At 58.6% G+C, this 115,343-nt stretch carries 104 protein-coding genes and 1 riboswitch (2 of these 105 running past the window's edge); of the genes, 47 read left to right on the forward strand and 57 right to left on the reverse strand.

Annotated features, from left to right (window positions below):
• From ADJ74_RS02530 to ADJ74_RS02580, 13 genes are all read right to left on the reverse strand, one after another.
• A protein-coding gene (locus ADJ74_RS02530) for a valine--tRNA ligase (RefSeq protein WP_050341635.1) crosses the window boundary here: on the reverse strand, positions 1–1,878 show its 5' portion. 786 nt of this gene lie to the left of the window's left edge; the window shows 1,878 of its 2,664 coding nt (coding positions 1–1,878); it begins with the start codon at positions 1,876–1,878; its stop codon lies off the left edge, out of view.
• A gap of 139 nt (positions 1,879–2,017) precedes the next feature.
• Complete coding sequence (locus ADJ74_RS11460; RefSeq protein ID WP_253271708.1) at positions 2,018–3,457, reverse strand: sulfatase-like hydrolase/transferase; 1,440 nt, start codon at positions 3,455–3,457, stop codon at positions 2,018–2,020.
• 183 nt (positions 3,458–3,640) lie between these two features.
• Positions 3,641–4,588, reverse strand: a complete 948-nt coding sequence (locus tag ADJ74_RS11465) for a hypothetical protein (protein ID WP_253271709.1) — start codon at positions 4,586–4,588, stop codon at positions 3,641–3,643.
• A gap of 31 nt (positions 4,589–4,619) precedes the next feature.
• Positions 4,620–6,284: a formate--tetrahydrofolate ligase gene (locus ADJ74_RS02540; protein ID WP_050341637.1), complete on the reverse strand. Its 1,665-nt coding sequence runs from the start codon at positions 6,282–6,284 to the stop codon at positions 4,620–4,622.
• Positions 6,285–6,296: 12 nt separating this feature from the next.
• Positions 6,297–7,151 carry a bifunctional methylenetetrahydrofolate dehydrogenase/methenyltetrahydrofolate cyclohydrolase FolD gene (folD, locus tag ADJ74_RS02545; RefSeq protein WP_050341639.1) on the reverse strand — a complete coding sequence of 285 codons (855 nt, stop codon included), beginning with the start codon at positions 7,149–7,151 and terminating at the stop codon, positions 6,297–6,299.
• A gap of 11 nt (positions 7,152–7,162) precedes the next feature.
• Positions 7,163–8,011: a 4-hydroxybenzoate octaprenyltransferase gene (locus tag ADJ74_RS02550; protein ID WP_050341641.1), complete on the reverse strand. Its 849-nt coding sequence runs from the start codon at positions 8,009–8,011 to the stop codon at positions 7,163–7,165.
• Positions 8,012–8,019: 8 nt separating this feature from the next.
• Entirely contained in the window at positions 8,020–9,480 is a 1,461-nt protein-coding gene (locus ADJ74_RS02555) for a menaquinone biosynthesis decarboxylase (protein ID WP_006690238.1), read from the reverse strand.
• Between the two features lie 54 nt (positions 9,481–9,534).
• Positions 9,535–10,353, reverse strand: coding sequence for a twin-arginine translocase subunit TatC (gene tatC, locus ADJ74_RS02560; RefSeq protein WP_009753845.1), 819 nt, complete (start codon positions 10,351–10,353; stop codon positions 9,535–9,537).
• Between the two features lie 3 nt (positions 10,354–10,356).
• Positions 10,357–10,575 carry a twin-arginine translocase TatA/TatE family subunit gene (locus tag ADJ74_RS02565; RefSeq protein WP_009753844.1) on the reverse strand — a complete coding sequence of 73 codons (219 nt, stop codon included), beginning with the start codon at positions 10,573–10,575 and terminating at the stop codon, positions 10,357–10,359.
• An 81-nt stretch (positions 10,576–10,656) separates the two neighbouring features.
• Positions 10,657–11,043 (reverse strand): twin-arginine translocase TatA/TatE family subunit, encoded by a 387-nt coding sequence (locus ADJ74_RS02570; RefSeq protein ID WP_050341643.1) that lies wholly within the window; start codon positions 11,041–11,043, stop codon positions 10,657–10,659.
• A gap of 67 nt (positions 11,044–11,110) precedes the next feature.
• Complete coding sequence (locus ADJ74_RS11470) at positions 11,111–11,236, reverse strand: secretion protein HlyD (RefSeq protein WP_071586098.1); 126 nt, start codon at positions 11,234–11,236, stop codon at positions 11,111–11,113.
• A gap of 39 nt (positions 11,237–11,275) precedes the next feature.
• On the reverse strand, positions 11,276–12,241 hold the full coding sequence (locus tag ADJ74_RS02575; RefSeq protein WP_050344173.1) for a polyprenyl synthetase family protein: 966 nt from the start codon (positions 12,239–12,241) through the stop codon (positions 11,276–11,278).
• Between the two features lie 431 nt (positions 12,242–12,672).
• A complete protein-coding gene (locus tag ADJ74_RS02580) occupies positions 12,673–13,857 on the reverse strand; it encodes an LL-diaminopimelate aminotransferase (RefSeq protein WP_050341645.1) in 1,185 nt (394 codons plus the stop codon).
• Between the two features lie 281 nt (positions 13,858–14,138).
• Here ADJ74_RS02580 and ADJ74_RS02585 point away from each other — a divergent pair, with 281 nt between their 5' ends.
• The 3 genes from ADJ74_RS02585 to ADJ74_RS02595 are packed head-to-tail and all read left to right on the forward strand — an operon-like array spanning position 14,139 to position 17,475.
• The gene (locus ADJ74_RS02585; protein ID WP_039981338.1) at positions 14,139–15,230 is read left to right on the forward strand and encodes a hypothetical protein; all 1,092 of its coding nucleotides are present in this window, start codon (positions 14,139–14,141) and stop codon (positions 15,228–15,230) included.
• Positions 15,231–16,736, forward strand: a complete 1,506-nt coding sequence (locus tag ADJ74_RS02590; protein ID WP_050341647.1) for a glutamate synthase-related protein — start codon at positions 15,231–15,233, stop codon at positions 16,734–16,736.
• A 16-nt stretch (positions 16,737–16,752) separates the two neighbouring features.
• The gene (locus ADJ74_RS02595) at positions 16,753–17,475 is read left to right on the forward strand and encodes a glutamate synthase (protein WP_050344174.1); all 723 of its coding nucleotides are present in this window, start codon (positions 16,753–16,755) and stop codon (positions 17,473–17,475) included.
• 455 nt (positions 17,476–17,930) lie between these two features.
• Here the strand turns inward: ADJ74_RS02595 and ADJ74_RS02600 are convergent, their stop codons facing one another.
• From ADJ74_RS02600 to ADJ74_RS02640, 9 genes are all read right to left on the reverse strand, one after another.
• Complete coding sequence (locus ADJ74_RS02600) at positions 17,931–19,409, reverse strand: phosphodiester glycosidase family protein (RefSeq protein ID WP_172664498.1); 1,479 nt, start codon at positions 19,407–19,409, stop codon at positions 17,931–17,933.
• A 76-nt stretch (positions 19,410–19,485) separates the two neighbouring features.
• Positions 19,486–19,932: a rod-binding protein gene (locus tag ADJ74_RS02605; RefSeq protein ID WP_009753836.1), complete on the reverse strand. Its 447-nt coding sequence runs from the start codon at positions 19,930–19,932 to the stop codon at positions 19,486–19,488.
• A 14-nt stretch (positions 19,933–19,946) separates the two neighbouring features.
• Positions 19,947–21,059, reverse strand: coding sequence for a flagellar basal body P-ring protein FlgI (locus tag ADJ74_RS02610; protein ID WP_009753835.1), 1,113 nt, complete (start codon positions 21,057–21,059; stop codon positions 19,947–19,949).
• Positions 21,060–21,074: 15 nt separating this feature from the next.
• Positions 21,075–21,674 (reverse strand): flagellar basal body L-ring protein FlgH, encoded by a 600-nt coding sequence (locus tag ADJ74_RS02615; RefSeq protein WP_050341651.1) that lies wholly within the window; start codon positions 21,672–21,674, stop codon positions 21,075–21,077.
• Positions 21,675–21,713: 39 nt separating this feature from the next.
• Positions 21,714–22,418 carry a flagellar basal body P-ring formation chaperone FlgA gene (gene flgA, locus ADJ74_RS02620; protein WP_253271710.1) on the reverse strand — a complete coding sequence of 235 codons (705 nt, stop codon included), beginning with the start codon at positions 22,416–22,418 and terminating at the stop codon, positions 21,714–21,716.
• A gap of 56 nt (positions 22,419–22,474) precedes the next feature.
• On the reverse strand, positions 22,475–23,269 hold the full coding sequence (flgG, locus tag ADJ74_RS02625) for a flagellar basal-body rod protein FlgG (RefSeq protein WP_009753832.1): 795 nt from the start codon (positions 23,267–23,269) through the stop codon (positions 22,475–22,477).
• An 82-nt stretch (positions 23,270–23,351) separates the two neighbouring features.
• Positions 23,352–24,152: a flagellar basal-body rod protein FlgF gene (gene flgF / locus ADJ74_RS02630; protein ID WP_050341655.1), complete on the reverse strand. Its 801-nt coding sequence runs from the start codon at positions 24,150–24,152 to the stop codon at positions 23,352–23,354.
• A 78-nt stretch (positions 24,153–24,230) separates the two neighbouring features.
• Positions 24,231–25,259, reverse strand: coding sequence for a rod shape-determining protein (locus ADJ74_RS02635; protein ID WP_050341657.1), 1,029 nt, complete (start codon positions 25,257–25,259; stop codon positions 24,231–24,233).
• An 18-nt stretch (positions 25,260–25,277) separates the two neighbouring features.
• On the reverse strand, positions 25,278–25,751 hold the full coding sequence (locus ADJ74_RS02640) for a hypothetical protein (protein ID WP_050341659.1): 474 nt from the start codon (positions 25,749–25,751) through the stop codon (positions 25,278–25,280).
• Positions 25,752–25,917: 166 nt separating this feature from the next.
• Between ADJ74_RS02640 and ADJ74_RS02645 the strand changes: the two genes are divergently transcribed.
• The 8 genes from ADJ74_RS02645 (at position 25,918) to ADJ74_RS02680 (ending at position 30,354) form a co-directional block, all read left to right on the forward strand.
• Positions 25,918–26,481, forward strand: a complete 564-nt coding sequence (locus ADJ74_RS02645; protein ID WP_050341661.1) for a GNAT family N-acetyltransferase — start codon at positions 25,918–25,920, stop codon at positions 26,479–26,481.
• Complete coding sequence (locus ADJ74_RS02650; RefSeq protein ID WP_050341663.1) at positions 26,468–26,890, forward strand: cytidine deaminase; 423 nt, start codon at positions 26,468–26,470, stop codon at positions 26,888–26,890. Before ADJ74_RS02645 ends, ADJ74_RS02650 begins: the two co-directional genes overlap by 14 nt.
• Positions 26,871–27,239, forward strand: coding sequence for a response regulator transcription factor (locus tag ADJ74_RS02655; RefSeq protein ID WP_009753826.1), 369 nt, complete (start codon positions 26,871–26,873; stop codon positions 27,237–27,239). Before ADJ74_RS02650 ends, ADJ74_RS02655 begins: the two co-directional genes overlap by 20 nt.
• Complete coding sequence (locus ADJ74_RS02660) at positions 27,236–27,679, forward strand: hypothetical protein (protein ID WP_009753825.1); 444 nt, start codon at positions 27,236–27,238, stop codon at positions 27,677–27,679. The genes ADJ74_RS02655 and ADJ74_RS02660 overlap by 4 nt, the downstream gene beginning before the upstream one ends.
• A gap of 34 nt (positions 27,680–27,713) precedes the next feature.
• Positions 27,714–28,811, forward strand: a complete 1,098-nt coding sequence (locus tag ADJ74_RS02665) for a mechanosensitive ion channel family protein (RefSeq protein ID WP_050341665.1) — start codon at positions 27,714–27,716, stop codon at positions 28,809–28,811.
• 334 nt (positions 28,812–29,145) lie between these two features.
• Complete coding sequence (gene nrdD / locus ADJ74_RS02670; RefSeq protein ID WP_006690262.1) at positions 29,146–29,430, forward strand: anaerobic ribonucleoside-triphosphate reductase; 285 nt, start codon at positions 29,146–29,148, stop codon at positions 29,428–29,430.
• The gene (nrdG, locus tag ADJ74_RS02675; protein WP_009753822.1) at positions 29,402–29,929 is read left to right on the forward strand and encodes an anaerobic ribonucleoside-triphosphate reductase activating protein; all 528 of its coding nucleotides are present in this window, start codon (positions 29,402–29,404) and stop codon (positions 29,927–29,929) included. Before nrdD ends, nrdG begins: the two co-directional genes overlap by 29 nt.
• A gap of 131 nt (positions 29,930–30,060) precedes the next feature.
• Positions 30,061–30,354 (forward strand): hypothetical protein, encoded by a 294-nt coding sequence (locus tag ADJ74_RS02680; RefSeq protein WP_050341667.1) that lies wholly within the window; start codon positions 30,061–30,063, stop codon positions 30,352–30,354.
• Positions 30,355–30,421: 67 nt separating this feature from the next.
• Here the strand turns inward: ADJ74_RS02680 and ADJ74_RS02685 are convergent, their stop codons facing one another.
• Positions 30,422–30,853: an EamA family transporter gene (locus ADJ74_RS02685; protein WP_050341669.1), complete on the reverse strand. Its 432-nt coding sequence runs from the start codon at positions 30,851–30,853 to the stop codon at positions 30,422–30,424.
• A gap of 226 nt (positions 30,854–31,079) precedes the next feature.
• Here ADJ74_RS02685 and ADJ74_RS02690 point away from each other — a divergent pair, with 226 nt between their 5' ends.
• Genes ADJ74_RS02690 through ADJ74_RS02705 form a run of 4 tightly spaced genes read left to right on the forward strand, consistent with a single transcriptional unit; the run spans position 31,080 to position 33,827 of the window.
• The gene (locus ADJ74_RS02690; RefSeq protein WP_253271711.1) at positions 31,080–31,577 is read left to right on the forward strand and encodes an N-acetyltransferase; all 498 of its coding nucleotides are present in this window, start codon (positions 31,080–31,082) and stop codon (positions 31,575–31,577) included.
• On the forward strand, positions 31,574–32,200 hold the full coding sequence (locus ADJ74_RS02695; protein ID WP_050341673.1) for an MBL fold metallo-hydrolase: 627 nt from the start codon (positions 31,574–31,576) through the stop codon (positions 32,198–32,200). The genes ADJ74_RS02690 and ADJ74_RS02695 overlap by 4 nt, the downstream gene beginning before the upstream one ends.
• Positions 32,197–33,240: a DNA polymerase III subunit delta gene (holA, locus tag ADJ74_RS02700; protein WP_050341675.1), complete on the forward strand. Its 1,044-nt coding sequence runs from the start codon at positions 32,197–32,199 to the stop codon at positions 33,238–33,240. The genes ADJ74_RS02695 and holA overlap by 4 nt, the downstream gene beginning before the upstream one ends.
• A 32-nt stretch (positions 33,241–33,272) precedes the next feature.
• Positions 33,273–33,827 (forward strand): biotin transporter BioY, encoded by a 555-nt coding sequence (locus ADJ74_RS02705; protein ID WP_050341676.1) that lies wholly within the window; start codon positions 33,273–33,275, stop codon positions 33,825–33,827.
• A gap of 70 nt (positions 33,828–33,897) precedes the next feature.
• Here ADJ74_RS02705 and sstT read toward each other — a convergent pair whose 3' ends face one another.
• From sstT to ADJ74_RS02725, 4 genes are all read right to left on the reverse strand, one after another.
• A complete protein-coding gene (gene sstT, locus ADJ74_RS02710) occupies positions 33,898–35,151 on the reverse strand; it encodes a serine/threonine transporter SstT (RefSeq protein ID WP_050341678.1) in 1,254 nt (417 codons plus the stop codon).
• A gap of 111 nt (positions 35,152–35,262) precedes the next feature.
• A complete protein-coding gene (rfbD, locus tag ADJ74_RS02715) occupies positions 35,263–36,150 on the reverse strand; it encodes a dTDP-4-dehydrorhamnose reductase (protein ID WP_050344176.1) in 888 nt (295 codons plus the stop codon).
• Positions 36,151–36,249: 99 nt separating this feature from the next.
• Positions 36,250–37,680, reverse strand: a complete 1,431-nt coding sequence (locus ADJ74_RS02720) for a cell wall metabolism sensor histidine kinase WalK (RefSeq protein ID WP_050341680.1) — start codon at positions 37,678–37,680, stop codon at positions 36,250–36,252.
• A complete protein-coding gene (locus tag ADJ74_RS02725; protein ID WP_009753811.1) occupies positions 37,664–38,350 on the reverse strand; it encodes a response regulator transcription factor in 687 nt (228 codons plus the stop codon). Before ADJ74_RS02725 ends, ADJ74_RS02720 begins: the two co-directional genes overlap by 17 nt.
• Positions 38,351–38,722: 372 nt before the next feature.
• Here ADJ74_RS02725 and rsmI point away from each other — a divergent pair, with 372 nt between their 5' ends.
• The 4 genes from rsmI (at position 38,723) to ADJ74_RS02745 (ending at position 42,320) form a co-directional block, all read left to right on the forward strand.
• Positions 38,723–39,577, forward strand: coding sequence for a 16S rRNA (cytidine(1402)-2'-O)-methyltransferase (gene rsmI / locus ADJ74_RS02730; RefSeq protein ID WP_050341682.1), 855 nt, complete (start codon positions 38,723–38,725; stop codon positions 39,575–39,577).
• Positions 39,574–39,882 (forward strand): hypothetical protein, encoded by a 309-nt coding sequence (locus ADJ74_RS02735; protein WP_050344178.1) that lies wholly within the window; start codon positions 39,574–39,576, stop codon positions 39,880–39,882. Before rsmI ends, ADJ74_RS02735 begins: the two co-directional genes overlap by 4 nt.
• A gap of 105 nt (positions 39,883–39,987) precedes the next feature.
• Positions 39,988–41,538 carry a methionine--tRNA ligase gene (gene metG, locus ADJ74_RS02740; protein WP_050341683.1) on the forward strand — a complete coding sequence of 517 codons (1,551 nt, stop codon included), beginning with the start codon at positions 39,988–39,990 and terminating at the stop codon, positions 41,536–41,538.
• Positions 41,535–42,320, forward strand: coding sequence for a TatD family hydrolase (locus ADJ74_RS02745; protein WP_050341685.1), 786 nt, complete (start codon positions 41,535–41,537; stop codon positions 42,318–42,320). Before metG ends, ADJ74_RS02745 begins: the two co-directional genes overlap by 4 nt.
• Before the next feature lie 197 nt (positions 42,321–42,517).
• Here the strand turns inward: ADJ74_RS02745 and ADJ74_RS02750 are convergent, their stop codons facing one another.
• The 3 genes from ADJ74_RS02750 to ADJ74_RS02760 all read right to left on the reverse strand — a co-directional run bounded on the left by ADJ74_RS02750 (position 42,518) and on the right by ADJ74_RS02760 (position 45,914).
• A complete protein-coding gene (locus ADJ74_RS02750; protein ID WP_050341688.1) occupies positions 42,518–44,011 on the reverse strand; it encodes an IS1182 family transposase in 1,494 nt (497 codons plus the stop codon).
• A gap of 137 nt (positions 44,012–44,148) precedes the next feature.
• Positions 44,149–44,871 carry a hypothetical protein gene (locus ADJ74_RS02755; protein ID WP_157040578.1) on the reverse strand — a complete coding sequence of 241 codons (723 nt, stop codon included), beginning with the start codon at positions 44,869–44,871 and terminating at the stop codon, positions 44,149–44,151.
• A gap of 104 nt (positions 44,872–44,975) precedes the next feature.
• Entirely contained in the window at positions 44,976–45,914 is a 939-nt protein-coding gene (locus ADJ74_RS02760) for a YitT family protein (RefSeq protein ID WP_050341692.1), read from the reverse strand.
• Between the two features lie 172 nt (positions 45,915–46,086).
• Here ADJ74_RS02760 and pfkB point away from each other — a divergent pair, with 172 nt between their 5' ends.
• Together pfkB and ADJ74_RS02770 are read left to right on the forward strand one after the other, a co-directional pair.
• Positions 46,087–46,995: a 1-phosphofructokinase gene (gene pfkB / locus ADJ74_RS02765; protein ID WP_050341693.1), complete on the forward strand. Its 909-nt coding sequence runs from the start codon at positions 46,087–46,089 to the stop codon at positions 46,993–46,995.
• A 307-nt stretch (positions 46,996–47,302) separates the two neighbouring features.
• Positions 47,303–49,204 (forward strand): fructose-specific PTS transporter subunit EIIC, encoded by a 1,902-nt coding sequence (locus ADJ74_RS02770; RefSeq protein WP_050341695.1) that lies wholly within the window; start codon positions 47,303–47,305, stop codon positions 49,202–49,204.
• Positions 49,205–49,258: 54 nt separating this feature from the next.
• Here ADJ74_RS02770 and ADJ74_RS02775 read toward each other — a convergent pair whose 3' ends face one another.
• From ADJ74_RS02775 to ADJ74_RS02825, 11 genes are all read right to left on the reverse strand, one after another.
• On the reverse strand, positions 49,259–50,203 hold the full coding sequence (locus ADJ74_RS02775) for a Dyp-type peroxidase (RefSeq protein ID WP_050341696.1): 945 nt from the start codon (positions 50,201–50,203) through the stop codon (positions 49,259–49,261).
• An 81-nt stretch (positions 50,204–50,284) separates the two neighbouring features.
• Positions 50,285–51,487 (reverse strand): methyl-accepting chemotaxis protein, encoded by a 1,203-nt coding sequence (locus tag ADJ74_RS02780; protein WP_050341698.1) that lies wholly within the window; start codon positions 51,485–51,487, stop codon positions 50,285–50,287.
• Positions 51,488–51,613: 126 nt separating this feature from the next.
• A complete protein-coding gene (locus tag ADJ74_RS02785) occupies positions 51,614–53,278 on the reverse strand; it encodes a methyl-accepting chemotaxis protein (RefSeq protein ID WP_050341699.1) in 1,665 nt (554 codons plus the stop codon).
• 172 nt (positions 53,279–53,450) lie between these two features.
• On the reverse strand, positions 53,451–54,008 hold the full coding sequence (locus ADJ74_RS02790; RefSeq protein WP_050341701.1) for a peptide-methionine (S)-S-oxide reductase: 558 nt from the start codon (positions 54,006–54,008) through the stop codon (positions 53,451–53,453).
• A gap of 12 nt (positions 54,009–54,020) precedes the next feature.
• The gene (gene meaB, locus ADJ74_RS02795) at positions 54,021–55,199 is read right to left on the reverse strand and encodes a methylmalonyl Co-A mutase-associated GTPase MeaB (protein WP_050341702.1); all 1,179 of its coding nucleotides are present in this window, start codon (positions 55,197–55,199) and stop codon (positions 54,021–54,023) included.
• Between the two features lie 165 nt (positions 55,200–55,364).
• Positions 55,365–57,563, reverse strand: coding sequence for a methylmalonyl-CoA mutase (gene scpA, locus ADJ74_RS02800; RefSeq protein WP_006690341.1), 2,199 nt, complete (start codon positions 57,561–57,563; stop codon positions 55,365–55,367).
• Positions 57,563–59,746 carry a methylmalonyl-CoA mutase family protein gene (locus ADJ74_RS02805; protein ID WP_050341703.1) on the reverse strand — a complete coding sequence of 728 codons (2,184 nt, stop codon included), beginning with the start codon at positions 59,744–59,746 and terminating at the stop codon, positions 57,563–57,565. The genes scpA and ADJ74_RS02805 overlap by 1 nt, the downstream gene beginning before the upstream one ends.
• A 435-nt stretch (positions 59,747–60,181) precedes the next feature.
• Positions 60,182–60,411: riboswitch (cobalamin riboswitch) on the reverse strand.
• Between the two features lie 98 nt (positions 60,412–60,509).
• Positions 60,510–61,319, reverse strand: a complete 810-nt coding sequence (locus ADJ74_RS02810) for a G5 and 3D domain-containing protein (RefSeq protein ID WP_009753791.1) — start codon at positions 61,317–61,319, stop codon at positions 60,510–60,512.
• 321 nt (positions 61,320–61,640) lie between these two features.
• The gene (gene pflA, locus ADJ74_RS02815) at positions 61,641–62,399 is read right to left on the reverse strand and encodes a pyruvate formate-lyase-activating protein (RefSeq protein WP_050341704.1); all 759 of its coding nucleotides are present in this window, start codon (positions 62,397–62,399) and stop codon (positions 61,641–61,643) included.
• On the reverse strand, positions 62,386–64,635 hold the full coding sequence (gene pflB / locus ADJ74_RS02820; protein ID WP_050341705.1) for a formate C-acetyltransferase: 2,250 nt from the start codon (positions 64,633–64,635) through the stop codon (positions 62,386–62,388). The genes pflA and pflB overlap by 14 nt, the downstream gene beginning before the upstream one ends.
• Positions 64,636–64,920: 285 nt before the next feature.
• Complete coding sequence (locus tag ADJ74_RS02825; protein WP_050341707.1) at positions 64,921–66,087, reverse strand: MFS transporter; 1,167 nt, start codon at positions 66,085–66,087, stop codon at positions 64,921–64,923.
• A 115-nt stretch (positions 66,088–66,202) separates the two neighbouring features.
• Here ADJ74_RS02825 and ADJ74_RS02830 point away from each other — a divergent pair, with 115 nt between their 5' ends.
• The 9 genes from ADJ74_RS02830 to ADJ74_RS02870 all read left to right on the forward strand — a co-directional run bounded on the left by ADJ74_RS02830 (position 66,203) and on the right by ADJ74_RS02870 (position 72,044).
• Positions 66,203–66,760 carry a flavodoxin family protein gene (locus tag ADJ74_RS02830; protein ID WP_050341710.1) on the forward strand — a complete coding sequence of 186 codons (558 nt, stop codon included), beginning with the start codon at positions 66,203–66,205 and terminating at the stop codon, positions 66,758–66,760.
• A gap of 59 nt (positions 66,761–66,819) precedes the next feature.
• Entirely contained in the window at positions 66,820–67,086 is a 267-nt protein-coding gene (locus ADJ74_RS02835) for a DUF4160 domain-containing protein (RefSeq protein ID WP_039981324.1), read from the forward strand.
• A gap of 10 nt (positions 67,087–67,096) precedes the next feature.
• Complete coding sequence (locus tag ADJ74_RS02840) at positions 67,097–67,441, forward strand: DUF2442 domain-containing protein (RefSeq protein WP_009753784.1); 345 nt, start codon at positions 67,097–67,099, stop codon at positions 67,439–67,441.
• An 11-nt stretch (positions 67,442–67,452) separates the two neighbouring features.
• A complete protein-coding gene (locus ADJ74_RS02845; protein WP_050341713.1) occupies positions 67,453–67,821 on the forward strand; it encodes a nitrous oxide-stimulated promoter family protein in 369 nt (122 codons plus the stop codon).
• The gene (locus ADJ74_RS02850) at positions 67,818–68,765 is read left to right on the forward strand and encodes an asparaginase (protein WP_050341716.1); all 948 of its coding nucleotides are present in this window, start codon (positions 67,818–67,820) and stop codon (positions 68,763–68,765) included. Before ADJ74_RS02845 ends, ADJ74_RS02850 begins: the two co-directional genes overlap by 4 nt.
• 284 nt (positions 68,766–69,049) lie before the next feature.
• A complete protein-coding gene (locus ADJ74_RS02855) occupies positions 69,050–69,982 on the forward strand; it encodes an NAD(P)/FAD-dependent oxidoreductase (protein ID WP_050341717.1) in 933 nt (310 codons plus the stop codon).
• A gap of 36 nt (positions 69,983–70,018) precedes the next feature.
• Positions 70,019–70,249: a glutaredoxin domain-containing protein gene (locus ADJ74_RS02860; protein WP_006690279.1), complete on the forward strand. Its 231-nt coding sequence runs from the start codon at positions 70,019–70,021 to the stop codon at positions 70,247–70,249.
• A 10-nt stretch (positions 70,250–70,259) separates the two neighbouring features.
• Positions 70,260–70,496: a glutaredoxin family protein gene (locus ADJ74_RS02865; RefSeq protein WP_050341719.1), complete on the forward strand. Its 237-nt coding sequence runs from the start codon at positions 70,260–70,262 to the stop codon at positions 70,494–70,496.
• A 156-nt stretch (positions 70,497–70,652) separates the two neighbouring features.
• Entirely contained in the window at positions 70,653–72,044 is a 1,392-nt protein-coding gene (locus ADJ74_RS02870; RefSeq protein ID WP_050341721.1) for a GntP family permease, read from the forward strand.
• Between the two features lie 346 nt (positions 72,045–72,390).
• Here the strand turns inward: ADJ74_RS02870 and ADJ74_RS02875 are convergent, their stop codons facing one another.
• Positions 72,391–73,650, reverse strand: coding sequence for a diaminopimelate decarboxylase (locus ADJ74_RS02875; RefSeq protein WP_050341723.1), 1,260 nt, complete (start codon positions 73,648–73,650; stop codon positions 72,391–72,393).
• A gap of 181 nt (positions 73,651–73,831) precedes the next feature.
• Between ADJ74_RS02875 and ADJ74_RS02880 the strand changes: the two genes are divergently transcribed.
• From ADJ74_RS02880 to ADJ74_RS02905, 6 genes are all read left to right on the forward strand, one after another.
• Positions 73,832–75,007 carry an ABC transporter substrate-binding protein gene (locus ADJ74_RS02880; RefSeq protein ID WP_050341725.1) on the forward strand — a complete coding sequence of 392 codons (1,176 nt, stop codon included), beginning with the start codon at positions 73,832–73,834 and terminating at the stop codon, positions 75,005–75,007.
• Between the two features lie 66 nt (positions 75,008–75,073).
• The gene (locus ADJ74_RS02885; protein ID WP_050341727.1) at positions 75,074–75,958 is read left to right on the forward strand and encodes a branched-chain amino acid ABC transporter permease; all 885 of its coding nucleotides are present in this window, start codon (positions 75,074–75,076) and stop codon (positions 75,956–75,958) included.
• A gap of 12 nt (positions 75,959–75,970) precedes the next feature.
• A complete protein-coding gene (locus tag ADJ74_RS02890) occupies positions 75,971–76,921 on the forward strand; it encodes a branched-chain amino acid ABC transporter permease (RefSeq protein ID WP_006690286.1) in 951 nt (316 codons plus the stop codon).
• Positions 76,921–77,691 (forward strand): ABC transporter ATP-binding protein, encoded by a 771-nt coding sequence (locus tag ADJ74_RS02895; protein ID WP_050341729.1) that lies wholly within the window; start codon positions 76,921–76,923, stop codon positions 77,689–77,691. Before ADJ74_RS02890 ends, ADJ74_RS02895 begins: the two co-directional genes overlap by 1 nt.
• A 2-nt stretch (positions 77,692–77,693) precedes the next feature.
• Positions 77,694–78,437, forward strand: a complete 744-nt coding sequence (locus ADJ74_RS02900) for an ABC transporter ATP-binding protein (protein WP_050341731.1) — start codon at positions 77,694–77,696, stop codon at positions 78,435–78,437.
• A 75-nt stretch (positions 78,438–78,512) separates the two neighbouring features.
• Entirely contained in the window at positions 78,513–79,157 is a 645-nt protein-coding gene (locus ADJ74_RS02905) for a CBS domain-containing protein (RefSeq protein WP_009753773.1), read from the forward strand.
• A gap of 58 nt (positions 79,158–79,215) precedes the next feature.
• Here the strand turns inward: ADJ74_RS02905 and ADJ74_RS02910 are convergent, their stop codons facing one another.
• Entirely contained in the window at positions 79,216–80,253 is a 1,038-nt protein-coding gene (locus ADJ74_RS02910) for an FAD:protein FMN transferase (RefSeq protein WP_040572419.1), read from the reverse strand.
• 172 nt (positions 80,254–80,425) lie between these two features.
• Here ADJ74_RS02910 and ADJ74_RS02915 point away from each other — a divergent pair, with 172 nt between their 5' ends.
• The 6 genes from ADJ74_RS02915 to ADJ74_RS02940 all read left to right on the forward strand — a co-directional run bounded on the left by ADJ74_RS02915 (position 80,426) and on the right by ADJ74_RS02940 (position 87,454).
• Positions 80,426–80,806, forward strand: coding sequence for a GtrA family protein (locus ADJ74_RS02915; RefSeq protein WP_050341734.1), 381 nt, complete (start codon positions 80,426–80,428; stop codon positions 80,804–80,806).
• Between the two features lie 482 nt (positions 80,807–81,288).
• Positions 81,289–83,136: an FAD-binding protein gene (locus ADJ74_RS02920; RefSeq protein ID WP_050341736.1), complete on the forward strand. Its 1,848-nt coding sequence runs from the start codon at positions 81,289–81,291 to the stop codon at positions 83,134–83,136.
• Position 83,137: 1 nt separating this feature from the next.
• Positions 83,138–84,094 (forward strand): succinate dehydrogenase/fumarate reductase iron-sulfur subunit, encoded by a 957-nt coding sequence (locus ADJ74_RS02925; protein ID WP_006690293.1) that lies wholly within the window; start codon positions 83,138–83,140, stop codon positions 84,092–84,094.
• Positions 84,094–84,963: a CoB--CoM heterodisulfide reductase iron-sulfur subunit B family protein gene (locus ADJ74_RS02930; protein ID WP_050341739.1), complete on the forward strand. Its 870-nt coding sequence runs from the start codon at positions 84,094–84,096 to the stop codon at positions 84,961–84,963. Before ADJ74_RS02925 ends, ADJ74_RS02930 begins: the two co-directional genes overlap by 1 nt.
• Before the next feature lie 354 nt (positions 84,964–85,317).
• Positions 85,318–86,085: a DeoR/GlpR family DNA-binding transcription regulator gene (locus ADJ74_RS02935; RefSeq protein ID WP_050341740.1), complete on the forward strand. Its 768-nt coding sequence runs from the start codon at positions 85,318–85,320 to the stop codon at positions 86,083–86,085.
• Between the two features lie 466 nt (positions 86,086–86,551).
• Positions 86,552–87,454, forward strand: coding sequence for a radical SAM protein (locus ADJ74_RS02940; RefSeq protein ID WP_050341742.1), 903 nt, complete (start codon positions 86,552–86,554; stop codon positions 87,452–87,454).
• 103 nt (positions 87,455–87,557) lie between these two features.
• Here ADJ74_RS02940 and ADJ74_RS02945 read toward each other — a convergent pair whose 3' ends face one another.
• Both ADJ74_RS02945 and ADJ74_RS02950 read right to left on the reverse strand, forming a co-directional pair.
• Complete coding sequence (locus ADJ74_RS02945; protein WP_050341744.1) at positions 87,558–90,215, reverse strand: cation-transporting P-type ATPase; 2,658 nt, start codon at positions 90,213–90,215, stop codon at positions 87,558–87,560.
• A gap of 46 nt (positions 90,216–90,261) precedes the next feature.
• Complete coding sequence (locus tag ADJ74_RS02950; RefSeq protein WP_050341746.1) at positions 90,262–91,557, reverse strand: PepSY domain-containing protein; 1,296 nt, start codon at positions 91,555–91,557, stop codon at positions 90,262–90,264.
• On the opposite strand from ADJ74_RS02950, the gene ADJ74_RS02955 reads away from it, so the two are divergent.
• A complete protein-coding gene (locus tag ADJ74_RS02955; RefSeq protein WP_050341748.1) occupies positions 91,534–92,778 on the forward strand; it encodes a recombinase family protein in 1,245 nt (414 codons plus the stop codon). The two genes, ADJ74_RS02950 and ADJ74_RS02955, sit on opposite strands and share 24 nt — an antisense overlap.
• A 53-nt stretch (positions 92,779–92,831) precedes the next feature.
• On the opposite strand, the gene ADJ74_RS10825 is transcribed toward ADJ74_RS02955, so the two are convergent.
• Entirely contained in the window at positions 92,832–93,419 is a 588-nt protein-coding gene (locus ADJ74_RS10825) for a molybdopterin dinucleotide binding domain-containing protein (protein WP_084708948.1), read from the reverse strand.
• 23 nt (positions 93,420–93,442) lie between these two features.
• Here ADJ74_RS10825 and ADJ74_RS11215 point away from each other — a divergent pair, with 23 nt between their 5' ends.
• Positions 93,443–93,781, forward strand: coding sequence for a hypothetical protein (locus ADJ74_RS11215; protein ID WP_157040579.1), 339 nt, complete (start codon positions 93,443–93,445; stop codon positions 93,779–93,781).
• Between the two features lie 55 nt (positions 93,782–93,836).
• Here ADJ74_RS11215 and ADJ74_RS02965 read toward each other — a convergent pair whose 3' ends face one another.
• Positions 93,837–94,490 carry a TrkA family potassium uptake protein gene (locus ADJ74_RS02965; protein WP_050341753.1) on the reverse strand — a complete coding sequence of 218 codons (654 nt, stop codon included), beginning with the start codon at positions 94,488–94,490 and terminating at the stop codon, positions 93,837–93,839.
• Between the two features lie 10 nt (positions 94,491–94,500).
• Positions 94,501–95,823: a TrkH family potassium uptake protein gene (locus ADJ74_RS02970; protein ID WP_050341755.1), complete on the reverse strand. Its 1,323-nt coding sequence runs from the start codon at positions 95,821–95,823 to the stop codon at positions 94,501–94,503.
• A 145-nt stretch (positions 95,824–95,968) separates the two neighbouring features.
• Between ADJ74_RS02970 and ADJ74_RS02975 the strand changes: the two genes are divergently transcribed.
• From ADJ74_RS02975 to ADJ74_RS11490, 3 genes are all read left to right on the forward strand, one after another.
• Positions 95,969–96,349: a hypothetical protein gene (locus ADJ74_RS02975; protein WP_050341756.1), complete on the forward strand. Its 381-nt coding sequence runs from the start codon at positions 95,969–95,971 to the stop codon at positions 96,347–96,349.
• Between the two features lie 183 nt (positions 96,350–96,532).
• On the forward strand, positions 96,533–97,090 hold the full coding sequence (locus tag ADJ74_RS11485; protein ID WP_253271712.1) for a transposase: 558 nt from the start codon (positions 96,533–96,535) through the stop codon (positions 97,088–97,090).
• Positions 97,091–97,129: 39 nt separating this feature from the next.
• Entirely contained in the window at positions 97,130–97,735 is a 606-nt protein-coding gene (locus ADJ74_RS11490) for a transposase (protein WP_253271713.1), read from the forward strand.
• Between the two features lie 220 nt (positions 97,736–97,955).
• Here the strand turns inward: ADJ74_RS11490 and hpf are convergent, their stop codons facing one another.
• From hpf to ADJ74_RS03025, 9 genes are all read right to left on the reverse strand, one after another.
• On the reverse strand, positions 97,956–98,501 hold the full coding sequence (gene hpf / locus ADJ74_RS02985) for a ribosome hibernation-promoting factor, HPF/YfiA family (protein ID WP_006690299.1): 546 nt from the start codon (positions 98,499–98,501) through the stop codon (positions 97,956–97,958).
• Positions 98,502–98,692: 191 nt separating this feature from the next.
• A complete protein-coding gene (locus ADJ74_RS02990; RefSeq protein WP_006304954.1) occupies positions 98,693–98,893 on the reverse strand; it encodes a cold shock domain-containing protein in 201 nt (66 codons plus the stop codon).
• Between the two features lie 223 nt (positions 98,894–99,116).
• Positions 99,117–101,855, reverse strand: a complete 2,739-nt coding sequence (locus tag ADJ74_RS02995) for a glycosyltransferase (RefSeq protein ID WP_050341761.1) — start codon at positions 101,853–101,855, stop codon at positions 99,117–99,119.
• A complete protein-coding gene (locus ADJ74_RS03000) occupies positions 101,852–102,730 on the reverse strand; it encodes a tetratricopeptide repeat protein (protein ID WP_050341764.1) in 879 nt (292 codons plus the stop codon). Before ADJ74_RS03000 ends, ADJ74_RS02995 begins: the two co-directional genes overlap by 4 nt.
• Complete coding sequence (locus tag ADJ74_RS03005; protein ID WP_371257530.1) at positions 102,717–104,210, reverse strand: hypothetical protein; 1,494 nt, start codon at positions 104,208–104,210, stop codon at positions 102,717–102,719. Before ADJ74_RS03005 ends, ADJ74_RS03000 begins: the two co-directional genes overlap by 14 nt.
• Positions 104,167–106,884, reverse strand: coding sequence for a hypothetical protein (locus tag ADJ74_RS03010; RefSeq protein WP_050341766.1), 2,718 nt, complete (start codon positions 106,882–106,884; stop codon positions 104,167–104,169). The genes ADJ74_RS03005 and ADJ74_RS03010 overlap by 44 nt, the downstream gene beginning before the upstream one ends.
• Positions 106,881–110,114, reverse strand: coding sequence for a hypothetical protein (locus ADJ74_RS03015; RefSeq protein ID WP_050341767.1), 3,234 nt, complete (start codon positions 110,112–110,114; stop codon positions 106,881–106,883). Before ADJ74_RS03015 ends, ADJ74_RS03010 begins: the two co-directional genes overlap by 4 nt.
• Positions 110,111–111,589 carry a glycosyltransferase family 2 protein gene (locus ADJ74_RS03020; RefSeq protein WP_050341769.1) on the reverse strand — a complete coding sequence of 493 codons (1,479 nt, stop codon included), beginning with the start codon at positions 111,587–111,589 and terminating at the stop codon, positions 110,111–110,113. The genes ADJ74_RS03015 and ADJ74_RS03020 overlap by 4 nt, the downstream gene beginning before the upstream one ends.
• Positions 111,586–115,343, reverse strand: partial view of a glycosyltransferase gene (locus ADJ74_RS03025; protein WP_050341771.1) — the 3' portion only. The gene runs 160 nt beyond the window's last position; 3,758 of the gene's 3,918 nt are visible here — the last part of the coding sequence; the start codon falls outside the window, past its right edge; it ends in the stop codon at positions 111,586–111,588. The genes ADJ74_RS03020 and ADJ74_RS03025 overlap by 4 nt, the downstream gene beginning before the upstream one ends.

The raw sequence follows: 115,343 nt of genomic DNA on the forward strand, positions 1-115,343 counted from the left end.
CACGTCGCGCGTCGTCTCCTCCGCGCGCGAGAGGATCCAGCGGTCGGCGAGCGTATAGTCCTCCGCCGTCGGCACGAACAATGCATCCGATCCCTCGAGATTCATCAGCATGTAGCGCGAGGCATTCCAGATCTTGTTCGCAAAATTGCGCGCCGCCTCGACGCGCTCCCAGTAGAAGCGCATGTCGTTGCCGGGCGTATTGCCCGTGATGAGCATGAAGCGGAGCGTATCCGCACCGTACTTTTCAATGACCTCCACGGGGTCAATGCCGTTGCCGAGGGACTTTGACATCTTGCGCCCCTCGCTGTCGCGCACGAGCCCGTGGATAAAGACATCGCGGAACGGCACATCGCCGCCGAAGCGCAGCCCCATCATGACCATGCGCGCCACCCAGAAGAAGATGATGTCATAGCCCGTCACGAGCACTGACGTCGGATAGAAGTGACGCAGATCGACCGTCTGCTCCGGCCAGCCGAGCGTCTCGAACGGCCAGAGGGCGGAGCTGAACCACGTGTCGAGCACGTCCTCGTCCTGGTGAAGGTCCGTACTGCCGCAGTGCGGGCACGCCGTGAGGTCATCGCGCGATACGGAGGTCTCGCCGCAGTGCGCACAGTGCCACGCGGGGATGCGGTGTCCCCACCAGAGCTGGCGCGAGATGCACCAGTCGCGAATATTTTCAAGCCAGTTTTCGTAGATTTTCGTGAAGCGCTCGGGGACAAAGCGGATCCTGCCGTCGCGCACCGCCTCAATCGCGGGCTTAGCGAGGCCCTCCATGCGGACGAACCACTGCTTTGATACGAGCGGCTCGATCGTCGTCCTGCAGCGCGAGCAGTGTCCGACGGCGTGCTCATGCTGTTCCGTGCGCACGAGGGCGCCCGTCTCCTCGAGCTCCTTCACGAGTGCCTTGCGGCACGCATAGCGGTCCATCCCCGCATAGCGTCCCGCGTTCTCGTTCATCGTGCCGTCGGCATGGATGACGATGATCTGCTCGAGATCGTGCCGCTGTCCCATTTCAAAGTCGTTCGGATCGTGTGCGGGCGTCACCTTGACCGCGCCCGTTCCGAAGGCAGGATCGACGTAGGCATCGGCAAAGAGCGGGATGCGGCGTCCCACCACGGGCAGGATCAGCGTCTTGCCGACGAGTGCCTTGTACCGCTCATCATCGGGGTGTACCGCGACGCCCGTATCGCCGAACATCGTCTCGGGGCGCGTCGTCGCGATCTCCACATAGTCATCCGTGCCCTCAATCGGATAGCGCAGATGCCAGAGGTGTCCCGCCTCCGTCTCATGCTCGACCTCGATATCCGAGATCGCCGTCATGCAGGAGGGGCACCAGTTCGTGATGCGCGTCCCCTGATAGATCAGGCCCTGTTCATAGAGACTGACAAAGACCTCGCGCACAGCGCGGGAACAGCCCTCGTCCATCGTGAACCGCTCACGGTCCCAGTCACAGGACGCGCCGAGCATCCGCAGCTGATACATAATACGGTCGCCGTACTGCTGCTTCCAGTCCCAGACACGCGTAAGGAACTTCTCTCTGCCGAGGTCAAAGCGCGTCGTTCCCTCCTCGCGCAGTGCCGCCTCCACCTTTGCCTGCGTCGCGATCCCCGCATGGTCGCAGCCCGGAATCCAGACCACATTCTTGCCGCGCATGCGCTGATAGCGCACGAGGATGTCCTGCAGCGTATTGTCGAGGGCGTGCCCCATGTGGAGCTGGCCCGTCACATTCGGCGGCGGGATCACCACGCTGTACGGCGTACGGCTCTCGTCTGCCTCGTCGTGGAACAGCTTATGCTTCTCCCAGTAATCATACCACTTCCGCTCAAAGCTCTGCGGGTCGTATATCTTTGGAATATTGGCACCGGATTCCTGACTCATCGATCTATTCCTCCCGAAAGAAACGCCCTCGTCCCGCGGGGACGAAGGCGTCCGCTCATCTATGAATTGCACTCGTTAGAGTAGCACAAAACCGCGTTTTTTGCAAGATGCAGACCTAGGTACGGCCTGTTCCGATGATTTACCGACGAAAGCTCTTGGTATAGTTCCACACGATGTCAAGGAACTGCCGCGCCAGTGCATCGTCAAATATCTCACGATAGTCATCATTTCGCTCGTGAATATGGTAGGTATATGAATCCAACGATACCGTCCCATCCTCACGCGTAAATTCCGTCGTCTCGAGATGAAATGCATGCTGCTCCGTGCGCACGCAGATCTTATACGTCTGTCCGGGATAGATGGAGTTGCTGACCGTATAGGCACGCCGCTGTCCGCCGAACACCGCAGGCAAATTCCCGTCAAGATACGGCGCATCAATCGGATAGCCCGCGAGTTTACCGAGGATCTTGTAGATGTCCACCGTACTCGTCAGCTCGTCCACGCGCCCGCGCGCCGGTACCCCCGCCCCCCGCGCCATCAGTGCTGCCCCCGTCTGTTCCTCACTGAGGAGATACGGACTGCGTGCATACACAGGTGCACCGTGATCGGAGTAGAGCAGGACAACGTACTCATCGTCATCGTAATGCGCAGTAATGTAATCAAAAAGATAGCCGAGCTGGCGGTCTGCTCCCTGTACTTCATGACGATTGATACATTGTGTCAGGATGTTCTTTTTGAGAAACACAGATGCCACGGAAGTCTGCGGCAGGAGAACCTCGTCCAGCGGCAGGTGTACAGACGCATAAGCTGACATACTGATGTCCGCATTATATGGATGGGTGTCTGCACTGTGCATAAAAAGAAAGTTATCGCACTCGTCAAATGTCTGGAGATGCCGAATCGTACGCTCCACACCGTCTGCCGTACGCTCCATCCAATGATTGACAATCAGACGGTCATACCCGCGTGTTGCACCGTTGTAGATCCCCTCGCCATCGCCCTGAATGTTGGTGCAGCAGTAGCCCAGATGCTTCATCTGCTCAGACAGCGTCACAACGGACGGGTCGAGCGCAAAGGGCACCCCCGGTCGTGCAATCTGCGTATGATGCTGATACAGCCCTGTCTCGATGCTCGCAAGCGACGGATACGTATACTCCGACGCGCTGAAATTATTTTCGAAAATGATTCCCTTGGAAAAGAAATGCAGAAGATTTGGCATCAGCTCTTCTGCCTCATCCCGCAGGGCGTTCCATGCAAGACCATCAGCGAGAATATTCAGCACCAGTTTTCTGCGCCGCGGGCTATGCTGAAGAACGATCGGCTTCCCGACGAGGAAGGGGGAATCCGAGCGAATGGTCGTCGGCTCCTCCACGCGATAAAAATTAAACTCACCGCGGCTGAGCTGCATCGTTCGAGCCATGTTTTCCCTGTGGAACGAGATTTTTTGTTTATCCTCTTTCGCCGCAAGCGGAAGAATTTCTGCACTTTCCTGCGGTACGACATGGATCTCCGAGGTCTCATCTGCCTTCATGATGTCGAAGACAAAATCATTCACAATTGGATAATTATATTGTTCCATTGCCGGATTCATTAGATCAATGACTTTGCTTTTGATAAACATAACCCCATAGGGATTGTAGAGCCCAGTACGATAGCGCGGCAACGCATCAGAAAAACGTGGAAGCTCCTCACACACATGAATCCAAAATTTTTTCGTGACCCCCTGAGAATCTATGACTACATTGGTGATGAATGGTGCAAACTATGCGTTCGTGAAAGCTGCCTTGAGCGCATAGATACAATTCTCCATTGCGTCAGGGTCTTCTGGAAAGCTGAGATAATCTCGATCCACCGACAGCATCATAAAGAGCATGGCGCGATCCGGACATCCTGCCTGCTGATACACACGGGAGAGCACAGCACACGCATGTGGACTCATTTTCCGTTTTTTGTACGCTGCCTTCCCATAGGAAAGTGCCGCATCCATATCCTTCCGTGCAAGAGCTTCCTCAGCACGGAAGATCTCATATTCCTCTCCCTCGGGACAGAGCCGATGATACTCCTCGGCACAGCGCTGGATCGCCGCACCAAAATCATTCCGCTGCACAGCATCCATGAGCTCCGCCGCATATTTCTGCACACGCGTATCGCGTACGGCACGTGAAAAGCGTTCTGCCGCCCGCATCAGCTCGTCTGCATCATCGTGGGAAAAGAGCAGCGCATGATAGAGCATCTGCCAGCCGTCTTCCCGTTCCCCCAGAAGAAAACGCCGGTGCTCCTTCGTAAAGAGCACCGCGCTTGTATTGGATATGGGAAAGCAAAGCACAGGAAGATGATCGTAGTCCCGCAGAGCCGCATCAGGGCACAGCAGGGCAAATGCGCGGCAATTTTCGGCATAGTTCTCCCGCAGCGCCGCCTCATTCGGCTGGTAAGCAACAGCCGAGAGCAGTTCAAACAGGCCCGTATTGCCGCGCTCATTGTACGCCGTCATCAAAAGGCGCAGGCCTTCTTCATAGCCGTCAGCGTCGAACGACTCTGCCGACAGTGCGAGCAGGGTCTCCCCGAGCAGCACACGCACTGCATAGGCAGTATCCGCATCCTGTCCCTCTGCATCGCGTGACAGATACGCCCGCGATTCTGCGCAGAGTTCTCTATACGCACCACGATCCGCCAGTTCCTGCAGGCGCCCCTCAATGTGCATTTCTTCCATGCTGCCCATCTCTCCCCACAATATCACTATGTCAGAATAGTCCCGTAATTACGCCGTCCGCTGTGATGTCCATGCCCATCGCGGCGGGCACTTTCGGCAGTCCCGGCATGGTGAGGACATTGCCTGTGAGAGCGACAACAAAGCCCGCCCCGCAGGAGGCACGCAGTTCGCGCACGGTGATGCGGAAGCCCGTCGGGCGTCCGAGGAGTGCAGGGTTGTCAGAGAAGGAGTACTGCGTCTTGGCCATGCAGACGGGGGTCTCCGTCATGCCGAGCGCGTCCATCTCCGCGAGCTGCTTCTTTGCCGCATCGGTAAAGTCCACGCCGTCCGCTCCGTAGATCTCCCGCGCGATGGTCTCGATCTTCTCCGCGATGGACCTTGCCGCGTCGTAGATGGGGTGAAAATGCGCGGGCTGCCGGAGTGCTGCGTCCACCGCATTCGCCATGGCAAGTCCGCCCTCGCCGCCCTTTGCCCAGACCTCGGAGCGCACGGCAGGTGCACCGAGGCGCGCGCAGAGCTCCTCGAGGAGAGCGAGCTCCGCCTCGGTGTCCGTCGGAAATACGTTGACGGCGACGACGGCGGGCACGCCGAACTTTCCGATGTTCTCGATGTGCTTTTCGAGGTTCGCCGCGCCACGCTGCAGGGCGTCCAGATTCTCCGTGCCGAGGTCACTCTTTGCCGCGCCGCCGTTCATCTTGAGCGCACGCACGGTGGCGACAATGACGACGGCATCGGGGGCGAGCCCCGCAAGGCGGCATTTGATGTCGAAGAATTTCTCCGCGCCGAGATCCGCACCGAAGCCTGCCTCCGTGACGACGTAGTCCGCACAGCGCAGTGCTGCCTTGGTCGCTGCGACGCTGCTGCACCCATGGGCGATGTTCGCGAAGGGGCCGCCGTGGATGAGGGCGGGTGTCCCCTCGATGGTCTGCACGAGGTTGGGCTTCACAGCATCCTTAAAGAGGAGGGTCAAGGCTCCCGTCGCACCGATCTCCTCCGCATGCACGGGACGTCCGCCGCGCGTATAGCCGATGAGGATGCGCCCGAGGCGCCGCTTCATGTCGGCGAGGTCCTCCGCCAGACAGAGGATCGCCATCATCTCCGAGGCGACGGTGATGTCAAAGCCGGACTCCCGCGGCACGCCGTGGACGCGCCCGCCGAGCCCCGTGACGACGTGACGCAGGGCGCGGTCGTTGATGTCGAGAACGCGCTTCCACACGATGCGGTTCACGTCGAGATCGAGTGCGTTGCCCTGAAAGATGTGATTGTCGATGAGTGCGGCAAGAAGGTTGTGCGCCGTCGTGATGGCGTGAAAGTCTCCCGTAAAGTGGAGGTTGATGTCCTCCATGGGGACGACCTGCGCATAGCCCCCGCCCGCCGCGCCGCCCTTCATGCCGAAGCATGGGCCGAGCGACGGCTCGCGCAGGGCAACGATGGTCTTTTTGCCCTGCCGATGGAGGGCATCGGCAAGCCCGACGCTCGTCGTCGTCTTGCCCTCACCTGCGGGGGTCGGGTTGATCGCCGTGACGAGGATGAGCTTTCCCTGTTTTCCATGGGCGCCCGCAAGGGATTCGCGCGTCAACTTTGCCTTGTACCTGCCGTACGGCTCGATCGTATCCGCATCAATGCCCAGCGTGGCCGCAATTTCTGTAATGGGGCGAAGTTTGGCTTCGCGCGCGATTTCGACATCGGATTTCATTGTGTATCCTCCTTAGGGGTTCTGCGCTTTGGCGGCCTGTACTACATTCTCCATCAGCATGGCGACGGTGAGAAGTCCGACGCCGCCCGGCACGGGCGTGATCGCCCCCGCGACAGCCGCCGCGGCGTCAAAGTCCACGTCGCCGACGAGCTTCTTCGGCGCGATGCGGTTGATGCCGACGTCGATCACCGTCGCGCCCTCCTTCACCATATCCGCCGTGACAAAGCGCGGCCGCCCGACCGCAGCGACGAGGATGTCCGCCGTGCGCGCGAGCGCGGCAAGGTTCTGCGTGCGCGAGTGACAGATCGTCACGGTTGCGTTGCGTTCGAGGAGGAGATGCGCCATGGGCTTGCCGACGATGTTGCTGCGCCCGATGATGACGGCGTGCGCCCCCTCGATGGGGATGCCCGCGTAGTCGAGCATACGGATGCAGCCCGCCGGTGTGCAGGGGCGCGGCCCCGGTGCGCCGAGCACCAGATGTCCGACGTTGACAGGATGGAAGCCGTCCACGTCCTTGCGCGGATCGATATGGGAGAGGATCTCCTCCTCGTCCTCCGCGATCTGCGCGGGCAGCGGCAGCTGTACGAGGATGCCGTGCACCTCCGGATCGACGTTCAGCTCCTCAATGCACGCGAGGAGCTCCTCCTTCGTCGTCTCGGCTGGGAGGGAAATGTGATCCGAACGAATGCCAAGCTCCTCGCATGTCCGTTGCTTGTTGCGGACGTAGACCTCGGAGGCAGGGTCGCTGCCGACGATGATGACGGCAAGGCGCGGCAAGACGCCCTCCGCCTTCAGCTCTGCGACGCCGCGTGCGGCATCTTCCTTTATCCGTGCGGCAAATTCCTTGCCCGAAAGAATCCGTGCCATCATGCTCTCCTTTATACCATATAGCTGATCCACGTAAAGACGAAAATTGCAATTGAAACGATGCCGTTGCGCATGAAGTACACCTGCGTCACGCGTGAGAAGTCCGTCGGCCCTGCGATGCGGTGCTGGTAGACGAGGGTCGCTGCTGCAATCGCGACGCCGATGAAGTACGGCCAGTGCAGATGCATCATCGCGCCGAGGGCGATAAAGAGCAGGATCGAGAGAACGTGCATCGCCCGCGCGATCTGGAACGCGCCGCGTGCACCGAACGACACCGCGAGAGAGTGAAGGCCCTGACTGCGGTCAAATGCCTCATCCTGCGCCCCGTACATCGCGTCGAACGCAGCGATCCAGAGTGCGACCGCGAGAAAGAGCACGAGCATCGGCAGCTCGATTTTTCCGCTGACCGCCACCCAGCCGCCCGCCGGCGCCATGCCGATGGCAATGCCGAGGAAGAGGTGTACCCATCCCGTCACGCGCTTCATGTACGGGTAGATGAGGAAGGGCACAGCGGCGAACGGCAGGAGGCGGATACAGACCGGATGCACCTGCAGCACAGCGAATATAAGCACAAGGAGGCACACGCCGATAAAGACGAGCGCCTCCTTCTTCGTGACGCGCCCCTGCACCATCGCACGGTAGGCGAGGCGGGGCTGCTGCTTGTCATACTTTAGATCGGCGAGGTTGTCGAGGGCGAGTGCCGCCGACCGTGCCGCCGTGATGGCGAGCACGACCCAGCCGAGCGTCCCGAGCGGCGGATCGCCGCCGGCGGCGAGGAGTGCCCCCATGAGGGCAAACGGCAGAGAGAACACGGTATGGTGAAACGCTGTGTTGTTCATATGCGCCCGCAGGCGCTCCATCCACCAGCTCAATCCAGACCGAACTCCTTCCACCGCGCCGTCACACGCTCCGTGATCTCCTTCGACATCGTGATCTCATCCGGCCACTCACGCGCATGGCCTTCCTCCGGCCACGTCTTCGTCGCGTCGATGCCGAGCTTCGACCCCCACTTTGCCATGGGCGAGGAGTGGTCGAGCACATCGAGCGGTCCCTGCACGATCTCGAGGTCATATTTCGCATCGATGTTGTTGAAGACGCGCCACCAGACTTCCTTCATGTCCTGCACATTGACGTGGGCGTCCACGACGATGATCATCTTCACGTTCATCATCTGTCCCATGCCCCAGAGCGCGTGCATGACCTTGCGCGCGTGCATCGGGAACTGTTTCTTGATGGAGACGACGACGCAGTCGTGGAACACGCCCTCAAGCGGCATGTTGACATCAACGACCTCGGGCAGCATCTGCTTCAAGAGCGGCAGGAAGATGCGCTCCGTCGCCTTCGCGAGGAAGCAGTCCTCCATCGGCGGGCGTCCGACGACCGTCGCAGAGTAGATAGGATCCTTACGATGCGTGATTGCCGTGATGTGAAAGACGGGATAGTCGTCTGCGAGGGAGTAGTAGCCCGTGTGGTCGCCGAACGGGCCCTCACGGCGCATCTCATCCGTATCGACGTACCCCTCGAGGATGATCTCCGCCGTTGCGGGCACCTCGAGATCGACCGTAACGCACTTCACGAGCTCGACCGATTTATGCCGCAGGAAGCCCGCAAAGACCATCTCGTCGATATCGCGCGGCAGCGGTGCCGTCGCCGCGTAGGTCACGACGGGATCCGTACCGATGGCGACCGCCGCCTCGATGCGTTTGCCGCCCTGCGCCTTCATCGCGCGGAAGTTCTCCGCCCCGTTCTTGTGGATGTGCCAGTGCATCCCCGTCGTGCGGCTGTCGTACTTCTGCAGGCGGTACATCCCGACGTTGCGCTTGCCCGTCTCGGGATTCTTCGTAAAGACGAGCGGCAGCGTCACAAAGGGGCCGCCGTCATCCGGCCAGCACTTCAGAATGGGAATCTCGTCAAGATTCGGGTTCTCCGTCTCGATGACTTCCTGACATGGTGCATTCTTTACATACTTCGGGAAATTGATCGCCTTGCGCGCCATCGGGATGAGCGTCATGAGGTTCATCTTGTTCTGCAGGGAGATGTGCGGGATCTTGAGGATCTCCGTCAGCTCATCCGCCACGTCGTCGAGCTTCTCCACACCGAAGGCGAGTGCCATGCGCTCGTAGCTGCCGAACGCGTTCATGAGGACGGGCATCTTCGAGCCCTTTACATTCTCAAAGAGCAGGGCAACGTTCTCCGCGCCCTCGCGCTTCGAGATACGGTCCGTGATCTCCGTGATCTCGAGCTCGGGGTCAACCTCCGCCGTGATGCGGCGGAGCAGTCCACGCTCCTCAAGTGCCGCGATGTATTCGCGCAGATCCTTATATGCCAAGGTATTCCCTCCTAATATATCGTGTTTCTTCTGCGTAACGTGTCCGTCAATCCCCTATTTTCGGAGGATAAAGCGGACGATCAAATACCCCACGCCGTAGAGCGCAATCATCGGCACAGCGATCATCGACTGCGTGAACACATCGGGTGTCGGTGAGATCACAGCCGCGATGACGAACGAGAGAAAGATGACGATGCGCGCGTACTTGCTCAGGAATTTTGACGTGATAAAGCCCAGTTTCCCAAGAATCGTAATGACGAGCGGCAGCTCAAAGACAAAGCCGAACGGCAGGACGAACATGATGACGAACTCAAAATACCGATTGACGGAAAAGAGTGCCTCGAGTTCATCGTTGCCAAACCCCTTGAAGAACATGATTGCCGCAGGGAAGACGAGGAAGAACGAGAATGCCAGTCCGAGGAAGAAGAGCACCACCGAGACGGGAACAACGATGGCGAGCACCATGCGTTCTGACGGTGTGAGCGCGGGCAGAAAAAAGCGCCAGACGTGATAGAAGATCACGGGCAGCGCAAGAAGGAAGCCCACGACGACGGCGATCTTGATGTAGGTAAAAAACGCCTCGGCGGGCTGCATATAGTAGAGTTTTCCGACCGGCAGGGTCAGATAGTGCATGATGTCGCCGATGAAGTAGTAGCCGACCGCCGAGCCGACAGCGACGGCGAGCAGGCACTTGATGAGCCGCGAACGCAGCTCGGTCAGATGCGCGATGAGCGACATGCTGCCGTCGTCATCCTGCGGCGTGTCCGCGTCCTCCGGCGGCAGCGGCTTGACCCCTGTTTCCTGCACCGCAGGCACCGACGTCTCTTCGGCCGAGGCCTCCCCCGCGCCGTCCGCTTTCATTTCCTCTGCCATGGATCAGATCTTTTCCTCTTTTTTTGCATTCTCGGGCAGCTGCTTCGTCTCATGCGTCACGTTGATCTCCGCCGGCGGCTCGTCCTTTGCACTATTTGCCGACTTAAACTCCTTGATGCTCTTGCCGAGCGCCTTCCCGATGTCGGGGAGACGGCCGGGGCCAAAGACAACGAGGCCGATGATCAAAATAAGTACGAGTTCGGGAACGCCCAATCCAAACATAATATCCTCCTAAACCATGCCGTTCGGCACAATATCATCGTGATGTTCTGCGCAGCCGTGTTAGGGAAGCTCAGTGACTCCTTAGGACTGCTTCGTCTCTGCGGCCTTCTGCTCGGCGCGGTGTGCCTCGACCGCAGCAGCTGCGGTCTCCGTCGTCGGCGAGGTCGCCGCCGGCGCGGGAGCACTCTGCTGTGCCGCCGGTGCAGCCGGCTCTGCGGCCACTACTGGTGCAGCCTGCTGCGCCGTCGGTGCTGCGGCAGGCTGCGGCTGTGCCGCTGCATTCTGTGCAGGCGGTGCAGGCGGTGGATCAGGTGTGTTGATCGCCGTCGTCAGCGCGTTTGACGCCTTGCGGAACTCGCGCAGGCCCTTGCCCAGCGTCCGCCCCATCTCGGGCAGCTTCCCCGGGCCGAAGACAATCAGCCCCACGATCAAAATCAATACCAGCTCCGGTGCACCGATGCCGAACATAATACATCCTCCTGTATGCGTACATCGAGGTACGCGTTATGGAACCCCTAACGCTGTCAGAACTTCCTTAAGGAAGCACTGATAAATTCAGCACTACCATCTTGACGCATCTTTTTTGCCCGCACTGTGTCGGCAAATCCTCCACATAGCCCTTGCTATGCGTCCGGTTTGCCTCCTTGTTCGGACGAAAAATCTACGCCAATCTGGCAGACTTCATTTTATCAGCGATTCCTTAAAACTCTCTCCGACCGATAAAATCCGCCGCCATGAGGCAGGTCTCACGAATCCGCGGGTCAAGGCTCGCAGGCAGTGCCGCCTTAGCACGCACCAGATAGGCATCCGCCTGTTCCTGCGCATAGTCCAGCCCATCCGAGGCACGCACGAGCGCAAGCGCACGCGCGACCTCCTCCACGGGTTTCTTCGGATTCGTAATGAGTGCCGCGAGCTCCTCCCGCTCCCCCGCGCCAAGCACGGAGAGTGCACGGATGACGGGCAGCGTCACATAGCCCTGTGCGAGGTCATGTCCCGCGGGTTTTCCGATGTCCTCGGAGCTGCGGCGGAAGTCGAGCAGATCGTCCGTGATCTGGAACGCCATGCCGATATCACGGCCGTACTCCGCCATCTGTGCCGTATCAGCAGGGCTCATCCCGCCGATGAAGCCGCCGAGCTCACAGCAGATCTCAAGGAAGTCCGCCGTTTTCTTGCGGATGCGCTCATAGTAGGCATCCTCCCCCGTGGGGATCTGATAGGCCGTATGATCCTGCAGGATCTCGCCCTCGCTCAGCGTGCAGACCAGATGCGCCAGCTTGACATAGACGGATGAGTCATAGCCCTCCTCCGCGACGAGCTTGAACGCGCGCGCAAAGATATAGTCTCCGCTCAGGATGGCAATCTGGTTGCCCCACTTCGCATTCGTCGTCTCAGCACCGCGCCGCGTATCCGCCTCGTCGATCACATCGTCGTGTACGAGGGATGCCGTGTGGATGAGCTCGAGCGCCACGGCCACGGGCATCGCACGCGCACGGTCAAACGACGCTCCGCCGTGTGCTGCCAGCAGGAAGAGGGCGGGACGCAGTCGCTTGCCGCCCGAGGAGACAAGGTGCATCCCAACATCCGTGATGAGCGGCGTCTCGGAGACAATCGCCTCCTCCAGCGCAGGCTCAAGTGCTGCGAGATCCTCCTGTATGACATCAAACATGTCGCTTTTCAACGTTCTACCACCTACATTCGACGCCGCACAGAGCGTCGCTTTCCATCCATTGTGACACAGACAAATCTCCTCACATTTTAACATATTGCATCTATAGCGTCAAAATTATTTCTGTCATGAAAAAAGGCGCAGTTGCATATATCCCCCCCATCGGCTCGCTGCGCTCGCCACTTCCCCCGTTAGCGGTCAACGTCAACCAATCACACATCGCTGACGCTCGTGTTCTTGGGACGTTTTCCCATGCGACCTGTTTCCGAATCAGCTACGCCCCTTGGGGCTTGCTTTTTCGACAGGTCAGCAACGGGGGAAGCTATTATGCTGTTATTGTAGGAAAGGAGCACAAAGAAAAGGACTTTGGTACGAAGTTTATAGCTTCATGCAACAGTCCTTTAGATAATGATAAAACAATCCGTTCTTTTTTACTTCCCCAGCAGGGCGACCAGACGCCGCGCTGCCTCCTCGGTGTCCTCGGGCGAGCCGAAGGTCGAGAATCGGAAATACCCCTCGCCTGCGCTGCCGAAGCCCTCACCCGGCGTGCCGATCACTTGTATCTCGTGGAGAAGACAGTCAAAGAATGCCCAGCTCCCCATGTTCTTCGGGCACTGCATCCAGATGTAGGGTGCATTCTTGCCGCCGCAGTACCATATCCCGAGCGTATCGAGCGCCGCCATCAGATGCGCTGCGTTCTTTTTGTAGACGCGAATATTCTCGTGGATCTCGCGCTGGCCTTCCTCCGTAAAGACCGCCGCCGCGCCTTTTTGCAAGATGTAGGAGACACCGTTCGTCTTGGTCGTGCGGTTGCGCACCCACATCGCATTCAGCGAGAGGCCGCCGCGCATGAGTTCCTGCGGGATGACCGTATAGCCGAAGCGTGTCCCCGTAAAGCCCGCCGTCTTGGAGAGGGAGCAGATCTCAATGGCACAGGTCTTTGCGCCCTCGATCTCAAAAATACTGTGCGGGATCTCCTCATCTTCAATGAACGCCTCGTAGGCGGCATCAAAGAGGATGATCGCATCGGTTTTGTTTGCGTAATCCACCCATGCTTTCAGATGCGTACGTGAGAAAACTGCGCCCGTCGGATTGTTCGGCGAGCAGATATAGATGATGTCGGCATGCACAGACGGATCGGGCAGTGCTAAGAAGCCATCCTCACGGCTCGATGCGACATGGATGATCTCGTTTCCTGCAATGATGTTCGCATCGACGTAGGCAGGATATGCTGGCTCCATGATGAGAACGCGCTGATCTCTGCCGAGGATGTCAAGGATGTCGCCCAGCTCATCGCTGGCGCCGCTCGAGACGAATACATCCTCGGGCGCCAGCTGCACGCCGCGCCGCGCATAGTACGCCGCGATTGTCGCGCGCAGCTCCGGTGCGCCGCACTCGGGCATATAGCCGTGAAAGCTCTCCTGCACCGCCTGATCGTCCACGGCGTGATGCAGTGCGTCGATGACCGTGCGGCAGAGCGGCAGGGACACATCGCCGATGCCCATGCGGTAGAGATGCGTGCCGGGATGTTCGGCGAGATACGCCTTGGTCTTCTGCGCAATGTTGTAGAACAGGTAGGAGTCCTTCAACTTGCTGTAATTCATATTCGGTGTCATGCTATCCCTCTTTCCATAGTTTTCCATGCGTACCGATTCTACTCGCTTTTTCCCCGTTGTGCAAGTGTCAACCCTGCTTCATGGAAATGCTGTGACATGACACCATACACACAAGCGCGAGGATTCGTCCATAACTTTTGTCACAGAATTATCACCTCCGCATGTATACAGGTGTGCAAATTGACTTCTTACTTCATCTATGATAGTCTATGCCCCACGTCCATTAGTACAGGACATTACTCCTATATAATAGGAATCGTTTTCAGAAAGGGTTGTTGGATATGGAACGGGAAGGATCGGTCAGGATCCCCGCAGGCTGTGCGATTGCCGCACTCATCTCCAAGGAGGGGCGCATGATCCCAGGCGATGTCATCATCCGCGGAATCGCGACGATGCATGACCGCTCCAACGGGCTCGGCGGCGGGTTCGCGGCATACGGCATCTATCCGGAGCATCGGGATCAGTATGCCCTGCACATCTTCTTTGACAGCAAGGATCGCCGCAGCGTCTGCGAGGGGATTCTGCGCGAGAGCTTTGAGGTCGTTCGCGCAGAGCGCATTCCCACGCGCAAGATTCCTGCCATTACGGACGAGCCGATGATCTGGCGGTACTTCGTCTCCCCCCTGCGCTCGGTGCTCGCCGCTGCGCAGCAGGACGAGGAGGAGTACATGGTGCGCACGGTCACGAAGCTCAATGCGGAGCTTTCGGGCTGCTACGTTTTTTCCTGCGGGAAGAACATGGGCATCTTCAAGGCGGTCGGCTTCCCCGAGGATGTCGGCACGTTCTACCGCCTCGATACGTACGAGGCCTACTCCTGGACGGCGCACGGCAGATATCCGACCAATACGCCGGGCTGGTGGGGCGGCGCGCATCCCTTTGGCCTCCTCGACCGCACGATCGTGCACAACGGCGAGATCTCGTCCTATGATGCCAACCGCCGCTTTATCGAGATGTACGGCTACAAATGCACCCTGCAGACGGACACGGAGGTCATCACCTACATCGCCGACTTCCTACTCCGCCGCCAGAAGCTCTCACTCCATGAGCTCGCGGCTGTCATCGCCGCGCCGTTCTGGGATACGATCGCGCGCAAAGACCCGGCGGCGCAGAAGATCCACACGTATCTGCGCACAGTCTTTGCGGGGCTGCTCATCACGGGCCCCTTCTCCATCATCCTCGGCTACACGGGCGGCATGATGGCGCTGAACGACCGCCTGAAGCTGCGCTCGATGGTGACCGGCAGCAAGGATGACTGCGTCTGCATCGCGAGTGAGGAGGCCGCCATCCGTGCCATGGAGCCGGATGCCGAGAATATCTACGCGCCCGCCGGCGGCGAGCCGTTTATCGTCAACGTAAAAGAGGGGTGTTTCTAAATGAGTCTGAACTATCTGTACCCCGAGTTTGAAGTGCTGCGTCACCCCCGCTGCACGAAGTGCCGCCTCTGCGAAAAGGAGTGCTCCAACAAGGTGCACCACTACGACGCGACACTAAAGGTCATGGTCGCCGACGACGAGAAATGTGTGAACTGCCATCGCTGCGTCTCGATCTGCCCCGTCAAAGCACTTAAGATTGCGCGCACCAACTGCACCTACCGCGACGATGACAACTGGACGAATCAAACCATCAAGGAGATCTACAAGCAGGCAGAGAGCGGCGGCATCCTGCTGTCCTCCATGGGCAGCCCGAAGCGCATGCCGATCTACTGGGATCGCCTTCTCATCAACGCCTCGCAGGTGACGAATCCCCCCATCGATCCGCTGCGTGAGCCGATGGAGACGCGCGTGTTCCTCGGGAAAAAGCCGAACACCATCGTCCGCGACGCCGCGGGGCGCATCGACACGTCGAACCTCGCCCCGCAGCTCGAGCTGTCCATGCCCGTCATGTTTGCGGCGATGAGCTACGGTGCCATCAGCTACAACGCGCACAAGAGCCTTGCGATGGCGGCGCAGCGGCTCGGCATCTACTACAACACGGGCGAGGGCGGTCTGCACGAGGATTTCTACGCGTACGGCGACAACACGATCGTACAGGTCGCGTCGGGACGCTTCGGCGTGCATGAGCGCTACCTCAACGCGGGGGCTGCCATTGAGGTCAAGATGGGACAGGGGGCAAAACCAGGCATCGGCGGGCACCTGCCCGGCACAAAGAGCATCGGCGACGTATCGCGCACACGCATGATCCCCGAGGGCTCGGACGCAATCTCGCCCGCACCGCATCACGATATCTACTCGATCGAGGACCTGCGCCAGCTCGTCTACTCCCTGAAGGAGGCGACCAACTACACCGTGCCGATCATCGTCAAGGTCGCAGCAGTGCACAACATTGCCGCCATCACGAGCGGCATCGCGCGCAGCGGTGCGGACATCATTGCCATCGACGGTTTCCGCGGCGGCACAGGGGCTGCGCCGACACGCATCCGCGACAATGTCGGCATCCCCATCGAGCTTGCCCTCGCGGCGTGCGACAAGCGTCTGCGCGAGGAGGGCATCCGCAACGATGTCTCCCTCGTCGTCGGCGGAAGCATCCGCTCGGCGGCCGATGTCATCAAGGCGATTGCGCTCGGCGCTGACGCCTGCTATGTCGCCACGGCGGCACTCATGGCGCTCGGCTGCCACCTCTGCCGCAGCTGCCAGATCGGCCGCTGCAACTGGGGCATCGCTACACAGGATCCTGCGCTCGTCAAGCGTCTAAACCCCGACGAAGGCAGTCAGCGTCTCGTGAACCTCATGACCGCATGGCGGCACGAGATCAAGGAGATGCTCGGCGGCATGGGCATCAACTCCATCGAGGCACTGCGCGGCAACCGTCTCATGCTGCGCGGCATCGGTCTCACGGAGAAGGAACTGGAGATTCTCGGCGTTGCGCACGCAGGCGAATGAGCGGAGGGAGAACGATATGATTTCTATTGATGCAGATCATCTGGATCACAAGGCACTCAACGACCGCCTGCGCGGCATCAAGGCTCCAATTCAGCTGACGAACTGCTGCGGGCAACGGTTCATCGCGGCGGGCATGGCCCCCGTCTCCCTCTCGATCACGGGCGTGCCCGGCAACGCGCTGGGTGCCTACCTGAACGGCGGCAAGATCGTCGTGCACGGCAACGCACAGGACGCCGTCGGCGACACGATGAACGACGGCACGATCATCGTCCACGGCAGCATCGGCGACGCGGCGGGCTACGCCATGCGCGGCGGGAAAATCTACGTCAAGGGGAACGCGGGCTACCGCGCGGGCATCCACATCAAGGCGTATGAGGACAAGTCGCCGACCATGATCATCGGCGGTACGTGCGGCAGCTTCCTCGGCGAGTATCAGGCGGGCGGCACGATCATCGTCCTCGGCCTGACGGCACAGAAAAGGCCTATCGTCAGCAATTTCCCCTGCACGGGGATGCACGGCGGGACGATGTTCCTGCGCGGCAGCTGCGACGCGATCCGCTTCCCGCAGAGCGTTGAGGTGTCGCGGGCGGACGCAGAGGACATCGCCGCAATCGACGAGCGGCTGACGGAGTTCTGCACGATCTTCAGCTACGACAAGAACGTGGTCATGGAGGAGGGTTTCACGAAGATCGTTCCGAGCAGCAGCAATCCATATAAGGCACTCTATGTGACGAACTAAGGAAGCACTGATAAAATGAGCTATGCCGGATTGGCGTAGATTTTTGTTGATTGAGGCAGCAAACCAGACGCACGGCAGGGGTATATGGTTGTGCCGAATGTATTAGTGCTTTCCTAAAATATAAAAAAGACGTTGTACGGAGCTAAAAACTTCGTACAACGTCTTTTTTGTGCTCCTTCCACCGCTTGTGCGGTCCCCCTTCCCCGTGATAACGGGGAAGGCTTACAAGATAACGGCATAAAAGCTTCCCCCGTTGCTGACCTGTCGAAAAAGCAAGCCCCAAGGGGCGCAGCTGATTCGGAAACAGGTCGCATGGGAAAACGTCCCAAGAACACGAGCGTCAGCGATGTGTGATTGGTTGACGTTGACCGCTAACGGGGGAAGTGGCGAGCACAGCGAGCCGATAGGGGGACGTGCAGCAGTCCCCTTTTTATTGCAATCTCCTCGTCTATAATTTACTTCTTCTGCAATATCAGCGCACTCCCCACGGCGCGCTCCGACCCATCCGAGGGGGAGTTCAGCACATCCCCATCCGCATAGATCTCCGAGGAGCCGCCGCCGTCCAGATTGATCGCGTCGCGCACGCCGAACTGCACGAGCAGATCGGCGAACTCGGTCAGTGTCAGCCCATGACTGTGCGACTGCCGCCCATCGACGACGGCGAAGAGGATGTTCCCCTTCTGCGTCACACCGACCGCTGTACGCGGTGCACGCCCGTAGCGGATGTCACCCGGGAACTGCTCCTCGCCCGCCGTCACGTAGACACTGCCATTCTCGACAAGGCGCGGCCCCGCACCGAGCACCTGCACGGCACGATTCCACGGCTCCCCCAGATCCTCCGTCAGCACAGCGGGATCACCCACGCGCACACCTGCTGCAGCAAATGCATCCATCGACGTGCCGTGCACCGAGACGACATAGCCATCGGACGGGATCAGCGAATCATTCGTATTGATCTCCGCCACGCGCCCATTGCGAACGACATACTCAAGGCCATAGGGATTCGTCCCCGTCGATCGACCATAGGCGCGGTTGTAGATGATGAGGTTGTCCGCGCCGCGCTCGGCGTTGACCCCTGAGACGGGCAGGCTCGTCTGATCGAGCTTCACCGTGCCGTTATAGGATACCGTACCGAACACAAAGGAGTTATCGGGCATCACACCGAAGGCACTGCGGTCAAAATACGTACTGCTCACGACCGTCCCATCGATCTTCGTGATGCCGATGAGCTCTCCGCTGAGTGCAAAATAGGAGGCGTTGATTGCTGCCGACGCATTCGTATCCTGCGCGATGCCGCTCACCGTCTGCCGCCCCGGGATAACGCCGCGGGCAAGCGCGGGGCGCACGCGATAACGTGCGGGATCCGCCTCGATAAAGTACGCCGTCACCTGCCCATCCTCGTCCTCATAGACGTACTCCCGCTGCGTCAGCCCCGCGGCGAGCTGTTTCTCCTCCATGCGGGGCAGCTCTGCCTTTGCGGGGGGTGTGTCCGTATCCGTAGACGATACGGACGGACGCGGCACGCTCGCATGCCGCTGCGCAGTCAATGCGCCTTTCGGTGCAACATCGACGAAGATACGGAATGGATTCGTCAGATTCCCAATGGAATAATCCATCCCCTTCGCCAGCGCAACGGTCACATAGAAATGCCCGTAATGCCGCTCGTAGGAAATCGCCTCAATGCGAGATGTCCGCACAGCGATACGCTTGAAGAGTGCCGTATCCACATCGGCAAAATCGAGGGTGAGGGAACGCCCGTCGTCGGAGGGACGCGCCTGATAGAGCGGCATCTCCGAGAGATCGAAGACGATGCGGTCACGCGCCGCCGTGCTCGAGGAACGCAGTCCCGTCAGGGATGCTGCTGCCGCCACATAGGAGGACAGCGCCACGAGGACGACGACGGCGAGGACAGAGACTTTCTTAAAAATTTTCATTGATCGCTCCACATTCATTCCAATGAATACAACAGAAAAGGGGATGCTGTTCCAGCTCCCCTTTTTTTTTACTCTTTCATCTCTTGCGGATGGTCGGCGACAGCTGTTTCATCATCATGTCTGCAAGACCGATGCCGCCACTCTTTGCGGCCTGATTCATCAGCTCCGTGTCGCGCATATCCTCGAAAATCTTGATCGCGTTTGACTTCTTCCCAAAGAGATCGCTCTCGGGTACAGTCGCGCGCATCTGCTTATACATCATACTGAGGAACATTGCCTCGAACCCTTCGCACGCCTCGCGCAGCTTCTTCTGCTGCAGCTCGTCCGCCGTCATGGGATTCTTTGGCACGTAGCCCGTCTGCGCGGTCTCGCTCGTGCGGCTCTGCACAGCATCTGCCTTGCGCTGCAGCTCATCGAGCGTCGCCTTGAACGACTTTCCCTCGGCACTCATGCGCGCCGCATCATAGGAGGTCTGTGCCGCGTTGCCGAGCAGTGAACCATCTCCGATTGGCTGTATGGTCATATCACTGTCTCCCTTTATACAATATCCAGCTCGGCGTGCAGTGCGCCTGCCGCCTTCATCGCCTGTAAAATCGAAATTGTGTCGCGCGGTGTCGCACCGACCGTGTTGAGTGCGCCGACGATGTCGCTGACGTTTGTCGTCGCCGGCAGAACAATCGTATTCCCCTTTGTCTCCGACGCCTGAATGTCAGGACTGTCTGTCACGACGGTATTGCCGTAGCTGAACGGTCCCGGCTGCGAGACATCGGGGTTTCCCTGGATGCGGATGGTCAGCCCACCCTGCGTGATCGCACACGCATCAACGGAGACATCGCCTCCCATGATGATCGTTCCCGTACGCTCGTTGACCACAACGCGCGCAATGTTGTCGGGACGTACCGGCAGATCCTCGATCGAGGCAACAAAGCCGACCACGTTGCCGCGATAGTACGAGGGCACGGCAACATCCACACGTCCCGGGTTCGTCGCCTGGGCAATGTTCCCGTACTGCGCATTGATGGCACCTGCGACGCGTGCCGCCGTCGTGAAGTCCGACTTTGCGATGGAGAGCGCGATATGCCCATCCGTGCCGATGTCATCCTCCACCGTGCGCTCGACGATGCCCGCATTCACGGCGATACCGACTGTCGGGAATGCCTTCGTCGTGCTGCTGCCGCCGCTCGATGCGGAGAAGCCACCCGTAGAGACTGCGCCCTGTGCCACGACGTAGACCTCGCCATTGCCCGCACGCAGCGGTGTCTGGAGGAGCGTTCCGCCGCGCAGGCTCTTCGCGTCACCGATGGAGGAGACCGTCACATCGAGGCTGTCGCCCTCGCGTACGAACGGCGGAAGCGTCGCCGTCACCATGACGGCAGCCACGTTCTTCAGCTTGATGGACGACGCATTGACATTGATGCCGTAGCTGACAAGCATATTGGCGATGGACTGCACCGTCTCACCTGAGCTCGAGCCGTCGCCCGTCCCCTCAAGTCCGACGACAAGACCATAGCCCATGAGCTGGTTGCTGCGCACGCCCTGCACTTTCGTGATGTCCTTGATGCGCGTCACGGCGGAATCCGCCGCGGCAACGCCCGGCAGAGCCCCGATGAGGAGCGCAAGGAGGAGCAGAAGGACGGATATTTTCTTCATAAAGAGCGCCTCCCGTCAGAAGAGAATATTGAAGATCTGCGTGAGGATGCCCTGCCGCTGCTTCGCGTTGAGCGGTCCCTTGCCGTCAAAGCGCACGGTAGCATCCGCGACACGCGTCGAGAGCACCGTATTCGATGCGGAGATGTCCTCGGGGCGGCAGATGCCGCGGAACGTGATCTTGTGCTCGTTGCGGTTCTGCCATATCGACTGCGTTCCCTCGAGGACGAAGTTGCCCGCCGGCGTGATCTCTGAGATCGTGACGGTGACATTGCCCGCGACACGATTCGTCGCCGAGGCGGATCCCTTTGCGGTGAACTTATCCGAGCCGCTCGCCGATGCCACCTGGAGGAAATCAAAGATGCCGATACCGCCGCCGAGCTTCACCGAGCCGCTCTTCTCGTTCGAGCTGTTGCGCGTCGCCGAGGTCGTCGTCGACTCGCTGATGACGATGGTCACAATGTCGCCGACGTTCGATGCCCGGTGGTCGGTAAACACGGACTTCGTCGTATAGCCATTGGCGTTTTTCCACAGGGATTCCGCCGCTGCGGTCGGTGCAAAACTTGCCGCCGCAAGCGTGGCGGCGAGCACGCCCGCTAGCCATTTTTCTTTACGCATGATGAACTCCTTATGGAACTCTCTCTATCCTGCTGCAGATCATGCAATAATCTGAACCGTCTTCTCGTCGACTACACGCCCGCGCATGATCTTCCCCGATCGTGCATTGCGCACGCGGATCACATAGCCGATGCGTCCCGCCTCCAGTGCTACGCCCTCTGCGCGGATCGTGATGCCGCCATTCTCCGCGACGAGCGTCACAGGACTGCCCGCAGTCAAGACGCGCGGCATCGCGAGGAGGGTTGGCGTGATGACCGTGCCCTTGCGGATGTAGCGTCCCGCGACGCGTCCCGCGAGACGGTCAAAGTCCGTGACCGTCGTCTCAGGCAGGGTATCCACCGCGCTCTCCTCGACGTGCGCATTGGCAGGCGTGATCGCCTCGTCCATGCGAATGTCCGTCATCGCGACGAGCACATGGTCATAGACCGTGACCTGATAGTAGCACGCGGCGCGCCGCTGCAGTACACCGTCCACATAGACGGTAATGGCGGCGGGGAACTCCCGCCCGTAGGGAACGCCGCGCGGGAAGGCGACAACGGCTGTCACCTCGCCTGCCGGCAGACGCATCGTCCCCGCCCGGTGCTGGAGATGCACCTCGTGGCGGCGCGTCTCACCGACCGCGGCGAGCTGCTCCTCGATCTTCTGCTGCGCGAGCTCCGCAAGCTGTGCGGCGGAAAGGACGTTCGGGAAGCGGACGGCCTGCCCGTCCCCGTAGGAGGCAGCAAACCCCGTACCCGTCCACAAAAAAGCGAATAAGCCACTCCATAGGAATAGAATGGCTGTAAAAATTCTGTGCCGAATCAACGCTTCAGCTGGTTCGCGATCTCCAACATCGAGTCGGAGGTCGTGATCGCCTTGGAGTTGGACTCGTACGCACGCTGGGAGACGATCATGTTGACCATTTCCTCCACGATCTGCACGTTGCTCATCTCGAGTGTGCCCTGCGTCAGCGTCCCTGCACCGTCCTCGCCCGGGTTCGACTCAATCGCCTCGCCCGATGCATCGGAGACGACGAAGAGATTCTTGCCGACGGACGTCAGCCCTGCGGGGTTGACAAAGCGGGCAAGCGTGATCTGTCCCGCCTCCTGCTGCTGGTTCTGCCCTGCCTCACGGTAGGAGACACGGCCATCGCCGGAGATCGTGATGGAGTCCAGCGGTGCATTCTGCCCGATCGTAATGCCGTCGGCGAGCAGGTATCCGTCCGTCGTGACCATGCGGCGGTCGCTGTCGAGCTTCCATGTGCCGTCACGCGTGTATGCGGTCGTCCCGTCGGGCATCGTGACGCGGAAGAATCCCTCGCCTTGGATGCCGATGTCGGTCGGGTTATCCGTCGTCTGAAGTGCGCCCTGTGTAAAGACGCGCTGGGTCGCCGCCAGACGTGTTCCAAGACCGATCTGCAGTGCCGTCGGGTACTGCGAATCCGCGCCGTTTCGTGCGCCCGCCTCACGGAGCGTCTGGTAGACAAGATCCTGGAACTCGGCACGTACCTTCTTGCCGCCGTAGGTGTTGACGTTGGCAATATTGTGCGCGACGACATCCATCTGGGACTGCTGCGCCTTCATGCCGGACGCCGCAGACCAAAGTGCTCGCATCATAGTCGATGTCCCCCTCCAAGAATTTTGGATGACAGTTTACTCACTTTTATATCGGAAGTTTTGATGAATCTCTTAAGTGTTTTTAACTCGTACGTCCGACATCGTTGACTGCCTTGTCGAGCAGGGCATCCTGCGTCTGCACAGCCTTTGAGCCTGCCTCATAAACGCGGTAGTTGTTGATGAGCTCGACCATCTCCGTGACGACGCTCGTGTTCGACATCTCGAGCATCCCCTGCTCAATGACGCCCGTCGCCTGCTGCGGCTGTGCCCCGGGCTGAGGTTTATAGAGGTTGTCGCCCTCCTTGATGACCGCCTTTTCCTCATCGAACTGGACGAAGCCGAGCTGCGCGATCTGTCTGCCGTTCGCATAGATGCGCCCGTCGCTCGACACCGTCACGTTTCGCGCATCGGCGGGAATCGTGATCGGCTGTCCCTGCGGCGAGAGCACGGCCTGTCCGCGCACATTCTGAAGCTGCCCCGTAGAAGAGCGGTAGAAGCTGCCGTCGCGCGTGTAGCGCTGTCCCTGCGGCGTATCAATGATGAAATACCCCTGCCCCGAGATGCCGAAGTCGTAGGTGTTCCCCGTCGTCTGGAGTGCCCCCTGAATGTGATCGGTCGCGATCTCATCCACGGCGGAGCCGAGGCCAAGCGTGCCGACGATCGGCGCACCCGAGCGGATGCGGAACCCCTTAAAGCTCGTCACATCCGTGTCTGCCGCGTGGTCATTGATGCGGCGCAGCAGCATCGGCTCGAACTCACGCACCGCCATATCGTCGCGCTTGTAGCCTGTCGTCGCGGCGTTGGCGAGGTTATTCGCGATCATATCCGTGTGCTTCGTCTCTGTAATCATGCCGGAGGCGGCGATATAGAGTCCTCTCCACATAGCGTTTCCCTCTTTTCCCGAACGAAATATACTCTCCTATGTTAATTTCGCTGTAAATTTCGTTTTCCCTCTATTTATTTATTTCTTACGTCCAAACGATGTGTTCGTCGCCTTGCCGTCGAATTTATCGAAAATATCGAGAGCCTTGCCGCAGCCGAGGACAACGCAGGACATGGGGTCATCGGCGACAATCGTCGGCGTCCCCGTCTCGCGCAGTATGAGCTCTGCCATGCCATAGAGCAGAGCGCCGCCGCCCGTCAGAACGATGCCGCGATCCATGATGTCGGCAGCGAGCTCCGGCGGTGTCTCCTCGAGCACCTTTTTCACGCAGTCCACAATGCGCATGACCGAGGTCTCGATGGCGGACGACGCCTGCGCCGTGGAGATGGTAATGTTCTTCGGCAGCCCCGAGAGGAGGTCGCGGCCGCGGATCTCCATCTGCTCGCGCCGCGCCGCCGTATATGCCGCGCCGACGCGGATCTTGATCTCCTCCGCCGTGCGCTCGCCGATGAGCAGGTTGAACTCGCGCTTGACATAGTCGATGATGTCCTCATCGAAGGTATCGCCCGCGACGCGGATACTCGCGCTCGTCACAACACCGCCGAGACTGATGACGGCGATGTCCGAGGTGCCGCCGCCGATGTCGACGACCATCGAGCCCTGTGCCTCCACGATGTCAAGGCCCGCGCCCATCGCTGCTGCGAGCGGCTCCTCGATGAGCTGGATGTGGCGCGCGCCCGCCTGCTCAGCGGCTTCCTGTACGGCACGCTGCTCCACCATCGTCACCCCCGAGGGGATGCAGATCATGATGCGCGGACGAAAGACTATGCTGCGTCCAACCACCTTGTCGATGAAGAAGCGCAGCATGCTCTCCGTGATGTCATAGTCCGCAATCACGCCGTCGCGCAGCGGGCGGATGGCGATGATATTGCCGGGCGTACGCCCGATCATCTGCCGTGCCTCCTCGCCGATGGCGAGCACCTGATTCGTATCACGGTTGACCGCCACGACCGACGGTTCCTTCAGGACAACCCCCTTCCGCTTCACATAGACGAGCACATTTGCCGTCCCCAGATCAATTCCTATGTCCATTGACATACCAAACATGTATGGAAATCCCCCTAATCAACGATCCTCCTTAGAATCGTCCTGCTTTTCTTCTTCCGGAACCAGCGACTGGCGGATCGCACTCAGCGATTGCTTGAGTGCATCCGTGTACGGGCCGCGCAGATCCCTGTCGTCCCATGTACTCTGCGTAACATAGGCGATGATCGTATCCAAAAAGGAGACGACCATCTCCGCGACATACGCCTGCGAGACCTCGTTGGTCTTGAGATAAACCTCCTTGCTGCGCAGTTCAAAGGCAATGCGGTCGATGTAGTGCTCGCCCTCAATGAGATAGCCGAGCGCGCGCAGCCGCAGCCCCAGTTCCCTCGCCTGCGCGGCGTCCTTCGCCGACGATGTGCGGTCATTGGCGAGCTTCTCTACCACAGCCCACGCCTCTTCGCACAATTTCCCCACGGCATCGAGCACATTGTCCCGCGCGTGTTTTTTGCGCCACAGCACATCGCGTACCGACAGTTTTTTCTGCTCCTCCATGGTTGCCCTCCGCTTCTATTTACATTCCCTAAGCTGTAATCTTCATTATATGTTTTTCATTCCGTATCGTCAACATCATTCCCTGCTCATGAGGAAAGATTTGCATTTCCCCCTCCCTTCCATGTAAAATAGAGGAACATTATTGTCACGAGTGGGAGGATATACTATGGCTGAACTACTAAGAGAGGGGCCGCGCCTCATCCTGCGCCGCGCCGCCGAGGAGGACATCGACTATATATGTGCCCTGCAGGAGGACGCGGACAACAGGAACTACATCGTTCCGTTCACGCGCGAAGAGCACACGATCATTATCACGCAGGCAAAAGCCGCCCTCGACATCATTGTCGAAGAGCGCGGCAGCGGGGAGCGCGTTGGCTATCTGCACGTCGGCGGGCTACTGCTCCCGTCCAAGGAACAGGAGTGGACGCACGTCGTCATCGCAAAGAAGGGGCTCGGCTACGGGCACGAGACGATGAAGCTCCTCAAGGCATGGGCGTTTGAGGACATGGGCGCACACCGCGCATGGCTCGACTGCAAGGACTACAACGCGCGTGCCCTCCACCTCTATGAGAGCGAGGGCATGGTGCGCGAGGCACTCATCCGCGAGACCATTCTCTATCAGAATACCTACGAAAACCTCGTCATTCTCGGCATCCTCGACCGCGAGTATGCCGCGCGCAAGCGTGCGGGGCTTGAGCTAGAGGGAGGGCAGCCGCATGACGGACGATGAACTCATCGCGCGTGCCGCTGCCGCACGCGCACGCGCCTACGCTCCGTACTCCGGCTTTGCCGTCGGTGCGGCACTCCTCACCGAGAGCGGCAACGTCTACGAGGGCGTCAACGTCGAGAACGCCTCCTACCCCGTCGGCATCTGTGCCGAGCGCGCCGCCCTCGCGGCAGCGATCAGCCACGGCGAGCGGCGTTTTGCAGCACTCGCCGTCATCGCGGACAGCCCCGACGTCTGTGCGCCCTGCGGCATGTGCCGGCAGATGCTTATGGAGTTCCCCATCCGCCGCATCCTGCTTGCAAACACGGCGGGTGCGGTGCGCGTCATGACCCCCGCCGAGCTATTGCCCTGCGCCTTTGGGGCGGCGGCACTGCCTGCAAAGGAGGAACACGATGAAATTTCTCATCGTTGACGACTCGCGCCTCGTGCGCATGAAGCTCAAAGCGGAGCTCTGTGACCGCGGCCACAGCGTCGTCGAGGCACGCGACGGAGAGGAGGCGCTCGCGCGCGTCGACGCCGACGCACCCGATGCAGTATTCCTCGACCTCATCCTGCCGAAGCTCGACGGCATCAGCGTTCTGCGGCGCCTGCACGCTGCGCGGCCGCAGCTTCCCGTCACCATCCTCTCCACCGCCGCCACGGAGGAGAACATCGCCGCCGCAGAGGAGTGCGGCGCGCTCCTCTTTATCCGAAAGCCATACGCGGACAGCGAGATCACCGCCGCCATCGGCAAGATGCGGCGGCGCCTGGAGGACGTATGACCGAGCTGCATGCAACGTATATGGAGAGCTTTCTTGCGGGGCTGTCCGCCTATGCCCACATCACGGCGACGGCGAAACAGGCAGCGGAAGATCCGCCCTACATCACCATATCCCAGCATCTCACGATGAACGGCAGTCCGCTCATCGTCGCGCTCGCCGCCTCGCTCGACACATTTTACGCGCTCGCCTCGGGATACAGCGGCATCTCCCTCAGCGGCATGGGTGACCTCGCCGTCGATGCTGCCTGCGAGCTGTTCAACGTCATCAACGGACATTTCTCCTCACAGATGCGCGCGCACGGCTCTGCCGTCTCCATCATCGACCCGCCGCGCCATGCGCTCGGCAGCGCTGTGCCCGCCGCGCCCCTGTTCAGTCTCTCCATCGCGTGTCCGTCCGGCACGATGCAGCTCATGGCATCGCGCGAAGAGTTTCTTACATAACTATTGATTGCTTCTCTCATGAAAGGAGTCCCTCTTGTTTACATCTCTGCAGTCCCTTGACGTCAAGGCACTCGTCGAGCTCCTTCTCGTCCCGACGTGCATCGTTCTCGGCGCACTCACCGTCGGCATCATCACCGACCGCCTCATCCGCCGCTACATCAACCATCACCTTGCGGTCGATGAGAGCACGTGGAAATACGTCTTTATCCGCTCCATGCACGGCGTGCCGATCTTCTTCAGCTTCATCATCGGCCTCTACTGGGCGATCGATGCCGTCGAGATCTCGCCGACCCTGACGAAAATGCTGTCCTATCTGCTCTTCACGAGCAACGTCATCACCATCACGCGTGTCCTTGCGCGTACGGTGGACGGCGTCGTCACCATGTACTTTGAGCGGTCGAACAAGGATCTCCCGAAGACCACGCTGCTCAACAACATCCTCATCGGCGTCATCTACGTCATGGGTGTCCTCGTCATCCTCCAGTACTACGGCATCTCCATCGCGCCCATCCTCACGGCCGCTGGCGTCGGCGGCATGGCGGTCGCCCTCGCCCTGCAGGAGACGCTCGCCAACATCTTCGCGGGGCTGCACCTCATCCTCTCGAAGCAGATCCGCATCGGCGACTACATCCGCCTCGGCACAGGCGAGGAGGGACGTGTCACTGACATCGCATGGCGTTTCACCACCATCGTCCCCGTCGGTGCAAGCAACACCGTCGTCATTCCGAACAAGACCATTGCAGGCGCGAACATCACGAACTTCAGCCTGCCCACGCGCAGCCTCAACATCAGCGTCCCCGTCGGTGTCGCCTATGACAGTGATCTCGCGCTGGTCGAGCGCGTCACCATCGAGACGGCAAAGGAAGTGCTCGCGCGCGTTGACAACAACCCCAACGCCGAGCCGCTCGTGCGCTATACGAAATTTAACGACTCCTCCATCGACTTCGCCGTGATCCTGCCGTCGAGCCAGTTCGACCAGCAGGGACTCATCATCCACGATTTCATCAAGGCACTCACCGATCGCTACCGTATCGAGGGCATCGACATCCCCTACCCCATCCGCACAGTCATCCAGGAACAGGAGGATGCACCCGCAGAGACACCTGCCCCGACAAAGGCACAAAATGCATGACGCGTTGTCCATGCGAAGTAGCTGCTCATAGTATCTAATGGAACATCACACATCCGTCCACTCTTATCCACAGAATGCACAGGGTTTCCCTAGGGAAACTGTGGATAACTACAACCCGTTGTCATGCCCCCTCAAGCCGCATGACAGCGGGTTTTTTTATGAAAGTCCCATGCTGTTCCTAAAAATCCTTGTGGATAACTTTGTGCACAAACAACTATATGTAGATTTTCTATTGACGTTCATACACAAGATGTTGTATAATTCTACTCGCAGCGGCACAGAGTTGCAAACGCTAACAAAGACCCGCCGCCGCGCGGGAAAAGGAGAATGAAGCATGATCGTCAACGACATCAACGTCACCGTCAACGGACTTTCGGACATCACCCCGCACGAGGTTGAGAACTACATCGCCTACATCGAGGGGCAGACCAACGAGAAGCTCGACCGTCTCTCCATTACGGGAGCGGACGACGGCCGCGTCACCCTCGGCTACGAGATGCGTCAGCCGAAGTTCGAGCGTATCCGCCGCATCACGGGCTACCTCGTTGGCACGACGGATCGCTGGAACAACGCAAAGCAGGCAGAAGAGCATGAGCGTGTCAAGCACGGACTCCACTGAGATCCGTATCGCAGGGATTGCACGCGACTCCATCGTCGACGGTGAGGGGATACGGCTAACCGTCTTTACCCAAGGCTGCCCGCGCCGCTGTCCCGGCTGTCACAACCCTGATACACAGCCGACGGACGGCGGACGGGTCACCACCGTCGGCGCGGTGCTTCAAGACCTCGACGCCAATCCTCTTCTCACAGGGCTCACCCTCAGCGGCGGTGAGCCCTTTCTGCAGCCCGCAGCACTGCTTCCTCTCGCACGCGCGGCGCACGAACGGGGTCTCGATGTCTGGAGCTACACAGGCTACACCCTTGAGGAGCTGCGTGCACAGAAAAACCCCGCCGTGGATGCCCTCCTAGACGAGCTCGACGTCCTCGTCGACGGCGACTACCGCGAGGAGGAGCGCGACCTCACCCTCCATTTTCGCGGCTCGCGCAACCAGCGCGTCATCGATCTCGCTGCAACGCGCGCGACGGGGCGGCTGACCCTGCGGTACACAGATGAATAATGGCCATACGGAATACCCCGCATAGGAACAGAACGCTTCCACGCGGGGTATTTCCTATAAAAAACATTGCAATTCCTCCAAAAATTGGTATTATGAACAGGAGAGAATGAATTTATCGGGAGGAAATAAGTATGGCAACAAAGACAACACGAGCGCAAAACCTGAAAAAGGCACAGGATTTTGCACTGAGCATCGACGCGACCACGGAGATCGGAATGCTCGAGATCTCAGCAACGCAGGCGATCCGCGTCTCGATCATCCGCTCGCGCGGGCGGCGCTATACTGCCATCACACCATTCTGGCGCAAGAAGAGCGATGATATGTGGAAACCGAAGGCTCCCGTTTGGGTGCCCGCAGAGCACACGGGCGAAATCGCAGACTATTTGGCACGCGCTACAAAAAAGATTCATGAAAAAGAGGAATAAAGTCGCCCCACATGCAAAAGATCGGCATGTGGGGTTCTTTTTTGTGTACAAATACAGATGATATTTCTCAGGGAAATATCGCCAAGATGAGTCCGCCCGCTGCAATCATCGCAATCGCGATTCCATGCGCGAGGCTGATCTTTTCGCCAAAGATTATGGCGGCAAGCACAACGGCAAAGACGACACTGAGTTTGTCGATCGGCGCGACCTGTGAGACGGCTCCCTCCTTGAGTGCCATGAAGTAAAAGAGCCACGAGAGCGCGCCCGCGATGCCGCTGAGAAAGACAAAGGCGAGTGCCTTCGTGTCGGCGAAGACCTGTGACAGATTTCCCGCATGTCCCTCGGCGACAACCACCCCCATGAGGAACAGAGCCATGATGACGGCGCGCACTGCCGTCGCGGCACTGCTGTCAAGCCCTGTAAGTCCTGCCTTGCCGAAGATCGAAACGAACGCCGCGCACAGTGCCGAAAGCAGCGCATAGATGAGCCATAAACGCATGGATTTCCCCTCCCTACGAGGAATTGAATGGATCGCTGATAAAATGAGGTATGCCGTCTTGACGCGTCTTTTTGCCCTCACTTCGGCGGAAAATCTACGCCAATCCGACGGATTTCATTTTATCAGCACTTCCTTTCCCTCGACAGTATAGCACACATCGACAAACATGACTTTCAAAATCCCTCCCAATCGTGTAGAATAAGAAAGAACTATGGGGGGGATTTTCATGATACGACAGGCAGCAGCGCAGGACATCCCAGAGATGCTGCGCATCTACGACGCGGCACGCGCAGCGATGCGCGCGGTGGGCAACCCTACGCAGTGGAGCGGCGGCTATCCCGCAGAGGAACTTCTCCGTACGGACATCGCGCGCGGCGTGAGCTATGTCCTGCAAGATGCAGGCGCCACGCCTCATGCCGTCTTTGCCCTCATCGCGGGCGACGATCCGACCTACACGCACATCGAGAATGGCGCATGGCGCGACGATACGCCGTACGCCACCCTCCACCGCGTGGGCAGCGACGGCTCGCACCGCGGCACATTCCGCGCCGTATTGGACTTTGCACGCACACAGTACAGCCATCTGCGTGCCGATACACACGAGGACAATCACCCCATGCAGCATCTATTGTGCGCGGCTGGATTCGTCTTCTGCGGCACGATCTATGTCGCGGATGGCACACCGCGTCGCGCCTATGAATGGATAAAGGAGTCTCACCCATGATCGAATGCGTCACCGTCGGCGATATGATCCCGACCAATTCCTATTTCTACATCGACGACGCGTCAAAGCACGGCTTTCTCATCGACGCGGGCGCGGAGGGCGGCCGCCTCGCTGCATACGCCGCAGAGCGCGGCTGGACGATCGAGCGGCTGCTCCTCACACACTGCCATTTCGACCACATCGGCGGCGTGGACGACTTCCGCGCGCGCATCCCCTGCTCCGTTTGCGCTGCCGAGGAGAGCCAGCGCTACTGCAGCGACCCGAACTGGAATCTCTCCACATGGGGCGGTGCGCCCGTGACGCTCGCCGATGTGGAGACGTTCGCCAACGGCGCGCACATCGCACTCGCAGCAAATCCTGCGCTGTCACTTGAGGTGCGCTATACGCCGGGGCATACGACGGACTCCTGCATCTTTTACAGCGCACACGACGGTATCGCGTTCGTCGGCGACACGATCTTTTTCGCGAGCGTCGGGCGCACAGACTTCCTGGGCGGCGACACGTCGGCACTCTGGGAGAGCATTCGGACGCAGGTCTTTACCCTGCCGCCCGATACAGTGCTCTACTCGGGGCACACGGAGCCGACGACGGTCGGCGATGAGCTGGCACGCTATCGCCGATGAACGCTCATGAGTTTATGGCGTCGCTCGCACAGGGCACGCCGCCGCAGATCTACCTCCTCGCCGGGGAGGAACCGTACTACATCCGCCGCGCCGAGGAAGCGATCCTGCGCCGTCTCCTGCCCGATGCCGCCGAGCGTGCAGACGCGCTCATCCGCTATGAGGAGATGCCCGCCATCGACGCGCTGGCCGAGTCACTGGAGACCGCCCCCTTTTTCACGGACAAGATCGTCGTCCTCGTCCATGACGCCGCCGTCTTTCGCGCGGGAAAAAAGGCGGCGGAGGGCGATACACCTGCGCCGAAGGACGCTGCGGCGGAGCGTCTTCTCGCCCTCCTGACGAACCTCCTGCCGACGACCTATATCGTATTTACCCTCAATGCAAAGCCCGACAAGCGGCGCAAACTCTATCAGACAGTGCAGAAGGCGGGGCGCATCCTCGAGAGCGAGGCCGTGCGCCCGTGGAACGTCGAGGGATGGCTGAACGAGCGTCTGCGCGAGATGGGGCGCTCCATGCAGCGCGAGGCGCGCACATTTTTTCTGAATGTCGTCGGCATGATGCAGACGATCTCACTGGAGTTTCTCGACCGGCAGCTGGAAAAGCTCACGCTCTACACCGACAACAAACAGTTCACGGAGGCGGATCTGCGCGCGGCGTTCTCGGAGATGCCCGAGGTCTCCGTCTTTGCGCTCATGGATGCCATCAGCGCGCGCGACGTGCGGCGCGCCATGGATCTCCTCGCTCGCTGCCGCGCAGACGGCGTGCACTTCACCGTACTGCTCGCCCTCCTGACGCGGCACGTCCGCCAGCTCTGGCAGGCGCGGCGCCTCCTCGCGAGCGGAACACCACCCAAGGGGCTCGGCAAGACCATGGGGCTGCACCCCTTCATCGCCGAAAAACTCGGCGGACACGCGCGCGGCTTTCGAGAATCCACGCTGCGGGATGCCGTCCTCGCCCTCGCCGATGCCGACTACCTGCTGAAGACGGGACAGGCGGGCGACGAACTGCTCGAGGACATCATCATCCGCTTGTGCCGCAAATAATTTCTCCATATAAGAAAGAAGGCATTATTGTTATGATATCGTACGATGATCGTTTTTTCTCCGTCCGGAATACCACGCGGATGGCGCTCTGCATCGCGCTGATCTGCGTGAGTGCCTATATCGCCATTCCCGTCCCCTTCATGGCACCGCTGACGATGCAGACCTTCGTCATGTGCCTCGCGGCACTCGTCCTGACCCCGCGCCAGACCGCCGTCGTGCTCATCGGCTACACACTGATCGGCGCGATTGGCCTGCCCGTCTTTGCGGGCGGTGTCGGCGGACTCGGCATCATCATGGGACCGCGCGGTGGCTTTTTCATCGGGTTTCTTGTCGCCTATACACTGATGAGCCTCCTCAAGGGACATAAGCCCTCCTTTCCACGCTACGCCCTCGTCGGCGCGCTCATCAGCGTCCCCATCACATATCTCTTTGCGACGCTGTGGCTGACCATTCTCTTCGGCGATAAATTCGTCGGCATTAGCGCCGCCTTTATGGCGCTCGTCCAGTTCATCCCGGGCGATCTCATCAAAGCCGTTGCTGCAGCAGCGCTCGGCGTGACACTTAATCGGCGGCTTCGCTATTTCTAAAAAGATACAGACAAAAAGAACCTGCCATAGGTCATAAAATCTATGGCAGGTTCTTGTCTTACCGGGAGGATCAGGTCTCGTCTTTCGGTACCATGTCCTCATCCTTGAGTGTGCCCGCACGCGCACGGTCGGCAAACTCTGCCGTCGCGGTAAAGAGCACGTCGGTCGAGCTGTTGAGCGCCGTCTCACAGGAATCCTGCAGAACGCCGATGATAAAGCCGACGCCGACGACCTGCATCGCAATGTCGTTGCTGATGCCGAACGAGGAGCAGGCAACGGGGATGAGGAGCAGCGATCCGCCCGCAACGCCCGATGCGCCGCACGCGCCAACGGTGGCGACAAGGCAGAGCAGGAGTGCCGTCGGCAGATCGACCGCGATGTTCAGCGTATATGCTGCTGCGAGGGAAAGGACGGCAATCGTGATCGCCGCGCCGCTCATGTTGATCGTCGCGCCGAGCGGGATGGAGATGGAGTAGACGTCCGGGTTCAGTCCGAGACGCTTGCACAGCTGCATATTGACGGGGATATTCGCCGCCGAGCTGCGCGTAAAGAACGCGTAAATGCCACTCTCGCGCAGCGTTGTGATAACAAGGGGGAACGGGTTGCGGCGAATGTGCAGCCAGACGATGATCGGGTTCATGATAAGCGCAACAGAGAAGAATGCCCCGAGGAGGACGGCGAGCAGATGCAGATAGCTGACAATCGCATCCGTGCCATTCGTGCCGACCGCGTCCGCCACGAGTCCCATGATACCGAACGGGGCAAAGCGGATGACCCAGAGGACGATCTGCGTCATGACGACGGCAAAGTCGCGCACGGTATTCTTTGTCGTTGCATTTGCCTTCTGCAGGGCGACGCCTGCAAGAATACTCCACGCGAGGATGCCGATGTAGTTCGCGTTTGCAATGGCGTGGAGTGGATTGTCAACGACGTTGAGGATCAGATTGTGAACAACCTCGACGATGCCGCTCGGCGGTGTAACCGACGCCTCTGCCACGACGAGGTGGAGAGACGAGGGAAAGGCAAACGAGAACGCTACGGCGACGATGGACGCAAGGAACGTCGCGATAACGTAGAGGCGCACGATGGGCTTGAGCGCTGATCCCGCACCGACCGTGCGCTGCGCCATGGCATTCATGACGAGCACAAAGACGAGGATCGGTGCGACGCCCTTCAGGGCACGCACGAACACGTCGCCGAACACGGCGACGAGTGGGATTGCGGCGGGCGCATAGAGCGCGATGAGGATACCGATGATAAGTCCGACCGCGATGAGCTTGATGAGTGCCGTCTCACGGTATTTGCGGCTGATACTTCTGAACAAAAAATCTCCTCCTTAGGGAATCGATGATGGGATATAAAAAACATCCGTTATTATAGCAGAATGGGCGTGTCTTGTCACGCCCCCGTCAACATCAGACCTACTGTATTCTGATTAGGCTTCTGCATTCTGCATCATGGACGGAGATCCTCCCTCCTCCTGCTGCAGCTCCTCGATGTACCGCGCCACGGCATTCTGCCACGGGGGCAGGCGGCGGAACCCCGCCGCATCGAGACTCTTCTTGCTGAGGCGCGAGTTCAGCGGGCGCACCGCCTTTGTCGGATAGCTGTGCGTGGGCACAGAGGTAACGCTCACCGCCTTCCCTGCCGCACGGAAGACCTCAGCAGCGAACTGCGCCCACGAGCAGAAGCCCTCGTTGGTCGCGTGGTAGATGCCGTACTTCTCCGATGCAATCATATCGGCGAGCAGCGGAGCGAGGTCATGTGTATAGGTCGGTGAGCCAACCTGATCGCCGACGACGGAGAGACTCTTGTGCTCCTGCGCGAGGGTCAGCATGGTCTTGACAAAATTCTTGCCGTGGATGCCGAACACCCACGAAATGCGGACGATGAAGTACTGGGAGAGATGCGCCATGACCGCCTCCTCGCCCATGAGCTTCGACGCACCGTAGACGTTGCGCGGTCCCGTCATATCATCCGTCTCATACGGCGTCGTGCCCGTCCCGGGGAAAACGTAGTCCGTACTGATGTAGAGGAGCCTGATCCCGCGCTCCGCGGCAAGACGTGCGAGGATCTCCGTCCCCGCCGCATTGATGAGACGGCAGCGAGCAGGCTCGTCCTCTGCCTTGTCCACGGCGGTGTATGCGGCTGCATGGAGGATGGCGTCCGGCTCGGTCGCCTCGATGACGGCACGCATGACATTCTCGTCCGACAGCGGAAAGAGCTCCGAGGAGACGCCGTGTACCTCGTGCCCGCGCGCACGGAACTCCTTCACGCAGTCATAGCCGAGCTGTCCCGTCGCTCCCGTGATGAGAATTTTCATCGCAATCCGTCCTTTCTTTTCCATGCGTATTATCCGTGATTTCTTGCTCTTATTGTATCACAAAGGCGCCGCCCATGGGCGACGCCTTTTCAGTATACACTATGATTTAAGTGTCGGCATCACAAGGGAGATGGCAGTCCCCTGCCCCTCTGCGCTCTTCACCGCGATGCGGATGCCATGCTGCTCGGCGATCCATCGGGCGATCGAGAGACCCAGCCCAGAGCCGCCCGTCTCCTTCGTACGCGAGGAGTCCACGCGGTAGAACCGCTCGAAGATATGCGCCTGATGTTCCGGCGCGATACCGATGCCGTCGTCCGAGAGCGTCACCGTGACGGATTTGCCGTCCGCTGCCATGATGGACGACGCACGGATGTGACCTCCGGCAGGCGTGTACTTTCTGCTGTTTTCGAGGAAGATGCGGAAGAGCTGACGCAGGAGAACGGGATCGGCGCTGACCACCGCTTCGTCGTTCCTGTCCAGAACCACCTCGTGCGAGCTCGTCACCATCTGCATCTTTTCCATCGTATCCGAGAGAATCTCCGCAAGAAGCACCGTCTCCTTGTGCACTGCCTGACGCTTCTGGTCGGCACGCGCGAGGAAGAGCAGCTTTTCGATGAGCTGCTGCATATTCTCCGCCTCAGAGCGGATCGCCGTGATGCCCTCCTCGAGGATCTCCTTATCCTCACGCCCCCAGCGCGAGAGCATGTCGGAGTATCCGAGGATGACCGTCAGCGGCGTGCGCAGCTCATGGGAGGCATCCGAGACAAACCTCTGCTGCTGGACAAAGCCCTCCTGCAGACGCTCAAGCATTCGGTTGAACGTACGCGCCAGCTCCGAGAGCTCATCGCGCGCGCGCGGGATCGTGAGACGCTGTCCGAGGCGCTCCACCTCGATGCTGCCCGCCGTCCGCGTGATCGCGCGAATCGGTGTCAGAATGCGCCGACTGATGAAATGCCCTGCGATGAGCGCGAGCACAAAGCAGATCGCAACGGTATAGAAGAGCAGCCGCTGCAGCGAGTAGAAAAAATCCTTTTCCGTCGTAATCGTGCGAAAAAAATGAATCCGATAGGTGGTGCCGCCGTACTCGATCGTACGCTGGGCATGATAGACTGAGCCGTTGCGGAACTCGGAGACCTCCATCTCGGGGTCTGCCCAGAACGGCGTCTGCACTCGGCCCTGCTCGATCGCCGCATTCGACGGAAAGTGCGGATCCGTATCGAGAACAACGCGCCCCGCATCATCCGTTATCCGCACGATCACGCCGGGGATCACGGGTCCCTCAAACCAGAACTTCGCTTCGGCCGCATTTCCGCTCTCGATGTTGTTCATCACATGACGGATACTGCGGTCGAGATCGACCTCTGCCTGCCGATAAAAAAAGATGTATGCGCCCATCCCCAGAATCGTCGTAGAAAGAATAAGCACGAAAAAGAGGATGGCGGCATACATCAACGTGATCTTGGTTGAGATGCGGATATAGAGACAGCGGTCAGCCCAGTCCGACAGTCGTCTCCTAATCGCGCACCACATAGCCGACGCCCCGCACCGTATAAATGTACTTCTTATGGAAGCGGTCATCCAGCTTGGCGCGCAGATAGCGAATGTAGACATCGACGACGTTGGTCTCGCCCGTGTAGTCGAAGCCCCATACCTCCTGCAGAATTTGATCGCGGGTCAGCACTGTACGCTTGTTGCGCAGGAGATACTCCAGGAGGTCATACTCGCGCTTTGTAAGCGCGACCGTCTCCCCATCCACCTGCACCTCATAGCGCGAGAGGAACATGATGAGATTTTTCACCGTCAGGCGGTCGGATGCATCGTCCGTCGAGATATCGCGGCGGCGGAGCGCGTTGCGGATGCGTGCGATCAGCTCAGGCACGGCAAACGGCTTCGTGATGTAGTCGTCCGCACCGATGTCGAGTCCCTCGACCCTGTCCTCCACCGCATCGCGCGCCGTCAACATGATGATGGGCACGTTTGACACCGTGCGCACACGGCGGCAAATCTCGATCCCGTCCATGCCGGGCAACATCACATCGAGCAGGATAATGTCGAAATTCTCCTGAATGATGCGCTCATAGGCACGCGTACCGTTCCCCTCGATCTCGGCCGTAAAGCCCTCGTGCTCTAATTCCATCTGCAAAAAACGGGCAATTCGCGTCTCATCCTCCACGATGAGGACATGTGTCTTCTCTTCCATCTGAAACACCTCACATCATTTCCCTGATTGATGTCTTTAAGGAATCGCTGATAAAATGAGGTCTGCCAGATTGGCGTAGATTTTTTGTCCGAACAAGGTGGAAAACCGGACGCAGAGTGGTGCTCTGTGGAGGATTTTCCGCCGAAGTGCGGGCGAAAAAGATGCGTCAAGATGGCTGTGCCGAATTTATCAGCGATTCCTTAATGCCTATACTATATATGAATGCAGGAAGAATTAAAAGCGAAAACAGCAAAATATAATCGAAATTTTAAGGACATGACGATTTCCCCCGGTTTTCTTTTGGTTTTCCTTGACAATAGTGCATCCGTCCCGTATAAAACAGGGTAGGAATGACAAAATGGAGGAACAGCAGTGAACGAAAACGGACGGCTCTATCTCTGTGCAACGCCCATCGGCAACCTCGGCGACATCACCTACCGCGCCGTTGAGATGCTGCGCACGGCGGATCTCATCGCCGCCGAGGACACGCGCCATACGCGCGGACTCCTCGCGCACTACGACATCCATACGCCCATGACCAGCTACCATGAGCACAACAAGGATGCCAAGGGCCCCGAACTCATCGCACGGATGCAGGCAGGGGAGACCATCGTCTGCGTCAGCGATGCGGGACTTCCCGGCATCGCCGACCCCGGCGGCGATCTTGCACGACGCGCCGTCGCCGCAGGCATTCCCGTCACCCCGCTGCCGGGGGCGAACGCCGCACTCTCCGCGCTCATCTGCGCGGGACTTCCGCTCGAAGGATTCACCTTCGTCGGCTTTCTCCCGCGCAAGGAAAAGAAACGGCGCGAGGTGCTGGCACGCGTCGCCGCCTACCCCGAGACGCTCATCTTCTACGAGGCACCGCATCGTCTGCGTGAAACGCTTGACGCTCTCACAGAGTGCCTTGGAAGGGAGCGGCAGGCGTGCGCCGCACGCGAACTGACGAAGAAGTTCGAAGAGTTCCGCCGTGCGCCGCTCGGCGAGCTCTCAGACTACTACCGGGAGAACGAGCCGCGTGGCGAGTTCGTGATCGTCGTCGCGGGCGCAGATGAGAATGTCGCTGCGGATGATGGGGAGGAGATGTCCCTCATAGAGCACTATGCAGCACATATCGCCGCAGGCCTCGACAAGAAGGAAGCCATGCGCCGCACCGCGCAGGAACTCGGCATCTCGCGCAGGGAGGTATATCAGGCAGTACTGGGGGAGAAGCTATGCGATACATGAATCTGTATTTGAGCGCATCAATACCGCAGTTGGAGACCTTTCTCGCCGTGAAAAAGGTCATAGACGAATGGGACCCCCTGCATTTGTTTCCGTCTGCGCCGCTGGACGAATATGAGCATGAGGTTCACTTGATCTGCAAGCGGCTGGAGGCATGTCCCCCGTGGCGGGATACCCCTGCTCTTGATGAGTTGGCAGGGTTTATTGGCTGTGTCTGCTGTGAGTGCAATCACTATCCTCGCGGTTGGGCCGTGTATCGGGCGATTGCAGACAAGGTCATTCACGCGGTAAAAAACACCCCCGCTTGACCATACCAATACAGTTCTCTCTATATATGAACACCGCCGCAGTTGTCACCCCACACACTCTGTGCTACTATATATAGGAAATTATATCGAAACGAGGCATGATTTATGAGCGAAAAGACTCCATTTTACATCACCACCCCCATCTACTACCCGAGCGCGAAGCTCCACATCGGTCACGCCTACTGCACGACGGTTGCGGATACCATTGCGCGCTACAAGCGGCTCGCGGGCTTCGATGTGTTCTTCCTGACCGGCTCGGATGAGCACGGGCAGAAGATCCAGCAGGCAGCAGAGAAGGAGGGCATCACGCCCATCCAGTACGTCGACCGCATTGTCGCGAGCTTTCAGGAGCTGTGGCGGCTGCTCGGCATTTCCTACGATGACTTCATCCGTACGACCCAGCCGCGCCACTATGAGCTCGTGCAGGACATCTTCCAGCGCATCTACGATCAGGGCGATATCTACAAGGGTGAGTACAAGGGACTCTACTGCACGCCGTGCGAGAGCTACTGGACGAAGCTGCAGCTCGACGAGAACGGCTGCTGCCCCGACTGCCACCGCCCCGTGCAGGAGGTCTCCGAGGAGGCGTACTTCTTCCGCATGAGCAAGTATGCGGATCGTCTGCTCGCCTACATCAACGAGCATCCCGACTTCATCCAGCCCGTCTCACGCCGCAACGAGATGATCGCCTTCATCGAGCAGGGGCTGGAGGATCTGTGCGTCTCGCGCACCTCGTTCGACTGGGGCATCCCCGTGCCGTTTGACCCGAAGCACGTCGTCTACGTCTGGTTCGACGCACTGACGAACTATCTCACGCCGATCGGCTATCTCCACGACAAGGAAATGTTCCATAAATACTGGCCGGCGGACGTGCATCTCGTCGGCAAGGAAATCGTGCGCTTTCACACGATCATCTGGGGCTGTATGCTCATGGCGCTCGGACTTGACCTGCCGAAGAAAGTCTACGGGCACGGCTGGCTCATCGTCAACGGCGCCAAGATGTCGAAGTCGGTCGGCAACGTCGTCGACCCCGTCGCCCTCATCGAGGAGTTCGGCGCGGACGCCATCCGCTACTTTCTCCTGCGCGAGATCGCACTCGGACAGGACGGCAACATCTCGCGCGATGCACTCATCGGACGCATCAACTCCGATCTCGCGAACGATCTCGGCAACCTGCTTCACCGTACGCTCTCCATGGCAAAAAAATATCGGAAGGACGTTATCTCGAAGGGTGAAGGGCGCACGGACTTCGACGCGGCACTCGAAACGATGACGGCGGCGACGGTGCGCGACTATACGGAGCAGATGGACGCGCTGGAACTCTCCGCCGCAGTAAAGACCGTCTGGACACTGATCTCGCGCACGAACAAGTACATCGACGAGACCGCGCCGTGGACGCTCGCCAAGGACGAGGCGAAGACGGCAGAGCTTGACGCGGTGCTCTATCACCTCGTCGAGACGCTGCACATCGTCAGCGTCCTCATCACGCCGTTCATGCCGACGACGGCACGCCGCATCCACGAGCAGCTCGGATTCCATGTGGACTTTGACGCCGTACAGCTGGCGGACATCGCCGCATGGGGCACGACACCTGACGGACATACGGTCGGCACGGCAGAGCAGCTCTTCCCGCGCATCGAGGTCGAGAAGGCATGACGCTCATCGACACGCACGCCCACCTCTACGATGAAAAATTCGACGATGACCGCATCGACGTGATCGCACGCGCGCGTGAGGCAGGCGTAGCGAAGATTATCAGCATGGGCGATACGATGGCAGCATCCGCACAGGTGGTGCAGGATGCGGAGGAACATCCCACACTCTACGCCGCCGTCGGCATCCATCCCGAGAGCGCGTGTGTGCTGACGGACGAGATGCGCCGTCAGCTCCTCACATGGGCCCAGCATCCGAAGGTCGTCGCCATCGGCGAGATCGGACTCGACTACTACTGGGAAAAGGACGCATCACGCCGCGCGCTGCAGCGTGACCTCTTTGCAGCGCAGCTTGACCTCGCACGCGAGGCGGGACTTCCCGTCTGCATCCATGACCGTGAGGCGCACGGTGACACGCTCGCCATGCTGCGCTCCGAGGGTGCGGGGCTCACGGGCGTCCTCCACTGCTACTCGGGCAGTCTCGAGATGGCGCGCGAACTCTGGAAGATGGGCTTCTGCATCGGCATCGACGGGCCGCTCACGTACAAGAACGCGGCGAAGCTGCCCGACATCGTACGCGAGGCTCCGGCAGACAAACTCCTCGTCGAGACGGACTGCCCCTACCTCGCTCCCGTCCCCCTGCGCGGCAAGCGCAACGAGCCCGCCTATGTCACGCATATCGCCACCAAGATCGCCGAGATCCGCGGTGAGACCATCGAGGACGTCGCACGCTATACGACGGAGAACGCAGAGCGGCTCTATCCAAAGCTGCAGAATGGTACATAATTATCGCTCAAAAAAGGGACTGTTGCATGAAGGTAAATTTATCTTTGTGCAACAGTCCATCTTTTCGTATAGGGGCAGATCGGCGAAACAACGGTAACGAAAACTTGCCCCCCTACAGAAATAGGGCACACGAATACGGACGATTGCAATGCTCGCCCTTATTCGTGTGCCCTGATTGGTTTCTTTCCGACATCTTCTTATGCCGCTTCTCTCAATGGTACCAGATGCCGCTCCAACGTCTCGCTCTGTATCTTCTGGTGCAGTTTGAAGACGTTGTGTGCCAGTGCCAGCAGAATGGTCTCACCCAAGACATTCGCACGCCCTCTCGTAAGAAAGCGGCGAAATCCAAAGGCTCCCTTGATCTGTGCAAAGACACCCTCTGCCTGGATGCTGCGGTTCATCCGCAGGACGATGCCCTCCGTGCTCTTGATCCGTGCAAGGTTCTTTGCACGCTCTCGTTGAAAGACCTTGGCAACCTCCAATCTCTTGGTTCGTTCCTCCATTGGTATCTTGCTGTGGTTGCCATGGATGCACTGCTTCTTTCTTTCGCAGCCGTTGCAGTCCGTACACGTGTAGATGGTCTTTTCGCTCACATACCCGCTCGCACTCTTTGTCCTGCGCGTCCTCGTCACAACGAGCCGCCGTCCCTCGGCGCACTGGTAGACATCCTCCGCCACAAGGTAGTTCATGTTCTCCCGCCGCCCAATATCCTGCTTCCATTTGCGCTTCTTGCTCACTTCGTAGTTGTTCGGCTTGATGTAGGAGGCCTGTCCCTTTTCCCTCAAATACAGGTAGTTCTCCTCACTCTCATATCCTGCATCAGCGATGAGTTTCCGACTCCTTTTTCCGATGTGTGCATGAAAATCTTCCAAAAAAGGGATGAGTGTCTGTGTATCTGTCGGGTTCGGGTAAACACCCGCCCATACGATAAAGGATGCCTCCACTCCATATTGCAGATTATATGCCGGCTTTAACTGTCCGTTCTTCATTGCATCTTCTTTCATCCGCATGAAGGTTGCTTCATAATCTGTCTTGGAAAAGCTGTTGCGATCCCCGCAGATGTGCAGCTTCTTTGTGTAGTCCTTCAGACGGCTGATGTAAGAGTCCAGTGTCTCCATGGTACGCTGAAGCACGGTCTTTCGTTTTCCACGCCCGTAAACGAAGATGATGTTTTGCTCTCTTTGGATGCGTTTCAAACGTCGGCGCAGACGTTTCAGATGGTGCAGGCGAATCTCAGAGCCACGGCGCAGGTGGATACCGAACTCTTTTTCTACGCCGGCAAGAAAGGCGTAGAGTTTCTCCATGAGTTTGGTACGGTTCTTTGCAACGCCTTTTTTCCAGACGAAGGTGTACTTGCCCGCAACTGCTTCAATCTTTGTGCCGTCAACAAAGAGGTTCTCAAACGAGATGACTCCAACGGATGCAAGAAACTTCGCCATTTGTGACAGAATCTCCTTGGCGCAGGGGGCAAAGTGATCCCTGCGAAAACGGGCAATGGTTGTGTGATCGGGGGCGGGTCGTCCTTCGAGCAGATACATGAAGTGGATGTCCCTTAGGCATACCTCCTCGATGCGGCGGGAACTGTAGATTTGATTCATGTATGCGTAGATGAGGATGGCAAGCAGCTGATGCGGTGATACGAGATTCCGCTCGGCACGTCGAAAGCTCCTGTAAAGTGGCGTAAGATCCATCTGATGGATGCAGTGGAGCAGGAGACGAACGGGATCGTCTTTCTTGATTTGAAATTCAAAGTTGAGGGGGAGGCTGGGTTGAAATGTGCTCCGTAGGATGTATAATCCTTATGTAAAATTTGTTGCATACTCATATTTTACGCTAGAAGCCGGTGTTTGAAAACACCGGCTTCTGTGTTTTTTGCACAAAATTGAGGCTGCTGCACGTTTGTTTCGTGCAACAGCCCCTTTTTGTGGTATGATACCCCTCGCGCCGTCTCGCGCAGGTCGCGCAGGTGTGCACGGAGATTAGCCGCGGCGAGGACGTTACGCATCACCTCGCCCGCGAGGACATACGCCCTGCCGCTCGGCTGATCCTCATCCGCGTATGAGCGCGCATCGCGGCGGTCAATGATCTCCCCCGTTGCGCGGTCATAGACGAGTAGGCGGACGGCGGCACCGCTGTGCAGAAAATTCTCCTCATAGAAGATACTCGTGTAATATATCTCCTCATAGTAGGTCGTGAGGATCGGCAGAACGACGAGGTCTGCCTCCACGGCATCTGCCGTCGCACGCAGGACGGCAGGATAGTCATAGCCGCGCCGCGTGGCATACTGCCCACAGGCACTATCATACGCATCCATCAGCGCACGGTCATCGACGTAGGTGAGCCAGCCCATCGTATCGTTCAGCGGCATGTGGAGATCGCGCGCGACCATCTCCTCGAGCGCATCCACCGTCTCCGCATCGACATCCCCTGCACCGCCCTCCACCACGAGCGGCAGCTGTGCGATGCGCGCAGCGCCAAGCGCAGGTGCCGTGGGCAGGAGCAGAAGAAAGAAGCTCAGCAGAGCCGTATATCTGAGAAATTGTTTCATCACCGATCAATCTCCCCCAAGAAAGCACGGATACATTGCAGACGATGCCCCTTCCCCCGCTTCGCGGCCCCCTCCCCCGCGTGTACGAGGGAGGCTTTGGGGAATCCTTAGTGAATCGCCTTTTTCTTGAACCGTCCACCCACGATGTCATGCACGGCATTGATGGTCACAAAGGCGCGCTCGTCCTTGTCGAGGACGATTTCCTTCAGCTTGTCCAGCTCGAGGCGCGTCACCACGCAGTAGAGGACTTCCTTCGCCTCGCCCGTGTAGCCGCCAGCCCCGTGGAGCAGCGTCACACCGCGTCCGAGCCGCTCATTGAGGGCGGCGGTGACCTCCTCGTGCTCGTTCGTGACGATCATGACGGCATACGACTCATCGAGACCCTTCAGCACGACGTCGATCATCTTTGCGATGACGAAGTAGGCAAAGAGGGAGTACATCGCCTTGTCCCAGCCGTAGAGGAGTCCTGCCGAGGAGAGGATAAAGAGGTTGATGAACATAACCACCTCGCCGACGGAGAACTGCGTCCGCGCATCCATGATGATCGCGACGATCTCTGTCCCGTCGAAGCAGCCTCCCGTACGCATGACGATGCCGACGCCGAGCCCCGTCACCACGCCGCCGAAGATCGCAGCGAGGAACGGGTCATTCGTCACCTGCGGTACGTCGTGAAGCACGCCCGACCAGATTGAGAGCATGATGATGGCAAAGACCGTCGACAGGGCAAAACTCTTGCCGATCTGCTTATACCCCATAAAGACAAAGGGAATATTATAGAGTACGAGAAACACACCGAGACTCATGCCCGTGATGGTCTGCGACATGATCGACAGACCCACAACACCGCCGTCGATGACATTGTTCGGGATGAGGAAAAGATCGAGTCCTACGGCAGTGATGAACGCGCCGATAATGAGCCGCAGGCACTTTTTGATGTAGAAAAATGCCCCCTTTGGAGCTGCCTTCTTGGGGTGCGGCGTCGGTGCCGGCTTTTCCTGTGCCTCCACGAGCACCTGCTCAGTACTGCTGTCTACGATTTCGTTCATACGTCCTCCCATTCCCCAAAAACGCTGTACTTCTCTATTCTATTATAGAGGAAAGAAAATCCGCTGACAAGTCCACCGCTATGAGAACGGTTTTCTTGACTTTACTATACCTGCATTATATGATGGCAATATCGGAAAGAGATTCATCTGTAATGGGACAGGAGGGATATATATGATTTACACAGTCACCTTCAATCCGTCGATTGACTACATCGTCCGATTGGAGCAGTTCACGCCGGGCGAGATCAACCGCGTGAACTATGAGCAGATCCTGCCGGGGGGCAAGGGGATCAACGTCACCATCGTGCTGAAAAATCTCGGACACGACGCGACGGCACTCGGCTTCCTCGCGGGATTCACCGGCACGGCAATGCAGCAGCAGCTTCGCTCGTTCGGCGTGACGGAGGACTTTGTGCGCCTCGACGAGGGATTCTCGCGCATCAACGTCAAGATCAAGGCGGAGCGCGAGACGGAGATCAACGGGCAGGGGCCGAAGATTCCGCCCGAAGCGCAGCGCGCGCTGTTTGAAAAGCTCGATCGTCTCTCACACGGTGACACCCTCGTCCTCGCAGGGTCAATTCCGAATACCCTGCCCGACGATATCTATGAACGCATCATGGAACACCTCGACGGGCGCGGCATCCGCATTGTCGTGGATGCGACGAAGAACCTTCTGCGGCGTGTGCTGAAGTATCACCCGTTCCTTATCAAGCCAAACAATCACGAGCTTGGCGAGATGTTCGGCGTGACGCTGAAAACAGACGACGAGATCATCGAACACGCAAAACGCCTGCAGGACGAGGGTGCGACGAACGTCCTCATCTCCATGGCGGGCGACGGCGCTATCCTTCTCACAGAGGAAGGCGTATTCTATCGCTCTGCCGCGCCGAAGGGCACCCTCGTCAACTCCGTCGGCGCGGGCGACTCTATGGTCGCAGGCTTCCTCGCGGGCTATATGGAGTCGGACGGCGACTACGAGCGCGCCTTCTACATGGGCGTTGCGACCGGCTCCGCCTCGGCATTCTCGCCGAACCTCGCCACACGCGAGGAGGCTCTCGCGCTGCTGAAAACCATCGAGTGAGGTAATGGTGGCGTGCTTCCTACGCAAATGAATCCACCCCCATCGCACCTGTGCAGTCCATGTGGCGTGCGTCCTACGCAGAACCCTCGTTACGCAAGCGGTCGTGTGCTCGTCCGCCAAAATACCTGCGGATTCCAAACGCGCTGCGCTTGAACGATTAAAATCCGCAGGGGGCGGGTCGCACACTCTGTGCCGCTTGCTCCACTAGGGTTTGCTAAAGGACTGCACGCCACTCCAAACAACATGAATGTTCTGCGAGGAGTATTGCACAGCACATACAACACAATAAAAAAGGAGGGTTTTCCCTTTGCATATCAACGACCTTTTGAAGCCCGAGAGCATTGCCCTCGGCGTCTCCGCCCCCGCCTCCAAAGAGGCAGCTATCCGTCTGCTCGCGGACTGCATGGAAAAGGGCGGAAACCTCAGTGACAAGGAACAGTATGTCAAGGACGTACTCGCACGTGAGGCGAGCGGCACGACGGGCCTCGGCGACGGCATTGCAACCCCGCACGCCAAGAGCGACGGCGTAAAGGCAGCAGGGCTCGCCGCCATGACCATCCCCGACGGCATGGACTTTGCCGCGATGGACGGCAATCCGAGCCGCCTCTTCTTCATGATTGCCGCACCGAACGGCGCAAACGACGAGCACCTCACCATTCTCTCCAGCCTTGCGACCATGATTATGGATCCCGACTTCAAGGAAGCACTCATCGCCGCCAAGACCGTCGAGGAATTCCGCGGCCTCATCGATGCGAAGGAAAACGGCACCTTCACCGCACCGAACGCGGCAGAGGAGAGCACGGAGAGCGCACCTGCCGCCGACCACATCCAGATCCTCGCCGTCACCGCCTGCCCCACGGGCATCGCGCACACCTTTATGGCGGCGGAGAGCCTGGAACAGCACGCGAAGAAACGCGGCATCTCCATCAAGGTCGAGACGAACGGCTCGGCGGGCGTGAAGAACGTCCTCACACCGGAGGAGATCGCCGCTGCCGACGGCATCATCGTCGCGGCGGACAAGAACGTCGCCATGTCGCGCTTTGACGGACACCGCGTCGTCATCACGAAGGTTGCGGACGGCATCAATAAGGCAGATGAGCTCATCGACCGTGCTCTCGCGGGCTCTGCGCCCGTCTATCACGCGAGCGGTGCGGATACGGCAGAGGGGGCGGATGCATCCGAGGAGGAAAGCCTCGGGCGCCAGATCTACAAGCACCTCATGAACGGCGTCTCGCACATGCTCCCGTTCGTCGTCGGCGGCGGCATCCTCATCGCCCTCGCCTTCCTCTTTGACGACTACACGATTGACCCGTCGCATTTCGGCTCGAACACCCCGCTCGCCAAATTCTTCATGGATGTCGGCGGCGCATCGTTCGGCTTCATGCTCCCCGTTCTCGCGGGCTTCATCGCCATGTCCATCGCTGACCGCCCCGGCCTTGCCGTCGGCTTCGTCGGCGGTGCACTCGCGGGCGCGCACGGCACGGGCTTCCTCGGCGCGCTCCTCGCGGGCTTCATCGGCGGCTACGCCGTCAACCTGCTGAAGAAGGGCTTCGCGGGACTTCCCGCCGCACTCGATGGCATCAAGCCCGTCCTGCTCTACCCGTTCTTCGGCATCCTCATCATCGGCTTTATCACCCTCTTCATCATCACGCCGCCCGTCGCCGCCATCAACACATGGATGGTCGCGACGCTCGGCAGCATGGATCCCTCGGCGCGCGTCTTTATGGGCATCGTCGTCGGCGGCATGATGGCGATCGACATGGGCGGCCCGATCAACAAGGCGGCGTATGTCACGGGCACGGGGCTCCTCGCCTCGGGCGAGTATCACGTCATGGCAGCAGTCATGGCCGGCGGCATGGTTCCGCCGCTCGCGATTGCCCTCGCCACCACCCTCTTTAAGAACCGCTTCACCGAGAGCCAGCGCAAGGCGGGCATCACGAACTACGTCATGGGGCTCTCCTTCATCACGGAGGGTGCAATCCCCTTCGCGGCGGCAGACCCTGTGCGCGTCATCCCCTCGATGGTCGTCGGCTCGGCACTCGCGGGCGCACTCACCATGGTCTTTGACTGCACCCTGCGCGCCCCGCACGGCGGCATCTTCGTCGTCCCGACCATCGGCAACCCGCTCATGTACCTCGTGAGCATCATCATCGGCGCCCTCGTCGGTGCTGTCATCCTGTCGATGCTCAAAAAACCGATCAAAGAATAACGGCATAGAAAATACCGCCGCACCGAGATCCTCGGCACGGCGGTATTTTGCGTTTTAGAACAGCTCTCCCTCGGCGATGCGCCCCATGAGCTCCTTCGACGGGATGAAGAAGAGCTGTCCCTTCAGTGCCGTCGAGTACTCAAGCAGGCGATCGTCCTGCGTAAACATATTGGTGAGCATCTGCCGCGTCACAGCCCAATGGCGTGCATAGCCGATAAAGTAAGTGCCGCGCACGCCTTCGCCCGGATTCGCATAGACGACATTCATACGGACGATCTTGTGCTCCTCGTCGTCGCGGTTGTCCTGCGAGATGATATTGTGTGCGCGCGGATCCTTCTCCTCATCGGAGAGCTCGAGATCGCTGTACTTGCGGCGTCCGACGTATTTTTCCTGTACCTCCGTCGGCAGTGCCCGCCACGCGTCAAGGTCGTGGACGTATTTCTGCGCGAAGGCATAGGAGCCGTTGATGAACTCCGGATCCTCCGCGCCGATGATCGCCCACTCCTTTGCCTCCTCACCGACGGGATTTTCCGTTCCGTCGATGAAATCAATGATCGCGCGTCCTTCGCGATAGTGAAAGCCGTGCGTCTCATCCACCACATCCACGATGGGGCGCAGAAAACCCATGATCTGATCGACGACAAGGTAGGTCGTCGATGCCTCATCTGCACGTACGTGCAGGAAAAGATCGGCAGGTGTTGCGGGCGCCGTGTGGTGCTCACCGTCCACCCCCTTGAAGTCCTCGAGTTCCTTCGGCTTCTTCGCCTTGGGAAAGAGATATTCCCACGCGCGGTTGCTGAAGCCGAAGGTGAGCTTCACCGTCTCCGGTGCAACGCGGATGTTCATCGATCGCTGAATCGCACTGATGCGGTCCGCCATATCGGCGATGATCTCCCGTTCCTTCTCGATGTCCTCACGCTTCAACGAGAGCATGACAAAAATGACGCTCTCCCCCGCATCCTTGAACACATCCTGCGCAAGATCTGCCTTGACCTCCATGGTATACCTCCTATTTCATACCCATCCAAATCCCGATCCTATGGTACGGCATTGCTCCATGCGAGGCAAGAATCCACCGTGCTACACCTTGAACTTGCCAACCAGCTCATCCAGCTCGGCAGCGTGGCCCTTGAGATGCTCGGCCGTTGCGGCAAAGGCATCGAGAGAGGCGGTTTCCTGCTCGATTGCGGCCGCCGCATCCGTTGTATGTCCCGCGATCTCATGTGAGGCCTTGGCGACCTCCTCCGATGCCACTGCTGCGACCTGTGCGCAGGCGCGTACCGCTTCAATAGAGGTGAGGAGCGCCGTACGGTTCACGTTCTCCGCCTGTGCAAGTACCTGCATCTCCTCCAGATGTGCAGAGATGCTGGTCACACTCGATGCGAGCATCTGGACATTCTCATCCTGCTCGCTGGTGTGCGCGGCAACATGGGTGATGGCAAGCGCATTGTACTCGACTGCCTTGCTGTTCTCAACACTCGCCCGCCACATCGTATCCGACAGCCCCGCGACCTCGGCTGCGCAAGTCTGCGCACGCTGCATGATCCGGCGCAGCTCGCTGACAAAGGTGTTGAAGGACTGCACAATGCGCCCGATCTCGTCAAATCGTCTGGTGGTGAGCTGCTGGGTGAGATCCGCCTCCTTGCCCGCGACCTCGCGAAACGATGCAGTCAGTGCCGCAATCGGCCGCAGTACCTCCATGATGATGCAGTAGGAGGACACGGCAAAGATAAGGAACGCAAGGACAATCACACCCACACCGATTTTCTTGGAAACGCTGATCTTTGCCTGACTGGCATTGTCATACGCTGAAACGAGCTTGTCCACCTCGGTCACATAGTCCTCGACCTCGGCGGCGACGACGGCATTTGTCTCGTACTTCTCCTCCGTCCCCACAGCCCCCGCGACAGCAAATACATGCGTGCGGTACTCCTCCCAGAGGGGCTGCAGCGTGCGCAGCTGCTCTTTGAGAGCCTCGTCCGTCGCCGGTCGGAGTCCGAGTTCGGCATCTCCCCTGCGCAGCCCCGCAAGGATGCGGTCATACATCTCGATCTGTGCCATCATCGTGCGGCGAAGCTCCGCTGCCTCCGCTGCATCGGCGGAGACCATACGTGCCGAGAGCCATGCAAGCTGATAGGCACGCATGCGCAGCGAGCCGGAGGCATTGACGGCGGGAGCGTCTCCGTCCAGCTGGGCAAAGGTGGCAAAGTTCAGCCCGACCAGCCCGACGATGAATACGAAGAGGGCAACAAGCGTGATTCGTAATTTATTATGGATTGACATTTTTTCCTCTCGTTTCAAAAAATTCCTCTCTTGTATTATATCGTAGAATGTAGCCTGTGCAATACCCCATCCAATAAATCCGTGTGAACTACAATGTATTCACACGGATTTATTTTGGATATTTTCTCAGGTCTTGAACTTTCCGACGAGGCCGTCCAGCTTCGCCGACAGACCCGACAAGTGCTCTGCGGCAGTGACGACCTGCTCCATGGTCGCGCTCTGCTCCTCGATGGCAGCCGCCGAGTCCTCGGTGAGTCCCGCAATCTGTTTTGCCGCTGACGCGACATTCCCCGACGTATGCGCGACGTTCTGTGCGCCTGCCGATGCCGTCTGATTCAGCTGCACGATTTCAGCCGCCGCGCGGCGGCTCTCCTCGGAACTCGCGGCAATGGCATTCAGTGAGGCACGCACCGCAGCGACCGCCTCCGTGATCTTCTCGAGATCACCGACCAGTTCTTGATTTGCACTGTGCGTCTCATGCACCTGCTGACGAATGCCGGTCATCTTCTTCGTGACATCGTCCGCCGCAAGGCTCGAGCTCTCAGCGAGCTTGCGCACCTCCTCCGCGACGACAGCAAAACCACGTCCGCTCTCCCCTGCACGTGCAGCTTCGATCGCGGCGTTGAGCGCGAGCAGATTCGTCTGCTCCGAGATGCCCTTAATGAGCTCGATGATCTGATTGATGTCCTCCGCGTACTGTGTGAGCGTCTGCACATTCCGATCCATCGCCATGACAATATCGCGCAGGCCATCGGTCTGTGATGCGACACGTGCCGCACCGTCCCGGCCATCCGCTGCCTTTTCCTCAGAATCCGCCGAGAGTGCGGCAGAGCGTTCAGCGGCTGCGAGCATCTGCGCCATGTGCTCTGCGATCTGTGCCACATGGTCCGCGAGGGCCTGCATATCAGCATTCTGTTCATTCGCCCGCCCTGCGACATCGGTGACGGAGCCGGCGACCACTTCGACGGCCTTACTGCTCTCACCGCTTGCCTGTGAAAGTGCACCGGAGAGCTGTGCGACCTCCGCTGCACTCTCCTGTGCACCGCGTATGATCGTACGCAGTTTCCCGATGAAGGTGTTGAAGTAGAGGACGATCCGTCCGATTTCATCATCGCGCTCTGCGTGAAGCTGCTGCGTCAGATCCCCCTCGCCCTCGGAAATGCCGTGAAACGAGTCCGTCAGCGCCGCCAGCGGACGCAGAATCTGTGTAAGAATCAGCCAGAGTGCACCGCCCGCCACGAGAACAGCAAGCAGAATCACGCCGAGCTGGATGTCCTTGGACCTCTCGATCTTCGCCTGTCCGGCGGCATCGTAGGCAGCGACCAGCTTGTTGACCTCCGCCACAAAGGGCGCAACCTCTTTTGCGGCCTTTGCCTCTGCGGCGCGGCGCGCCTCCTCGTCCGTTCCCTCGGCAGCGGCACGGATATCAGCACGGTACGCCTCCCACAGCGGCTTCACAACGCCGAGCTGCCGCTGCACTGTCTCATCCGTGGGTGCCGTCAGCCCCATCGCCGCATCGCCCTGCTCCAACCCCTTCAGAATACGATCGTAGTCCTCCAGATTCTTCTGCATCGCCGCGCGCAGCGTCTGTGCGTCGCCCTCATCTGCCGACACGAGCCGTGCTGCCCCCCACGAGAGCTGATAGGCGCGCATCCGCAGCGAGCCGGAAGCGTTGACCGCGGGCGCGTCCCCCTTGAGTTCATTGAACGTAAAGAAGTTCAGACCGACCAATCCGACAATGAAGACAAGCAGCAAAACCAGAATCAACTGCAGTTTCGTGCGTATGCTCATCCCCGTCTCCCCCTTGCTGTGCAGCGCGAAACTCCATCGCACGCTGCAAGCCTCTGAACGTGTATTTGATACTATGAATTATAGCATAAGACATTCGGGAGAGCCATGAAAATTATCTATTATTTAAAAAAGGTCTGCTGCACGAAGTTTTCGCTTCATGCAGCAGACACATTCACAATTTGACAAGTTCACGCAGGCGGACGAGATCAATGTAGGTCTTTTCCTCCGGATGCCGCGTGAGATAGCCTTGATGCTCGTCCGCTGCCGGCTGGAAAGAGGTCAGCCGCTCCATCGTTGCGTGCATAACACGCCGTGCTGCCGCACTGCTGTTTGGGTCATTGAGCGTCAGGTGCTCCCCCGTCGCGGGGCAGCGCCCCTTTCCCGTGAGAAAGGTGAGGTAGAGCGCGATCTGCGGCTCGTCCTCTGCGCTCTCGTAAAAGATGCCCGCGCGGTACATAGGGCCGCGCACATAGCCCTGCCCGTCGATGCTGTACGGCGTAACGACGGAAAAATGCAGATCGAGCAGCTGTGAGATGTCCGTCTTTTTGGGATCGTAAACGATCTCAACGCCCATGCGTCCGCCCGACACGCCCGTCAGCGCATCCTCGTGCACGGTCTGCGGCGCAGCGTTGATGTAGCCCGTGCGGACGGAGACGATGCCGCGCCGTCCGCGAAACACCTCCTCGAGCTCATACATATCCGCACCCGAAAGACAGATGCGTTTCGTCATGGGTACACCTCCTCAATTCGTAAAGAGGTCGACCTGCCGTCCCGCCGCACGGTGCACATCGAATACACTGAGCAGCTCCGCAACTGCCTGGGTCGGTGAGATGCCGCCCGAGAGGACTGCATCCTTTACCTCGGGCATACGCCCGCGCACAACGGCATCGTCGAAGAACAGGTTGTGCAGATGCTCGTCGATCATGCTGTTCATCCAGTCGAGCAGCTGCCCGTCGCGCCGCTTCTTCCACACGCCGCTCTTCGTGGTCTTCTCACGGAAGATGCGGATGATCTCCCAGAGCTCGGCAAGTCCTGTCTTCTCGATCGCGGAGGCAAGATAGGCGTGCGTCTCCCAGCCCGGCGTCGCGGGGCGGATAAACTCGATCATGCGCTCGTACTGCCCGCGCGCGACCTTTGCTTTCACCAAATTGTCGCCGTCCGCCTTGTTGATGACGATCGCGTCCGCAAGCTCCATGATGCCCTTCTTGATGCCCTGCAGTTCATCGCCCGCGCCCGTCAGCACAACGAGCAGGAAGAAATCCACCATCGAGCGCACGGTCGTCTCGGACTGCCCGACACCGACCGTCTCGATGATGATGACATCATAGCCTGCCGCCTCACAGAGCAGCATGGTTTCACGGCTCTTGCGCGCGACGCCGCCGAGTGTGCCGCCTGCAGGAGAGGGGCGGATGAACGCCTCGGGACGGCGCGAGAGGGTTCCCATACGTGTCTTGTCGCCGAGGATCGAGCCCTTCGTGACAGAACTTGTGGGATCAACGGTGAGCACAGCGACACGGTGTCCCGCATCGCAGAGCATATTGCCGAACGCCTCGATCATCGTGGACTTGCCTGCCCCCGGCACGCCCGTGATGCCGATGCGCAGAGCATTGCCCGTCTTCGGCAGCAGGCGCTGAAGCACGCGCTGGGCACGCTTGAAGTGCTTGCTGCTGTTGCTCTCGATGAGGGTGATCGCACGAGAGAGCGTCATGCGGTCGCCGCGGGCCACGCCCTCAACATAGTCATCTTCACTGAGGACAAGTTTGCGGTGGGACATCCCTGTCCCGTTCAGCAATTTCGGATTGATGTTGCCGACGGTCAGATCCTTGATCCCCTCGATGCCGCCCATGACGCTCGTCGTAAACTTCGCATCGGCGTCCTCGGGTACCCAATCGGGCCGTTCCGTTGTATATTTTTCGCTCATAAAGCCTCCTTCTATGGTATTGGAGGCGCCCCTATCGGCTCGCTTCGCTCGCCACTTCCCCCGTAGCGACGGGGGAAGCTAATATCCCGTAATTCAAAGCCTCCCCCGCACGGGGCGGGGGAGGGGGACCGCGCAAGCGGTGGAAGGGGCGTTTTATTTATTTCCTCAGCCCGCAGCCTCTTCCTTCGCGCGTGCGATGAGAAGTGTCAGGAGTTTGATGCCCGCCTCGGGGATGTTCGTGCCCGGTGCGAAGATCGCGACTGCGCCGTGCTCGTAGAGGTTGTCATAGTCCTGCACGGGGATGACGCCGCCGATGCAGACCATGATGTCGTCACGGCCGAGCTTCTTCAGTTCATCGACGAGCTGCGGCAGGAGCGTGTTGTGTCCCGCTGCGAGGGAGCTGAACCCGACCATGTGCACGTCGTTGTCGACCGCGTCCTGCGCCGTCTCGGCGGGCGTCTGGAACAGCGGCCCCACATCGACGTCCCAGCCCATGTCGGCGAAGGAGGATGCGATGACTTTCTGCCCGCGGTCGTGTCCGTCCTGTCCCATCTTCGCGACGAAGATACGCGGACGGCGACCCGTGAGTTCCTCGAACTCGTCCGCCATCTCACGGGCGCGGTCAAGCTCGGTCTTGTCCGTAAACTCGGAGGAGTAAACGCCAGAGATCGTATGAATGACCGCCTGGAAGCGTCCGGAGACCTTCTCCACCGCATCGGAGATCTCGCCGAGCGAGGCGCGGGCGCGGGCTGCATCGACGGCCGCCTCGAGGAGGTTGCCGTTGTCGCGGCTCTCTGCCGCCTTCGTAATGCCCTCAAGGCAGCGGCGCACGTCGTCTGCGTTGCGCTCTGCGCGCAGTTTTTCGAGACGTTCCACCTGTGCCTGGCGCACCGCTGTATTGTCGATCGCGAGGATCTGCAGGGGGTCTTCCTTTTCGAGACGGTATTTGTTCACACCGACAATGCTCTCCAGTCCAGAGTCGATCTGCGCCTGACGGCGTGCCGCCGCCTCCTCGATGCGCATCTTCGGCAGTCCCGTCGAGATCGCCTTTGCCATGCCGCCGAGGGACTCGACCTCCTGGATGTGTGCCCAAGCACGGCGAATGATCTCGTTTGTGAGTGACTCGACGTAGTAGGAGCCGCCCCACGGGTCGATGATCTTGCAGACGCTCGTCTCGTCCTGAATGTAAAGCTGCGTGTTGCGTGCGATGCGTGCCGAGAAGTCCGTCGGCAGGGCGATCGCCTCATCGAGCGCGTTCGTATGGAGCGACTGTGTATGCCCGAGTGCCGCCCCCATCGCCTCCATCGCCGTGCGCGCGATATTGTTGAACGGATCCTGCGCTGTGAGCGACCATCCCGAGGTCTGGCTGTGCGTGCGGAGCGCCATCGATTTGTCGTTCTTCGCGCCGAAGGACTTGACAATCTTCGCCCAGAGAACGCGCGCCGCACGCATCTTGGCAACCTCCATAAAGTAGTTCTTGCCGATCGCCCAGAAGAATGAGAGACGCTTTGCGAAGTCGTCGACGGCGAGCCCCGCCTTGATGCCTGTGCGGATGTACTCGAGACCGTCCGCGAGCGTGTAGCCGAGCTCGATGTCCGCCGGCGCACCGGCCTCCTGCATGTGGTAGCCGGAGATGGAGATGCTGTTGAACTTCGGCATATACTTCGTCGTGTACTCGAAGATATCGCCGATGATGCGCATGGACATCTCGGGCGGGTAGATGTAGGTATTGCGCACCATAAACTCTTTCAGGATGTCGTTCTGGATCGTGCCCGCCATAATCTTCTTATCGACGCCCTGTTCTTCGCCCGAAACGATGAAGAACGCGAGGATCGGCAGCACTGCGCCGTTCATTGTCATGGAAACGGACATCTGGTCGAGCGGAATGCCCGAGAACAGGATGTTCATGTCCAGCATGGAGCAGACCGAGACGCCTGCCTTGCCCACGTCGCCGACCACGCGCGGATTGTCCGCATCATAGCCGCGGTGCGTCGGGAGGTCAAATGCGATCGAGAGTCCCTTCTGCCCGGCGGCGAGGTTGCGCCGATAGAAGGCGTTCGACTCCTCGGCCGTCGAGAACCCCGCGTACTGGCGCACCGTCCACGGGCGGAACACGTACATCGTGGAGTAGGGCCCGCGCAGGCAGGGCGGAATCCCGCTCGCAAAGTCGAGGTGGTTCATGTGCGCATAGACATCGTGATCGTAGAACGGTTTCACGGGGATGCGCTCCATCGTCTTGTGTGTGAGTGCCTCAAACGTCCGTCCCGTACCGCCTTCGAAAAGGGCGCGCCATTCCTTGGAGTCTGCGGACGGGCTTTCGCCGAGGCTCATGCCCGTGAAATCCGGGTTCGTAAAGCCTGCCATTACGCAATCATCCCTTTCTGTTTCTGGAGACCCTCGAGGATCTCATAGCAGTTCGCGCGGACGGAGATATATTCGTCAATGCCCGCTTCCTTGTACGTCTCAAGCAGATCCTTCGGCGCGGCGCCCGCGAGAAAAACACGTGCCTGCGGCAGCACCTTGTGGAGCTTTGGCGCGAGGGCAGGGACGATCTCGGGATAGGTCGCATCCGTGGAGCAGATGACGACGGCATCCGCACCGCTTGCACGCGCCGCCTCCGCTGCCTCATCAACGGTCTTAAAGCCGTCGTTGCCGAGTACCTCGAATGCACCAACCTGCAGGAAGCCTGTGGTAAAATCCGCACGCGCCTTGTGCTGCGGGATGGGGCCCATGTTCGCGAGGAAGATCTTCACATTGTCGTCCTTCGCCGCCTTATAGTCCTCTGTACGCCGGCGCAGCGCCTCAAAGCGTTCGCTCCAGCGGTGCGGTGCAATCGCCGCGACCGTCTCCGCACCTTTCCCTGCTGTGAGCGCCGCCATCAGCTCGGCAATCGTCGCTCCCGCAAGCGCCGCCTCAACAGCATTCTGAACGGAACCATCTGCCTTGAACGCCGCAAGGGCCTCGTCGCGGTGCTTTGTGTCGATGTCGGAGAGATATGCTTCGATATCTTTCGTGCGCTGTGCCTTGAGCGCTGCCGTATCCTCGGCGCGTGTCTCGAGCAGCGTCTCTGTCATGTTCGGATACATATTGTTGCCGACAATGCGGTCGCGGCGCAGATCGGCATTCTTAAAGCGGTCGGCGAGCACCTTCGCGATGCCCTCCTGAACCGTTCCTGCACGCAGTGCCGCAGCGATGCCGCCCTCTTTCTCGATACCTTGGAACGCCCCCCAGATTTTTTCCTTCATCTGGCGCGTCAGCGTCTCAACCGCCCACGAACCGCCCGCGGGGTCGATCGGCTGCAGGAGACCGAATTCCTCCTGGAGCATGATCTGGACGTTGCGCGCAATGCGGCGCGAAAACTCATCGCCCTTGCGGATGGGTTCATCAAACGGCGCACTCTCGAAGGAGTCGATGCCGCCGACAACGCCCGAGAAGATCTCCGTCGTGTTGCGGAGCATATTGACGTAGGGATCGTAGATGGTCTTGAAGAAGAGTGCCGGGCGTGCATGGATGTGCATCTTCTGTGCCTCCGCACTGCCGCCGAACGCCTTTACAATCTGTGCCCAGAGCGGACGTACGGCGCGCAGTTTCGCGATCTGCAGGAAGAAGTTCGCACCCATGGAGAAACAAAATGCAATCTGCGACGCTGCCTCGTCAATCGTAAGCCCACGTTCGCACAGTGCACGCAGATATGCCGTCGCCGTCGCAAGACACGTCGCAACCTCCTGCACATCGTTTGCGCCGCCGCTGCTGTAGACATCGCTGCGCACAAACACCGTCCGCAGACGCGGCGCGTTCTTCACCGCCCAGCGTGCCGCCGCCGCGAGACTGTCATAGTGCGCCTCAAGGGAGGCGGAGAGCTTCCCGTCCGTCACAAGTGCGCCGATGGGGTCGGATCCGATGATGCCGTGCAGTTTCCCCACAGCCTCGCCCGCCGCGCGGCGTGCCGCCGCCACGAGCGCGAGAAGGGGCACGGCATTTGCACCCGCATAGACATAGAGTGGGAATTTCGCGAGGTCAAGTCCCGTGAGGAGCACGTGCATGTCCTCGACCGTCGTCACACTCGTCCCTGTGTCGCCGACCTTCTCCGCCTGACGCGCATCCACACCGGCGCGCGACGCCGTATCGAGCACAATGTGGTAGATCGTTGCGCCCTTGTCGTTCTCATGGCGCAGGAGCTCGTTGTTCTCCGCCGGGAGCGTCTCGTCACACGCCTGCGCGATGCCCCACGGCTTGCCGATGTAGCCCGCCGCATCCACGCCGCGCAGATAGTCCCCCATGCCGGGCATAACTCCCTTCGGCAGGATGTCCTCCGTATGCTTTCGCGTATACATGGGGTCAAAGGTGATCCCCTCATAGGTCTTCGTGAACATCTTCTTTTCGAACGGCGCGCCCTTCAGGAGTGCCTCACAGGCGGCTTTCCACTCCTCATCCGTGGGCGGCGTGAATTCATCGAGCGGAACATCGGGGAAATCCTCGACATCCGCCGATTTCTTCAGAAGCTTCTGAAGTTCCTCGTCGCTCGACCGCTCTTTTTCTTCCGGCATAGTACGTCCTCCTTTAATTTATTCCGGGAAGGCTCTGTCAGTTCAATGGATAAACTGACATTATGATAAAGCAACCAATGCAAGTTTTGCACACGATTGCTAACCCTAAAAAAAATCGCCCTGAGCTTCCACCCTCAGAGCGTTCCCCCATCACGAGGGAAAAACGAGAACTGAAAAGATGAGCAATGTTTCCCCAAGGAGCAATGCTCCTTCATCCCGGGGAAATCTCTGCGCATGTTCCCATACGTGCGCACAGATCTCCGCAGGATCGCGCAGGGAATCGAGCCTTGCATAGAAAAAGCCCATCCCGCAGCAGCAGAATGGGTCTTTTTCGGTATCGTCACTCAGTTCTCGTGTCGTTTGGTCGCGGCTGCGCCAAACTTTATATCAAGCGAACGAATCCGCAAAATCTCCATCCCCATCACTCGCAGGTCAATCGGTGATTGTTAATCAAGCAGGTCTCCTGGCTCCAGTTCATCGCTCCTTCGCATCTTCCCGGGGGGCTTCCCCAGTGACTGCCGGCTCGCGCTGGCGTGCGAATTTGCTCACTGTTACAGTGGCGTGACCGCTCCGGCTTATGAGATCATACTCTCCCTACCGGATTCCCTATGAAGCATTAAGGCTTTGCACAGCAAAACCTCTGCACTTGATCCAATTTCTATATGTAATTTTTATGGTACGATAGAATAGTACCACTGAAAGCACTTCTTGTCAATAAAAAAGAATCACTGTGTGAATAATTCCACAGTGATTCTCTCTTTTGTTACTCGAGGACGTAGACCTCAACCGAGCGCCGGCCGAACTGGATTGCCTCGTCATAGCTCTCCATGCAGAGGTCAATCGTGTTGCCGACGATCGCCCCGCCCGTATCCGCAGCGATTGCCTCGCCGTAGCCCGGGATATAGAGCCGCGAGCCGAGCGGAATGACGTTCGGATCGACGGCGACAACACCGCGGCGCGCCGCCATGCCGGTCGCCGTAATGCCGCTGCCGCCCCCGTCACTCGGGAGATAGGCGGATGCGTGCATTGTATAGGCTGCACGATAGCGGGGAATCCCCCGACTTACGCGTTCGGCCTCGCGCTCACGCGCGCGCCGCTGCTCCGCCGCCTGCTCATTCTCTGTGAGCTGTATTGCAAGGTTTGCGGTGACTGGTGTATCAACACCGGGGTTCACATCAACCTCGTTCATATTGTAGCCATACTCTGCCACAACGTCGCCGACGGTATGTCCGCTCGTCATAACCTGCTGCGTATCGCCCCAGAAGGAGATGGTGACGGGCACGGCGCGCCGTACGGAGATGTCCGTACGCGGCGGATCCTTGCTCTCCTGCACCTCGTAGGTGTCCTTCTCGCCGAGCGTAACGCCAAGTTTTGCAAAAATATCGTTAGGCTGCGTCTGCACCGTCATGTCGTTGATCGTCTCTCCATCGACATGCACACTCACGCGGTGCATATTCTTCGGCAAGCCGTTCATCGTGAAGCCGCTGGACATCAGCATCATGCCCGCCAGCGCCGCACAGAGCACCGTGTTCTGCTTCTTTCTCACAAATGTTCCTATGCTTTTCCACTGCATAGAATCCCCCCTTTGTTGGAGGTATTTTCCCACTTTGACCTGAATTTTTCATGAAGAATGGGATGTGAGTTAAAATTGAGAGCGATTTTCCGAGTTTGCGCGCCACTTTGCTAAAAAATGCAGTACAGAGCATCGTGCTCCATACCGCAGTTTTTTTATGGAATCGCTGATAAAATGAAGTCCGTCAGATTGGCGTAGATTTTTTCGTCCGAACGAGGTGGAAAACCGGACGCAGAGTGGTGCTCTGTGGAGGATTTTCCGCCGAAGTGCGGGCAAAAAAGATGCGCTAAGATGGCGGTGCTGAATTTATCAGTGCTTCCATTATTTATCCTCTGTGCGAGAGGTCTTTCCCCCGCACAGGATTGCCTCGGCGCGCGCGATCTCCTCTGCCGTCGGCACGGGCGTATCCCCGAGCGGGTACGGCAGATGAAGTGCCTCATATTTGTGCCGCGCCATCGCATGATAGGGCAGCACCTCCACGCGCTCGACCGTTCGCAGCGTCCTGATGAAGTCCGCCAGCCGGTGCAGGTCATCGGCATCCGTCGTCCATCCCGGCACGAGCACGTGACGGATCCACATGCTTTTCCCCTGCTCCGATAGGTACCGCGCGAGTGCCAGTACCGGTGCATTGGACGTGCCCGTCAGCGCACGATGCTGCGCGGGGTCGATGTGCTTGATGTCGAGGAGAAAGAGATCAGTGAGCGGCAGCAGCGCCCGAAACGCGCTGAAGAATGGCTCATCCTCGGTAAAGGGGCCGCCCGCCGTGTCGATGACCGTGCTGACCTGCTGCTCCTTCGCCAGGCGAAAGAACTCCGTCACAAACGGGAGCTGCAGCAGCGGCTCGCCGCCGCTGACGGTGATGCCGCCGCGCTCCTTCCAGTATGGACGATAGCGCAGTGCCTGCCGCAGCACATCCGCCGGCGTTCGCTCCTCGCCGCCCTCTGTCTCCCACGTCTCGGGGTTGTGGCAGTACTGACAGCGATAACAGCAGCCCTGCACAAAGACGATGAAGCGGATGCCGGGCCCGTCGACCGAGCCGAAGCTCTCCGTCGTGCTGATTCTGCCTTTACATATGCTCATGGAAGGTACGCGAAATCACATCCTGCTGCTGTTCGCGCGTCAGGCTGATGAACTTGACGGCGTAGCCCGAGACGCGGATGGTAAAGTTCGCATAGGCGGGATCCTCTGGATGCTCCATGATGTACTCGAGAGTCTCGCGCCCAAACACATTTACGTTCAGATGGTGCGCCCCCTGATCGAAGTAGCCGTCCATCGCACTCACAAGGTTCTGCACGCGCTCGTCCTCGTTGTGTCCGAGCGAGGCTGGTGTCATGCTCTGCGTATTCGAGATGCCGTCGAGTGCCCAGTGGTACGGCAGCTTTGCCACGGAGTTGAGCGAGGCAAGCAGCCCACAGCACTCTGCGCCGTAGCTCGGGTTTGCGCCCGGCGCAAGCGGCGTCCAGGCCCTTCGTCCATCCGGCATCGCGCCCGTGTACTTGCCGTAGACGACGTTCGACGTGATCGTGAGGATGGAGGTCGTCGGCTCAGAGTGGCGATAGGTATGACGCGCCTTGATTTTAGAAAGGAAGGTCTTGAGCACCCACTTTGCAATCTCGTCCGCGCGGTCGTCGTCGTTGCCGTAGCGCGGGAAGTCGCCCTCGACCTCGTAGTCCACGACGATGCGGTCATTGTAGATCGGCTTTACTTTCGCGTACTTGATCGCGGAAAGCGAGTCAACAACATGCGAGAAGCCCGCAATGCCCGTTGCGAACGTGCGGCGCACATCCGTGTCGATGAGCGCCATCTCGGCCGCCTCGTAGTAATACTTGTCGTGCATATACTGAATGATGTTCAGCGCGTTCACGTAGACGTGCGCGAGCCAGTCCATCATGCGCTCATACTTGATGATGACGTTGTCATATTCGAGGTACTCCGTGCGGATCGGGCGGTAGGCAGGACCGACCTGCACGCCGCTCTTTTCGTCCATACCGCCGTTGATCGCGTAGAGGAGACACTTTGCAAGGTTCGCACGCGCACCGAAGAACTGCATCTCCTTGCCCGTCTGCGTCGCGGAAACGCAGCAGCAGATCGAGTAGTCGTCCCCCCACTCGGGCTTCATTACATCGTCGTTCTCGTACTGGATCGAGCTTGTACGGATGGAGATGCGCGCCGCATAGTTCTTGAACGTCTCGGGCAGGCGCGAGGAGTAGAGGACGGTGAGGTTCGGCTCGGGGGAGGGGCCCATGTTCTCGAGCGTATGAAGGAAGCGGAAGTCATTCTTCGTGACCATGTGGCGGCCGTCCATGCCGATGCCCGCCATCTCAAGCGTCGCCCAGATCGGATCGCCTGAGAACAGCTCGTTGTAGGACGTGATGCGTGCGAACTTCACCATACGGAACTTCAGCACAAGGTGGTCGATGAGCTCCTGCGCCTCTTCCTCGGAGAGCGTGCCGCGTGCAAGATCACGCTGAATGTAGATGTCGAGGAAGGTCGAGATGCGTCCGACGCTCATCGCTGCGCCGTTCTGCGTCTTGATCGCCGCGAGGTAGCCGAAATAGAGCCACTGCACTGCCTCGCGTGCATTCTGCGCCGGCTGCGCGATGTCGAAGCCGTAGCTCGCCGCCATCTCCTTCATGCCCTTCAGTGCACGAATCTGCTCCGCGACCTCCTCGCGCTGACGGATCACATCGTCGCTCATGATGCCGTCGCCATAGTTCAGGAGATCCTCCTGCTTGAACGCGATGAGGTGATCGATGCCGTAGAGCGCGACGCGGCGGTAATCGCCCACGATGCGCCCGCGCCCGTAGGTGTCGGGCAGTCCCGTGATGATGTGGCTGCGGCGTGCCGCGCGGATCTCGTCCGTATACGCGTCAAAAACTGCCTGATTGTGCGTCTTATGGTACTTTGTAAAGATCTCGTGAAGCTTCGGGCTGACCTTGTAGCCGTAGTTCTCGAGTGCCTCCTCCGCCATGCGGATGCCGCCGTACGGCATAAATGCCTGCTTCAGCGGTTTGTCTGTCTGGAGACCGACCACCTTTTCAAGGTCTTTATGTGCGGGATCGATATAGCCCGGGCCGTATGCCGTCAGCCCCGAAACGACCTCCGTCTCCATGTCGAGAACGCCGCCCTTGGCACGTTCCTCCTTCTGGAGTTCCTGCACGCGTGCCCACAGACGATTCGTCGCATCCGTCGGCGGCGCAAGGAAGGACTCGTCGCCGTCATACGGTGTATAGTTGCGCTGGATGAAGTCACGGACATTGACCTCCTCCTGCCACACGCCGCCTGTGAATCCATCCCAATGTTTGCTGTGCAGCATAATATACCTCCTGTTATTTATTATTGAGGAAATCCCTCATTCGGTACTTTTATGATACTTGAATCACATTCACTTTTCAATATCTTTCAGAAGATAAACGATATCAATATTTTTCATGAAAATCATAAAAAAATCATATAGGTTCTGCAGCAAAAAGGCAGACAGCATCCGCCGTGCAAATTTCCCGACGCAGGCAGTCGTATGCCTGCCCCACGAAAGGCTGCTGCGGAGTATCGTCGCCGTCCGCTATGGCCGCAGCATTCCTCATGAGCTCATAAGATAGAGCTATTCCCGCTCCGACCCCGGCTCCGGCGTCACGAATGCGAGAAGAGCCGCCAGCGGCAGTGCGATGACAGAGACGAGGAGCGCAGGCGCGAGCCCGATGTGGTCGCCGAGTGCCGCCGTCGCCGCGACACCAAGGCTGCCGAGGCCAAACGACATGCCGAGCATCATCCCCGACGCCATGCCCGCATTCTCGGGGAGTGCCTGCTGTGCCCAGATGATTGAGCTCGGCTGCGGTGCCATCAGCATAAAGCCCGCCGCAAAGAGGACGGCACCGCCCAGTACGTCCGCGCTGACATGGGTGAAGTAGTAGGCAGACGGCAGGATGCCGAGGAGGAGCGCCCCCACGATGATTCTGCGCCCCGAGAGAGAATCGGCTAGGTTGCCGCCGACGAGTCCGCCGACCATGCCGCCGACCATGAAAATCATGAGAAAGAGCCCCGCTGCGTGCGTATCCTCGCCGCTGCGGACGAGGAGGAGCGGGAGGAACGTCCCGAATGCACCGTGTGTCCAGCAGCGCAGCCCCATCGCGAGGTTCAGCGTGATCGTCGTACGGGCAAAGAGAACGTGCGAGAGCTTCGACGGATGTGCGGGTGTGTGTTCGGGCAGCGAGGAGACGGCGCAGAGCCCCGAGCGCAGAAACAACGCAGCGATCAGGATCGTCGGGAGGAGCAAAAGAGGCAGAGCACGCAACGGAAAGAAGTCGAGGAAGGCGACGAGGATCAGCGGGACAAACGCCATGCCCGCGTTCCCCCCTGCGATGAAGTAGCTCATCATCCCGTTTCCGCGCCCCTCCGCCGCTGTCCGTCCGATGAGCATGGAGGAGAGCGGATGATACGCCGCAACAGCGATGCCCGTCACGGCGACAACGAGGAAGAGAAGTGCCGTATGCGATACGTACCCCACCAGACACATGGGAGCAGCGGCGGCAGGCACGAGCCACGGGAGGAGCGGGCTGAAGTTCCGCCGATCCATCACGCAGCCGATGACGGGCTGGAGCATATTCGTCGTCACCGACGAGACCATGACAAGCACGCCGCACATCGTCAGGGACAGACCGAACTGCGTCATGAGCAGTGGGAGCAGGATGGGCAGAAAGTTTCCATAGAAATCCACCATCCCATGTCCCGTCGAGAGCAGTGCCGCCGCATGACGTATCTCATATTTCATCTCATATTGCCTCCTGTGATTGATTTCCTTGCACAATACGCAAAAGTATGTTGTAATAATTCCAACAGAATATAATTTTAGCAAACCGCAGGGAAATGTAAAGGAGTATTGTCACATGAGAAAATGGGCCGTCATCTATTCGTCCGCCTCTGGAAACACCAAAACGATTGCCGAGGAGATCGCCGGGACGGCAGGGGCTGACCTCTTCCCCATCCAGAACGCGCCGACGGATCTCTCCGCCTACGAGGTTGTCGCCCTCGGCTACTGGATACGGCGCGGCGGTCCCGACGACCGCATGAAGGCATACCTGCCGCAGGTCGCAGATGCGCGCGTTGTCCTCTTCCAGACGCACGGAACGGACGTCGGCTCAGAGCACGCCGTCACCTCCTTTGCGCGTGCCGCCTACCTCCTCGGAAAGGGCTGCGAAATCCTCGGCACATTCTCCGCGCAGGGAAAGCTCGCGCCCGCCCTCATCGAGCGACGCAAGAAATCCGATCCCGACGACACCCACAACAGCCCCGAGGCGCAGGAGCGCTGGGTGCGTGCCGCCGAGCATCCAAACGAAGCGGATCGCGCTGCCGCACGTGAATTCGTCCACAAAATGGAGCACAAAATGGATCTGCTCGAAAAATTCCGCCGTGCGCAGGAGGAAAAGAAAAGCGCACACGCTTGAATGCTTTACAGCCCCACGCTACCGCTTTATACTATTGATATAGAAAGATGCATTTTCTTATGCCCGAACTCAGTCGTTTTATGGGTATGGTCATCAAGATGATCTTTTTCGATGATGACCGCCATCACAAACCACACGTTCATGTATTCTACGGTGACTTCAAGGCATCCGTCGCCATCGACGGAGAACTCCTTGCTGGCAAACTGCCGGACAAGCAGTTAAAGCTTCTCACAGCATGGCTCTATATTCACGAGGATGAACTCTATGCTGCATGGAACAACGCCGTACGCGGGATGCACTTTGACAAGATCGAACCGCTCAGATAGGAGACACATCATGTATATTCGAGATGGGATTGCCTATGCCTCAGAGCCTTATGAGGATCTGACCATCACCGGTTTTCGCATCATTGACGACCTTTACATGGTCGTCACATTTTCAACAGGCGAGGAGCGTATTTTCGATGTTTCGGGACTTCTACGCTATCCTGCATTCGCGCCGCTGTCCGATCGCAGCGTATTTGATACAGCACGCTTGGAGCACGGATTTCTCACATGGCAGAATGGAGCAATTGACATTGCTCCTGAGGCAGTTTATAAGGAAAGCTACCCTTACAGTACACACACTGCCAATCGTCTGCCAAGCAGCAATACCCTCCCGCCTCTGGCATATTCTAGCTAAGGTTACGCTACATGGATACCGAAAAAAAACGCGCGATGGAAGCCGAGGTGATGTCGATGATGATCGGCATCTACTGCCGCGGACACCATCACGCGAATCGCAGTGCTGCATCTGAGAGCGAGCCCTCGCTCTGTCCCGACTGCCGCCGCCTCCTCACCTATGCCCGCAGCCGTATCACGGCATGCCCGCGCATGGATGTCAAGTCGTTCTGCTCTGCCTGTCCCGTCCACTGTTATAGCCGAGAAATGCGGGAGAAAATCCGTGAGGTGATGCGCTGGAGCGGACCTCGCATGCTCCTGCATCACCCGCTCATGACCCTGCATCACATGTGGATTGACTACCGTTCACGATGTCGCGAGAAAAAGGAGCAGCATCCATGAAAAAAATCCTGCTGATCGCCACGGGCGGCACCATTGCTTCGCGGGAAACGGAACACGGTCTGCGTCCCGCACTCTCCGCAGATGACCTGCGCGCTGCGATGGGCGTGAAAGACGCCGCCGTGGATACACTCGACCTCCTCGCCCTCGACTCGACCAACATCGCCCCGCCGCACTGGGAGCGGATCGCCCGGTGCGTTGCCGACTGTCGTCAGGCACACGACGGCATCATTATCTCACACGGCACAGATACCATGGCGTACACCGCCGCTGCCCTCTACTATATGCTCGAGCATATCGACCGCCCTATCGTCCTCACGGGGGCGCAGCGGCCACTCGGCACGGCGGACTCGGATGCGGGGGCAAATCTGCGCCTCGCTGCACGCGCTGCGCTCAGCGGACATGCGGGCGTCATGATCGCGTTCGGCGGACGCATCATTCACGGCAACGCCGCAAAGAAAGTTCACTCCCTCGCCGACGATGCCTTCCGCAGCATCGGGCGTACAGAGATCGACCTCGATGCCGCGCCCATCCCGCCATCTGCCCCCTTCTGTCTGCATGGGACACTGGAGCGGCGCGTCGCCGTCCTCCGTCTCTACCCGGGGATGTCCCCCGGCGCCGTCACAACCTGCATCAAGGCGGGCTGCCGCGGCCTCATCATTGAGGGCTACGGCCTCGGCAGCGTCCCCACAGGGGATGCGGAGGCGAGCTTCCTCCCCGCCCTGCAGCTCGCGCGCGAGGCGGGCTGCACCGTCGTCCTCACAACGCAGTGCATTGAGGGCGGCGCGGACATCCGCCGCTATGAGGTCGGCGTGCGGGCGGCAGAGCTCGGCGCTCTCTCGGGCGGCACACTCCCCATCGAGGCACTCTATGCCCTGCTCCTGCAGCGTCTTGCCGAGAGTCCCGCGGGGACGCCGCTCACCTCTCTCGATGTAGCTGAGAAATAAAAAACGCTTACCCTAAAAAATTATTGAAAATTTTTCTCAAATACCTATTGATTTTCTTTCTCACATGTGCTATATTCTATACAAGCTTTCGTTGAGGAAACATCCTCGGATGTTTCCAAAGCTCTCCTAAAATATAATACACAGCAAAGATAGTCCACAGTGGAGTGTGGGCTATTTTTGTGTTATTTTTTTACAACAACTCTCCAAAAACAGAAATACTCTATTGACAGCCATGCTATAATAAATCAAAAGGTCAATATCGTGGATCACAGGGAGATGAACCTATGGCAAAAGAACATATTGAAAAGGATATTATCATCATCGGTGCGGGCATGGCGGGGCTGACTGCCGCGCTCTATGCGGGGCGCATGAATCTCAGGACGCTCGTGCTCGAGAACTCGCTCGTCGGCGGTCAGATCGCAACGGCGGCGGATATTGAGAACTTCCCGGGCTTCGAGCGCGTGAGCGGGATGGAGCTGATCGGCACACTCGAAAAGCAGGCGATGAATTTCGGTGCGGAGATCGACGAGTTCGACCGCATTGAGCGCGTCGATCTAAAGAGTACGCCGAAGATCGTGGAGACCGAGACGCGCGTCTATGAGACGCCCGTCATCATCATTGCCTCGGGCATGAACCGCCGCAAGCTCCCCCTGCCGCAGGAGCCTCACTACTTCAATCGCGGCGTGCACTACTGCGAGCTGTGCGATGGGCACACGTATCAGGACAAGGTGATCTCCGTCATGGGCGGCGGCAACGCGGCGGTCGATGCGGCGAATTTCCTCACGAAGTACGCCAAGCACCTCTACCTCATCCACCGCTCCCAGCTGCGCGCGGATAAGTCCTCACAGGATGCGCTCTATGCCAATCCAAAGGTGACGGTCATGCTCGAGACGGAAATCACGCATCTGAATGGCGAGGATCGCCTCACGTCCGTCGATCTCCTGCACAAGGATACGGGCGCGAAGGAGACGCTGCCGGTCGATGCGATTTTCGTCAACATCGGCGTTATCCCGAACACGGAGCTCTTCAAGGGGCAGCTCGCCCTCACGGAGGCGGGCTACATCCCGGCGGGTGAGGACTGCCGCACGGAGATCCCGGGGGTCTTCGCTGCCGGCGATATCCGTGTCAAGGAGATTCACCAGCTGACGACCGCTGCCGCTGATGGCACGACCGCCGCCCTCCACGCGGAGAAGTATCTCGCGGGTTTGAAGAAGTAATGAACGATTTGATATAAACAACAAGGAGGAATTCCCATGATTCAGGTTTTCTCGTTCGACGCGTGCCCGTGGTGCACGAAGGCAAAGAAGTATCTCGACAAGAAGGGCGTCGCCTACAAGGTGCGCGATATTGAGAAGGAGCCCGCCGCCTACGACGAGCTCGTGAAGCTCACGGGCGAGGCTGCATGCCCCGTCATCCTCGCCGACAACGGTGAATACGTGCGCGGCTTTGACCAGCCCGCCATCGACAAGCTCATCGGCGCATAAGGAGGGCTTCATGGTAAAGGTCTACTCCATCACGGTCTGTCCATGGTGCACGAAGGTGAAACGCTACCTAAAATATCGCGGCATTCCCTATGAGGAGCATAACATCGAGCACGACCCCGCCGCCCTTGCGGAGTGCAAAGCACTCTCCGGCGACACTATCGTTCCCGTGACGACGGCGGACGGCAAGGACTTTGCCGTCAGCTATGACCGCGAGAAACTGGACAAGATTCTCGGGATTACAGGATAAACAAGACAAGCAAAGACGACGGATGCAGGACATTGCATCCGTTTTTTATTTTTTCGCACTTGCCAAACGCTTCTAATAGGATTAAAATAAAAGTGCATCGATATTTCGTTGAAAGGGGAAAAGACCTCTGTCTTCCCGTAGTAAGGAGGTATTGCTATGACCGGATTACCGCTGATTTTCGCTTTTTGGCTGGCGATCGTCATCATGATCGTCATGATCTCAAAGCTGCGTATCCATCCGTTCATCTCCATCATGCTTGTCTCACTGGGACTTGGACTTGCTGCCGGCATCCCGCTTGTCGATCACAAACTCGATAACGGAACGGTGCAGCATGGTCTTGCCACTGTCATCGGACAAGGCTTCTCGGGGACCTTCACAAGCATCGGCATCGTCATCATCCTCGGTGCGATGATCGGCACAGTGCTCGAAAAGACGGGCGGAGCATTGAAGCTCGCAGACATGATGATCCGCCTCGTCGGCAAGAGCAAGCCTGTCCTTGCCGTACAGCTCATGGGCTGGGTCGTCTCCATCCCCGTGTTCTGCGACTCGGGCTTCGTCATCCTGAACCCCATCCGCAAGGCACTCGTCCGCCGCACGGCAGTCTCCGCCGTCGCCATGACATTTGCCCTGAGCTCGGGACTCTTTATCTCACACGTCTTTATCCCGCCGACCCCCGGCCCTATCGCTGCGGCAAGCACACTCGGCATCGGCGACTATCTCCTGCAGGTGATCGGACTTGGTCTCCTCTGCTCGATCTTCCCGCTGATCGCAGGCTACTTCTATGCACGCTGGATCGGCACAAAGGTACAGTCGAAGGACGAGGCGCAGCCCGACGAGGTGACGAAGAGCTACACAGCGCTCATCGCCTCCTACGGCAAACTCCCCTCCGGATTCAGCACACTTGCCCCGATCGTCGTCCCCATTGCGCTCATGGCGCTGTCTTCCATTGTCACTATGGCGGGCATGACCGGTCTCTCTGTCGAGGTAATCAGGTTCCTCGGTACGCCGATCATCGCCCTTGGCGTCGGCATGGTATTCGCAACGATGCAGCTCTTTTCCGTCGGACGCTCGGAGGAGTTCTACGCCATCTGCAATGACAGCCTCATGACCGTCGGCCCCATCCTCTTCATCACGGCGGCGGGCGGCGTGCTCGGCAAGGTAATTGCGACCTCCGACATGGTGAAATACATCTCGGCACACGCAGATGTGTTCGGCGGTCTGGGCATTTTCTTCCCATTCCTGCTCTCTGCGGTGCTCAAGACCGCGCAGGGCTCGTCCACCGTTGCCATGATTACGACGGCGGGCATCATTGCACCGCTGCTCACCGTCCTCGGCTTTGATACGCCGCTGCAGGCGACGCTCGTCTGCATGGCGATCGGCGCAGGAGCAATGACCGTCTCTCATGCGAACGACTCGTACTTCTGGGTCGTCTCCGAGTTCAGCGGTCTCACCCCCGATCAGGGCTACCGCGTCCAGACGATGGGCACGCTCGTCCTCGGCATCGCCGCCATGGTCGAGATCGCACTCCTGAGCATGGTGCTGCGCTGACGCATAGAGAGAAATATTTACATAAAAAGGCTGCTGCACGAAGCTTCGAATTTCGTGCAGCAGTCCTTTTTTTGCCCCTTCCACCGCTTACGCGGTCCCCCTTCCCCGTGATAACGGGGAAGGCTTAGGATAACGGTATATAAGCGTTACGTAGAGGCGTAACTGCAATACTCCTAAGCAAACCTTAGTGGAGCAAGCGGATATAGTGCGCGGTACGCCCCGACGGATTTCGCCCGTTCAAGCGAAGCGCGTTAAGAAATTCGTCGGTATTTAAGCGTACAAGCGCACGACCGCTTGCGAACGAGGTGTTTGCGTGGAGTGTGCAGTCCTAGCCCCCTTCACCGTCTCACTTCATCAGTGAGCCCTCGTATTTCAGCGTGGCGAAGTAGTCGTCGATGGTCTGAGGACGGCGGATCAGCTCGATGCTGCCGTCCATACGGCGCAGCAGCTCCGCGCAGTGGAGCTTTGCGTTGTAGTTGAATCCCATCGCACTGCCGTGCGCCCCCGTGTCGTGGATGATGAGGATGTCTCCAATGTCGATTTTCGGCAGGGCGCGGTCAATGGCGAATTTATCATTGTTCTCGCAGAGCGAGCCCGTCACATCATAGACGTGGTCGGCAGGTGCATTCTCCTTGCCGAGGATGGTGATGTGATGATAGGCGCCGTAGATCGCAGGGCGCATGAGGTTCGCCATGCAGGAGTCGAGGCCGATGTACTTCTTGTACGTGTCCTTCTCATGGAGCACGGTGGAGACGAGCCAGCCCGCATCACCCGTGATGCCGCGTGCACTCTCCGTACGGATGCCGACATCGCCGAGCCCGGCGGGGCGCATGATCTCATTGTAGAGCCTTTCGATGCCCGCACCGACGGCGTCATAGTCGATGCCGTCCTGCTCGGGGCGGTATGGGATGCCGAAGCCGCCGCCGAGGTTGACAAACTCAACGTGGATGCCGAGTTTTTCCTTCAGCTCCGCCGCCAGCTCGAACATGAGACGCGCCGTGAGGAGGAATGCCTCCGTGCGCAGCTCGGCAGAGATCACCATCGTGTGCACGCCGAACCGCTTCACGCCCATCTCAAGGGCGCGCCGATAGCCCTCGAACATCTGCTCACGCGTGAGCCCGTATTTTGCCTCGACGGGCTTTCCGATAATATCGTTGCCCTCGACGAGGTTGCCGGGGTTGTAGCGGAAGCAGAGGAGGTTCGGCAGGCCGGCGTGCTCCGCCATATAGTCAAGGTGACTGAGGTCATCGAGGTTGATGACGGCACCGAGCTCGATCGCCTTCTGGAACTCCTCATACGGCGTATCGTTCGAGGTGAGCATGATCTCCTCGCCCTTGACGCCCGCTGCGGCAGAGATAATGAGTTCGGGGGTGCTGCTGCAGTCCGTGCCCGCTCCGTCCTCATGCAGAATCTGAACAATGCGCGGATTCGGCAGTGCTTTTACGGCAAAGTGCTCACGGAAGCTCGGCGCCCATGCGAATGTCTCGCGCAGACGGCGGAAGTTCGCACGGATCTTTGCCTCGTCGTAGAGATGAAACGGGGTCGGGTACCGCTCGATGAGACGCAGCGTCTCCTCCTTCGTGAGCGGAAATTTCTTCTCATTCATATTATTCTCCCTTGGTGTAAATCCCTCTTCCCCCATAGCTGTGAGAAAGATATATATATGAAGTTCCGTTATTATAGCAATGAAAAATCCTCTCTGTCAAATGTATCCCTTGACGAACGGCGTGCGCTCCCGTATAATGTGGACTATGTTTTTCATAGGCATTATCTAAGGGGGTATATCCATGAGATTCGGAGGAAAAGCCTTGCGTCTTGCCGCTGCACTCGTCGGCACAGCTCTTCTTGGCTCGGCACTTGCCGGCTGCGGAGGAAATACGGCGAACTCGGACGAGATCCGCATCGGCGCAAACTTTGAAATGACCGGCAACACGGCGAACTACGGCACATCGACGCTCGAAGGGCTGAAGCTCGCGATCAAAGAAGCCAATGATGCCGGCGGCATCAATGGCAAAAAGATCACCCTCGTTGAGGCGGACAACAAGTCCGAAGCGGCAGAGTCCGTCAATGCAGCAACAAAGCTGATCTCCGACGATCATGTCCGCGCCATCGTAGGCCCTGCGACAACCGCAAACGTCATCGCCGAGTCACAGATTGCGGCGGACAACAAGATCCCCGTCATCGCCCCGGATGCAACGGCAGTGGACGTCACGGTCGAGAAGGGTCAGGTAAAGCAGTGGATCTTCCGCAGCTGCTTCATCGACCCGCAGCAGGGCGATGTCATGGCGAAGTTTGCCCTCGATACACTGAAAGCAAAGACGGCGGTCATCTACCTCGACAATTCGACGGACTATTCCAAGAGTCTCGCACAGGTCTTTGAGAAGGTCTTCACCGCCGGCGGCGGCAAGGTGCTCATGACCGAGGCATTCCTGGGCAAGGATCAGGACTTCAAGGCGACGCTGACGCGTCTGCGCGAGGCGAATGCAGATGTGATCTTCGTCCCCGCCTACTATGAGGAAGTCGGCAAGATCGTCAAGCAGGCGCGTGAGATCGGCATCACAGCACCCATCATCGGCACGGACGGCTGGGATGATCCAAAGGTCGCCGCACTCGCAGGAGCGGATGCGCTGAACAACACGTACTTCAGCACACACTACTCCGACAAGGATGAGTCAGTGCGCCCCTTCATCGATGCCTATCAGAAGGAATACGGCCACATGCCGAACGTCTTTGCTGCCCTCGGCTATGACGCCGGCAAGCTGCTCGTTGATGCGCTGAAGCGTGCAGGCTCCGACGATCCCGAGGCGCTGCGCAAAGCCCTCGAGGAGACAAAGGACCTCATCGTCGGCACGGGCACGATCACGATGGATGCAAACCACAACCCGATCAAGCAGGCAGTCATCCTCGAGAATAAGGATGGCGACCGCGCGGTGGTCGCAAAGATCATGCCGAGCGCAAACTAATCTGCACAGAAACGTTCAAAGAGCCGCATCCTGCGGCTCTTTTCATCATCTCAGGGAGGTTTTTCTATGGAGGTACTGCAACAGATTCTGCAGCAGCTCATCAACGGGATTTCGCTCGGCAGCATCTACGCGCTGATCGCTCTCGGCTATACGATGATCTACGGCATCATCAAGCTCATCAACTTCGCCCATGGCGATATCTACATGGTCGGGGCATACCTCGGTTTCTACGCGATCACGCTCGGGATCCCCGTTGTGCCGGCGATTCTCATCTCCATGGCGGTCACGTCTCTGCTCGGTGTCGTGGTGGAGCGGCTGGCCTACCGTCCGCTGCGCCACGCGCCGCGCATCTCCGTGCTCATCACGGCAATCGGCGTGTCCTTCCTCCTCGAGTACGTGATGATGGCGATTGTCTCACCGACGCCGCGCACGTTCCCCGCCACACTCAGCGATGTGTCGTTTAACCTCGGCGGGCTCATCATCAGCGGTCAGCAGATGCTCATCATGGGCGTCACCCTCCTGCTGATGCTCATCCTCACCTACATCGTCCGCTCGACAAAGATCGGCAAGGCGATGCGTGCCGCCTCCTACGATACGGAAGCGGCACAGCTCATGGGGATCAATGCGAACCGCATCATCTCGATCACGTTTGCCATTGGCTCGGCGCTCGCCGCTGTTGCGGGCGTACTCATCGGCATCTACTACAACTCGATCGATCCGCTCATGGGCATCATGCCCGGCATCAAGGCGTTCGTCGCGGCGGTGTTCGGCGGCATCGGCATCCTGCCGGGCGCCGTCGTCGGCGGCATCGTTCTCGGCATTGTCGAGGCGTTTATCTCGGGGCTCGGCTTCTCCATGTTCCGCGATGCGGCGGCTTTCGCCATCCTGATTCTCGTCCTGCTCATACGCCCTGCGGGCATCTTCGGCAAGAATGTTAAGGAAAAGGTCTAAGGAGGGGTGACGATGAATCCATCAACGAAAAATGATCTCAAAATGCTCGTCTTTGCCCTCATCATTTACGCCGTCATCATGGGGCTGACGAGTGCGGGGATGCTGAACGCCTTCTGGCAGCTCAATCTCATCTTTGCGGGCATCAACATCATCCTTGCGGCGAGCCTCAACCTCATCAACGGCTACACGGGACAGTTTTCCCTTGGGCACGCGGGCTTTATGGCAATCGGTGCCTATGTCGGCGTCGTGCTCACAACGAATTTCCACCTGCCCTTTGCGGCGGCACTCCTCGCGGGCGGCGCTGCGGCAGGACTGCTCGGCGCGCTGATCGGTCTGCCGACGCTGCGTCTGCGCGGCGACTATCTCGCCATCGCGACCCTGGGACTTGGCGAGATCGTCCGCATCATCATCATCAACGTTCCCTATGTCGGCGGTGCGGCAGGATTCAAGGGCATCCCGCACCTCACGAACTTCACATGGGTGTTCTTCCTCATGCTGGCCACGCTCTGCATCATCAAGAACTTTGTGAACTCCCGCCACGGCCGTGCCTGCCTTGCCATCCGCGAGAACGAGATCGCGGCGGAGTCCATGGGCATCAACACGACGAAATACAAGGTGCTTGCCTTTACCATCGGCGCATTCTTTGCGGGCGTGGCGGGCTGCCTTTTCGGGCACAACATGTACATCCTCAGCCCCGCATCCTTTACCTTCATGCAGTCGTTCAATATCCTCATCATGGTCGTCATGGGCGGTCTCGGCTCGATGACGGGCTCGATCGCGGGCGCACTTGTCGTGACCTTCCTCTCGGCGGCTCTCGCGAGCTTCCCGAATGCGCGCATGATCATCTATGCGCTCGCGCTCATCCTGCTCATGTTCTACCGTCCGCAGGGTCTCTTCGGCTACGTTGAGATCACGGCGATGCAGCCGCTGCGCCGCTTCTTTCGGAAGGGAGGAGAAGCATAATGGCAAAAAACCTGCTCTCAGCAACGGATGTCTCCATGGTCTTCGGCGGACTCAAAGCGGTCGCCGACTTTAACATGCACATCAAATACGGTGAGCTGATCGGACTCATCGGACCGAACGGCGCCGGCAAGACCACTGCGTTCAATCTCCTCACGGGCGTCTACCATCCCACGACAGGCGAAATCCTATTCAAGGACAAGAGTATCGTCGGACTATCTCCCTACCAGATCACGGCACACGGCATCGCCCGCACGTTCCAGAACATCCGCCTCTTTGGCGAGCTCTCCGTCCTCGACAACGTCAAGATCGCCTATCACTGCCACATGAACTACGGTCTCATCGAAGCGATACTGCGCGTCGGACGCTATCGCACGGAGGAGGATAAACTCACAGAGGAGGCACATCGTCTGCTCGAGATCTTCCATCTCGACGGCATGGCGCAGGAGAAGGCGAAGAACCTCCCCTACGGAGCACAGCGCCGTCTCGAGATCGCGCGTGCCCTCGCGGCACAGCCGTCCCTCCTGCTCCTCGACGAACCGGCGGCAGGCATGAACCCGCAGGAAACGATCGAACTCATGGAGATGATCCGCTGGGTGAAGAGGGAGTTCGGCATCACGATTCTCCTGATCGAGCACGATATGTCACTTGTCATGGGCATCTGCGAGCGCATCTACGTGCTCGAGTACGGCGCAATTATCGCAAACGGCACGCCGGACGAGATTCGGAAAAACCCCGAGGTCATTCGCGCGTATCTGGGGTCGGAGGAATAATCATGGCAAACGAAGCAACACAGCCGCAGAACGGCACCCCCATGCTCCGCATCGCGGATCTCAACGTCTACTACGGTGCGATCCACGCACTGAAGGGCATCTCGCTTGAGGTGCATCAGGGGGAGATCGTCACCCTCATCGGCGCGAACGGTGCGGGCAAGTCCACGACGCTGCGCACGATCTCGGGGCTGATCGCTCCGAAGAGCGGCGCCGTCGACTTTGAGGGACAGGGCATCGCGGGGCTCGGCGCCCACGACATCGTACGCCGCGGCATCTCACAGGTGCCCGAGGGGCGGCGCATCTTTGCCGATATGACCGTCCTCGAGAATCTCGAACTCGGTGCCTTCATCCGCAATGACAAGGACGGCATCGCGAGCGACATGGAGATGGTCTTTACGCGTTTTCCTCGTCTGAAGGAGCGCATCTCCCAGCAGGCGGGCACGCTCTCGGGCGGTGAGCAGCAGATGCTCGCCATGGGACGCGCACTCATGAGCCGTCCGCGTCTCCTGCTCCTCGATGAGCCGTCGATGGGGCTTGCGCCGCTCCTCATCAAGGAAATCTTCTCCATCATCGTTGACATCAACAAGGCGGGCACGACCATCCTGCTCGTCGAGCAGAACGCCAATATGGCGCTCTCCATCGCGAACCGTGCCTACGTTCTCGAGACGGGACGCATCACGCTCTCGGGCGACGCAAAGGATCTTGCTGCGAGCGAGGAGGTACGCAAGGCCTATCTGGGCGGATAAGAAAAGAAGGAAAACACGCCCTAAAGCGCGAATATTACAGTAATATACAAATTCATCCCTGCAAGGAGGAGCATTATGTTTGTTGCCAACTGCATGACCAAGAACCCCATCACCATTGCCCCCGATGTGGGGATCGACGAGGCGGCAAAGATCATGGACAAGGGGCATTTCCGCCGCCTGCCTGTCGTCGAGCACGGAAAGCTCGTCGGCTTCTTCACAAACCGCGACCTCCTGCGTGCCTCGCCTTCGGCAGCAACCACGCTCGACCGCTTTGAGCTGCGCACCCTGCTCTCGAAGATCAAGGTCGCCGACGTCATGCAGAAGAACGTCATCACCGTGACCGACACAACGACGATCGAGGAAGCGGCGCTCATCATGGCGCGCGAAAAGATCGGCGGCATGCCCGTCCTCTCCGAGATCGGCAAAGTCGTCGGCATCATCTCCTCCACGGATATCTTCCGCGCCTTCGTCACCATCATGGGACTCGACAGCGGCAAGACGCGCCTGACCATCGCGGTCACCGACCGCAAGGGCGTCCTCCGCGACATTGCCACCATACTCGCCGATCTTGACATCAGTATCGACAGCATGGTCACCATCCCCCAGCCGAGCGGCACCTACGACATCATCATCCGCGCCGACATACCGGATGTGGAGACAGTCAGGGAGCGTCTCGCGGCAAAGGGCTTCAACGTCAGCCACGTCACACAGATCGGGTGACCTTCTCTGCAGCAAAGGCCTGCCTTCGGAATACGCTTCCGAATGGCAGGCCTTTTTGTCACTCGATCACATGTCCATCTGTCCCAATCAGGATGAGCTGTGCACCCGGAATCTCCGAGAGGAGGCTGCGCCCACGCTCCGCACCCATGACGAAGATTGCCGTCGAGAGCATATCCGAGAGCTGTCCCTCATGCCCTGCCCACGCGGTCCCCTCCATCGCATTCTGCGGCAGAATGACGGTGACGGACGCGAGTCCCGTCTCTGCGGGATAGCCCGTGCGCGGGTCGACGAGATGATGATACCGCCGCCCCTCGCAGAGAAAATACCGCTCATCGTCGCCCGATGCGGAGAGCATGGCATCCGAGAGCTGCGCCGCCGCAGCGAGATCGCTGCGGCTTTCCCCGCGCGGATTGCGGATGCCGATATGCCACGGCTCCCCCTCCGCATTCACGCCGCACGCGAGAATCGAGCTGCTGCCGAGATCGGCAAGAGCATTCACTGCGCCGCCTGCCGCCCAGCTGCGCGCGATGCCGTCGAGTGCCAGCCCCTTGATGAGTGCGCCGCGGTCGATCTTCATCCCCGCGCGCAGAAGCCGTACCTCCGGGTGCTCTCCATCATCAGCGGCACGCTCTCGCAGCTCAAGCGCATGCCAATCGACGTGTGCGCGCGCCGCGGCGACCTCCTCCGCCGTCGGCGGATACTGTGCGGCACGCGCCGCATCCCACAGCTCCGTCAGCGTGCCCGAGGTAATATCAAACGCACCGTCCGACTGACGCGCCATCTCCTGCGCAAGGGCAAGCGTCTCATAGAGCCCGGACGGCACCTCCGTCCATTCCCCCGTCCCTGCCGCCGCCTCCACACGGGCGAGCACCGCACCGTCCGCATCCTCCTCCACCGCAGTAAGTACCGCCATCCCGTCCCGCAGCGCCGCCTGCGACGTGATCTCATCCGCACGCACGGTCAAACGTGCCACCGTCCCCATCACGATCCGCGTCTCCTCCGCCGTCACATCCCCCCCGCACCCGCCGAGGAAGAGTGCCATGCCGAGCAGAAGAACAAGGGGCGACTTGAACAACCGGAAAAACTTTTGTATCATATATAGGATTCCTTTCTTCAGCGGCGATATCGTATGATCATCCTTCTGCACCAATATCGAAGCAAGAGAGCACCATGTTCCTAAGTGAACCTTAGCAGAGCAAGTGCCTCTGTGCAGCATGCAGAAACAGCAGACGATATTCACGCCGCAGTTCAATCCTCCGAGGTGACCCATGCCATCCAGATTTCATGAAATTCTCCGTTTCCTCCTCGTCGGGGGCGGCTGCTTCCTGCTCGACTACGGGCTGCTCTACATCCTCACAGAGTATGCAGGGCTCTACTATCTCCTCTCGTCGGGGATCTCCTTCAGCATCTCCGTCTTTGTCAACTATCGTCTCTGCCTCATCTACGTCTTTCATGGCGCATCCGCCGAAACGCACCGCGCGAAAATCCTCTTCTTCGGCTCAAGCATCGCAGGACTTGCCCTCAACCAGATCCTCATGTGGGTGCTCGTCGACGGACTCAGCGTCTACTACATGCTCGCCAAGATCATTGCCGCCGGCATCGTCACCGTGTGGAACTACGTCCTCAAACGCCGTGCCCTGCGCAGCTAAGGAAGTACTGATATCTTGGGAAGCACTGATAAATTCGGCACGACCATCTTGACGCATCTTTTTCGCCCGCTTATCGTTAGCAAATCCTCCACATAGCCCTCGCTATGCGTCCGGTTTGCTGCCTCAATCGGACAAAAAATCTACGCCAATCTGGCATACCTCATTTTATCAGCGATTCCCTTGTATTCTAACAACATCCCGCGCGCTGCGCAAGCACGGGAATGCCGGCATACTGTCAGTTCTGATGCAGCAGCACACACGCAGCCTCCGTTCACAGCACACCCGCCACCGCATAGGCCCCTCCCCCGCTTCGTCAGGGGAGCTTTTTTATGCCATTTTAGCTCTTATACTCCGCAATATTCAGTAAAGTACTTCTTTTATTCAAAAAGAAGGAGTTCTTTCTCCAAGAACGAAATAGGAACCTATTATAGGATTTATTTATAATTGAAATAGATTCTATGTATCATTAGGAGGGAAAAGCAATGGCAATGGAAATCTCACGCCGCACCTTTATCAAGGGAACAGCAGCGGCGGGCGTTGTCCTCATGTCCGGTGCCTATCTCGGCTGCGGGGGAAAGAACATCCCGGAGCAGGTACGGCGCGGCGACGTGACCTATGACGTGCTCGTCATCGGCAGCGGCGGTGCAGGGATGCGTGCAGGACTCGCGGCAGCTCAGAACAAGGATCTGAAAGTCGCTGTCCTGACGAAGCTCGTCCCGACGCGCTCGGCATCGACGATGGCGCAGGGCGGCATGAACGGCGTGACGGGCGTCACCGACCCTAATGACAGTATCGAGTCGCACACATTCGACACGATCAAGGGCGGCGACTATCTCTGTGATCAGGACGCAGTCGAGTATTTCGCGGAGAACGCGGGCAAAACCATCTTCGAGATGGACTACATGGGCTACCCGTACAACCGTCAGAAGGATGGTCACTTCCATCAGCGCAAGATGGGCGGCTCATCCTATCCGCGTGCAGCATACTTCGAGGATCGTGCGGGACACGCCATGGTGCACGCACTCTTCGAACAGTGCCTTGCACACAATATTGATTTCATCTCCGAGTGCCAGATGCTCGAGATCAGCATGACGGACGCCGGCAAACTCGCGGGCATTGTCGCGATGGATATGCGCTCGGGCGACCTCATCGGCATTCCCGCGAAGACGATCATCATTGCCACAGGCGGCTACGGCCGTGCCTACTGGGTGCGTACCTCCAATCCGTACAGCTCGACGGGCGACGGCATCGTCGCAGGCATGAACGTCGGGATCCCGTTCAAGGATCCCGAAATGGTGCAGTTCCATCCGACAGGTCTCTCCGTCAACGGCGTTCTGCTCTCCGAGTCCAGCCGCTCCGAGGGCGCACAGCTCTTCAACAAGAACGGCGAACGCTTCATGTCGAAATATGCCCCGGAGAAGATGGAGCTCGCGACGCGCGACATTGTCGCACGCGCCATCGCCACGGAGATCGAGCAGGGACGCGGCATCGGCGAGGGGCTGACTGCCGGCGTCTACCTCGACTTTACAAAGATCCCGCCCGAGCGCATCCACGAACGCCTCGGGCAGGTCTACGGCCTCGCAAAGCGTTTTGCGGGCGTTGATATTACGAAGGAGCCTGTCCTCATCAGCCCGACCTGCCACTACTCCATGGGAGGCCTTGAGATGGCCGACTACAAGACGGGCGCGACGCGCATCCCCGGCATCTTTACGGCAGGCGAGTGCAGCTGCGTCTCCGTCCACGGTGCGAACCGCCTTGGGGCAAACAGTCTCTCCGAGGTGCTCGTCTTTGGCAAGACGGCAGGCGAGGGTGCCGCCGCTTACGCCAAGGAACACAGCTACGAGGGCACACAGGATCAGCTCGCTGCAGCGTGCACGAAGTGGAAGGATCACTTTGACAAGGTGACCGCACGTCCGCACACGACGAACCGCACGGTTCCCGAGATCCGCGATGCCATGGTCAACACGATGTGGTACAAGGCGGGCGTGTTCCGTGACGGTGCGCAGCTCGAAGCGGCCTCGAAGGAACTGCGTGCACTCGAAGAGGATTACAAGAACTGCTATGTCGGCGACAGCTCCCATGTCTACAACACAGCATTCGAGCAGTATGTCGAGCTCGGCAATCTCCTGCAGATCTCCCATGCCATCGTGCAGGGCGCGGCGGCACGCAAGGAGAGCCGCGGCGGACACTCGCGCCGCGATTTCCCAAAGCGCGACGATGTGAACTTCCTCAAGCATACGCTGATCTACAAGCAGCCCGACGGGAAGTACACGGCGGAGTACAAGGACGTCGTCATCACGAAGTATCCGCCAAAGGAAAGGAAGTATTGACATGGACGCAACACTCAAAATCCATCGCTATGTCGAGGGCAAATCGTGGGTGGACACGTTCACCGTGCCGCGCTCCACAGGACTTACTGTTCTCGGCGCACTGACCTACATCAAGGAGCAGCAGGATCCGACGCTCTCCTTCACCTGCTCCTGCCGTTCGAGCATCTGCGGCGCATGCGCCGTGCGCGTCAACGGCAACGCCGAGCTCTCCTGCGAGGTGCTGATTGACGACCTCACGGCACGCTATCAGAGCGACGAGCTCACGATCGAGCCGCTCGGCAACTTCCGCGTGATCCGCGACCTCATCGTCGACTGGGATCCAAAATACGCGCGCCTCAAAAAGGTAAAACCCTCCCTCCATCCGAAGGACGAGTTCACGGTGGAAACGGGCTGTCTCCAGTCCCCCGAGGACTTCAACAAGTACAAAAAATACGCAGGCTGCATTCTCTGCGGATCCTGCGTCTCCGAGTGCAACAAGAACACACTGAATCAGGACGACTTCCTCGATCCCTTTGCCTTCGTCAAGGCGGAGAAGCTCGTCGCCGACTCGCGCAGCAAAAGCCCCGAGGAGCATCTGAAGGCCGTCATCGAGGCCGGGCTGTGGCGCTGCTTCAACTGTCAGGAGTGCACGGCAAAATGTCCGAAAGGGCTCGACCCCGCCGGTGCCATCGAGAAGCTGAAGGCGGAAACCTTTAAGCATCACCTCGACGACAACGTCGGTGCGCGCCACGCAAAGGCGATCTACGATGACATCCAGACCTCCGGCACACTCGACGAGTCGAAGCTCAACATCAAATCCGAGGGATACCTCATGTCGAGCCTGCGCCTGCCGATGGCACTGCGCCTCATGAACGTCGGCAAGATGGATCCGCTCGCCAAGCATCCCGTCAACCCCGAGATCAAGACCATCGACGCCATTGTCAAGGCGGCGGAGAACGCCGATAAGGAGGACGCATAATGAAATACGCACTATTCCCGGGCTGCGTCCTCGACGGCGCGGCAGCCGAGGCATATACCTCGCTCAAGAAGGTCTGCGAAAAGCTCGGCATTGAGATCGAAGAAATCCCGAACTGGACGTGCTGCGGCGCATCCCACGGGCAGGGCGTGAACGACCTCGCCATGCTCGCCATAAACGCACGCAACATCTCCATCGCAGAGAATATGGGACTCCCCATCCTCACTGTCTGCAACACCTGCACGCTGCAGCTGCGCACGGCAAAATACCGACTCGACCATGAGCCGGGGCTGAAGGACAAGGTGAATGCCATCCTGGAGGAAGCAGGTCATCCGTACGCATATCAGGGGACGAGCGACATTACGCATTTCCTCTGGGTCCTCGATGAGCATCCCGAGGTGCTCGACGGAAAGATCACGGACGCACTGCAGGGGACAAAGGTCGCCTGCTACTACGGCTGCCACATTCTGCGTCCGAAACCGCAGATGCACTATGAGGAAGGCGACTATCCCGAGTCCTTCGAGCGTCTCGTACGCCGCCTCGGGGGGGAGCCCGTCTGGTTCGATGCGGGGCGCAAGTGCTGCGGCTTCCACGCACAGTTCACCGCCGAGCACGACGTGCTGACCATCACGGGACAGATCGCCGCAAGTGCGGCACACGCAGATGCCGATCTCATCGCCACCCCATGCCCGCTCTGCCAGATGCAGCTCGATATGTACGGACCCGAGGGACGCGACGCGGTCCGCGGTGAGACCGACATGCCCATCCTCCACCTGCAGCAGCTCGTTGGGCTCGCACTCGGCATGACACAGGAAGAGATCGGTTTCAATCGCCACGTCTTCGGACGCGATAAGCTGAAAGTCGGTGCGTAAAGCATCTTCTTTCGATTAGTAAACAGAATGGTTTTTTTCGAATAAGAATTCCCCCGATCAGATACGTCCTACTACGATATCAACATTGTATACAGGACAATGGAAATCATCGTGATCGGGGGATTTTTCTTGTTATTCCCATATAATCATAATTTAATACTACGAAATGCAGGAATTTGTTTATTATAATAGAATATAAATGATGATTTCACTCCTATAAATTTAATTCAATAGATAAAATTGTCTTGCTATTTTGTCTGTTTTGCGTTACACTGAATGCAAAGGATGGACGCTACATTGAATCGCAGATATATGAGCGTTTCTATTTTCATCTGCGTAAAGGGAGTGAATATCATGTTTCTGGAGGAGCGTCAAGAGCTCATCGTCCGCATGGTGGAGCGTGACGGCAAGGTTAAGGTCAAGGAGCTCAGCGCCAAATTCAAAGTCACCGAGGACTGCATCCGCAAGGATCTCGGGTCACTGGAGCGGCAAGGACGCCTCAAGCGCACCTACGGTGGTGCCGTGAAACTGACCCAAAGCGTTCACATGATCGAGGTAAGCCGTCATCGTCACATGGATGTCGAGGCAAAGCGGCGCATCGCGCAGGCAGCTGTCTCTCTCATCCATGACAAGGATATGGTCTTCCTCGACGTGTCCACGAGCAACCTTGCCATTGCAGAACTGCTCATGAAGAGCGACCGTGATTTGACCGTTGTCACGAACATGGTCGATGTGCTCGGCGTCCTGGCACGCAATCCCCGCATCGAGCTGATCTTTGCAGGCGGGCAGATCAACCGCGGACGTGACGGATTCTGGGGCGGTATGACGCAGGACTTCATCGGAAAGCTGAAGCCCGATATTGCCTTTGTCGGCGCCGTCGGCGTCAACGTTAAGGCAAACAGTGTCTCCACCTACGACATCGACGACGGACTCAACAAGGCAACCATTATCGCACGCAGCAAGCGTTCCTACGTACTCGCAGAGGCGCGCAAATTCGCTGCGGACGGCAACTATGACTATGCACCGCTCAATTCCCTGTCGGGGTTTGTCACGGATACGGAGCCACCATCCGATATTCGTGCCGCTGCCGCAGACCTGGGGGTTGATGTCGTACTTCCGTAATATCTCTCATTGATCGGACAGAACCGAGACGGACTTGCCGTCTCGGTTTTCTTGTGCGAAAATATAGGAAACACTGATAAAATGAGGTCTGCCAGATTGGCGTAGATTTTTTCGTCCGAACAAGGTGGAAAACCGGACGCAGAGTGGTGCTCTGTGGAGGATTTTCCGCCGAAGTGCGGGCAAAAAAGATGCGTCAAGATGGTTGTACCGAATTTATCAGTGCTTCCTATAGTTACTGTGCGTGCTCCTCGCAAACACTTCGTTGCACAGGCGGCCGCACACTTATCTGCCTAAATACCTGCGGATTCCTAAACGCGCTTCGCTTGAACGGTAGAAATCCGCAGGGGGCAGAACGTGTGGTTTTCCCGCCTGCTCCACTAAGGTTTGCTGCAGAGCACTGCACGGTGCAGGGTGAATAACCTCGATGAAAGGTTGGGGAAAACCGTAAACATACAAGGAGAAACGATTGATTGATTTACTGAAACACTGCATGCTCTGCCCGCGGCGCTGCGGCGTCGACCGCACGGCAGGCGGGCGCGGGTTCTGCGGCGCAGGGCGGCTGGCGCGTGTTGCGCGCACGATGCTGCACACATGGGAGGAGCCCTGCCTCGTGGGAGCGCACGGCGCAGGGGCGGTGTTCTTCGCCCACTGCACACTCCGCTGTGTCTACTGTCAGAACTACGAGATCAGCCACGAGGGACACGGCAGAGAGATGACGGAGGAGGAGCTTGCGGCGGCGTTTCTCACGCTGCAGGCGCAGGGCGCCGCAACGCTCGATCTCGTGACGCCGACCCACTACACGCCGCAGATTCTCGCTGCACTCGCGCGTGCACGATCAGAAGGGCTGACCCTCCCTGTCGTCTGGAATACGGGCGGCTATGAGACGGAGGAGAATATCGCACGCCTTGCGGGCGTGGTGGATATCTACCTGCCCGATCTCAAGTACAACGCGGAGGAGAGCGGACGGCTCTACTCTGCCGCCCCCGACTATACAGAGGCCGCATTTGCCGCGCTCCGTGCCATGGTCGAGCAGGTTGGCGCACTGCAGTTTGCCGCGGACGGACGGCTCCTGCGCGGCGTCCTCGTCCGTCATCTCGTCCTGCCGGGACACCGTCACGAGAGCATCGCCCTCGTACGGCGTCTCTGGAAGGCGTTCGGTGAGTGCATACAGCTCAGTCTCATGCGGCAATATACCCCGCTCTATCATGCGGCGGAGCTCCCGCCTCTCCATCGTCGGCTCACGACCTTCGAGTACGAGTCCGTTGTCGATGCCGCACGCGATCTTGGCATGACGCAGGTCTATGTACAGGGTGCGGAAGCGGTCGGCACGGAGTATGTGCCGGATTTTAGAGAATCGCTGATAAAATGAAGCCCGTCAGATTGGCGTAGATTTTTTCGTCCGAACAAGGAGTCAAACCGGACGCATAGCCAAAGCTATGTGGAGGATTTGCCGACACAGTGCGTATCGCCCTTCACCGCAGGCCGCGTACCATCGCCTTGCGGAGGAGATCGACGGGAAGCATCGTTGCGGCGAGGAGGAAGGCGAGCACCCAGCCGCCTGCATGGATGGGCGTGCAGCTGAACATTGCACCGATCCACGCGCCGACCTCATGCGGGAAAAGCGGTGCATTGATGATGGCCGCCATGATGAGGACGATGCCGCCCCAAACCCGCAGAAATCCCGGATTTGCCCCGAGATCGCGGAAGATGCCGAAGCCGCTCGACCGCACATTGAACCCGTTCATCAGCGAGGCCAGCACGAACAGCAGGAAGTACGCCGTGTACTGCTCCGACTGCCCCGCAAAGCATGCGGCAAAAACTGGCTGTGTGAGGAAGGCAAAGCTGAGCAGCACCAGCCACGTCCCCATCCAGAGAATCTGTGCTGCCATCGCGGGGCTGATGATGCTCGCGTCGCGGCGGCGCGGCTTCTCGTGCATATAGCTCTCATGGGCGGGCTCGTTGCCGAGCATGATCGCCCCGAGACTGTCCATGACGAGGTTGATGAAGAGCAGATGCGTCACGCGCAGCGGCTCCATGATGCCGAAGAACGGCGCGAGTGCGCTGACGACAACGGCGGCAATGTTGATGACGAGCTGAAAGCGGCAGAACTTCAGGATGTTGTTGTAGATCGTGCGTCCATAGAGGATCGCGTCCTTGATTGAGCGGAAATTATCGTCGAGGATAACGATGTCGCCCGCATCCCGCGCCGCCTCCGTGCCGCTCCCCATCGCAAAGCCGACATCGGCGCGCCGCAGGGCAGGCGAGTCATTGACCCCGTCTCCCGTCATGCCGACGACGAGATTCATCTGCTGTGCGAGGCGCACGATGCGCGACTTGTCTGTCGGCAGGGCACGCGCAATCACGCGCAGCTGCGGCAGGACGCGCTGCACGGCAGTATCGTCCATCTGCGCGAGGTCGCTGCTCGTCAAAACGAGCTCCCCGTCCGCACGCAGGAGGCCTGCATCACGTGCGATCGCGACCGCAGTCTCACGGCGGTCGCCCGTCACCATGACGACCTGGATGCCCGCCGCCTGCACCTCGGCGATCGCCGCACGCGCCTCGGGGCGTACATCGTCGCGAATCGCGGCAAAGCCGATGAGCACGGTGTCCGCATTCACCTCATTCGTGCAGAATGCCGATGCAGAATACCCGAACGCAAGGACGCGCATGGCGCGCGCGGCGTAGGCGTTGATCGTCTCCGTCAGTGCGCCGGCATCGTAGGGTACGACATTTCCCGCCGCATTGAGTGCATACTGTGCGCGGGCAAGGAGCACCTCGGGGGCGCCCTTATAGACGACAACGCCGCGCGCGGGCAGCTCTGCCTGGCTGAATTTATTCACCGAGTTGAACATCTGCCGCTGCCCCGTACGCGCGTTTTCATCCGCCTGCAGAGCACGATAGTATTTCTCTCCCAGGGCATACATGACCGCCTGATCGGTTGGATTCCCGCCGACGACAGTCCCGCTCTCATCGTACATGGAGGCAGTGTTTCTGCCGATGGCAAGCCGCAGCTGCTCCGCGAGCGCCGTCTCTCCCGCGAGGAGATCTGCGCCGTACACCGCACCGTCCGCCGTAAAAAACTCGACCACCGAGAGCCGCCCGCCCGTGATCGTCCCCGTCTTGTCGCTGAAGAGGATGTTCAGCGCACCCGCCGTCTCGATGCCGACGGCACGGCGCACGAGCACGCCGCGCGAGAGCATGCGGCTCGTATTCTGCATCAGGACAATGGAGATCATGAGCGGCAGCCCCTCGGGCACGGCACAGACGATGATGAGGATGGCGAGCGAGACCGCCTCGATCACGTCCACGAGGATCTGTCCCCAGCCGAGGAGGACATACGACTCGATGCCGCCTGCGCGCAGGGCGAAGAACATCATGTAGAGCGCGACGATCACGATGCCCGAGATATAGCCGAATGCCGAGATCTGATCGGCGAGCTTGGCGAGCTTGACCTGCAGCGGGGACGCGGGCTCACGCCCCTGCATCTCCGACGCCATCTGCCCCATCACGGTTGCCGTGCCGACACGGCACACCTTCAGTACGCCCTCGCCGTCAAAGACGACGCTCCCGCGAAAGAGCGTCGTGCCATCGACAAAGGTATCCCCCGTCGTCTTCTCCGGAAATGCGGCAGCCGCATCGGCGCACTTATGACACTCCTCCGTTTCGCCGTTCAGCGCCGCGTTGCTCACGCGCAGATCACCGGCAATAAGTACTCCGTCGGCGGGGATCTTGTCGCCCCCCTGCAGGATGACGAGATCGCCCACCACGATCTCATCCACGGGCAGGACGTGGAGGCCGCCGTCGCGGCGCAGTTTTGCCCTGTCCTTTGTCGTGCGCGCGCGCAGCGCATGGTATTCGTCGTCGCTCGTCAGGCTCGTCCGCGCGGTCACCGTCGCCACGATGAGCACCGTGACGATCGTGCCGACCGGCTCATAAATCTCCGCATAGCCGACGAAGTACATCGTGACCATCAGCGCAACCATCACGAGCAGGATGCGGATCATCGGGTCGCGGAAGGTCTCCAAAAACGCCTGCCCGAAGGTCAGCCGCGCCGGCTCCGGCAGTACATTCGCCCCATGGATGCGGCGCGACGCCTCCGCCTCCGCCGTTGTCAGTCCTCTATGCGTCAACGCTGTTCTCCTCCCCGATGCAGCGCCGCCTCACAGCGGAAAACGATCATCTGCGCACAGCGCGTACGAAATACACGATCAGGTACGCACTGAGCACAAGTGCCAGTCCCTCGCCTGCCCATCCGCCGTAAATCGGCGCGACGAAGATCACCAGGCTCACCAATGCGACACGTGCGGGCTCCTCCCACGACGCATTGGAGCGTTTCTGCACGGCGATCTCGGCAGCCGCCGCAATGCGGCTGTGCCAACGCGTCAGCCAGAGCACAATGCCCGTGACGATCATCGCCGCCGTCATGAGGATCAGCAGCCCCCAGAAAATCTTTACGGCAAAGAGCTCATGATTGTGGATGTGAATGTTCAAAAAGAACGGCGCCGCCTTCATCCACGCCGGCACGGGGACAGTGAACGGCGTGCCGCCGCCCGCCGGAAGATAGACCTGCTCGCCCAGCACAAAGTCCGTCGCGCGCACGGGCGGATCGGCGGTCTGAAAGACGTAGAAGGGATATGACGCCGTCGGCAGCTGCATGGAGATCACATCCCGCGCGGGGCTGCTCTCCTCGACGCGTGCCAGTGCATCTGCGGGACGGAGCGTCTCCGCCTGCTGCTCCTGCGCGGCAAAATGCTCCATCGCCGCAATATGCGCTGTGCTGTGATAGTCCCGCATCCCGACCGAGTAGAGGACGATCACGATGCCACTCACGCACATGACCGTCGCCCATGTGCCCGCAAAGATCGACGTGATCTTGTGCCAGTCCGACCAAAACACGCGACTGGTCTTGCGTCGGTGCGTACCGAACGCCATGCTCTTCATCATCGGCAGATAGAGATAGATGCCCGTCACGATGGAGATGACCGAGAGGGCACACATCAGGGCGAGAAAGTCGCGCCCACCCGTATCCATGCCCATGCGGACGTGCAGAATGTGCATCGTGTGCATAAAGGTCTGTACGCCCTCGGAGCGATAGATGCGTTCCTTGCGGTCAAATGTCGTATGCGTACGCACATCGTACATGATCTGCTCGCCGCCCATGCGCATGTGGGAACGCCCTGCCGCGCCGCCGCGCTCCACGACGCGGAAATAGAGCGTCCCATCCGTGTCGTCCGGCGTCACTGCCAGGATATCCTTCGTCGGATACGCCGCACGCACCGCAGCCTCTCCTTCGGGCAGTGCCTGCCAGAGCTTCGCCATCGGCATGGGCTCCCCGCTCTGCGGCATATTCACCGTGTTCCACGCATTGATCTCCCCGCGAAAGAGGAGCGGCAGCCCCGTCAGCGTCAGCAGCAGCAAAAAGAGCGCACAGATCAGACTCACCCACTGATGAACGGCATAGATTTTTTTCATCATTTCCTCCTATCCCAATGGCTGCATTATAGCACATCTGCCGAAAAGGAGCAGGGAAAAGATGGGGATGCTGAAATCCTCCTGACCATCCTCAGCAGCTTGTCGCAGGAGGAAGCACGATCCATCTCGGAGAACGTCACATGGGGACTCAGGAAAAAGTTTGCCGACGGCAAGTTCTCCGTCGGCTACTCGCACTTTCTCGGCTATGACAAGGGCGAGGACGGCAATCTCGCCATCAACGAGGAGCAAGCCAAGATCGTGCGGCTCATCTTCCAGCTTTTCCTTGAAGGTATGACAGCCGGCAGGATCGCAAAGAACCTGACCGCACGGCACATTCTGACGGTCACGGGTAAGGAAAAATGGAACGCCAAGACCATCCGGGGCATCCTCAGCAATGAGAAATACACAGGCTGCGCGAGAATCCAGAAGACCTTTACGCCGGACTTCCTCACCAAGAAAGCCGTCAAGAACTGCAGACAAGTGCCGAGCTACTTTGTGGAACAGAGGCATCCTGCCATCATCGACCCTGCCGTGTTCGAGATGGTGCAGAGGGAGATGGAGCGTCGTACACGGGAAGGTGGGAGATATAGCGGCGTAAGCATTTTCTCGGGGAAGATCAAGTGCGGCGAATGCGGCGGTTCTTTCGGCGCTAAAGTTTGGCATTCCACGGATAAGTACAGACGCACTATTTATCGATGCAACAACAAGTACGACGGGCAGAAATGCCGAACCCCTCATGTGATGGAGAAGGAAATCAAGGAAGCCTTTGTCACGGCATTTAATCGGTTGGTGACGGAGCGGGAGGAGATTGTCACGAACGCGCGGCTCGTCAGGCAGACGCTATGCGACACGACGGCACTCATGGAGGAAAAAATCAAACTGCAGCAGGAACTGGCGGTACTTGTAGAGATGACGGAAAAGTGTATCCGAGAGAACGCCCGCATTGCTCAGAGCCAGGAGGAGTATCAGCGCAGCTACGAAGGACTGGTAGTGCGATACGATGTCGCCAAGGCTCGGTTCGACGAGGTGTTGGAGACTATCTCTGCTAAGGAAGCGCAATCCGAGCAGTTGGCAGTGTTCATCAAGAGGCTCAAAAACCGCACTGAGCCTGTGGCAGAGTTCGACAGCCAGCTCTGGGCGGGCATGGTGGAATGTGTGACCGTGGGCGTGGACAAGGGGCTGACGGTGGTGTTTCGAGATGGGACGGCAGTGAGAGTGTAACAGGGGGGGTGAATGGAGAGGTTTTTCAAAAAGAGTTGAAGTCTTTTAGGGAATTACTGATAAAATGAAGGGGTTTCGCGCTCTAATTGCGGGCGTATGTCGACGGTGACATCGTACAATGCGACACCCGGTGCACCTGTCCGAACTTCGCCCATGTCAGTGGATTGACTTACGGTTAGCCGGTTGAGCGAGGAAGAACGGCTTTCCCCGTGCGGGCAGAGAATGATATCCTCCGGGACAGTTTCTGTGAGGCAGACGGTGACGGCAATCTCTGCCGTTTCATTCCATAGGACGGCAGGACTGTTTTCCGTGAGCCCCTTTGCTGCTGCGGCTTTTGGATGGAGAAAGACCACAGGATGTTCGGGAAGCTGTGTTTCCGGCATTTGATGCTGTCCGTTAATGTTTTGCTGTGCGTGTGGTGTCAAAAAATAAAATGGATACTTCGATGTCGGAAAGAGTATGTCGTTTATATGAGAGAGAGCAGCAGTGAAATTTTCCATCGTCCGTGGCGAAGCGGTGATCTTTCCACGGTATGCCCATATCGTATGTGCGTGTGCCTGCTTCCAATTCACGCCAATGTTTGATGGAAAGGCGTTCATATACGGTGGAAGTAAATACTTCATCGAGAAAGTCGGCAGCATCCTTCTGCCATGGGAAGCTGCTCGTGCCGGGCGCGAGTTCGTTCAGCCGGCGCGTGAGCAAGCGGGCGATGTCAAGATCGCTCTTTGCCTCTCCACACGGCGGTATGACAGGTGTATTCAGTCCGACCCAGTGGTGGAAGTATTGTCTGGAATTTGCCCGTGATTGGCTGCACCATAGTCCGCATGCCGAGAAATTCAGAATCGAGGGCGGGGTATGTTACAGCGAGGAGGATTTTATTGCGTACCTCAATCAATATGTATTTCCGGAAGAAAGATCTGTGCCGGTCAAGAATTTAGGCCGGATGAATCTTGGTGAGGATCTGCCCGAAGAATACAGGGGATGTCCCTGCTTTCATTTTTGACAGAGACCGGGGCGGGGGGATGAAATCGTCTTCCCGCCATATTTTATGGGAGCGGTCAGCCATTTCTTTGAAAGACATGAGCGACATCTTCCTGTCTGCCGGCGACGAGAACGGCGGCATCCGGCGCGAAGATCGTCTGGGCAGAGATATTGAGGTCGATGCGGTCGCCTGCTTTTATGCCGAGGATGTTCAGGTGATGCCGGCGGCGGATATCAAGCTCGATGATGCTTTTCCCTTCCCATGCTTTTGGTACGGGTACTTCGTAGATGGCGTATTCGTCGCTGAGCGGGAAGTAGTCGAGGATATGCTTGGAACTGCAGCGGATGGCCGTCCAAAGCGCGAATTGGCGCTCCGGGTAGACGGTTTCGTCCGCGCCGTTCCGCAGCAGGAATTTTTCGTGAATGTCGCGCGAGGCGCGCGCTACGACATAGCGTGCGCCAAATTCTTTGAGAAGCGAGGTTGTTTCGAGGGAGCTTTGGAAGTCATCGCCGATGGCGACGATGCAGACATCAAAGTTGGGGATGTCGAGAGAGCGCAGAAAGTCGGCATTGGTGCTGTCGGCGATGAGTGCGTTCGTCACGAACGGCAGAATGCTGTTTACGCAGTCTTCGTCGTGGTCGACGGCGAGGACCTCGTGCTGCATGTCGTGCAGCTTTTCTGCAATGTAGCGGCCGAAGCGGCCAAGTCCGATGAGCAGGATGGATTTCATGATGTTCCTCCTATCCGATGGTGATTCGTTCTTCCGGGCTGCGGCCGGAGTCTTGTCTGCTGTGTGCATGGGCAGCAAAGATGACAGTGAGACCTCCGATGCGCCCGAAGAACATCAAAAGCATCATGACGTATTTGGAAAGCGGCCCCAGATCGTCGGTGACGCCGATGGAAAGGCCGACGGTTCCCAGCGCAGAAGCCGTCTCAAAAGCGCTGTCGATCAGGCGTATGCCGTCAATGAGGTTGAGCAGTACGCTGCCCGAAGCGAAAAGCAGGAGATACATCATGAGAATGGTGACGGCATGACGCTGTGTTTCGGAGGAAAGACGCCGCGAGAAGCAAGTCGGATCCTTCTTGAGGCGGAAGGTGGCGATCATGATGGCAAACAAGGTGAAAGCTGTTGTTGTCTTGATGCCGCCTGCGGTGGAGCCGGGCGAGCCGCCGATGAGCATCAAGGCGATGAGGGCGGCTCGTCCCGTTTCGCTGAAATCCTTGATGTCGATCGTGTTGTAGCCTGCGGTGCGGGTCGTAACGGATTGAAAGAAGGAGATCAGGAAGTGTTCGCTGAGGGACGTGCTGGGATCGAGTTCGAAGAAAAAGAAGAAAAGTCCCGGAATCAGGATGAGAGCTGCCGTCATCGTCAGGGCGATCTTGCTTTGCAGGGTGTAAGCATGGAAATTTCCGCGGTTCAGACGGATGTCCGCCCAGGTGGTGAAGCCAAGTCCGCCGGCGATGATGAGGAGCATGACCGTGACGTTTACGATAGGATCGCCGACGAAATCCATCAGGGAATTGCCGAAGAGATCGAAGCCTGCATTGCAGAAGGATGAGATGGAATGAAAGACCGCGAAGTAAATGCCGCGTAAAAGGCCGACTTTTTGGCAAAAGGAAGGGGCGAGAAAAAGGGCGCCGAGAAATTCAATGAAGAAGGTCAAGCGCAAAATGAAGTAGAGGAGCGGTACGATGCCGCCAAGCTGCGGAGCGGAGACAGCGTCTTTGGAAAGACTGCGCTGCATGAGACCGATGCGCTGCCCTGAAAGGGCGGCGAGAGAGACAGCGACGGTAATGACGCCAAAGCCGCCGACCTGAATCATGGCGAGGATGACGAGCTGACCGAAAAGCGTCCAGTATGCAGCGGTGTCGACAGTCGTAAGGCCCGTCACGCAGCTGGCAGAAACGGAGGTGAAGAGCGCATCGGAAAAGGAGGCGCCTTCGCCGTTTGCCGTGGCCCAAGGCAGCATCAAAAGCCCGGTGCCGCAGAGAATCAAACAGAGAAAACTTAAGATGATGATACGGGAGGGCGAGAGCCTTCGCAAACGTATAATAATGTTCATAAAACAGCCTCGATTTAAAATGGCAGCTTGCTTTGAGAACAAGCTTCTGCTACTGGTCGCTTTTCATTGTAACTTCTTTTTTGTGTTCGTGCAAGAAGCGATTTATGCCATAGGCATCGCCGTGTTTTGAGGGTGTCTTTCTTTTATGAGGATCTTGCCAAACAGGGGCGTGTCGCACCTTTGTTATTCGTGTTTTGCCGCAGGCGACAGCGGCGGAAGGGAAAAATGCATCCGTGAGAACGCCCGCATTGCACAGAATCAGGAGGAGTATCAGCGCCACTACGAGGATCTTATGGTGAGGTACGATGCCGCCAAGGCTCGGTTCGACAAGGTGACGGAGGCTATTTCTGCCAAGGAAGCACAGTCCGAGCGATTGGCAGTGTTTATCAAGCGGCTCAAAGCACAGACTGATCCTGTGGCAGAGTTTGACAGCCAGCTGTGGGCGAGCATGGTGGAGTACATGACTGTGGGCATGGACAAGGGGCTGACGGTGGTGTTTCGAGATGGGACGGCAGTGAGAGTGTAACAGGGGGGTTGAATGGAGAAGTTTTTCAAAAAGAGTTGCGCTAGTCAACAAAAACTGGACACAAAAACCTAAAAATTAGTCATTAGAATTGAGATACTGTACATATTCATCGAAGATGTGATACACAGAATATCCATGACCTCCATTCAAAGGACACGTATCAAAGAGCCGCACCTTCGTGCTTTGGATCCCGTTCGTCTCCTGCTCCACTGTGTTCATCAGATGGATCTTACGCCGCTTTACAGGAGCTTTCGGCGTGCCGAGCGAAATCTCGTATCACCGCATCAGCTGCTTGCCATCCTCATCTATGCCTACATGAACCGCATCTACAGTTCCCGCCGCATTGAGGAGGTATGCCTAAGGGACATCCACTTCATGTATCTGCTCGAAGGACGACCCGCCCCCGATCACACAACCATTGCCCGTTTTCGCAGGGATCACTTTGCCCCCTGCGCCAAGGAGATTCTGTCACAAATGGCGAAGTTTCTTGCATCCGTTGGAGTCATCTCGTTTGAGAACCTCTTTGTTGACGGCACAAAGATTGAAGCAGTTGCGGGCAAGTACACCTTCGTCTGGAAAAAAGGCGTTGCAAAGAACCGTACCAAACTCATGGAGAAACTCTACGCCTTTCTTGCCGGCGTAGAAAAAGAGTTCGGTATCCACCTGCGCCGTGGCTCTGAGATTCGCCTGCACCATCTGAAACGTCTGCGCCGACGTTTGAAACGCATCCAAAGAGAGTAAAACATCATCTTCGTTTACGGGAGCGGAAAACGAAAGACCGTGCTTCAGCGTACCATGGAGACACTGGACTCTTACATCAACCGTCTGAAGGACTACACAAAGAAGCTGCACATCTGCGGGGATCGCAACAGCTTTTCCAAGACAGATTATGAGGCAACCTTCATGCGGATGAAAGGAGATGCAATGAAGAACGGGCAGTTAAAGCCGGCATATAATCTGCAATATGGCGTGGAGGCAGCCTTTATCGTATGGGCAGGTGTTTACCCGAACCCGACAGATACACGGACACTCATCCCGTTTTTGGAGGATTTCCATGCACACATCGGGAAAAGGAGCCGGAAACTCGTGGCTGATGCAGGATATGAGAGTGAGGAGAACTACCTGTATTTGAGGGAAAAGGGACAGACCTCCTACATCAAGCCGAACAACTACGAAGTGAGCAAGAAGCGCAAATGGAAGCAGGACATCGGGCGGCGGGAGAACATGAACTACCTTGCGGCGGAAGATGTCTACCAGTGCGCCGAGGGGCGGCGACTTGTTGTGACGGGGACGCGCAGGACAAAGAGTGCGAGCGGGTATGTGAGCGAAAAGACCATCTACACGTGTACAGACTGTAACGGCTGCGAAAGAATCTGGTATCATTGAAAGAAGCGGCATAAGAAGACGTCGGAAATAAACAAATAAGGGCACACGAATAAGGGCGAGCATTGCAATCGTCCTTATTCGTGTGCCCTATTTCTATAGAGGTGCAAGTTTTCGTTACCGTTGTTTCGCCGATCTGCCCCTATACGAAAAGATGGACTGTTGCACAAAGATAAATTTACCTTCGTGCAACAGCCCTTTTCCTCAGAATCCGATCACGCGATCAGCCCTCTTCGACCTCGATCAGCGCATACTTTCCATCGTGACGCCCATAGACAATGTTGACCTCCTCCGACTCCGCGTTGCGGAATACGAAGAAATGATGGTTGAGGAGATTCATCTGCATGATCGCCTCCTGCACATCCATCGGCTGGAGCGTGAAACGCTTCGTCTTGACAACGGGGTAGAGCTCATCCTCCTCCGGAATCGGCTGGGCAAACGTCTCGACCGCCTCTGCCTTGAACCCGCCCTGACGGAAACGCCGCGCAAGCTTCGTTTTCTGTTTGCGAATCTGACGCTCAAGCTTCTCGATGACCAGATCAATGGAGCTGTACATATCCTCTGAATGCTCCTCGCCGCGCAGCAGGATACCGCGTGCGACGGGGGCAGTCACTTCCACCTTGTGATGCTTCCCTTCCACAGAGAGCAGAACCGCAATCTCACCGACATTATCGAAGTACTTCGTGATCTTGCCGACACGCTTTTCCACATAGTCGCGCAGGGCGGGGGTAACCTCGACATTCTTTCCTCGAATCGTGAATGCAGCCATGAAACACAGCCCCTTTCTATCTACGGGAGCAGGAACTCCCTCTTTTACCTGTTTAGTTCGACATAAAGGAGAAAATACCTGCAAAAAAATCGCGCTCACTTCGTTAAATTCAGATTTTTCCCAGGATTTTTCTCATCTATCGTCAAAGGAAAAAGCCCGCTGTGTAAGCCGGGCTTTTCAGATCTTTTGTCTTATTCCTTTTTGACCACATTGTCCGCCTGCGGACCGCGTGCTCCCTCAACAATGTCGAACTCCACTTCCTGCCCTTCGCTCAGTGTCTTATATCCCTCACCCTGAATCGAAGAAAAGTGGACGAACACATCATCGCCGTCCTCGCGGGAGATAAATCCATATCCCTTGTCCGCACTGAACCATTTTACTTTTCCCGTCATGTCGGCTCTCCTTTCCATGATAGAATCATCGTGCAAAAAAGGCAGAATCCTTCCCCGTTTACACATAACCTGCCTTTATTATAAAAGCCGCCGAAACATCTGTCAATCATTATCCAAAGTCACAGCGAAGAGCAATTATTCACACTCTTTGACATGCCGCAGATGCATAATCAAAAAGCTGCTGTCTTTCCCTGTGAAAAACAACAGCTTCTCTATCGTTATATTACAGATGGGGAAAAAATTCCGCCACACGCCGCAGGCGCTCCCGTTCCAGCTCCTCCCTGCGGTCAAAGAGCTCGCGATATGCCATGATATACTCATCCAGATGCCCTGCAAGAAGGCGGTGCTCTGCCACATAGCGGTAGGCATTCTCCGCGAGCGTGCGCCTGAGATCAGCGCGGCGGATCAGGAGGTCGAGCTTCTGTGCGAACTCCTTTGGACTGCGGTAGATCAGCCCCGTCTCCCCGTCGCGGACCGTCGACGCATAGACCGTCGGTGCGGCGAGCACCGCCGCACCGTTCCCTGCCGCCTCGATGAACTTGAGGTCGGATTTGGCACGGTTGAACTCCGTATCGTTGAGCGGCAGGAGAGCGATATCTGAGGAGCGGAGCGCCGCCATATAACGGTCATACGACACAAAAACATAGCCGGACTGTATGCCGCTGATGAATTGTTTTTCCTCCGTCTGCAGGGCCTCATAGAATCCATAATCTGATACCACCATGAACCGGAGTCGTTCTCCATGTTTATGGATGGCCTCATTGATCAGCGGCATCAGCGGCTCCCAGTCCGCGCGGCGGTTCAGCGCCCCGAAGAAAATCGTCACCTGCGGTGTGTTCTCATCATAGCTGCGTACGGACGGCAGCTCCGCCAATTGGTTCTCAAAGAGATAGATATACGGGTTAAACTGCCGCAGCTGATCCACCAAATACTTCGTGGAGGTTTGTATCGCAGAGGCAGCACGGAATGAGAAAAAGTTCCGTGCGGCAAGATCGCCGATTGCCGACGGATGATCATCAACTTCCTGGAGGAAAATATTATGATGTTCCCCCAGCTTCTTCATTATCGCGCAGACAGCCACATCTGGTCTCACATCACCGCGTTCCAATACGATAAGTGTATCCCGACAATCCGCAAAATCATAGAAATCAAGTGCCGCATCGCCTTCCCGCACGGCTCCGCTCAGAAAGATATCGCCGCGCCGCTCCAACGCACCAAGCGGTGCATCGAGGCGAATGCTCGTACATGCCTCGACACGATTCATGATCATCATGGGCAGTGGATACACATCCTGCTCGTACGCCTTCCGCAGCTTTGCAGATACCGAAGGAAGCAGGGGAGCAATGACACTTTGCTCCTCCGCCATCCGTGCAAGAACAATCCGATAATCCTGCTCCTGCGTAATAAAGATACGCTTATGCCAATATTCTTCGACCAGTCGGCGCCACTCCACGCGGCTGCGCACGATGACCTCTGCCTGTGCGCCCTCCTGCCCCTCATGGCGGCGGTAGAGACTGAGAGGGCGCGCAAAGATGACCGCATCGCCGCGCTCCATGAGCTCCAGCCACATGGCACAGTCCGAAATGGTCTGATAGCCGCGCGCCTGTGCCCGCCAATAGTGGTGCGTGAGATCACTGCGCCGAAAGAGTACGGCAGATGGCTCACCGAGGAAATTTGAGCGGTCCATCAGCGTCGCCCGGCCGACTGCTGCACCGCGATAACACTCGTACGTCCCGTGTACCGGCACGTTCCCCTGCCACAATCCGAGATAATTTCCGCCGCCGTCGACCACGCCGCGCAGCGACGTGGTCAGAGTAATGCCCGGCTCACGCAGAAAGGCATCCATCATGCGCGTGATCTTGTCGGGCAGGAGGATGTCATCGTCCATGCACCACTGCAGATACTCCCCCTGTGCCAGACGCTCGAACGGCATAAAATTCTCCGCCTTGGTCCGTGCCGCGCGATTGCGCACATAGCGGATGCGCACATCGTCCCCGTACGCCTGCATCAGCTCCGCCGTCCGCTCGTCCGTGCTGTTGTCGCAGACGATGATCTCGATGTTCGGATAGGTCTGTGCACGGGCAGATTCGAGTGTTTCACGGAAATAATCGGGACGATTGTAGGTCGGAATCATGATGCTGACGAGCGGTGCATACAGAGCCGCACTGCGGCAGGTCGCACGCACGAGGGCAGGATCCCACGCCTCACCGATGCCGTCGAGCGCTCTCTGCCAGAGCATCTCCGGCACACCGACATCCAGTCCCCATCGCTCCAAGAGCGGTGGACGCATGGCAGTCAGCGTCAGATCCCAGAGCTCACACTTTCCCGCTGCACGGTGTGCAGCATAGGCAGGCACACGCAGGAGTGTATATCCTGCGCAGCGCAGGCGGAACGAGAGGTCAATATCGGCGCCGCCGCTCCCCTCAAATGCTTCATCAAATTGTCCGTGCCGGAAAAACGCCGCACGCCGCACAAGAAGTGCAAAGCCTTCAAGGAATGCACTCACCGTGGTTTCCTTACGATGCTCACGCACCCACGCTTCCGGATCTGAGCCCTCTGCGGCGATGCTTTCGGCGTTGATATACTGCCATGAAAAGATCGTGTGATTTCCATAGGGACCAACTGCAGCGACGCGCTCATCAAAGAAGAATACGCGCTCCATCGTCCCCAGACTTTCGGCAGTAAAGATCACGCCCTCCTGCAGAAAGAGCAGCAGATCGCCCGAGGCTGCCTCTGCGCCGCGATTGTTCCATGCAGCAGGATGCTCCTCCGCCACAGGGAGAATACGGCAGGGCAGATCATGGAGCTCCGCCCGCACGGCGTCCTCCGCTCCCTGCGGAACGGGGACGATCACTTCTGCCGCAACATTCGCCGCAGACGCTGCCGCAAGGGCGGACTCTGCCGTCTCTCGCAGATATTCCCCCGCCTCCGTCAGCGTAAGAACAATGCTGAGCGCGCTCACGATTTCAGCGTGCGCAGGAGCATGAAGTCCGTCTGCCCCATCTTTGCCGCGACCTGAAGAGCCTTTTCCCGCTCACCAATCTCATGCAGGAGGAGTGCCATATTGCGCAGCGTCACATCACAGCCGGGATCAAGCTCAAGTGCCGCCGTCAGAAGTTCCCGTGCGCCCGCATAGTCATTCTGCACGTATGCCGCACCGGCGAAGGCATTGAGTGCCGCCGTCTTCTCGGCGGGGCGGATGGGCTGCGCCATGATCTGTGCTGCCTGTGCCTTTGCATCACCGGAGGACTGAGATGCCGGCGCAGCAGGAACGGATCCCGGCAAGGCACTGTTCATCGGTGCCGTCGGCGCAGCGGCAAGTCCCAAGAGGGCCGCGAGATGCGGATACTCTGCACGCGTTCTATCCTGCGTGAGGCGCGCATCGAGCCCCGCACGCCGCTCGATCTCTGCGCGCTGTGCGTCCGTAAGCACTGCCTGATGCAGGGAAAGGATATTCTCGTAGAGCTTCAGCGCATCATCCGTCCGCTTCTCCCGCTGACAGATCCGCGCGAGCAGAATGCGCACATCGACATTGTCCGCATTGATGGAGAGTGCATTCGAGATCCAGTCTGCCGCACGCTTGTAATCTCCCATCTCGAAGTAGGCATGTGCCACGTCTCCATAGCACTCCTTCGGCGGCTCTCCCTGAGCAAGGGCATCGGCAAAGGCATTGATCGCCTCTGCGTACTGTCCTTTTTTCAGATACGCATGAATCTGCTCTGCCGTAATGATTTTCTTCTCTGCCATCGTCATCGTCCCTTTCATCTGCCGTTTCTCTTCCCGCCGCGCACGTTTTCGGCGTGCACGTTCTGCGCGGTTTCTCTTACGTTTTTTCATGAAGATACCGCTCCCATATCATCTGATACGCGTCCTCCATTGCGCGGACATAGCCCATGCCGTTCATCAGCGGAGAAGCGCGCATCATGCGCGGAACAGCCGTCTGCAGTGCACCGAGAAGTTCCCTGTCACGCGCCAGCAAAACGGCTCGTTCGATATACTCCTCCGTACTGTCCGCAATTAACTCGGAAAGCCCTGCATTGTGCAGGAGACTCACGCCGAACCGTGCGCCATGGCGCGTCCCTGCCCGCACGACGACAGGAAGCCCCATACAGAGGGCCTCGCATGTCGTCCCGCCGCCCTGGTACGGAAATGTATCCAGAATCACATCCGCATCCAGATAGTCCGCGAGGTAGTCCTTTGACCCCGGCCGCAGCTCAAGCCGCGCCGGATCGATCCCCGCCCGCACGGCGCGCTTCTTCATCCGCGTCAGCGTCTCCTTCAGCGGATGCACATTCTTCAGCAGGAGCCGCGCCGTGGGCACAGCGCGCAGGATCTCCCCCCACGCCGTCAGCATCGCATCCGTGATCTTTGCGAAGTTGTTGAAACTGGCAAAGACGACGTTCTCATGCGGGGTGCGCTGCAGGTGCTCATAGGGACGGAACCGCTCCGACGGGGTAAAGCATAGATGTGTCTGCGGCAGACGCAGAATCTGCTCTGTAAAATGCGCCTCTTCCCCCGGCGGATCACAGAATGGATCACCCAGGAAGTAATCCATCGCAGAGAGTCCCGTCGTATTGAAGTATCCGATGCCCGAGAGCTGCACAGGCGCAGGCGCATGCGCGGCGATCATCAGTGTCTTTCCGCCCGCCGAATGTCCCGCCAGATCAAAGAGGATGTCGATCCCATCGGCATGGATATGTGCCGCCGCCTCCTGTGGGCTGCACTTCGACAAGTCTTGATAGCCGTCCGCCATCCCAGCGACCCAGTCCGTCACCTCGCTGTGCTGCCCCCCGACATCGTAGAGATGGACGGAGAAGCGTGCTCGGTCGTAGGCGGAAAAGAGCTGTACGGCAAAGTTCAGGACAATGTGGTCCGTCATGTTCGGCGAAAGATAGCCGATGCGCAGCTTATCACGATGATGCGACGCGTGGGAAAACTCTGGCAGTGTCCCGAGCATCTGTGCGTATACTGCATGGGCATCGTGCATCATCGCATCCGTAATGCCGTCCACATAGTGGAGGTACATGAGATAGTTGCTCAGTGCAGCAAGGCGATCTCCGTGGTTCTCACGCGGCAGCTCCCACGCCAGCCGCAGATGCGGCAGTGCGGCGGGGAGGTCGGCCAGCCAGTAGAGCAGCTGTCCCATGCGCTCATGCAGTTCCCATGCCCGCTCCTGCGGGAGCATATTGTCCCGTTCGATTTCCCGCAGCGTCCGCAGTGCTGTTTCCAGATGTCCTGCTGCCATCGCCTTTTCCACAGGGGCAAAGACACGGCTAGAGGGACGTGTTCTCGCTCTCCCACTTTGCCCAGATGGCACGATAGCATTCCTCCATTTCACGGATATACCCCGCCTGATCCATGACGGGCGATGCCTTCATCCGATCGCGAAGCTCTCGATGCAGGGCATCGAGGAGATCGAGGTTTCCCGCCAGAGCCACGGCCGTCTCGACATAGTCCGAGAGGCTGGTCGATGCGAGATCGGAGAGTCCAATGTTTGCCAGAATACTGTACGTGAAACGCGTGCTGTGGCGTGCTGTATAGTACGAAATGACAGGGACGCCCATGTAGAGGGCATCGCAGGTCGTCCCGCCGCCCGGCCATGGGAAGGTGTCGAGAGCGATATCCACATCGAGATAGCGATTCATATAATCCCGTGAGGCCTGCTCAAACTGCACACGGTTCATATCAAAGCCGAGCCGCTGCAGTCGCTCGTACGCCGACTGCACCACCCCCGGTTTCGAATAGGCATTGTTTTTGAGGAGAAGCCGCGCCTGCGGCACACGTTCCATAATCTCCTGCCACGCACGCAGCACAGGATCACGGAATTTTTGATACTGGTTGAAGGATGCAAACTGGATATAGCCGTGCCCCCGTGCCGGCGTTCCCGTCGATGCAGGGAGGTGCGTATACCCATTATAGCAGAACTGACTCGTCAGGCGCAGGAGTTTTTCCACATAGAACGCCTCACTTCCGCTTCCCTCGGGGTCGCAGCAGTGATCCGTCACGAAGTAGTCCACCGTCCGGAGCCCCGTCGTTGCCATGTAGCCAAGCCCCGAGAGCTGGACAGGTGCCGGCTTCCAGGCGAGAGCAGCAAGCCCCGTGCCCGCCGTATGTCCCGCAAGATCAAATAGGATATCTACCTCATCCGCATGGATCTCCCGCGCAATCCGCTCCATATCCCGCTCATGCGCTGAAAGATCACGCCACCGCGTCACGAGTGTCTTAAAGAAGTCTGTATACTGATCTGACTTCCCAAGACTGTATACGTAAACGTCAAACGCACTTGCATCATACCCGGCAAGAAACGGCCATACAAAGTACTGCATGACATGCTGACGAAAGTCCCCGGAGATATAGCCGATGCGAATCTTATCCTTTTTTCGCCGTTCCTGATGCGTGCAGGGCCGCACATCAGCAAAGAGCGCGCCATAGCCTAGGCTCTTCTCATAGACCTCCTGCGCACTGACATCAGCCGCATTGAGCTTCAGAAGTCCGGCACCATAGTAAACGCGTTGGAGAAACGGATCTGCCGCCTCACGCGCATAGGCAATCGCACACTGCGATGCCAGTTCCGCATCACTGTCCGCAGGCGCATGATCTGCATATGCCTTCAGAAGCGCTGCCCGAACCTCCGGTACAACGGAGAGACCTTCTTCGACCCGCTTAAGCCCATGCTGTACACGTTCAAACACGCCATTCTGTGTTCCCGGCACAATCCCCGAAACCGAGAGGTAGAGCCGCGCCCCCTCACGGTCCGCGGGAAGCCCCTGTGCAGACATTGCCCACCGTGCCGCCAGCGGGGCAGCACCGCCGAAGTGATAGCCCCACGCAAGGCTCATGCGCTGCTCCGCAGAGAGTGCATCATGCCCATCCAGTTGATGTGCAGCAGTGAGAACCGCATTCCAGTCTTGACGGGAGGCGGCACGGGCAAGTTCATCACTCAGCGCAGCGGAAGATCGTCCGTCTCCCTGTGCAAGGACGCGCTCGTAGGCACGCTCCAGTACAAATTGAAGCATCCCCGCATCGCAAAAATCAATCAGCCGCCAGCGCAGCAGTCCATGACACGCTGACAATCGTTCACGGTCAGCGCACAGAGCCAGGCACGCAGCTGCCGCTTCTTGTACGTCACATCGTGGGGGAAGCTCCAGTTGACACAGCAGATGTTTCGCATAGCGATCCCGCACTAGATGCTCGGCGGTAATCAAGGGAATCCCATGCTCTGCCGCATGGCAGACATCGATGAGATCGACCGACATGCCAAGCACGACATCCAGTGTATCGTATGGTAGATCATCCACAAAGTCAAGGGACGACCCCGCACTGCCGCGCGCAGCAATCTGCTCGATGTCCTCTGCGCTCAGCCCCCCCGCAATGGATGCGGGCAAGACGAGATGCACATCGCCGATCGCGGGCAGCAGGCACGACAGGAGTTCCAAGAAATGGGAGGATTCGCCTGCCGTCATGCTGCCGCTCACGCCGATGGTTGGGATGCCCGTATCGAGCAGCGGTGCACGATAGGTATATGCCGCATCCTGCTCGATCTGCGTATAGCAGTAGGGGAAGACCTCCTGCCCATCGACCATCGGAAGGCGCATGGCAAGCCCCTCGGGAACATGCTCTGCGAGCGACACGATATGCTCTGCCGGTCTCTGCCGCATCACCGCAGCATGATGCTCGCTGACCGCATCGAGCGAGAGATCGACGAGCAGATCGAGATGATCACGGCGAATGAGCTCTGCTGCTCCTTCAGGCGTACACGTACCGACCTCACGTACCGCCGCCTTCTCAGCAAAACGTAACGAATCGCCGCCGATCTCCGTATGATAGGCATAAATTTCATAGCGAAAGGCATCATACGCCATAAAGAACATGGGCAGCAATTCGCGCAGGCGGCCTTGTCCGAGATCCGCAGAAAGATAGCCCAGCCGAATCTTCTGCACCTTGCGTCGTTTTACCGCATGTGCCTTCTGCTTTTTCTTCTTTTTCATCATAGCCCCTGTCCGACATTTCTCAATGCCATGATATAAGCCTCTTCCAGCGCACGCATATAATCCGCCTGATCCATGAGCGGCGATGTCTCCATCTTCCTGCGCAGCGTGCAGTGTATCCCGTCCAAACGATCCAGATCCTCCGCCAGTGAGACGGCACAGGAGATGTATGCCGAGGCAGATGTGACCGCCAGCTCCTCCGCACCGACGAGGTGCAGCATCGCATAGGAAAAGCGCGTGCTGCGCCGCGTACCGTACATCGTTACCACGGGTACGCCCATATAGAGCGCGTCGCAGGTCGTCCCGCCGCCCGGCCACGGATAGGTATCGAGCGCAATATCCAAATCGAGATAGCGCTCCATATAGTCCGTCGTCGCAGGTTCCAGCAGGATGCGGTCAAGATCAAATCCCAGCCGTGCAAGGCGTTCCTCTGCCGCTCTCCGCATCGCAGCGGCAAAGAACACCTGCGACTTCAGCAACAGTTTGGACTGCGGTACGCGTTCCAAAATCTCCCGCCATACACAGAGCATCTCGTCGGTCCACTTGCGGTACTGGTTGAACACCCCAAAGAGGATCGCTCCACGCTGACGCGCGGGCGTCCCCGTCGGCACGGGCAGTCCCGCACGCGGAACGTAGACAAACTGACTTGGCAGGCGGATCAGCTTCTCGGTGAAATACCGTTCACGCTCACCATCAAGGGGATCGCACAGCGCATCCGTGAGGAAGTAATCGACGGCAGAGAGCCCTGATGTCGCCATATAGCCGAGCCCCATCATCTGCACGGGAGCGGAGCGTCGTGCGAGCACGGGCAAGGCGCCGCCCGCCGCGTGTCCCGCCAGATCGACGAGAATATCCACCTCATCCGCATGGATCTGTTCAGCGATCTCCTCCGCCGTGCGTCCGCCCATCTCCCGCCACTGATCCGCATGAGGCCGCAGCGCCGCCGTCACCTCATCCGGCTGCTCCGCCGTGCTGTATACATAGACCGCAAAGCGCGTGCGGTCATACATCGTCAGAAAGGGCTGTACGAAATGCTGCAGAACATTGCGGCGAAAATCCGGTGAAATATAGCCCACGCGAATCTTTTGATGTGCGTATGGGGTTCGGCAGTCATACTGCGGCACATGGGCGAAGATATCGCCGTAGGCACAATGCGCCCGAAAGAGTTCCTTCTCTTCCACATCCTGTGCATTCTGTGCCAAGAGGAAGGAACTATACAGAGAAGGATCCGACGGCTCCTCCTCGTAGGCGCAGCGATAGAACTCCGCCGCCCGCACATCCCCCATCCGATAGGCGACGGCAGCACGCAGCCGCATGAACTCATGGCGCAGTGCACTGCGCCCCGTGCTCAGATACTCCTCCGCGAGAGCCATCGCGCGCGGCAGATCTCCCTGCCGCTCCACAGCATAGGTATAGAGATAGCGCAGCATATCGTCCTGCCCGCCCGCAGCAATGGCGCGTTCCGCGATCTCCTGTGCCGCAGCATACTGCTCCGCGCCGAGCAGAGCAAACATACGATCACGCAGGGCCTTACTGTCCTTATAGATACTATCGTCATGATCATCGATGGACTTTAGCGGTTCACTGTGCTGTTCATAGATTGACCATACCTGCTCGTATGCCATACCGACCGCCGCTCCATACCCTGCGGCATCCATCACAGGCGACTGCGCCAGCATCTGACGCAGCCCCGTGTGCAGTGCATCTAGGATCGATGCATCTCCTGCAAGAGAAACGGCCAAGGCGATGTACTCCTCTTCCGTATGAGCGATCAGTGCCTCCGCCCCGATATTCGTGAGGAGCGATGCACCAAAGCGGCTGCCGAGTGTCTCTCCTGAAAGCGTCACGACGGGCACGCCCATATAGAGTGCATCACAGGTCGTCCCGCCGCCGGGATAGGGGAAGGGATCCAGTGCAATATCCATACGATTGTATGCGGCGAGATAGTCCGGAGAATTCCCCTCTGTATCCACGCGGCTGAGTGAGATGCCTGCTGCCGCAATCCGCGTCAGCATCTCTGCGCGTGCATCCTCTTCGGAAAAAACCGCCGCTTTGAGAAAGAGGCGGCTCTCCGGCACACGGCGCAGGATCTCTGCCCATACGCGCAGGACATGGTCATTGACCTTGGTAAAGTTATTAAAGCTGCCGAACACAATACTGCGCCCTGCCGTCGGAGCGTGGGCGGGGGCAGGGGCAGGTCGGAGCGGCTGCCAGCAAAAATGCGTCGCAGGGAGGACGAGCAGTTCCTCGGTAAAGCCCTGCTCCGCATCCCCTGCGGCAAGAATGGGATCGGCAAGGAAGTAATCCACGGTCCTGAGACCTGTAGAGGAGAAATAGCCGATGCCCGAAATCTGGACGGGCGCGGGACGATAGGCGAGAATCGGCAGGGTGCTGCCTGCCGTATGCCCTGCGAGATCCACGAGAATATCGATGCCGTCACGATAAATCGCGTATGCCGCCTCCTCGGGCGTGACGTGTGAGAGATTGCGGAACCCCTGCACCGAACGCTTGACCTGCTCCGTATAGCCATCCTCCGTGCCGAGCGCATAGGCCGTTACCGTAAAGCGCGCAGGGTCGAGCGCCGTCATCAGCGCATACGAAAACGAGAGTACCACATGCTCTCTGACATCGGGAGAGAGATAACCGATGCGGAGCCGCTGCCCTCGTCGGTGTGCACAGTGATCGAACGTCCGAATCTGCGCAAAGAGCGCCCCGTACTCCTCTGCCTCCCGCTTCTCCTCGGCAGGTGCCGCAGGAAGATAGTGGCGGTTAAAGAGCACATTGCTCGCATTGAGCGCACGCAGCGTGAGATTTGGCGCAGCATCGCGCGCACGCGCGTAGAACTCCACCGCCTTTTCCGCAGCCCCAAGAAAGCGTGCACACTGCCCCGCGAGATTATAGACCTTCTCCGCGACCTCCGCAGACATGGGAGCGCCGAAAAGAGGGGTCAGTACACGCAGTGCCGCCCTGCGCTCTCCCATAAGGAGGTGAATGCGTGCACGAAGGAATACCGTATAGGGTTCCTTGGGCAGAAGTGCCCGGCACTCCTGCCATGCCTTCAGGGCCCCCTTCGCATCCCTCTCCTCAATGCAGAGCGCCGTCAGGAGACTTGCCGCTTCCGCCGGCTCATAGCGACGCAGCTTCTCGATGCTGCGCCGCGCTTCTCTCACGGATCCGCGCTCAAGCGCCGTAAAGATACGGTCACGCAGTGCCTCAAGCTTCTGCCCGTTCATTGCCGCACCTCCGCCAGCCGCGCAATTCTCCGCAGCATCTGCTGTGCTTCGGGTGCTGCGAGAATCTCGGTACAGGAACGCGGCAGGAGGACGGAAAGAGCCCCCTGCTGCTCTGCAGAAAATCCTTTTCCACAGGCTGCACCGACGGCAGCAGCACACTCCATTTCCTCGATGAGCGATGCCGCCGCCGCATTCGCATCCCCTGCGAGCAGGAGGCGGCGGCGCGGCGGAAACTTTGCCCTACTACGCCGATCATAGTAGAGCGCTGCGAGGGGAACGTCCGCGCCTGCCAGCACCGAAGCGAGAAATGCCGCATCTGCCTCACGATCATAGATCCCGTTCAAAATCTCAATCAGCGCGGCATCGTCTGCCCCAACCTTTGCCATGATCCGCAGAAACGCCGCAAGGAGCGGTGCATGGCGCGGATTCAGGCGAAGTGCATGCTCCGCCGATAGAATCGCCTCCTCCTTCGCATTGCGCAGCAGTGCTGCCTCACCAAGGCGCATATAGGCCGTTGGAAGAAGCACGGCGGAGAAGTCCCCTTCACGGTAGTATTCCTCATGCAGGCGGATCCCCTCCGCGTAGGCGGCACACGCCGTCATAATATACGACTGATCCCACGCATACGTTCCGTAGATCAGCGGATAGTCCGCTTTCTCCGGAAGTGCCGCGCGCGCCGCATCATACGCCTCTCGAATCTCCGCATCCGATGCCCCCATCAGAATAAGAGACTGCAGGAGAACCGCATGAGGGCGGTTCTCCGAACCGACCGGCCGATCCGTGCTGTCCCGTGCGAGGCGTGCATAGTGTGCTGCCTGCGGATAGTCCTCAAGCGTATAATAGCAGTCCATCAGATGGTATTCGTCGAGTTTCGCGTACTCTCCGCGTGCACGGCGCACAAGGAGGAGCTCCAGATCACGCTGCGACTTGCCCTTGATGATGCGCGGCGAGTAACCCGTGTGATAAAGCGTCAGTCCGGGCGCGATCATCATCTGCCGCGCCGTATCGCCGCTGAGATTCTCTATGTGCTCATGAATGCTGCCCACAAAGCGGATGTGCGGTGCGCGGCGGAAGATGCGCTGCACCTCAGCACTTGTCCCGAGAAGTGCCCCCGTATCCACGTCGATATTGACGAGATGCACGATGAAGCCGTCAAGATACGGATGTGCGTCGTACTCCTCAAGCAGAGGGCGCACGCGCGGATTGCTCTCCTCCGTAAAGTACTCATCGGCATCGGGGAAGACGATCCAGTCGCCCGTCGCCGCATCGAGCGCAAAATTTTTCGCTGCGGAAAAATCGTTGATCCAGTCGAAATGGAGCACCCGTGCACCGCCTGCACGTGCGACCTCCACACTGCGATCCGTCGAGCCCGTATCGACGACAATCATCTCGTCGGCAAAACTGCGCATCGAGGTGAGCCAGCGCGGAAGGTTCTCCGCCTCATTCTTGACAATGACACACGCTGAGATTTTCATCCGATCCACTCCATCAATTCCCTCGCCTTGCGATGTGCAGGAGCCGTCGCCAGCGCCTGCATGAGATACTCACGTCCTGCGTCCGCATCGCCCATGCGCACTCTACAGAGCCCTGCCCTGTAGAGTGCCTCCGCGCCGCCCTGCTGCGCGCAGAGTTCCCATGCAGTACGTGCCTCCGCATCGCGTCCCGCCGTCATATAGGCATCGGCAGCGGCGTACAGCTCCTCGACACCGTATGATGCCGCAGCGCGCAAAAAACGTTCGGTCTGATCCGTATCCGCATAGCGTACAAACGCCTCGCGCACGAGATGCAGCCCCTCCGTACTCTGCGGGCGCGGGACGGCATCCGGCTCATCATAATGCCGCCAGAACTCCTGTATCGCGCACGGCAGAAGGCTGCGCAGCCGTTCATAGAGGCGCAGACGCCCTGCATGCGTGGATTGTTCGAGACGGAGCAATACCTCGGGCATCTCCCGTACGTCTCCCGCAAGCGCTCCAACAATATGCTGCCCCAGTTCCACGGGCGCATCCGAACGCATCCACTGATAGGGCAGAGGCTCTGGAAACTCCGTGCCCGTCTCCTGCTGATACGCATCACGTGCCGCCTCACCCAAATGCAGCCAACCGTAACTGTCAGCAAAACGGATAAGATAAGAAAGGACCTCGCGATCCCTGCCGAGCCGCTCCCGCAGTGCTGTGAGCAGCGTGCCCGTATCCATACCGCGATGCAGTTCCATAAAGGCATCCAGGGGCTCCTCACGCGCCGTTCCAAGAGAGAATGCACGTGAAAGTTCTTCCGCTGCTGCCGCACGTTCCCCTGCGGCGGCAAGAAGACGCGCACGCGCTGCGGATACCGTCCCTGCCCATGCAGAAAATGCCGACGCCTCGCCTTCTGTCTCCTCGGGCTGCTCATAGAGCTCCATCGCACGCGTCAGTTCCGGTAATGCCGCCTCTCCGGCAGCATCCAAAAGCAGTCCAAGCCGCCCATGAAAGTCCGGCAGGTGCGGGAAGGCCTCACATGCTGTGCGTGCCGCTGCGATCTGCTCGGCAAGCGGTGTATTTTCCTTCTCCATCGCATCGAGCAGAAGGTGATGCAGATGACTCTGTGCACCGACCGATATGACATGATCTTCCCGTGCGGCACGTGCATAGAGCAGTGCCGCCGCATACTGTCCGAGGCCATAGTAAGTATCGGCAAGGTAACGATAATCCCCGGGGCGGATCCCCTCCTCGCTGATGCGCCGCTCCATCAAGGCAAGATTACGCACGTGCTTCGCGTGCATCCGCCCTGTCGAGTACCCCACATGACGGATGGAAAGGGCGGCGATTTCATGATAGATCTGTGGCTCACCGTCCTTCTTTCGCAGTGCCTCATGCACCCTTCCCTCGTAGAAAAGCCCGCGGCCCATCCGCAGGAGGCGGATGTGCGGCGCACGCCCGATCTCATGGTCATCATCATCCTCATCCACATGCACAATCGGCAGAAGGACAGCATCTTTATGCGGCATCACGACATCCATCATGGCAAGATAGGACCGCAGTTCCGAGGGATCGAAGAAACTCTCATCCGCATCGAGCACCGCTGCCCAGTCAGCATCCACGTGCACAAGAGAAGCATTGCGTGCGGCGGCAAAATCGTCCTGCCACGTGAAATCATAAACTCTTGCCCCTGCACGTTCCGCCAACGCCCGCATGCCGTCCGTCGACCCGGTATCAATCACGATGCGTTCATCTGCATAGGCCGCGGCATTTTCAAGCCAGCGCTCCATATCCTGACGGTCATTGCGTGCAAAGACGCATGCTGCAATGCGGATCTCATGTGTGTGGGCATCGATACGCTGCCAGATCTCCGCACGGCGCTGCAGCTCCGCTCTCATCTCATCCGTAAAAAAGGACTGTTCCGTTCCCGTGGGGGACGCCAGCTCCAGTGCCGGCGCAGCTGCCTCAACTGCCGCGCCGTAACGATGAAATGCAGCAAGAGCCTCCGCATACTCCGCATGCATCTCGGGCAGCTCCGGGAATGCCTTCACTGCCTTCTCTGCAATATCGAGGTAGTTATCCCGCCGCATTGGCTGCATCCCATAGATACGCAGCAGAATACGCCATGAGCGGCTTGCGTAAACGACACCACGCCGTCCGAGTGCCACATCTTTGCGTGCGTACTGCTCTGCATGATGAACATCCCCCAGATTGTCATAAGTCTCCGCGAGATAGCCCCAAATCCGCTCCGGCTCCTTTGTCTCGGCGAGCTCTGCCAGCAGAATGCGCAGATTGCGCTCTCCTTTCTTACGTGTAAGCACGGCAGAGTACCCCGTGTGTACGAGAGTCAAAAGATTCGGAGCGACCGTATTTGCCTTCGGCGCTGCACCATCCGCATCACGCAGCTCTTCATGAATGTGCCCGATGTAGTGTCGCCCTGCACGGCGGCGGAAAATTCGCGGCGCATAAGAGTCAAGCAGTGTTTCACCCGTCATCTCATCAATATTATGCCAGGGAACGAGAAGCACCTCACCGTCATCCGCGTCGGCCATCTCGATCGCCGTGCGAAGATTCCCCCGCGTCTCCGCGGAGAAATATTCATCTGCATCGATGAATATGACCCAATCGCCCGTCACGTGGGAAAGTGCCGCGTTGCGCGCCGCAGCAAAGTCATCCGCCCAGGGAAATTCGTGCACGGCGGCTCCGCAGGTCTGCGCAACTGCCATGGTATCATCATGAGACCCCGTATCGACAACAATAAGCTCATCCACGGCAGCTTTCAGGCTCTCGATTGATTTTTTCAGATGTACGGCATCATCGCGCACAATATAGCAGGCACTGATGCGAATATCCTCTCCGATTTCAGCAGAAGTTCCCTGCATATATGCCCTTTCTCTCTCCTGCCATGACTTTGCTTGTGCTTCATCCCCCAGATGCATATAGATCTGAGTGAGACGCGCCGCCACTCGCGCGGCCACCATGGGGTTAAAGAAGCTCGAATCGTGAAGTTCTGAAAAACCATGATCAAATTTATCCAGTGCCGTCATCAGGCTCTCTGCTGCCTCAGGATATCGTGACAGTCCGCAAAGAATCATCCCGCGCTGCGCATAAAAATCGGGAAGATCCGGATACTTCGCAAGAGCCTCGTCGGCAAGAGCAAGCATTTGTGAATCAGAATAGTGCAGTGCACGCATCGACTCAATCATCTGATGATAGATCTTGCTCCCTGCGCCAACAAGGATGACATCGCTTTCCAGCACCCTATGCGACAGGGAAAGAACACGCGGATAATCCTGCAGTCCGAAATAGCAGTCCGCAAGATAAGCATCGTGCATCGTCGTATGCCCATGCCGCGCCGCATCCTCCTCCAGCATGGCAATATTGCGTTTTATCTTCTCAGGTCCGCGTTCTGAAAGATATCCCGTATGCCCAAGAGAAAGCTCTTCATCTGCATAGACCAGGATCCGTTCTTGCCCATCGTCACGCAGCGGCTGTTCATGGATCATTCCCTCATAGTGCATCCCCGGCATACGGAGAATCCGCGGGCTGTAGTCCTGCTGTGCATCGATCATGGATTCATCCGTAATGAATGAATAGCGCCGCACCATGATAATATCAAGCTCAGGGGCGGTCTGTACAATATTCCCGATGGTCTCATGCAGATGTTTCGGATGCAGAAAGTATTCGTCCGCATCCAAAAAAATAACAATATCTCCCGTCACGTACTGCAGGGCCTTATTGCGGGCAAGAGAAAAATCATGTTGCCATGCGAAGT

The organism is Selenomonas sp. oral taxon 478 (genome assembly GCF_001189555.1).
Taxonomy (GTDB): Bacteria; Bacillota; Negativicutes; order Selenomonadales; family Selenomonadaceae; genus Centipeda; species Centipeda felix.

Bases quoted from the DNA above. Each gene is read 5' to 3' on its own strand.
- ADJ74_RS11460 (WP_253271708.1), bottom strand. From the start codon at position 3,457: ATGGAACAATATAATTATCCAATTGTGAATGATTTTGTCTTCGACATC.
- ADJ74_RS11465 (WP_253271709.1), bottom strand. From the start codon at position 4,588: ATGGAAGAAATGCACATTGAGGGGCGCCTGCAGGAACTGGCGGATCGT.
- ADJ74_RS02540 (WP_050341637.1), bottom strand. From the start codon at position 6,284: ATGAAATCCGATGTCGAAATCGCGCGCGAAGCCAAACTTCGCCCCATT.
- folD (WP_050341639.1), bottom strand. From the start codon at position 7,151: ATGGCACGGATTCTTTCGGGCAAGGAATTTGCCGCACGGATAAAGGAA.
- ADJ74_RS02550 (WP_050341641.1), bottom strand. From the start codon at position 8,011: ATGGAGCGCCTGCGGGCGCATATGAACAACACAGCGTTTCACCATACC.
- tatC (WP_009753845.1), bottom strand. From the start codon at position 10,353: ATGGCAGAGGAAATGAAAGCGGACGGCGCGGGGGAGGCCTCGGCCGAA.
- ADJ74_RS02565 (WP_009753844.1), bottom strand. From the start codon at position 10,575: ATGTTTGGATTGGGCGTTCCCGAACTCGTACTTATTTTGATCATCGGC.
- ADJ74_RS02570 (WP_050341643.1), bottom strand. From the start codon at position 11,043: ATGTTCGGCATCGGTGCACCGGAGCTGGTATTGATTTTGATCGTGGGG.
- ADJ74_RS02575 (WP_050344173.1), bottom strand. From the start codon at position 12,241: ATGTTTGATGTCATACAGGAGGATCTCGCAGCACTTGAGCCTGCGCTG.
- ADJ74_RS02580 (WP_050341645.1), bottom strand. From the start codon at position 13,857: ATGACACCGAATATGAATTACAGCAAGTTGAAGGACTCCTACCTGTTC.
- ADJ74_RS02585 (WP_039981338.1), top strand. From the start codon at position 14,139: ATGGAACGGGAAGGATCGGTCAGGATCCCCGCAGGCTGTGCGATTGCC.
- ADJ74_RS02590 (WP_050341647.1), top strand. From the start codon at position 15,231: ATGAGTCTGAACTATCTGTACCCCGAGTTTGAAGTGCTGCGTCACCCC.
- ADJ74_RS02595 (WP_050344174.1), top strand. From the start codon at position 16,753: ATGATTTCTATTGATGCAGATCATCTGGATCACAAGGCACTCAACGAC.
- ADJ74_RS02600 (WP_172664498.1), bottom strand. From the start codon at position 19,409: ATGAAAATTTTTAAGAAAGTCTCTGTCCTCGCCGTCGTCGTCCTCGTG.
- ADJ74_RS02605 (WP_009753836.1), bottom strand. From the start codon at position 19,932: ATGACCATACAGCCAATCGGAGATGGTTCACTGCTCGGCAACGCGGCA.
- ADJ74_RS02610 (WP_009753835.1), bottom strand. From the start codon at position 21,059: ATGAAGAAAATATCCGTCCTTCTGCTCCTCCTTGCGCTCCTCATCGGG.
- ADJ74_RS02615 (WP_050341651.1), bottom strand. From the start codon at position 21,674: ATGCGTAAAGAAAAATGGCTAGCGGGCGTGCTCGCCGCCACGCTTGCG.
- flgG (WP_009753832.1), bottom strand. From the start codon at position 23,269: ATGATGCGAGCACTTTGGTCTGCGGCGTCCGGCATGAAGGCGCAGCAG.
- flgF (WP_050341655.1), bottom strand. From the start codon at position 24,152: ATGTGGAGAGGACTCTATATCGCCGCCTCCGGCATGATTACAGAGACG.
- ADJ74_RS02635 (WP_050341657.1), bottom strand. From the start codon at position 25,259: ATGTTTGGTATGTCAATGGACATAGGAATTGATCTGGGGACGGCAAAT.
- ADJ74_RS02640 (WP_050341659.1), bottom strand. From the start codon at position 25,751: ATGGAGGAGCAGAAAAAACTGTCGGTACGCGATGTGCTGTGGCGCAAA.
- ADJ74_RS02645 (WP_050341661.1), top strand. From the start codon at position 25,918: ATGGCTGAACTACTAAGAGAGGGGCCGCGCCTCATCCTGCGCCGCGCC.
- ADJ74_RS02650 (WP_050341663.1), top strand. From the start codon at position 26,468: ATGACGGACGATGAACTCATCGCGCGTGCCGCTGCCGCACGCGCACGC.
- ADJ74_RS02655 (WP_009753826.1), top strand. From the start codon at position 26,871: ATGAAATTTCTCATCGTTGACGACTCGCGCCTCGTGCGCATGAAGCTC.
- ADJ74_RS02660 (WP_009753825.1), top strand. From the start codon at position 27,236: ATGACCGAGCTGCATGCAACGTATATGGAGAGCTTTCTTGCGGGGCTG.
- nrdD (WP_006690262.1), top strand. From the start codon at position 29,146: ATGATCGTCAACGACATCAACGTCACCGTCAACGGACTTTCGGACATC.
- nrdG (WP_009753822.1), top strand. From the start codon at position 29,402: ATGAGCGTGTCAAGCACGGACTCCACTGAGATCCGTATCGCAGGGATT.
- ADJ74_RS02680 (WP_050341667.1), top strand. From the start codon at position 30,061: ATGGCAACAAAGACAACACGAGCGCAAAACCTGAAAAAGGCACAGGAT.
- ADJ74_RS02685 (WP_050341669.1), bottom strand. From the start codon at position 30,853: ATGCGTTTATGGCTCATCTATGCGCTGCTTTCGGCACTGTGCGCGGCG.
- ADJ74_RS02690 (WP_253271711.1), top strand. From the start codon at position 31,080: ATGATACGACAGGCAGCAGCGCAGGACATCCCAGAGATGCTGCGCATC.
- ADJ74_RS02695 (WP_050341673.1), top strand. From the start codon at position 31,574: ATGATCGAATGCGTCACCGTCGGCGATATGATCCCGACCAATTCCTAT.
- holA (WP_050341675.1), top strand. From the start codon at position 32,197: ATGAACGCTCATGAGTTTATGGCGTCGCTCGCACAGGGCACGCCGCCG.
- ADJ74_RS02705 (WP_050341676.1), top strand. From the start codon at position 33,273: ATGATATCGTACGATGATCGTTTTTTCTCCGTCCGGAATACCACGCGG.
- rfbD (WP_050344176.1), bottom strand. From the start codon at position 36,150: ATGAAAATTCTCATCACGGGAGCGACGGGACAGCTCGGCTATGACTGC.
- ADJ74_RS02720 (WP_050341680.1), bottom strand. From the start codon at position 37,680: ATGTGGTGCGCGATTAGGAGACGACTGTCGGACTGGGCTGACCGCTGT.
- ADJ74_RS02725 (WP_009753811.1), bottom strand. From the start codon at position 38,350: ATGGAAGAGAAGACACATGTCCTCATCGTGGAGGATGAGACGCGAATT.
- ADJ74_RS02735 (WP_050344178.1), top strand. From the start codon at position 39,574: ATGAATCTGTATTTGAGCGCATCAATACCGCAGTTGGAGACCTTTCTC.
- metG (WP_050341683.1), top strand. From the start codon at position 39,988: ATGAGCGAAAAGACTCCATTTTACATCACCACCCCCATCTACTACCCG.
- ADJ74_RS02745 (WP_050341685.1), top strand. From the start codon at position 41,535: ATGACGCTCATCGACACGCACGCCCACCTCTACGATGAAAAATTCGAC.
- ADJ74_RS02750 (WP_050341688.1), bottom strand. From the start codon at position 44,011: ATGGATCTTACGCCACTTTACAGGAGCTTTCGACGTGCCGAGCGGAAT.
- ADJ74_RS02760 (WP_050341692.1), bottom strand. From the start codon at position 45,914: ATGAACGAAATCGTAGACAGCAGTACTGAGCAGGTGCTCGTGGAGGCA.
- pfkB (WP_050341693.1), top strand. From the start codon at position 46,087: ATGATTTACACAGTCACCTTCAATCCGTCGATTGACTACATCGTCCGA.
- ADJ74_RS02775 (WP_050341696.1), bottom strand. From the start codon at position 50,203: ATGGAGGTCAAGGCAGATCTTGCGCAGGATGTGTTCAAGGATGCGGGG.
- ADJ74_RS02780 (WP_050341698.1), bottom strand. From the start codon at position 51,487: ATGTCAATCCATAATAAATTACGAATCACGCTTGTTGCCCTCTTCGTA.
- ADJ74_RS02785 (WP_050341699.1), bottom strand. From the start codon at position 53,278: ATGAGCATACGCACGAAACTGCAGTTGATTCTGGTTTTGCTGCTTGTC.
- ADJ74_RS02790 (WP_050341701.1), bottom strand. From the start codon at position 54,008: ATGACGAAACGCATCTGTCTTTCGGGTGCGGATATGTATGAGCTCGAG.
- meaB (WP_050341702.1), bottom strand. From the start codon at position 55,199: ATGAGCGAAAAATATACAACGGAACGGCCCGATTGGGTACCCGAGGAC.
- scpA (WP_006690341.1), bottom strand. From the start codon at position 57,563: ATGGCAGGCTTTACGAACCCGGATTTCACGGGCATGAGCCTCGGCGAA.
- ADJ74_RS02805 (WP_050341703.1), bottom strand. From the start codon at position 59,746: ATGCCGGAAGAAAAAGAGCGGTCGAGCGACGAGGAACTTCAGAAGCTT.
- ADJ74_RS02810 (WP_009753791.1), bottom strand. From the start codon at position 61,319: ATGCAGTGGAAAAGCATAGGAACATTTGTGAGAAAGAAGCAGAACACG.
- pflA (WP_050341704.1), bottom strand. From the start codon at position 62,399: ATGAGCATATGTAAAGGCAGAATCAGCACGACGGAGAGCTTCGGCTCG.
- pflB (WP_050341705.1), bottom strand. From the start codon at position 64,635: ATGCTGCACAGCAAACATTGGGATGGATTCACAGGCGGCGTGTGGCAG.
- ADJ74_RS02825 (WP_050341707.1), bottom strand. From the start codon at position 66,087: ATGAAATATGAGATACGTCATGCGGCGGCACTGCTCTCGACGGGACAT.
- ADJ74_RS02830 (WP_050341710.1), top strand. From the start codon at position 66,203: ATGAGAAAATGGGCCGTCATCTATTCGTCCGCCTCTGGAAACACCAAA.
- ADJ74_RS02835 (WP_039981324.1), top strand. From the start codon at position 66,820: ATGCCCGAACTCAGTCGTTTTATGGGTATGGTCATCAAGATGATCTTT.
- ADJ74_RS02840 (WP_009753784.1), top strand. From the start codon at position 67,097: ATGTATATTCGAGATGGGATTGCCTATGCCTCAGAGCCTTATGAGGAT.
- ADJ74_RS02845 (WP_050341713.1), top strand. From the start codon at position 67,453: ATGGATACCGAAAAAAAACGCGCGATGGAAGCCGAGGTGATGTCGATG.
- ADJ74_RS02850 (WP_050341716.1), top strand. From the start codon at position 67,818: ATGAAAAAAATCCTGCTGATCGCCACGGGCGGCACCATTGCTTCGCGG.
- ADJ74_RS02855 (WP_050341717.1), top strand. From the start codon at position 69,050: ATGGCAAAAGAACATATTGAAAAGGATATTATCATCATCGGTGCGGGC.
- ADJ74_RS02860 (WP_006690279.1), top strand. From the start codon at position 70,019: ATGATTCAGGTTTTCTCGTTCGACGCGTGCCCGTGGTGCACGAAGGCA.
- ADJ74_RS02865 (WP_050341719.1), top strand. From the start codon at position 70,260: ATGGTAAAGGTCTACTCCATCACGGTCTGTCCATGGTGCACGAAGGTG.
- ADJ74_RS02870 (WP_050341721.1), top strand. From the start codon at position 70,653: ATGACCGGATTACCGCTGATTTTCGCTTTTTGGCTGGCGATCGTCATC.
- ADJ74_RS02875 (WP_050341723.1), bottom strand. From the start codon at position 73,650: ATGAATGAGAAGAAATTTCCGCTCACGAAGGAGGAGACGCTGCGTCTC.
- ADJ74_RS02880 (WP_050341725.1), top strand. From the start codon at position 73,832: ATGAGATTCGGAGGAAAAGCCTTGCGTCTTGCCGCTGCACTCGTCGGC.
- ADJ74_RS02885 (WP_050341727.1), top strand. From the start codon at position 75,074: ATGGAGGTACTGCAACAGATTCTGCAGCAGCTCATCAACGGGATTTCG.
- ADJ74_RS02890 (WP_006690286.1), top strand. From the start codon at position 75,971: ATGAATCCATCAACGAAAAATGATCTCAAAATGCTCGTCTTTGCCCTC.
- ADJ74_RS02895 (WP_050341729.1), top strand. From the start codon at position 76,921: ATGGCAAAAAACCTGCTCTCAGCAACGGATGTCTCCATGGTCTTCGGC.
- ADJ74_RS02900 (WP_050341731.1), top strand. From the start codon at position 77,694: ATGGCAAACGAAGCAACACAGCCGCAGAACGGCACCCCCATGCTCCGC.
- ADJ74_RS02905 (WP_009753773.1), top strand. From the start codon at position 78,513: ATGTTTGTTGCCAACTGCATGACCAAGAACCCCATCACCATTGCCCCC.
- ADJ74_RS02910 (WP_040572419.1), bottom strand. From the start codon at position 80,253: ATGATACAAAAGTTTTTCCGGTTGTTCAAGTCGCCCCTTGTTCTTCTG.
- ADJ74_RS02915 (WP_050341734.1), top strand. From the start codon at position 80,426: ATGCCATCCAGATTTCATGAAATTCTCCGTTTCCTCCTCGTCGGGGGC.
- ADJ74_RS02920 (WP_050341736.1), top strand. From the start codon at position 81,289: ATGGCAATGGAAATCTCACGCCGCACCTTTATCAAGGGAACAGCAGCG.
- ADJ74_RS02925 (WP_006690293.1), top strand. From the start codon at position 83,138: ATGGACGCAACACTCAAAATCCATCGCTATGTCGAGGGCAAATCGTGG.
- ADJ74_RS02930 (WP_050341739.1), top strand. From the start codon at position 84,094: ATGAAATACGCACTATTCCCGGGCTGCGTCCTCGACGGCGCGGCAGCC.
- ADJ74_RS02935 (WP_050341740.1), top strand. From the start codon at position 85,318: ATGTTTCTGGAGGAGCGTCAAGAGCTCATCGTCCGCATGGTGGAGCGT.
- ADJ74_RS02955 (WP_050341748.1), top strand. From the start codon at position 91,534: ATGAACGGCATAGATTTTTTTCATCATTTCCTCCTATCCCAATGGCTG.
- ADJ74_RS02950 (WP_050341746.1), bottom strand. From the start codon at position 91,557: ATGAAAAAAATCTATGCCGTTCATCAGTGGGTGAGTCTGATCTGTGCG.
- ADJ74_RS10825 (WP_084708948.1), bottom strand. From the start codon at position 93,419: ATGCTGCCGACTTTCTCGATGAAGTATTTACTTCCACCGTATATGAAC.
- ADJ74_RS02965 (WP_050341753.1), bottom strand. From the start codon at position 94,490: ATGAAATCCATCCTGCTCATCGGACTTGGCCGCTTCGGCCGCTACATT.
- ADJ74_RS02970 (WP_050341755.1), bottom strand. From the start codon at position 95,823: ATGAACATTATTATACGTTTGCGAAGGCTCTCGCCCTCCCGTATCATC.
- ADJ74_RS02975 (WP_050341756.1), top strand. From the start codon at position 95,969: ATGAGGATCTTGCCAAACAGGGGCGTGTCGCACCTTTGTTATTCGTGT.
- hpf (WP_006690299.1), bottom strand. From the start codon at position 98,501: ATGGCTGCATTCACGATTCGAGGAAAGAATGTCGAGGTTACCCCCGCC.
- ADJ74_RS02990 (WP_006304954.1), bottom strand. From the start codon at position 98,893: ATGACGGGAAAAGTAAAATGGTTCAGTGCGGACAAGGGATATGGATTT.
- ADJ74_RS03000 (WP_050341764.1), bottom strand. From the start codon at position 102,730: ATGAAAAAACGTAAGAGAAACCGCGCAGAACGTGCACGCCGAAAACGT.
- ADJ74_RS03010 (WP_050341766.1), bottom strand. From the start codon at position 106,884: ATGATGAAAAAGAAGAAAAAGCAGAAGGCACATGCGGTAAAACGACGC.
- ADJ74_RS03015 (WP_050341767.1), bottom strand. From the start codon at position 110,114: ATGAACGGGCAGAAGCTTGAGGCACTGCGTGACCGTATCTTTACGGCG.
- ADJ74_RS03020 (WP_050341769.1), bottom strand. From the start codon at position 111,589: ATGAAAATCTCAGCGTGTGTCATTGTCAAGAATGAGGCGGAGAACCTT.